This is a genomic window from Achromobacter pulmonis (assembly GCF_902859765.1).
Taxonomy (GTDB): domain Bacteria; phylum Pseudomonadota; class Gammaproteobacteria; order Burkholderiales; family Burkholderiaceae_B; genus Achromobacter; species Achromobacter pulmonis.
Window position 1 is genome coordinate 1 of record NZ_CADIJV010000006.1, and the last position, 113704, is coordinate 113704.

At 66.2% G+C, this 113704-nt stretch carries 105 protein-coding genes, 4 tRNA genes and 1 pseudogene (1 of these 110 cut by a window edge); 77 read left to right on the forward strand and 33 right to left on the reverse strand.

The genetic code is table 11. The features are described 5' to 3' along the window. The first annotated feature begins 134 nt into the window (after positions 1–134). On the forward strand, positions 135–1046 hold the full coding sequence (gene cysM, locus HV701_RS07300; protein WP_175132416.1) for a cysteine synthase CysM: 912 nt from the start codon (positions 135–137) through the stop codon (positions 1044–1046). A 117-nt stretch (positions 1047–1163) separates the two neighbouring features. Here the strand turns inward: cysM and HV701_RS26735 are convergent, their stop codons facing one another. After that, positions 1164–2918 carry a tripartite tricarboxylate transporter substrate-binding protein gene (locus HV701_RS26735; protein WP_254595138.1) on the reverse strand — a complete coding sequence of 585 codons (1755 nt, stop codon included), beginning with the start codon at positions 2916–2918 and terminating at the stop codon, positions 1164–1166. A 68-nt stretch (positions 2919–2986) separates the two neighbouring features. Here HV701_RS26735 and HV701_RS07315 point away from each other — a divergent pair, with 68 nt between their 5' ends. Next, positions 2987–4036, forward strand: coding sequence for a cyclase family protein (locus HV701_RS07315; protein ID WP_175132418.1), 1050 nt, complete (start codon positions 2987–2989; stop codon positions 4034–4036). 61 nt (positions 4037–4097) lie between these two features. On the opposite strand, the gene mltB is transcribed toward HV701_RS07315, so the two are convergent. Next, positions 4098–5255, reverse strand: a complete 1158-nt coding sequence (gene mltB, locus HV701_RS07320) for a lytic murein transglycosylase B (RefSeq protein ID WP_175132419.1) — start codon at positions 5253–5255, stop codon at positions 4098–4100. 10 nt (positions 5256–5265) lie between these two features. Between mltB and HV701_RS07325 the strand changes: the two genes are divergently transcribed. The 17 genes from HV701_RS07325 (at position 5266) to HV701_RS07405 (ending at position 25640) form a co-directional block, all read left to right on the forward strand. Further along, positions 5266–6189: a histone deacetylase family protein gene (locus tag HV701_RS07325; protein WP_175132420.1), complete on the forward strand. Its 924-nt coding sequence runs from the start codon at positions 5266–5268 to the stop codon at positions 6187–6189. Positions 6190–6260: 71 nt separating this feature from the next. Further along, entirely contained in the window at positions 6261–7010 is a 750-nt protein-coding gene (locus tag HV701_RS07330) for an electron transfer flavoprotein subunit beta/FixA family protein (RefSeq protein ID WP_175132421.1), read from the forward strand. Between the two features lies 1 nt (position 7011). Continuing rightward, the gene (locus HV701_RS07335; RefSeq protein ID WP_175132422.1) at positions 7012–7941 is read left to right on the forward strand and encodes an electron transfer flavoprotein subunit alpha/FixB family protein; all 930 of its coding nucleotides are present in this window, start codon (positions 7012–7014) and stop codon (positions 7939–7941) included. A gap of 224 nt (positions 7942–8165) precedes the next feature. Continuing rightward, positions 8166–9857 carry an aspartate-alanine antiporter gene (gene aspT, locus HV701_RS07340; RefSeq protein ID WP_175132423.1) on the forward strand — a complete coding sequence of 564 codons (1692 nt, stop codon included), beginning with the start codon at positions 8166–8168 and terminating at the stop codon, positions 9855–9857. Positions 9858–9995: 138 nt separating this feature from the next. Continuing rightward, entirely contained in the window at positions 9996–11822 is a 1827-nt protein-coding gene (locus tag HV701_RS07345; RefSeq protein ID WP_175132424.1) for a bifunctional aspartate transaminase/aspartate 4-decarboxylase, read from the forward strand. Positions 11823–11859: 37 nt separating this feature from the next. Then, positions 11860–13563 carry an aspartate-alanine antiporter gene (aspT, locus tag HV701_RS07350; RefSeq protein WP_175132425.1) on the forward strand — a complete coding sequence of 568 codons (1704 nt, stop codon included), beginning with the start codon at positions 11860–11862 and terminating at the stop codon, positions 13561–13563. A gap of 158 nt (positions 13564–13721) precedes the next feature. Next, a complete protein-coding gene (locus HV701_RS07355) occupies positions 13722–15548 on the forward strand; it encodes an acyl-CoA dehydrogenase (RefSeq protein WP_175132426.1) in 1827 nt (608 codons plus the stop codon). A gap of 151 nt (positions 15549–15699) precedes the next feature. After that, on the forward strand, positions 15700–16341 hold the full coding sequence (locus HV701_RS07360; RefSeq protein ID WP_175132427.1) for a peroxiredoxin: 642 nt from the start codon (positions 15700–15702) through the stop codon (positions 16339–16341). Between the two features lie 267 nt (positions 16342–16608). Then, positions 16609–17595 (forward strand): sulfate ABC transporter substrate-binding protein, encoded by a 987-nt coding sequence (locus HV701_RS07365; RefSeq protein ID WP_254595139.1) that lies wholly within the window; start codon positions 16609–16611, stop codon positions 17593–17595. A 24-nt stretch (positions 17596–17619) separates the two neighbouring features. Then, on the forward strand, positions 17620–18510 hold the full coding sequence (cysT, locus tag HV701_RS07370) for a sulfate ABC transporter permease subunit CysT (RefSeq protein WP_175132429.1): 891 nt from the start codon (positions 17620–17622) through the stop codon (positions 18508–18510). Continuing rightward, positions 18507–19406 (forward strand): sulfate ABC transporter permease subunit CysW, encoded by a 900-nt coding sequence (gene cysW, locus HV701_RS07375; protein ID WP_175132430.1) that lies wholly within the window; start codon positions 18507–18509, stop codon positions 19404–19406. Before cysT ends, cysW begins: the two co-directional genes overlap by 4 nt. Positions 19407–19431: 25 nt before the next feature. Next, the gene (locus HV701_RS07380) at positions 19432–20496 is read left to right on the forward strand and encodes a sulfate/molybdate ABC transporter ATP-binding protein (RefSeq protein WP_175132431.1); all 1065 of its coding nucleotides are present in this window, start codon (positions 19432–19434) and stop codon (positions 20494–20496) included. After that, on the forward strand, positions 20493–21239 hold the full coding sequence (locus HV701_RS07385; protein WP_254595140.1) for a phosphoadenylyl-sulfate reductase: 747 nt from the start codon (positions 20493–20495) through the stop codon (positions 21237–21239). The genes HV701_RS07380 and HV701_RS07385 overlap by 4 nt, the downstream gene beginning before the upstream one ends. 39 nt (positions 21240–21278) lie before the next feature. Continuing rightward, positions 21279–22187: a sulfate adenylyltransferase subunit CysD gene (cysD, locus tag HV701_RS07390; RefSeq protein ID WP_175132432.1), complete on the forward strand. Its 909-nt coding sequence runs from the start codon at positions 21279–21281 to the stop codon at positions 22185–22187. Positions 22188–22230: 43 nt separating this feature from the next. Further along, entirely contained in the window at positions 22231–23529 is a 1299-nt protein-coding gene (locus HV701_RS07395; RefSeq protein WP_175132433.1) for a sulfate adenylyltransferase subunit 1, read from the forward strand. A gap of 212 nt (positions 23530–23741) precedes the next feature. After that, positions 23742–25121 carry a PA0069 family radical SAM protein gene (locus HV701_RS07400; protein WP_175132434.1) on the forward strand — a complete coding sequence of 460 codons (1380 nt, stop codon included), beginning with the start codon at positions 23742–23744 and terminating at the stop codon, positions 25119–25121. A gap of 72 nt (positions 25122–25193) precedes the next feature. Beyond that, positions 25194–25640, forward strand: a complete 447-nt coding sequence (locus HV701_RS07405) for a hypothetical protein (protein ID WP_175132435.1) — start codon at positions 25194–25196, stop codon at positions 25638–25640. A 57-nt stretch (positions 25641–25697) separates the two neighbouring features. Here HV701_RS07405 and HV701_RS07410 read toward each other — a convergent pair whose 3' ends face one another. Then, positions 25698–26570 (reverse strand): DMT family transporter, encoded by an 873-nt coding sequence (locus HV701_RS07410; protein WP_175132436.1) that lies wholly within the window; start codon positions 26568–26570, stop codon positions 25698–25700. A 231-nt stretch (positions 26571–26801) separates the two neighbouring features. Here HV701_RS07410 and rplS point away from each other — a divergent pair, with 231 nt between their 5' ends. After that, positions 26802–27182, forward strand: a complete 381-nt coding sequence (gene rplS / locus HV701_RS07415; protein ID WP_006218237.1) for a 50S ribosomal protein L19 — start codon at positions 26802–26804, stop codon at positions 27180–27182. Between the two features lie 123 nt (positions 27183–27305). Further along, positions 27306–28037 (forward strand): CoA pyrophosphatase, encoded by a 732-nt coding sequence (locus tag HV701_RS07420; protein WP_175132437.1) that lies wholly within the window; start codon positions 27306–27308, stop codon positions 28035–28037. A 103-nt stretch (positions 28038–28140) separates the two neighbouring features. On the opposite strand, the gene rsgA is transcribed toward HV701_RS07420, so the two are convergent. Together rsgA and HV701_RS07430 are read right to left on the reverse strand one after the other, a co-directional pair. Then, positions 28141–29103 (reverse strand): ribosome small subunit-dependent GTPase A, encoded by a 963-nt coding sequence (gene rsgA / locus HV701_RS07425; RefSeq protein ID WP_236754944.1) that lies wholly within the window; start codon positions 29101–29103, stop codon positions 28141–28143. Further along, entirely contained in the window at positions 29100–30350 is a 1251-nt protein-coding gene (locus HV701_RS07430; protein ID WP_175132438.1) for a M48 family metallopeptidase, read from the reverse strand. Before HV701_RS07430 ends, rsgA begins: the two co-directional genes overlap by 4 nt. A gap of 76 nt (positions 30351–30426) precedes the next feature. Between HV701_RS07430 and orn the strand changes: the two genes are divergently transcribed. After that, a complete protein-coding gene (gene orn, locus HV701_RS07435; RefSeq protein WP_175132439.1) occupies positions 30427–30972 on the forward strand; it encodes an oligoribonuclease in 546 nt (181 codons plus the stop codon). 43 nt (positions 30973–31015) lie between these two features. Then, positions 31016–31651, forward strand: a complete 636-nt coding sequence (locus tag HV701_RS07440; RefSeq protein WP_175132440.1) for an NAD(P)H-hydrate epimerase — start codon at positions 31016–31018, stop codon at positions 31649–31651. Between the two features lie 9 nt (positions 31652–31660). Here the strand turns inward: HV701_RS07440 and paaX are convergent, their stop codons facing one another. Further along, positions 31661–32590, reverse strand: coding sequence for a phenylacetic acid degradation operon negative regulatory protein PaaX (paaX, locus tag HV701_RS07445; protein ID WP_175132441.1), 930 nt, complete (start codon positions 32588–32590; stop codon positions 31661–31663). Positions 32591–32762: 172 nt separating this feature from the next. On the opposite strand from paaX, the gene paaA reads away from it, so the two are divergent. The 9 genes from paaA (at position 32763) to paaK (ending at position 40916) form a co-directional block, all read left to right on the forward strand. Beyond that, on the forward strand, positions 32763–33752 hold the full coding sequence (paaA, locus tag HV701_RS07450; RefSeq protein ID WP_175132442.1) for a 1,2-phenylacetyl-CoA epoxidase subunit PaaA: 990 nt from the start codon (positions 32763–32765) through the stop codon (positions 33750–33752). An 88-nt stretch (positions 33753–33840) separates the two neighbouring features. Beyond that, the gene (gene paaB, locus HV701_RS07455; protein ID WP_006388300.1) at positions 33841–34125 is read left to right on the forward strand and encodes a 1,2-phenylacetyl-CoA epoxidase subunit PaaB; all 285 of its coding nucleotides are present in this window, start codon (positions 33841–33843) and stop codon (positions 34123–34125) included. Positions 34126–34140: 15 nt separating this feature from the next. Continuing rightward, positions 34141–34905 carry a 1,2-phenylacetyl-CoA epoxidase subunit PaaC gene (gene paaC, locus HV701_RS07460; RefSeq protein WP_175132443.1) on the forward strand — a complete coding sequence of 255 codons (765 nt, stop codon included), beginning with the start codon at positions 34141–34143 and terminating at the stop codon, positions 34903–34905. Then, positions 34899–35408 (forward strand): 1,2-phenylacetyl-CoA epoxidase subunit PaaD, encoded by a 510-nt coding sequence (paaD, locus tag HV701_RS07465; protein WP_420867812.1) that lies wholly within the window; start codon positions 34899–34901, stop codon positions 35406–35408. The genes paaC and paaD overlap by 7 nt, the downstream gene beginning before the upstream one ends. Before the next feature lie 14 nt (positions 35409–35422). After that, positions 35423–36511, forward strand: a complete 1089-nt coding sequence (gene paaE / locus HV701_RS07470) for a 1,2-phenylacetyl-CoA epoxidase subunit PaaE (protein ID WP_175132445.1) — start codon at positions 35423–35425, stop codon at positions 36509–36511. A 45-nt stretch (positions 36512–36556) separates the two neighbouring features. After that, complete coding sequence (gene paaN / locus HV701_RS07475) at positions 36557–38221, forward strand: phenylacetic acid degradation protein PaaN (protein WP_175132446.1); 1665 nt, start codon at positions 36557–36559, stop codon at positions 38219–38221. A gap of 20 nt (positions 38222–38241) precedes the next feature. Continuing rightward, on the forward strand, positions 38242–39030 hold the full coding sequence (paaG, locus tag HV701_RS07480) for a 2-(1,2-epoxy-1,2-dihydrophenyl)acetyl-CoA isomerase PaaG (protein ID WP_175132447.1): 789 nt from the start codon (positions 38242–38244) through the stop codon (positions 39028–39030). Continuing rightward, complete coding sequence (gene paaI / locus HV701_RS07485) at positions 39030–39503, forward strand: hydroxyphenylacetyl-CoA thioesterase PaaI (protein ID WP_076411738.1); 474 nt, start codon at positions 39030–39032, stop codon at positions 39501–39503. The genes paaG and paaI overlap by 1 nt, the downstream gene beginning before the upstream one ends. A gap of 96 nt (positions 39504–39599) precedes the next feature. Further along, positions 39600–40916, forward strand: a complete 1317-nt coding sequence (gene paaK / locus HV701_RS07490) for a phenylacetate--CoA ligase PaaK (protein WP_175132448.1) — start codon at positions 39600–39602, stop codon at positions 40914–40916. Between the two features lie 94 nt (positions 40917–41010). Here the strand turns inward: paaK and HV701_RS07495 are convergent, their stop codons facing one another. From HV701_RS07495 to radC, 6 genes are all read right to left on the reverse strand, one after another. Beyond that, positions 41011–42426: an MATE family efflux transporter gene (locus HV701_RS07495; RefSeq protein ID WP_175132449.1), complete on the reverse strand. Its 1416-nt coding sequence runs from the start codon at positions 42424–42426 to the stop codon at positions 41011–41013. Then, on the reverse strand, positions 42423–44153 hold the full coding sequence (locus HV701_RS07500; RefSeq protein ID WP_175132450.1) for an ArnT family glycosyltransferase: 1731 nt from the start codon (positions 44151–44153) through the stop codon (positions 42423–42425). Before HV701_RS07500 ends, HV701_RS07495 begins: the two co-directional genes overlap by 4 nt. A 124-nt stretch (positions 44154–44277) precedes the next feature. Beyond that, positions 44278–44544 (reverse strand): type B 50S ribosomal protein L31, encoded by a 267-nt coding sequence (locus HV701_RS07505; RefSeq protein WP_175132451.1) that lies wholly within the window; start codon positions 44542–44544, stop codon positions 44278–44280. A gap of 178 nt (positions 44545–44722) precedes the next feature. After that, complete coding sequence (kynA, locus tag HV701_RS07510) at positions 44723–45571, reverse strand: tryptophan 2,3-dioxygenase (RefSeq protein WP_175132452.1); 849 nt, start codon at positions 45569–45571, stop codon at positions 44723–44725. 188 nt (positions 45572–45759) lie between these two features. Further along, the gene (kynB, locus tag HV701_RS07515; protein WP_175132453.1) at positions 45760–46389 is read right to left on the reverse strand and encodes an arylformamidase; all 630 of its coding nucleotides are present in this window, start codon (positions 46387–46389) and stop codon (positions 45760–45762) included. Between the two features lie 106 nt (positions 46390–46495). Further along, positions 46496–47173 carry a RadC family protein gene (radC, locus tag HV701_RS07520; RefSeq protein ID WP_175132454.1) on the reverse strand — a complete coding sequence of 226 codons (678 nt, stop codon included), beginning with the start codon at positions 47171–47173 and terminating at the stop codon, positions 46496–46498. Positions 47174–47224: 51 nt separating this feature from the next. Here radC and HV701_RS07525 point away from each other — a divergent pair, with 51 nt between their 5' ends. Genes HV701_RS07525 through maiA form a run of 3 tightly spaced genes read left to right on the forward strand, consistent with a single transcriptional unit; the run spans position 47225 to position 49370 of the window. Further along, the gene (locus HV701_RS07525; protein WP_175132455.1) at positions 47225–47701 is read left to right on the forward strand and encodes an FKBP-type peptidyl-prolyl cis-trans isomerase; all 477 of its coding nucleotides are present in this window, start codon (positions 47225–47227) and stop codon (positions 47699–47701) included. After that, the gene (ispH, locus tag HV701_RS07530; RefSeq protein WP_175132456.1) at positions 47701–48684 is read left to right on the forward strand and encodes a 4-hydroxy-3-methylbut-2-enyl diphosphate reductase; all 984 of its coding nucleotides are present in this window, start codon (positions 47701–47703) and stop codon (positions 48682–48684) included. Before HV701_RS07525 ends, ispH begins: the two co-directional genes overlap by 1 nt. A gap of 41 nt (positions 48685–48725) precedes the next feature. Next, complete coding sequence (maiA, locus tag HV701_RS07535; protein ID WP_175132457.1) at positions 48726–49370, forward strand: maleylacetoacetate isomerase; 645 nt, start codon at positions 48726–48728, stop codon at positions 49368–49370. Between the two features lie 56 nt (positions 49371–49426). Here maiA and HV701_RS07540 read toward each other — a convergent pair whose 3' ends face one another. The 4 genes from HV701_RS07540 to HV701_RS07555 form a co-directional block, all read right to left on the reverse strand. After that, the gene (locus HV701_RS07540) at positions 49427–50866 is read right to left on the reverse strand and encodes a DegQ family serine endoprotease (RefSeq protein WP_175132458.1); all 1440 of its coding nucleotides are present in this window, start codon (positions 50864–50866) and stop codon (positions 49427–49429) included. A 63-nt stretch (positions 50867–50929) separates the two neighbouring features. Continuing rightward, positions 50930–52273 (reverse strand): ATP-binding protein, encoded by a 1344-nt coding sequence (locus HV701_RS07545; RefSeq protein ID WP_175132459.1) that lies wholly within the window; start codon positions 52271–52273, stop codon positions 50930–50932. Continuing rightward, positions 52270–52929: a response regulator gene (locus tag HV701_RS07550; RefSeq protein ID WP_175132460.1), complete on the reverse strand. Its 660-nt coding sequence runs from the start codon at positions 52927–52929 to the stop codon at positions 52270–52272. The genes HV701_RS07545 and HV701_RS07550 overlap by 4 nt, the downstream gene beginning before the upstream one ends. Before the next feature lie 142 nt (positions 52930–53071). Continuing rightward, positions 53072–53147, reverse strand: a tRNA-Thr gene (locus HV701_RS07555). 212 nt (positions 53148–53359) lie between these two features. On the opposite strand from HV701_RS07555, the gene HV701_RS07560 reads away from it, so the two are divergent. The 4 genes from HV701_RS07560 (at position 53360) to HV701_RS07575 (ending at position 56897) form a co-directional block, all read left to right on the forward strand. Continuing rightward, a tRNA-Asn gene (locus HV701_RS07560) sits at positions 53360–53435 on the forward strand. A gap of 190 nt (positions 53436–53625) precedes the next feature. Continuing rightward, on the forward strand, positions 53626–54849 hold the full coding sequence (zigA, locus tag HV701_RS07565) for a zinc metallochaperone GTPase ZigA (protein WP_175132461.1): 1224 nt from the start codon (positions 53626–53628) through the stop codon (positions 54847–54849). 29 nt (positions 54850–54878) lie between these two features. Further along, positions 54879–55886, forward strand: coding sequence for a CobW family GTP-binding protein (locus HV701_RS07570; protein WP_175132462.1), 1008 nt, complete (start codon positions 54879–54881; stop codon positions 55884–55886). A gap of 111 nt (positions 55887–55997) precedes the next feature. After that, positions 55998–56897 carry a LysR family transcriptional regulator gene (locus HV701_RS07575; protein ID WP_175132463.1) on the forward strand — a complete coding sequence of 300 codons (900 nt, stop codon included), beginning with the start codon at positions 55998–56000 and terminating at the stop codon, positions 56895–56897. Between the two features lie 910 nt (positions 56898–57807). Here HV701_RS07575 and HV701_RS07580 read toward each other — a convergent pair. Then, a tRNA-Met gene (locus tag HV701_RS07580) sits at positions 57808–57884 on the reverse strand. Between the two features lie 62 nt (positions 57885–57946). On the opposite strand from HV701_RS07580, the gene scpB reads away from it, so the two are divergent. The 8 genes from scpB to typA all read left to right on the forward strand — a co-directional run bounded on the left by scpB (position 57947) and on the right by typA (position 69560). Next, positions 57947–59197 (forward strand): SMC-Scp complex subunit ScpB, encoded by a 1251-nt coding sequence (gene scpB, locus HV701_RS07585; protein WP_175132464.1) that lies wholly within the window; start codon positions 57947–57949, stop codon positions 59195–59197. Between the two features lie 35 nt (positions 59198–59232). Next, on the forward strand, positions 59233–60981 hold the full coding sequence (rluB, locus tag HV701_RS07590; protein WP_175132465.1) for a 23S rRNA pseudouridine(2605) synthase RluB: 1749 nt from the start codon (positions 59233–59235) through the stop codon (positions 60979–60981). Positions 60982–61410: 429 nt separating this feature from the next. Then, entirely contained in the window at positions 61411–61911 is a 501-nt protein-coding gene (gene rimP, locus HV701_RS07595; RefSeq protein WP_175132466.1) for a ribosome maturation factor RimP, read from the forward strand. Further along, positions 61908–63386, forward strand: coding sequence for a transcription termination factor NusA (nusA, locus tag HV701_RS07600; protein ID WP_175132467.1), 1479 nt, complete (start codon positions 61908–61910; stop codon positions 63384–63386). Before rimP ends, nusA begins: the two co-directional genes overlap by 4 nt. A gap of 92 nt (positions 63387–63478) precedes the next feature. Beyond that, on the forward strand, positions 63479–66526 hold the full coding sequence (infB, locus tag HV701_RS07605) for a translation initiation factor IF-2 (protein WP_175132468.1): 3048 nt from the start codon (positions 63479–63481) through the stop codon (positions 66524–66526). 23 nt (positions 66527–66549) lie between these two features. Continuing rightward, the gene (rbfA, locus tag HV701_RS07610; protein WP_006388333.1) at positions 66550–66951 is read left to right on the forward strand and encodes a 30S ribosome-binding factor RbfA; all 402 of its coding nucleotides are present in this window, start codon (positions 66550–66552) and stop codon (positions 66949–66951) included. A 39-nt stretch (positions 66952–66990) separates the two neighbouring features. After that, a complete protein-coding gene (truB, locus tag HV701_RS07615; protein ID WP_175132469.1) occupies positions 66991–67740 on the forward strand; it encodes a tRNA pseudouridine(55) synthase TruB in 750 nt (249 codons plus the stop codon). Then, positions 67737–69560, forward strand: a complete 1824-nt coding sequence (gene typA / locus HV701_RS07620) for a translational GTPase TypA (protein WP_175132470.1) — start codon at positions 67737–67739, stop codon at positions 69558–69560. The genes truB and typA overlap by 4 nt, the downstream gene beginning before the upstream one ends. Before the next feature lie 115 nt (positions 69561–69675). Here the strand turns inward: typA and HV701_RS07625 are convergent, their stop codons facing one another. Continuing rightward, entirely contained in the window at positions 69676–70068 is a 393-nt protein-coding gene (locus tag HV701_RS07625) for a tautomerase family protein (RefSeq protein ID WP_175132471.1), read from the reverse strand. Positions 70069–70174: 106 nt separating this feature from the next. Here HV701_RS07625 and HV701_RS07630 point away from each other — a divergent pair, with 106 nt between their 5' ends. Both HV701_RS07630 and HV701_RS07635 read left to right on the forward strand, forming a co-directional pair. Continuing rightward, positions 70175–71035 carry a LysR family transcriptional regulator gene (locus HV701_RS07630; protein ID WP_175132472.1) on the forward strand — a complete coding sequence of 287 codons (861 nt, stop codon included), beginning with the start codon at positions 70175–70177 and terminating at the stop codon, positions 71033–71035. A gap of 167 nt (positions 71036–71202) precedes the next feature. Continuing rightward, positions 71203–72627: a M20 family metallopeptidase gene (locus HV701_RS07635; protein WP_175132473.1), complete on the forward strand. Its 1425-nt coding sequence runs from the start codon at positions 71203–71205 to the stop codon at positions 72625–72627. 68 nt (positions 72628–72695) lie between these two features. On the opposite strand, the gene HV701_RS07640 is transcribed toward HV701_RS07635, so the two are convergent. Further along, positions 72696–73400, reverse strand: coding sequence for an LOG family protein (locus HV701_RS07640; protein ID WP_452011256.1), 705 nt, complete (start codon positions 73398–73400; stop codon positions 72696–72698). Between HV701_RS07640 and polA the strand changes: the two genes are divergently transcribed. From polA to HV701_RS07655, 3 genes are all read left to right on the forward strand, one after another. Beyond that, positions 73399–76116, forward strand: a complete 2718-nt coding sequence (gene polA, locus HV701_RS07645) for a DNA polymerase I (protein ID WP_175132475.1) — start codon at positions 73399–73401, stop codon at positions 76114–76116. The genes HV701_RS07640 and polA overlap by 2 nt on opposite strands. Before the next feature lie 122 nt (positions 76117–76238). Continuing rightward, the gene (locus HV701_RS07650; protein ID WP_175132476.1) at positions 76239–77078 is read left to right on the forward strand and encodes a ZIP family metal transporter; all 840 of its coding nucleotides are present in this window, start codon (positions 76239–76241) and stop codon (positions 77076–77078) included. A 117-nt stretch (positions 77079–77195) separates the two neighbouring features. Continuing rightward, on the forward strand, positions 77196–77984 hold the full coding sequence (locus HV701_RS07655) for a dienelactone hydrolase family protein (RefSeq protein ID WP_175132477.1): 789 nt from the start codon (positions 77196–77198) through the stop codon (positions 77982–77984). Positions 77985–78064: 80 nt separating this feature from the next. Here the strand turns inward: HV701_RS07655 and HV701_RS07660 are convergent, their stop codons facing one another. Further along, positions 78065–79726 (reverse strand): Na/Pi cotransporter family protein, encoded by a 1662-nt coding sequence (locus tag HV701_RS07660; protein ID WP_175132478.1) that lies wholly within the window; start codon positions 79724–79726, stop codon positions 78065–78067. A 174-nt stretch (positions 79727–79900) separates the two neighbouring features. Between HV701_RS07660 and HV701_RS07665 the strand changes: the two genes are divergently transcribed. Further along, complete coding sequence (locus HV701_RS07665) at positions 79901–81292, forward strand: L-serine ammonia-lyase (protein ID WP_175132479.1); 1392 nt, start codon at positions 79901–79903, stop codon at positions 81290–81292. Between the two features lie 70 nt (positions 81293–81362). Here HV701_RS07665 and htpX read toward each other — a convergent pair whose 3' ends face one another. Beyond that, positions 81363–82244 carry a protease HtpX gene (htpX, locus tag HV701_RS07670; RefSeq protein WP_175132480.1) on the reverse strand — a complete coding sequence of 294 codons (882 nt, stop codon included), beginning with the start codon at positions 82242–82244 and terminating at the stop codon, positions 81363–81365. 154 nt (positions 82245–82398) lie between these two features. Between htpX and HV701_RS07675 the strand changes: the two genes are divergently transcribed. After that, complete coding sequence (locus HV701_RS07675) at positions 82399–83253, forward strand: DMT family transporter (RefSeq protein WP_175132481.1); 855 nt, start codon at positions 82399–82401, stop codon at positions 83251–83253. Between the two features lie 36 nt (positions 83254–83289). Beyond that, positions 83290–84141, forward strand: coding sequence for a sulfurtransferase (locus HV701_RS07680; RefSeq protein ID WP_175132482.1), 852 nt, complete (start codon positions 83290–83292; stop codon positions 84139–84141). A gap of 72 nt (positions 84142–84213) precedes the next feature. On the opposite strand, the gene HV701_RS07685 is transcribed toward HV701_RS07680, so the two are convergent. Further along, complete coding sequence (locus HV701_RS07685; RefSeq protein ID WP_175132483.1) at positions 84214–84783, reverse strand: phosphonate degradation HD-domain oxygenase; 570 nt, start codon at positions 84781–84783, stop codon at positions 84214–84216. Positions 84784–84834: 51 nt separating this feature from the next. Then, the gene (locus tag HV701_RS07690; protein ID WP_175132484.1) at positions 84835–85698 is read right to left on the reverse strand and encodes a LysR family transcriptional regulator; all 864 of its coding nucleotides are present in this window, start codon (positions 85696–85698) and stop codon (positions 84835–84837) included. A gap of 148 nt (positions 85699–85846) precedes the next feature. Here HV701_RS07690 and HV701_RS07695 point away from each other — a divergent pair, with 148 nt between their 5' ends. The 5 genes from HV701_RS07695 (at position 85847) to HV701_RS07715 (ending at position 91949) form a co-directional block, all read left to right on the forward strand. Continuing rightward, positions 85847–86977 carry a putative 2-aminoethylphosphonate ABC transporter ATP-binding protein gene (locus HV701_RS07695; protein WP_236754933.1) on the forward strand — a complete coding sequence of 377 codons (1131 nt, stop codon included), beginning with the start codon at positions 85847–85849 and terminating at the stop codon, positions 86975–86977. Between the two features lie 28 nt (positions 86978–87005). Beyond that, positions 87006–88748, forward strand: coding sequence for a putative 2-aminoethylphosphonate ABC transporter permease subunit (locus tag HV701_RS07700; RefSeq protein ID WP_420809599.1), 1743 nt, complete (start codon positions 87006–87008; stop codon positions 88746–88748). Positions 88749–88774: 26 nt separating this feature from the next. Next, positions 88775–89596 (forward strand): phosphonoacetaldehyde hydrolase, encoded by an 822-nt coding sequence (gene phnX / locus HV701_RS07705; RefSeq protein ID WP_175132486.1) that lies wholly within the window; start codon positions 88775–88777, stop codon positions 89594–89596. Between the two features lie 112 nt (positions 89597–89708). Then, on the forward strand, positions 89709–90731 hold the full coding sequence (locus tag HV701_RS07710; RefSeq protein ID WP_175132487.1) for a putative 2-aminoethylphosphonate ABC transporter substrate-binding protein: 1023 nt from the start codon (positions 89709–89711) through the stop codon (positions 90729–90731). Positions 90732–90818: 87 nt separating this feature from the next. Further along, complete coding sequence (locus HV701_RS07715; protein WP_175132488.1) at positions 90819–91949, forward strand: TIGR03364 family FAD-dependent oxidoreductase; 1131 nt, start codon at positions 90819–90821, stop codon at positions 91947–91949. Between the two features lie 63 nt (positions 91950–92012). Here the strand turns inward: HV701_RS07715 and HV701_RS07720 are convergent, their stop codons facing one another. The 3 genes from HV701_RS07720 to HV701_RS07730 form a co-directional block, all read right to left on the reverse strand. Then, entirely contained in the window at positions 92013–93161 is a 1149-nt protein-coding gene (locus tag HV701_RS07720; protein WP_175132489.1) for an aromatic ring-hydroxylating oxygenase subunit alpha, read from the reverse strand. 373 nt (positions 93162–93534) lie between these two features. Further along, positions 93535–94545 (reverse strand): acyltransferase, encoded by a 1011-nt coding sequence (locus HV701_RS07725; RefSeq protein ID WP_175132490.1) that lies wholly within the window; start codon positions 94543–94545, stop codon positions 93535–93537. 229 nt (positions 94546–94774) lie between these two features. Beyond that, the gene (locus HV701_RS07730) at positions 94775–95743 is read right to left on the reverse strand and encodes a Bug family tripartite tricarboxylate transporter substrate binding protein (protein ID WP_175132491.1); all 969 of its coding nucleotides are present in this window, start codon (positions 95741–95743) and stop codon (positions 94775–94777) included. Between the two features lie 177 nt (positions 95744–95920). Here HV701_RS07730 and HV701_RS07735 point away from each other — a divergent pair. The 12 genes and pseudogenes from HV701_RS07735 to HV701_RS07790 all read left to right on the forward strand — a co-directional run bounded on the left by HV701_RS07735 (position 95921) and on the right by HV701_RS07790 (position 106056). Further along, a pseudogene (locus HV701_RS07735) lies at positions 95921–96775 on the forward strand (IclR family transcriptional regulator). Between the two features lie 81 nt (positions 96776–96856). Beyond that, positions 96857–97123 carry an exodeoxyribonuclease VII small subunit gene (locus HV701_RS07740; protein WP_175132492.1) on the forward strand — a complete coding sequence of 89 codons (267 nt, stop codon included), beginning with the start codon at positions 96857–96859 and terminating at the stop codon, positions 97121–97123. A 7-nt stretch (positions 97124–97130) separates the two neighbouring features. Further along, positions 97131–98042, forward strand: coding sequence for a polyprenyl synthetase family protein (locus HV701_RS07745; protein ID WP_175132493.1), 912 nt, complete (start codon positions 97131–97133; stop codon positions 98040–98042). Positions 98043–98095: 53 nt separating this feature from the next. After that, positions 98096–99958, forward strand: coding sequence for a 1-deoxy-D-xylulose-5-phosphate synthase (dxs, locus tag HV701_RS07750; RefSeq protein ID WP_175132494.1), 1863 nt, complete (start codon positions 98096–98098; stop codon positions 99956–99958). A 190-nt stretch (positions 99959–100148) separates the two neighbouring features. Beyond that, entirely contained in the window at positions 100149–100946 is a 798-nt protein-coding gene (folE2, locus tag HV701_RS07755; protein ID WP_175132495.1) for a GTP cyclohydrolase FolE2, read from the forward strand. Positions 100947–100953: 7 nt separating this feature from the next. Beyond that, entirely contained in the window at positions 100954–101868 is a 915-nt protein-coding gene (locus HV701_RS07760) for a DUF817 domain-containing protein (protein ID WP_175132496.1), read from the forward strand. A gap of 222 nt (positions 101869–102090) precedes the next feature. Continuing rightward, positions 102091–102465, forward strand: a complete 375-nt coding sequence (gene rpsF, locus HV701_RS07765) for a 30S ribosomal protein S6 (RefSeq protein ID WP_175132497.1) — start codon at positions 102091–102093, stop codon at positions 102463–102465. A 53-nt stretch (positions 102466–102518) separates the two neighbouring features. Continuing rightward, positions 102519–102842, forward strand: a complete 324-nt coding sequence (gene priB / locus HV701_RS07770) for a primosomal replication protein N (RefSeq protein ID WP_063581871.1) — start codon at positions 102519–102521, stop codon at positions 102840–102842. 108 nt (positions 102843–102950) lie between these two features. Further along, on the forward strand, positions 102951–103223 hold the full coding sequence (rpsR, locus tag HV701_RS07775; RefSeq protein WP_006218308.1) for a 30S ribosomal protein S18: 273 nt from the start codon (positions 102951–102953) through the stop codon (positions 103221–103223). A gap of 14 nt (positions 103224–103237) precedes the next feature. Then, the gene (gene rplI / locus HV701_RS07780) at positions 103238–103693 is read left to right on the forward strand and encodes a 50S ribosomal protein L9 (protein ID WP_175132498.1); all 456 of its coding nucleotides are present in this window, start codon (positions 103238–103240) and stop codon (positions 103691–103693) included. Positions 103694–103837: 144 nt separating this feature from the next. Further along, a complete protein-coding gene (locus tag HV701_RS07785; RefSeq protein WP_175132499.1) occupies positions 103838–104677 on the forward strand; it encodes an RIO1 family regulatory kinase/ATPase domain-containing protein in 840 nt (279 codons plus the stop codon). Continuing rightward, on the forward strand, positions 104674–106056 hold the full coding sequence (locus tag HV701_RS07790; RefSeq protein WP_006388372.1) for a replicative DNA helicase: 1383 nt from the start codon (positions 104674–104676) through the stop codon (positions 106054–106056). The genes HV701_RS07785 and HV701_RS07790 overlap by 4 nt, the downstream gene beginning before the upstream one ends. 58 nt (positions 106057–106114) lie before the next feature. Here HV701_RS07790 and HV701_RS07795 read toward each other — a convergent pair whose 3' ends face one another. The 5 genes from HV701_RS07795 to HV701_RS07815 all read right to left on the reverse strand — a co-directional run bounded on the left by HV701_RS07795 (position 106115) and on the right by HV701_RS07815 (position 109770). Further along, positions 106115–107092 carry a bile acid:sodium symporter family protein gene (locus HV701_RS07795; RefSeq protein ID WP_175132500.1) on the reverse strand — a complete coding sequence of 326 codons (978 nt, stop codon included), beginning with the start codon at positions 107090–107092 and terminating at the stop codon, positions 106115–106117. A 135-nt stretch (positions 107093–107227) separates the two neighbouring features. Beyond that, positions 107228–108208 carry a 4-hydroxythreonine-4-phosphate dehydrogenase PdxA gene (gene pdxA / locus HV701_RS07800; protein ID WP_175132501.1) on the reverse strand — a complete coding sequence of 327 codons (981 nt, stop codon included), beginning with the start codon at positions 108206–108208 and terminating at the stop codon, positions 107228–107230. A 30-nt stretch (positions 108209–108238) separates the two neighbouring features. Next, on the reverse strand, positions 108239–108547 hold the full coding sequence (locus HV701_RS07805; RefSeq protein WP_175132502.1) for a hypothetical protein: 309 nt from the start codon (positions 108545–108547) through the stop codon (positions 108239–108241). 113 nt (positions 108548–108660) lie between these two features. Next, the gene (locus HV701_RS07810) at positions 108661–109119 is read right to left on the reverse strand and encodes an Lrp/AsnC family transcriptional regulator (RefSeq protein WP_175132503.1); all 459 of its coding nucleotides are present in this window, start codon (positions 109117–109119) and stop codon (positions 108661–108663) included. A gap of 45 nt (positions 109120–109164) precedes the next feature. Then, positions 109165–109770, reverse strand: a complete 606-nt coding sequence (locus tag HV701_RS07815) for a hypothetical protein (protein ID WP_175132504.1) — start codon at positions 109768–109770, stop codon at positions 109165–109167. 137 nt (positions 109771–109907) lie between these two features. Between HV701_RS07815 and HV701_RS07820 the strand changes: the two genes are divergently transcribed. Together HV701_RS07820 and HV701_RS07825 are read left to right on the forward strand one after the other, a co-directional pair. Next, positions 109908–110153: a hypothetical protein gene (locus HV701_RS07820; protein ID WP_175132505.1), complete on the forward strand. Its 246-nt coding sequence runs from the start codon at positions 109908–109910 to the stop codon at positions 110151–110153. A gap of 206 nt (positions 110154–110359) precedes the next feature. Continuing rightward, positions 110360–110614 (forward strand): hypothetical protein, encoded by a 255-nt coding sequence (locus HV701_RS07825; protein WP_236754927.1) that lies wholly within the window; start codon positions 110360–110362, stop codon positions 110612–110614. A 9-nt stretch (positions 110615–110623) separates the two neighbouring features. Here the strand turns inward: HV701_RS07825 and HV701_RS07830 are convergent, their stop codons facing one another. Further along, on the reverse strand, positions 110624–111190 hold the full coding sequence (locus HV701_RS07830; protein WP_175132507.1) for a DedA family protein: 567 nt from the start codon (positions 111188–111190) through the stop codon (positions 110624–110626). Further along, a complete protein-coding gene (locus HV701_RS07835) occupies positions 111187–112626 on the reverse strand; it encodes an aminotransferase-like domain-containing protein (protein ID WP_175132508.1) in 1440 nt (479 codons plus the stop codon). Before HV701_RS07835 ends, HV701_RS07830 begins: the two co-directional genes overlap by 4 nt. A gap of 169 nt (positions 112627–112795) precedes the next feature. On the opposite strand from HV701_RS07835, the gene HV701_RS07840 reads away from it, so the two are divergent. From HV701_RS07840 to HV701_RS07850, 3 genes are all read left to right on the forward strand, one after another. Further along, a complete protein-coding gene (locus HV701_RS07840) occupies positions 112796–113176 on the forward strand; it encodes a hypothetical protein (RefSeq protein ID WP_175132509.1) in 381 nt (126 codons plus the stop codon). Between the two features lie 20 nt (positions 113177–113196). Further along, positions 113197–113273 (forward strand) — tRNA-Met (locus HV701_RS07845). A gap of 221 nt (positions 113274–113494) precedes the next feature. Continuing rightward, a protein-coding gene (locus HV701_RS07850) for a hypothetical protein (RefSeq protein ID WP_175132510.1) crosses the window boundary here: on the forward strand, positions 113495–113704 show its 5' portion. It continues 135 nt past the right edge of the window; 210 of the gene's 345 nt are visible here — the first part of the coding sequence; it begins with the start codon at positions 113495–113497; its stop codon lies beyond the right edge, outside the window.

The window sequence follows — 113704 nt, forward strand, 5'->3', positions numbered from 1 at the left end:
GGCCGCGCCGCGCGCCGGTCGCTGCCAGGAGCGGCCGGCTTCCCGGCGGCCCCGGGGGCAGGCGCCTGCTGAGCCCCTGGCGCGAGCGCGGCTTTTGGCGGCGGCCGGCGCCGGGCGGGGTTATGATCGGCGGCATGACTACTACCTATCCCACTATCGAGCAGACCGTCGGCAATACGCCGCTGGTGCGCCTGCAGCGCATTCCCGGAGCCGCTGGCGCGGCGCGGGGCAATGTCATCCTGGCCAAGCTGGAAGGCAACAATCCCGCCGGCTCGGTCAAGGACCGGCCGGCGCTGTCCATGATCAAGCATGCGGAGGAGCGTGGCGACATCAAGCCCGGCGATACGCTGATCGAGGCGACCAGTGGCAATACCGGCATTGCGCTGGCCATGGCGGCGGCCATGCGCGGCTACCGCATGATCCTGATCATGCCGGACAACCTCTCCGTGGAGCGGCGCGCCGCCATGACAGCCTACGGGGCCGAGCTGATCCTGACGCCGGCCGACAAGGGGGGCATGGAATATGCCCGTGACCTGGCGACCGAAATGCAGGCCGATGGACGGGGCGTGGTGCTGGACCAGTTCGCCAATCCGGACAATCCGCGCGCCCACGTCGAGAGTACCGGTCCGGAGATCTGGAACCAGACCGAGGGCCGTGTCACGCACTTCGTCAGCGCCATGGGCACCACCGGCACCATCATGGGCGTGTCCAGCTACCTGAAATCGCGCAATCCGGCGGTGCAGGTGGTGGGGGCGCAACCCGCCGAGGGTTCGTCGATCCCCGGCATCCGCAAATGGCCCGAAGCCTATCTGCCCAAGATCTTCGACCGTAGCCGCGTGGATGCCTACGAATCGATCGAGCAGGCCGATGCCGAAGCCATGGCGCGCCGCCTGGCCGCGGAAGAGGGCATCTTCGGCGGCATCTCGTCCGCCGGCGCCTTGGTCGCGGCGCTGCGCGTAGCCGAGCGCGTCAATGACGCGACCATCGTCTTCATCGTCTGCGATCGCGGCGACCGTTACCTGTCGACGGGCGTCTTCAACAATTGACGCCTTGCGCGGGCCTGCGTCCGCGCCGATGAAAAACGCCCCACCTCCCGGATGCCATTCGGGGCGTGGGGCGTTGCATTTGCTGCCTGGCCATGCGGCGCCAGGCGTTGCCAGGCTTTACTCGGGCTGGATGTTGGCGTCCTTCATGACCTTGATCCAGCGGGCGCTTTCGGCCAGGTTGAAGGCTTCCGCCTCCTGGTAGGTCATGGTGCTGGGCTGCGTGCCCTGGGCCTTCAGCGCCTCGACCACTTTGGGCGATTGCGAGGCCTCGATCATGGCCTTGTTCAGCTTGGCGATGATGGGCTCGGGCGTATCCTTGGGCACCCACATGCCGTACCAGGTGACGATATCGAAGCCGGGCAGGCCACTTTCGGCGATGGTCGGGACGTCGGGCAGTTCGGCCAGGCGCTTCTTGGTGGTCACGGCGATCGGGCGCACCTTGCCGCTATGGATCAGGGGCAGGGCGGGGGCCAGCGGCGCGTACATCAGGTCGACGTGGCCGCCGGCGACGTCGGTCAGGGCCGGACTGCTGCCGCGGTAACCGACGTGCGCGATGGAGGCCTTGGTGGTGGTGTTGATGAGTTCACCGGCCAGGTGCGGCAGGGTGGCCACGCCCGGCGAGGCGAAGCTCAGCGAACCCGGTTGGGCCTTGGCCTGCGCGATCAGCTCGCCAAAGCTCTTGAACTTCGAGTCGGGTGGCACCACCGCCACCATCGGCACCGTGCCGAGCACGCCGACCATGCGGAAGTCCTTGATCGGGTCGAACGTCAGGCTTTTGAACTGCGCCGGATAGATGCCCTGCACCGAGGGATTCATCAGCACGGTGTAGCCATCGGCGGGCGAGCGCGCCACCTGGGCGGCGCCGATGGTGCCGCTGGCGCCGGGCCGGCTCTCGATCACCAGCGGCTGGCCCAGGATTTCACCCATGCGCACCGCGATCACGCGCCCCACCACGTCGGTCGGGCCGCCTGCCGCCCACGGCATGATCACGCGGATCGGCTTATCGGGATAGGCGTCCTGCGCCTGCGCGCCAGCCAGCGGCAGGGCCCCGATGGCGATCGCCGAGCATGCCGCGGCGAGCAAAGTGCGCTTGTTCATTTGCTGTCTTCTCCTACAAAGGTGAGGTTGGCCGAGGGCAGGGCCGCGCGTAGCAGCGCCTTGACCTCGTTGAGTTGCTGTCCAGTGGTGGCTTCGTTTTTCTGCATGCGCCCCAGGGGGGCCGGCCACCACGATGGCGAAGGGTTGTTCATAGGCGCGAAAGCCCAGCGAAATGGACATGACGTCTTCGACGTTTTCGCCCAGCGAGCGTTGCCAGCCGCGTTGGACGCCGGCCCGCAGATCGCGGTCGAAGGCGGCCTGGCTGGTGAGGGTGGTGTCGGTGTACGCGGCGAACCCGGGATAGGTCTTGAACCATTTCTGGCGTTCGTCGTCGGACAGCACCGACAGCAGCGCCTTGCCCGAACTGGTGGCGTGGACCGCCTTGAAGCCGCCTGGCTGGTGCGAGAAGCGGATGGTCTGCTTGGATTCGGCGACGATCAGGTACACCACCTTGTCATCGGCGAGCTTGGCCAGCAAGGCGGTCTCGCCGGTCAGGTCGCGCACCCGCGCCAGGACCGGCTCGATCACCGCGTTCAGCGGATCGCTGCGACAGATCAGGGTGGCGACGTGGATCAGTTTCTGGGTCGGGTAATAGCCGTGCTTCTTGCCGATCTCATAGAGGTAGCCGCGCGCCACCATGGTCTTGAGCAGGCCATGGCAACTGGACAGCGGGATCTCCATTTGCGCGGCGATCTCGCTGTACAGCAAGGGCTTCTGCGCCTCGGCGAAGAGGTTCAGAACATCCAGGACTCGGGCGGCTGTTTTCACATCCATGATGCTATTATCCTATACATGATAATTTTGTGTCAAATTTGCTTTCAATTGCCAAGGAGTCGTGCCGCATGAGATGGAAGAATCGTCCCGAGGGATCGAATTGGGGTGACTTCGGCCCTGACGATCAAAGAGGTTGCCTGAATTACATCACTCCCGCGAATGTGATGAAGGGAATCCAGGAGGTCCGCGAGGGACTGAGTTTCTGTCTGTCGCTGCCGCTGGATTATCCCGGAGGCAACGGCGTCAACGTGCGCCGCCATCCCCCCAAGCTGCGCCCGACGGAGAGGGATGGCGACCAGTATCTGAATTTTCCGCTGGGCCGTCTGCGTCCGGGATGCGTCGATGTCTTGAGTGATGACATTGTCGAAATGAGCCTGCAGTATTCGACCCAGTGGGATTCGCTGGCGCACGTGGGCGCGCTGTTCGATGCCAATGGCGATGGCCTGCCCGAGCGCGTCTATTACAACGGCTATCGGCCCAACGAGCACGTGGTCGGCCCGGTCGACTACGACGTCGACAACGGTTTCGCCAAAACCGACCTGGGCCGGGGCGGCGCCTCCCATGCCGGGAAGCTGGATATTACCCAGTTGGCCGAATCCTGCCTGCAGAGCCGCGGCGTCATGGTCGACCTGGCGCGGCACTATGGCCGCGAACAGCGGGCGGTGGGCTACGACGACCTGATGCGCATCATCGAAGCCGATCGCATCGAGATCGAGCGGGGCGACATCGTGTTGTTCCATACCGAATTCGGCGATGCGTTGCTGGAAAAGCAGCGCCAGCCCGATCACCATACGCTGCATGAGATCTGCGCCGGGCTGGATGGCAGCGACGAGAAGCTGCTGCAATGGATCACCGATTCCCAGGTGGCCGCGATGGCCTCGGACAACCACGCGCTGGAAATCTATCCGACGCAGAAGCCCAACGCCTGCTGCGCTGCGCTGCCATTGCACCACCACTGCATCTTCAAGCTCGGCCTGCCGATCGGCGAGATGTGGTATCTGGGCGCATTGGCGCGCTGGCTGACGGCCAACGGCCGCAGCCGCTTTCTGCTGACCGCCCCGCCGCTGAACCTGCCGGGCGCGGCGGGCTCGCCCGCCACGCCGGTGGCCACGGTCTGAGTGGTAGCGGATCGACCCGGATCGGGTCGATCCGGCGTTGACCCGCTCCGGGCCCGGCCCTTCAGCGGCCGACGCGCGCTTCGATCTCGCTGGCCAGATCGGCCACCGCGGTGGCGTAAAAGTAGCTGCGGTTGTATTTCGTCAGGGCGAAGAAGTTAGGCGTGCCGACACGGTATTGCGCGGTGCCGCGGGCCTCTTCGACCAGGTCGACGACGCCCATGGGCTGGCTGCCCCAGCCGTTGGCCGAGGCGCCGGGCTGCAGGCGCGCGCCGGCCGCGGTCAGCGCGCCCCAGGTCTGCTTGGGTTCCAGCCCGCCATCGACCAGCGCGCTGGGGTCGGCCGGCAGCGCCACCGGCGCGAACACCGGCAGGCCCCGCTGCCAGCCATGCTGCGACAGGAAGCTGCCCACCGACATGATGGCGTCGCGGGTGTTGTTGGTCAGGTCGATATGGCCGCTGTCGTCGCCGTCCACTGCGTAGTGCCGGATGCTGGTGGGCATGAACTGCGGCATGCCGATGGCGCCGGCATACGAGCCGCGGGTTTCCATATCCAGCTTGCCTTTCATCGCCAGCGTCAGGAAGTCGGCCAACTGGCCACGGAACATGGTGGCGCGCTCGGGCTTGGCCGGGTCCGGATAATCGAAGGCCAGCGTGGTCAAGGCGTCCAGCACGCGGAAATTGCCCATATTGCGGCCATACAGCGTTTCAACGCCGATGATCGAGGCGATGATCGGCGCCGGCACGCCGAAGCGCTGCGCCGCCTGGTTGAGCTGGTCGCGATGCGCGTTGTAGAACTCCACGCCCCAGCCGATGCGCTTGGGCTCGACGAAGCGCGAGCGGTAGGTCAGCCAGCTGCGCCAGATCTTCTTGCCAGGCGGCGAGGGCGCGATCAGGCGCGCGACTGTGGCGTTGTAGCGGGCTCCTTCGAGCGCCGTGACCATGGGGGCCAGCGCCAGATCGCGCTCGGCCGCCAGGTTCTCGGCGAAGGCGCGCACCTCGGGCCGCAGGGTGCCGCTGGGGGTCAGGGCCGCCGGGCCGTCGTCCGCGGGTTCGGCGCCAGGCGTCGGCGTGCTGGGTCCGATACGGATGGCGCCGGTGCCGGTGGCGGCCGCCGAAGGCTGGCCGGAGGACGGGTTGGGGGCGGTGGGAGCGGTGGTGGCGCACCCGGCCAGCAGGGCCGATAAGGTGCCGAGTTGCAGTAATCGCCGACAGGTGAACATAATCTTCCTTATGGAGACCATGTATCTTACCCACCCGGCATGCCGCTTGCATGAAATGGGCAGTTGGCATCCGGAGAGCCCGCAGAGGCTGGACGCCATTTCCGATCAATTGCTCGCCAGTGGCCTGATGCCTTATCTGGACGACCGGCAGGCGCCGCAGGCGTCCCGTCACGACGTGCTGCGGGTGCACACTGTCCAGTATCTGGACAGTCTGCGCGAACATACGCCAGACCACGGGTATTACCCGATAGATCCCGACACCCTCATGAATCCCCACACCTACGAGGCGGCTCTGTACGCGGCCGGCGCGGGCGTGGCGGCCGTGGACGCGGTGATCGGCGGCGAGGCGCGCACGGCGTTTTGCGCGGTGCGTCCGCCCGGCCACCACGCCTGCCGTTCACAGGCCATGGGCTTTTGCTTCCTGAACAACGTGGCCATCGCGGCGCGCCACGCCCTTGATTTCCATGGTCTGTCGCGGGTGGCCATCGTCGATTTCGATGTCCACCATGGCAATGGCACCGAGGATGTCTTCGCTGGCGACGAACGGGTGCTGATGTGCAGCATTTTCCAGCATCCTTTCTTCCCCAACAGCGGCGCCGAGCATCCGGCAGACAATATGGTGAACGTGCCGGTGGCGGCCTATACGGCCGGCGCCGCCGTGCGCGCCATCGTCACCGGCACCTGGCTGCCGCGGCTCGAGGCGCACCGCCCGGAACTTATTCTGATTTCGGCCGGCTTCGATGCCCACCGCGAGGACGACATGGGGCAAATGGGGCTGGTGGAGGCCGATTATGCATGGATCACCGAACAGCTCGTGGACGTGGCCGAGCGCCATTGCCAGGGCCGGATCGTCAGCACCCTGGAGGGGGGCTACAACCTGTCCGCCCTGGGGCGCAGCGTCGTTGCCCATATACGGGCGCTGGCGAAGCTGTAGAATCAGGAAAAAATTGTGCAATGCGATCCCGGCGGTTGCCGGGTAATTATTTCCATTTTGGAGGCAGCGGGATGAAGGTGTTGGTACCTGTCAAGCGCGTCGTTGACTACAACGTCAAGGTGCGCGTCAAGTCTGATCAGACCGGCGTGGATATCGCCAATGTGAAGATGTCGATGAACCCCTTTGACGAGATCGCCGTCGAGGAAGCCACCCGCCTGAAGGAAAAGGGCGCCGTGGCCGAGGTCGTGGCGGTTTCTTGCGGCGTTGCGCAATGCCAGGAAACGCTGCGCACCGCCATGGCGATCGGCGCCGATCGCGGCGTGCTGGTGCAGACCGACGCCGAACTGCAGCCGCTGGCCGTGGCCAAGCTGCTCCGCGCCCTGGTCGACAAGGAGCAGCCGCAACTGGTGATCCTGGGCAAGCAGGCCATCGACGACGACGCCAACCAGACCGGCCAGATGCTGGCCGCGCTGCTGGACTGGCCGCAAGCCACCTTCGCCAGCAAGGTCGAGCTGGCCGACGGCAAGGTCACGGTCACGCGTGAAGTGGACGGCGGCCTGGAAACGCTGACGCTCAAGCTGCCGGCCATCGTCACCACCGACCTGCGCCTGAACGAGCCGCGTTACGTCACGCTGCCCAACATCATGAAGGCCAAGAAGAAGCAGCTGGACACCGTCACCCCCGAAGATCTGGGTGTCGATCCGGCGCCCCGCCTGAAGACGTTGAAGGTCAGCGAGCCGCCCGCCCGCAAGGCCGGCATCAAGGTGGCCGATGTCGCGGCCCTGGTCGACAAACTCAAGAACGAAGCGAAGGTGGTTTGAAATGACGACGCTGGTTATTGCCGAACACGATAACGCCCAGCTCAAGGGCGCAACCCTGAACGCCGTCGCCGCCGCCGCCAAGATCGGAGGCGATGTGCACGTGCTGGTCGCCGGCGCCAACGCGCGCGCCGTGGCCGATCAGGCCGCGCAGGCCGCTGGCGTGTCCAAGGTGCTGCTGGCCGACGCGCCGCAGCTGGCCGACGGCCTGGCCGAGAACGTCGCCGCCCAGGTGCTGGCGGTGGCCTCGGGCTACAGCCACATCCTGTTCCCGGCCACCGCCTCGGGCAAGAACATCGCCCCGCGCGTTGCCGCCAAGCTCGACGTGGCCCAGATCTCCGACATCATCGGCGTGGAATCCGCCGACACCTTCCAGCGCCCGATCTACGCCGGCAACGCCATCGCCACCGTGCAATCGGCCGATCCGGTCAAGGTCATCACCGTGCGCACCACCGGCTTTGACGCCGTGGCCGCGCAGGGCGGCTCGGCGGCCGTGGAAGACGTCGCCGCCGTGGCCGACTCCGGCCTGTCCAGCTTCGTCGGCCGCGAAGTCGCCAAGAGCGACCGTCCGGAACTGGCCGGCGCCCGCGTCGTCGTGTCCGGCGGCCGTGGGCTGGGCAGCGCCGAGAACTTCAAGATCCTGGATCCGCTGGCCGACAAGCTCGGCGCCGCGCTGGGCGCTTCGCGCGCCGCGGTCGACGCCGGCTATGCGCCTAACGACTGGCAGGTCGGTCAGACCGGCAAGATCGTCGCGCCGCAGTTGTACGTGGCCGTCGGTATTTCGGGCGCCATCCAGCATTTGGCCGGCATGAAGGACTCCAAGGTCATCGTCGCCATCAACAAGGATCCCGAAGCGCCGATTTTCGGCGTGGCCGATTATGGCCTGGTCGGCGATCTGTTCCAGGTCGTGCCTGAATTGACCAGCGCGCTGTAAACCGCGATTTCCTGGTCTTATTTCCGAGCCCGCGCGCGTCAAGCCGCGGGCTTTTTCATGCCCGGTATTTTCGTGTTCGGGTAATTTCCGCGCGCCTGACAATCGAAACTATTTGATATTTATCGAGCAAATCTTTTGACCTTTCGAAGTATTCTGATAATGTGTTTCGCGCGCAGCGAGATACGCGCAAGTGCTTGACCTGTACATAACGAAGGAGATTCGGGATGGAATGGTTCTTTGACACTCTGCGAAAATATCCGGAGCTTGCGATTTTCCTGACGCTGGGTCTGGGGTATTGGGTCGGCGCCAAGAAGATATTCGGATTCAATCTGGGGGCGGTGACCGGCACCTTGCTGGTCGGCGTGCTGGTCGGCCAGCTCGACATCACCATCGCCCCGATCGTTAAACAAGTCTTTTTCCTCCTGTTCCTGTTCGGGCTGGGCTATGGCGTCGGGCCGCAGTTCTTTCGCGGCATGAAAAGCGATGGCCTGCCGCAGGTCCTTTTCGCCGTCATCATTTGTGTCATCTGCCTGCTGGTCACCTGGGGCACAGCCGTGGGTTTCGGTTTCGATGCCGGCACCGGCGCGGGCCTGCTGTCCGGGGCGCAGACCATTTCCGCGGTGATGGGGGTGGCGACCGACACCATCAATGGCCTGGGCGTCGACGCGGCCACGAAGAAGAAATGGATCGACAGCATTCCGGTGGCCTATGCAGTCTGCTATATCTTCGGCACGGTCGGCAGTGCCTGGCTGCTGGCCTCGCTCGGGCCCAAGCTGATGCGGGTGGACATCGTCAAGGAATGCCAGGCGTACGAAGCCAAGATGTCCGGCGGCAGCGATTCGCTGGAACTGTCCGGCTACCGCAAGTTCATTTCCCGCGCCTACAAGCTGGACCATTCCGAATTCGTCGGCAAGTCCGTGGGGGAACTCGAATCGCGCTTCGTCGAGGCGCGCGTCTTCATCGAGCGCATCCGTCGCGGCGACCAGATAATGGATACCGATTCCAGCACCGTGCTGCAGGCCGGCGACGTGCTGGGCGTGGCTGGCCGGCACGATGCGCTGGTGTTGCAGGCGTCCGGCATCATCGGTGCAGAAGTTGAGGACCGCGACCTGATCAACCTGCCCGCCGAGGTGGTCGAGGTGGTGCTGACCAACAAGAACCTGGCCGGCAAGACCGTCAAGGAAATCGCCGAGCTGGAGCAGGTGCGCGAACTGGGCCGCGGCGTGTTCCTGCGCAAAGTGGTGCGCGGCGGGCACGAGATGCCGGTCAACTGGGGCCTGAAGCTCGACCGTGGCGACCGCCTGTTCATCCTCGGCGCCAAGCGCGACGTCGAGCGCGTGGTCAGCAAGGTGGGCTACGTGGACCGCGCAACGGAACAAACCGACATGGTGTTCGTGGGGTTCGGCATTCTGCTGGGCGGGCTGTTCGGCACGCTGGTGCTGACGGTCGGCGGCATTCCCATCACGCTGTCGACCTCGGGCGGCTCGCTGATCGCCGGCCTGATCTTCGGCTATCTGCGGTCGGTGCATCCGACCTTCGGCCGGGTGCCGGAGCCGGTGCACTGGTTCCTGACGTCGGTCGGCCTGACCGCATTCGTGGCGGTGGTCGGGATCAGTTCGGGGCCGGGCTTCGTGGAGGGTTTCCAGCAATTGGGCGCCAAGCTGTTCATCGCCGGCATCATCGCCACCAGCGTGCCGATGATCCTGGGGGTGTACATCGCCCGCTATGTGTTCAAGTTTCATCCCGGCATCGTGCTGGGCGTCTGCGCCGGCGCCCGCACCACTACGGCGGCCATTGGCCAGATCACCGAGACCGCCAAGAGCCAGGTGCCGGCCCTGGGCTACACCGTGCCCTACGCCATCGGCAATACCCTGCTGATCATCTGGGGCATTGTGATCGTCATGCTCATGACCTAGGAGCCGTGTTTCCGGAGGCGATCCCGCCCTTCGGCAACATGGCCTCCCGCGGGATATCGGCCCGCGCCGTGCGCGGGCCAGCGGTCCGGGACTCTCCCGGGCAAGCGTCTGTCAATCGCATACCAGGAGTACCGCACAATGGCTTCCACCGCGCCCATCACTGTCAGCCTGGCCTCGGCCCTGAAAACTACCCGTTCGCGCCAACGCGATCTGGAGCAGTTGTCGCCCTTCGAATTGAAGGACTACCTGATCACGCTGGCCAAGGACAGCCAGCAGACCGCCGCGTTGACCATGTTGAACGCCGGCCGCGGCAATCCCAACTGGATCGCCACCGAGCCGCGCGATGCTTTTTTCCTGCTGGGCCAGTTCGCCATGAAGGAAGCGCGCCGGGTGCGCGACGATGGCATCCTGGCGGGCATGCCGCCCAAAAAGGGCTGCGCCGACCGCCTGCGCAAGTTCCTCTCCAAGAACAAGGGCGCGGCGGGCGCGGACTTCCTGGCCGGAGTGCTGGAGTACGGCGTCAAGATCAAGAATTTCGTGCCGGACGAATGGATCCATGAACTGACCGATAGCGTCATCGGCGACAACTACCCGGTGCCGCCGCGCGCGCTGGTGCACCTGGAGCAGATCCTGCACGACTACCTGGTCAAGGAAATGTGCGACGGCCGTCCGCCCAAGGGCAAGTTCGACCTGTTCCCGGTGGAGGGCGGTACGGCGGCCATGTGTTACATCTTCGATTCGCTGATGCAGAACGGCCTGCTCAAGCAGGGCGACACCATCGCGCTGTTCCTGCCGACCTTCACGCCGTATATCGAGATCGCGCACCTGGAGCGCTTCCAGTTCAAGATCGTCGCCATCAATGCCAGCAGCGTGCGCGCCGACGGCACCCACGATTGGCACTACCCGGCCGCGGAAATCGCCAAGCTCGAGAACCCGAAGATCAAGCTGGCAGTGACGGTCAACCCCAGCAACCCGCCCTCGGTTGCCTTCAGCCCGATCGAGATGAAGCAGATCGTGGGGCTGATTCGCAAGAACCCGGACCTGGTGCTGGTGACGGACGACGTCTATGGCACTTTCGTGCCGAACTTCCGCTCGCTGATGGCCGAGGTGCCGCACAACACCATCTGCGTGTATTCGTTCTCGAAGAACTTCGGCTGCACCGGCTGGCGCCTGGGCGTGATCGCGACGCATGAGAAGAACACCATGGACCGCCGCATCGCCGAGTTGCCGGCGTCGTGGAAGAAGCGCCTGGAAAAGCGCTATGGCGCCATGACCATGGAGCCGGAGAAGCTCAAGTTCATCGACCGGCTGGTGGCCGACAGCCGCAACGTGGCGCTGAACCACACCGCCGGGCTGTCGCTGCCGCAGCAGGTGCAGATGGGCTTTTTCGCGCTGTCGCACCTGCTGGACCTGAAGGACGCATACAAGCACCTGACCATGCAGATCGTGCGGGCGCGGCGCGATGCGCTGTGGCGCGGGCTGGGGGTGCCGCTGCCGCCGGAAGACCCGATGCGCGGCTGGTATTACGTAGAACTGGACTTCATGGTGTGGGCCAAGAACACATATGGCGACGCCTTCTGCAAGTACATGACGTCGAATTACGAACCGGTCGACTTCCTGTTCCGCCTGGCCGAGAAGTCCGGTGTGGTGCTGATGGACGGCGGCGGCTTCGGTGGCCCGCCCTGGTCCATCCGTATTTCGCTGGCCAACCTGGACGACGGCGATTATTCCAGGATCGGCAAGTACATGGTCGATGCCGCCACCGAATACGTCGAGGCCTGGAAGGCCGGCCAACTGGTGCGTTCGGGCCCGACCGCAGGCAAGGGCCAGAAGGTCAAGGCCTCGGCCGCCAAACGCACGGCAGCCGGCAAGGGCGCGGCCAAGAAGGCGGCCAGGAAGGCGGTGAAGCAGGCGGTGAAACAAGCCGCCAAGGCCGAGCGCTCGGCCAGGAAAGGGGCAAAGTAGCCTCGGGACGCCGCCATCGCCAGGGTGAGACGCGCTTATGACGTGCTCCGTCGGGTTCTTCAATAGCGTTCCCATCGCCGTCTTGTTTCTCACGGTGGGGCTGGGATACCTGATTGGCAAGCTGCGGGTCGGGCCGATCCAGCTGGGAGGCGTCTGCGGCACGCTCATCGTCGCCCTGCTGATCGGCCAGAGCGGCTGCCAGACGCGCGGCGACCTGAAGGAAGTGGCGTTCGCCCTGTTCATCTTCGCCATGGGGTATTCGGGCGGGCCGCAGTTCTTCGCCAACCTGAACCGCGCCAGCCTGCGCTATATCTTGCTGCCGCTGATCGAAGCCCTCCTGGTGCTGACCATCGTGCTGCTGGCGGTGCCGTTGTTCGGACTGGATGCCGGCACCGCGGCCGGTCTGGCGGCGGGGGCGGCGACCGAATCGGCCGTGGTCGGCACCGCGGCCGAGGCCCTCAAGCACCTGGGCCTGGCCCAGGCCGAAGTGCAGCGCATGGAGGCCAACATCGCCACCGCCTACACGCTGACCTATCTGGTAGGCCTGATCAGCATTGTGTTGTTCACCAGCCAGGTGGCGCCGGCCCTGTTGCGCATCAATCTGCGCCAGGCTTCCAGGGCGCTCGAGCAGAAGCTGGGCGCCCCGGCGGGCGAGGCCGATGAGATCATGATGCCGACCCTGCCGCGACTGGTGGGACGCTCGCATGTGGTCAAGGACGCCGATGGGTGGACGGTGGCCCAGGTCGAAGCGGCGCTGGGCGGCCGCACGGCCATCAGCCGCGTGCTGCGCAATGGCGAGGCGATCGAGCCCGCCACCGGAGACAGGCTGGCTACCGGCGATATCGTCGTGGTGCTGGGCCCGCGCCGCTTCGTGTTGCGGGCGGGGCCGGTGATTGGTCCGGAAATCCAGTTGCCCGAAGCCCACGCGGACGACCTGCAACTGACCGAGCTGCAAGTCATTGTCAGCAAGAAGGCCGTCAATGGCCACACCGTGGGGGAATTGGCCCAGCGGCCGGGCGCCAGGCGCGCGCGCGGGGTGTTCCTGCAATCGATCCAGCGGTCGGGGCACATGCTGCCGGTCATGCCGTCCACGGTGGTGCAGTACGGCGACCTGGTGACGCTGGTCGGCGCCGAACCCGAGCTGTCGCAGGCCGGGGCGGCGCTGGGCAATGCGCTGCGGCGCAGCGGCGTCACCGATCTGGTGTTCCTGGCGTTCGGCATCCTGGCCGGCCTGATGATCGGCAGCCTCGGCGCGCGCCTGTGGGGCATACCGGTCTCGCTGGGCAGCGGCGGCGGCGCGCTGGTCAGCGGCCTGGTGTGCGGTTGGATCAACGCCAAGCGTCCGGCGCTCGGGCACATGCCGGACCACGCGGTGCAGTTGCTCAAGGACCTGGGCCTGGCCGTGTTCGTCGCCAGTGTCGGCCTGTCCGCCGGACCGCAAGCCGTCTCCCTGATAAGGGAGCATGGCGCCGTGTTACCCCTGATCGGCCTGCTGGTGTCGCTGGGCCCGGCTTGCCTGTCGCTGTGGGTCGGGCACAAGTTGCTCAAGATCGAAGGACCGCTGCTGGTGGGCGCCATTGCCGGTCAACACGTCAGCACACCGGCCATCAGCGCCATCCTGGGCGCCAGCGGTAGCGCCGTGCCATTGCTGGGCTACACGGTCACCTACGCCATCGCCAATGTGCTGTTGCCGGTGCTGGGGCCCATCATCGTCGCGCTGGCCCATCACCTGGGCGGATGACGGCGGGGCCGGCGACGGCCCGCGACAGTGAGCGAGGGTTTAACATAGGTCAGGGAAACTACCGAGACCGCCATCGACCGCGCCGCGTGTCGTCCAAGGCGGCATCCCACCGCACCTGGCTGCGCCCGCCGTCACGGGAGCGAGCCTACGGAGACAAGATGCCCTACCTTACCCCCCTGCAGGATTTCCGTTTTGTGCTGAAGGAACTGGCCGGCCTGGACGACGTCCTCAAGTTGCCCGGTTTCGAAGACGTGACGCCCGATGTGGTGGACGCCATCCTGGAAGAAAACGGCCGCTTCGTCGAACAGGCGATCGTGCCGCTGAATGTGCCGGGCGACACCCGGCCGCCAGTCTGGAGCGATGGCCGCGTGACCACCACACCGGGCTATGCCCAGGGCTTCAAGGACTACGCCGCCGGCGGCTGGCAGGGCCTGCAGCATCCTCAGGCCTGGGGCGGACAGGGCCTGCCCAAGCTGGTCGCGGCCGCGCCGGCCGAGAACATCCAGGCCGCCAGCCTGGCGTTCTCCTTGTGTCCAATGCTGACCGACGGCGTGATCGAGGCCATCCTTACCGTCGGCTCCGATGAGCAGCGCAGGACGTTCGTGCCCAATCTGATCGGCGGCAAATGGACCGGCACCATGAACCTGACCGAGCCGCAGGCAGGCTCGGACCTGGCCCAGGTCGCGACCCGCGCGGTACGCCAGGACGACGGCACTTATCGCCTGGCGGGCCAGAAGATCTTCATCACCTACGGCGAGCACGATCTGGCCGAGAACATCATTCACCTGGTGCTGGCGCGCACGCCGGATGCGCCCCCCGGGGTCAAGGGGATCTCGCTGTTCATCGTGCCCAAGTTCCTGGTCGGCGCCGACGGCGCCCTGGGGCCGCGCAATGACGTCTGGTGCGCCTCGCTGGAGCACAAGCTGGGCATCCATGGCAGCCCCACCGCGGTGCTGCTGTATGGCGCGGGCAAAGGTGAAGCGGGCGAGGGCGCGGTCGGCTACCTGGTGGGCGAACTGAACCGCGGGCTGGAATACATGTTCATCATGATGAACGCGGCGCGCTATTCGGTCGGGCAGCAGGGCATCGGCGTATCCGAGCGCGCCTATCAGCACGCGCTGGCATATGCGCGTGAACGGGTCCAGGGCAGGGCGGTCGAAGGTTCCACCGCCCCGGTCCCGATCGCGCGCCACCCGGACGTGCAGCGCATGCTGCTGACCATGAAGGCGCTGACCGAGGCGGCGCGCGCCGTGTCCTATGTGACAGCGGCGGCGCACGACAAGGGCGCGCATCACCCGGATCCGGAACAGCGCGCGCGCAACCGTGCCTTCTACGAGTACATGGTGCCCATCGTCAAGGGCTTTTCCACTGAATCGGCGGTGGAGGTGGCTTCGCTCGGCATCCAGGTGCATGGCGGCATGGGCTATATCGAGGAGACCGGCGCGGCGCAGTACTACCGCGATGCGCGCATCCTGCCGATTTACGAAGGCACCACCGCAATCCAGGCCAATGACCTGGTCAGCCGCAAGACCCAGCGCGATGCCGGCGCCACTGCCTACGCCGCCATCGCCGCCATGCGCGAGACGTTGCGGGCGGTCGAGGCCGAAGCGTCGCGCGCGGCGGCCTCCGAGCGCGACGGCCTGCGCCTTCTGCGCGACAACCTCGACAGCGCGATCCAGGCGTATGAGGCCGGCGTGGAATTCATCCTGGAGCAATCGGCGGCGAATATCCGGGCGGTGTATGCCAGCAGCGTGCCGTACCTGATGCTGGCCGGCGTGGTGCATGGCGGCTGGCAGATGGCACGCGCCGTGCTGGCCTGCCGACGGCACTTGGCGGGGGGATCGACGGATCCGTTCCACCGAGAGAAGCAGGCGACCGGATTGTTCTACGCCGCCCACATCCTGCCGCGCGCCCTGGCGCTGTCGGTGGCGGTGCGCGCCGGCGGGGTGGCGGACGCCTGCGGCGCGGCCGCGAATATTGCATAAGGTTATATGTCTTGCGTATTTCCCATGCAGCAGGTTTGATGGAAGAATCGTTTCGAGGGGTGGCGCAGGCCGCCGCCGAAACGTTTTCCAGCCGGCCGCCAGGCAGGCGGCCGGTCGATTCCGCAACCCGAATCCGCAAGCAGGAGACACCATGAGCCATCTACGCCTGGGCGACACCGCGCCCGATTTCGAACAGGAATCCTCCGTCGGCCCGATCCGTTTCCATGAGTATCTGGGCAATAGCTGGGGCGTGCTGTTCTCGCATCCGGCCGACTTCACGCCGGTTTGCACCACCGAACTGGGCTACACCGCCAAGCTGGCCGACGAATTCGCCAAGCGCAATGTCAAGGTGCTGGCGCTGTCGGTCGACGACGCCGATTCGCACAGCAAGTGGATCGAGGACATCAACGAGACGCAATCGACCAAGGTCAATTTCCCGATCCTGGCCGATAAGGACCGCAAGGTGTCCGAGCTGTACGACATGATCCACCCGAACGCCAACGCCACGCTGACGGTGCGCTCGGTCTTCATCATCGACCCGAACAAGAAGGTGCGCCTGATCATCACCTATCCGGCCAGCACCGGCCGCAACTTCAACGAGATCCTGCGCGTCATCGATTCGCTGCAGCTGACCGACAGCCACAGCGTGGCCACGCCGGTCAACTGGGAAGACGGCGACGACGTCATCATCGTGCCGTCGCTGCAGGACGAGGCCGTGATCAAGCAGAAGTTCCCTAAGGGTTACAAGGCGGTGCGTCCCTATCTGCGCATTACGCCCCAACCGAATAAGTAAATAAGAAATCCGTGCGCAAGGCGGCCCGCGCCGCCTTGCCGGATGGCGCCTCGCAACCGCCCGCAAAGCCGCGTATTCCCTGGGAATGCGCGGCTTTTTCACATCGGGCGGCCACCGCGCTATATGCCTGGGAGCGATGAGCAATCAAAGAATGATTCGTTCCGTTCAGAACAGGCCGCCCGCACACTTGCTTCCACATTGCCAAACACGCGAAGGGAGCAAGGAATGTCTTTCAGGAAAGCCGGATGGTTGGCCGCCTTGGCCGCAATGACCGTAGCGCTCACCGCCATCGCGCCGGCGCAGGCGCAGCAGAAGCAGACCCTGTTGAACGTTTCCTATGACCCGACGCGCGAACTGTATCGCGCCATCGATGAGGCTTTCATCCGGCAATACAAGGACAAAGCCGGTGTCGACCTGACCATTCGCCAGTCGCACGGCGGTTCCGGCCGCCAGGCGCGCTCGGTGATCGACGGCCTGGAAGCCGATGTGGTGACGCTGGCCCTGGCCTATGACATCGACGCCGTCGCCGACCGCGGCCTCTTGCCCGAGAACTGGCAGGCGCGCCTGCCGCAGAACAGCTCGCCCTACACCTCGACCATCGTGTTCCTGGTGCGCAAGGGCAATCCCAAGCACATCAAGGACTGGGACGACCTGGTCAAGGACGGCGTGCAGGTGATCACGCCCAATCCCAAGACCTCGGGCGGCGCCCGCTGGAACTACCTGGCCGCCTGGGCCTACGCGCTGGAAAAGAACGGCGGCAGCGAAGACAAGGCGCGTGCCTACGTCGGCGAGCTGCTCAAGCACGTGCCGGTGCTGGACACCGGCGCGCGCGGCGCCACCACCACCTTCGTCGAGCGTGGCGTGGGCGACGTGCTGCTGGCCTGGGAGAACGAAGCCTTTCTGGCGCAGGAGGAACTGGGCCCGGACAAGTTCGACATCGTGGTGCCGTCGCTGTCGATCCTGGCCGAGCCGCCCGTGGCCATCGTCGACAAGATCGTCGACAAGAAGGGCACCCGCGCCGCGGCCCAGGCCTACCTGGAATTTCTCTACACCCCGGCGGCGCAGGAAATCATCGCCAGGAACTACTACCGGCCGATCGACAAGACCGTGGCCGCCAAGTACGAAAGCAAGTTCCCCAAAGTCAAGCTGGTGACCATCGACGACAAGATCTTCGGCGGCTGGCGCAAGGCGCAGAAAGACCATTTCAGCGACGGCGGCACCTTTGACCAGATCTACCAGCCGCAGAAGAACTAAGCGGACAAGCAGCGGACGACGGCCATGACTTCAGCCTCGATTCCGGCGGCAAAGAGCGCGCAGGCGCCTTTCGCCGTTCGGCGCAACAGCCCGGGTGTGCTGCCCGGTTTCGGCATTGCCATGGGCTACGCGGTGCTTTACCTGAGCGTGCTCGTACTGATCCCCCTGGCGGCGCTGCCGATCAAAAGCGCTTCGCTGGGCTGGCAGGGCTTCTGGGATACGGTCACGGCGCCGCGCGTGCTCGCCTCCTATCAACTCACTTTCGGCGCCTCGCTGCTGGCGGCGCTGGTCAACCTGGTGTTCGGCACCATCGTGGCCTGGGTGCTGGTGCGCTATCGCTTTCCCGGCAAGAAGATCCTGGACGCGCTGGTGGACCTGCCGTTCGCGCTGCCCACCGCCGTGGCCGGCATCGCGCTGACCGCGCTGTACGCCCCAAAGGGCTGGCTGGGCGCGCCGTTGGCCGATTGGTTCGGCCTGAAGGTGGCCTTCACGCCGCTGGGCATCGTGATCGCGCTGATCTTCATCGGCGTGCCGTTCGTGGTGCGCACGGTGCAGCCCGTGCTGGAAGACGTCGAGCGCGAGATCGAGGAGGCCGCCGCCAGCCTCGGCGCCGACCGCTGGCAGACGATCCGCCGCGTGCTGTTGCCGACCATCCTGCCAGCGTTGATGACTGGTTTCGCGCTGGCCTTCGCTCGCGCCGTCGGCGAATACGGCTCGGTGGTGTTCATCGCCGGCAACATGCCGATGGTGTCCGAGATCACGCCGCTGCTGATCATCGCCAAGCTGGAGCAGTTCGATTACGCGGGCGCCGCCGCCATCGCCACGGTGATGCTGGCGCTGTCGTTCGTGCTGCTGCTCATCATCAATCTGCTGCAGGGTTGGCAGGCCCGTCGCGGCCTTGGGAGACAGGCATGAGCTTTGCTGACCGTCCTGCCCACCTGACCGAGCCGCGCTGGGTGCGCGGCATCCTGCTGCTGCTGGCGCTGGGCTTCCTGGCGCTGTTCCTGCTGGTGCCGCTGGCGGCGGTGTTTGTCGAAGCCTTCCGCAAGGGCTGGCAGCTGTACCTGGCAGCCATCGTCGAGCCCGACGCGCTGGCCGCGATCCGGCTTACGCTGCTGGTGGCGGCGATCGCGTTGCCGGTGAACCTGGTGTTCGGCGTGGCAGCCGCCTGGGCCATTACCAAATTCCAGTTTCGCGGCAAGCAGTTCCTGATCACGTTGATCGATCTGCCGTTCTCGGTCTCGCCGGTGGTGGCCGGCCTGGTGTTCGTCTTGCTGTTCGGCGCCCAGGGCTGGTTCGGCGGCTGGCTGCAGGAGCATGACCTGAAGATCGTCTACGCCGTGCCCGGCATCATCCTGGCCTCGCTGTTCGTGACCTTCCCGTTCGTGGCGCGCGAGCTGATCCCGTTGATGCAGGCGCAGGGCAGCGAGGAAGAGCAGGCCGCGCTGACGCTGGGGGCGAACGGCTGGCAGATCTTCTGGCGCGTGACGCTGCCCAACATCAAGTGGGGCCTGCTGTACGGCGCCATCCTCTGCAATGCGCGCGCCATGGGCGAGTTCGGCGCGGTGTCGGTGGTGTCCGGCCAGATCCGCGGCCTGACCAACACCATGACCCTGCATGTGGAGATTCTCTACAACGAATACCAGTACTCGGCGGCGTTCGCGGTGGCATCGCTGCTGGCGCTGCTGGCGTTGGTGACGTTGGTGGCCAAGAACGTGGTCGAGTGGCGCAACGCGCGCTACCTGACGGCGGCGGCGCTGCCGGTGGAGTATCCCGGGCCGGCGACGGCCATCAAGCCGGCCGTCGCCTGACGCGGCCGGCCAGACGGAGACAAGCATGAGTATCGAGGTTCGCAATCTATCCAAGCGCTTCGGCCAGTTCCGCGCGCTCAACGATGTGTCGCTGCATATCGAGACCGGCGAGCTGGTGGCGCTGCTGGGGCCTTCGGGCTGCGGCAAGACCACGCTGCTGCGCATCATCGCCGGGCTGGAATCGGCCGACACCGGCAGCGTGCTGTTCGCCGGCGAGGATGCCACCGCGGTCGATGTGCGCCAGCGCCAGGTCGGCTTCGTGTTCCAGCACTACGCGCTGTTCAAGCACATGACGGTGTTCGAGAACGTCGCCTTCGGGCTACGCGTCAAGCACCGCTCGCAGCGGCCGTCCGAAGACCGGATCCGGCGCAAGGTGCATGACCTGCTCAATCTGGTGCAACTGGACTGGCTGGCCGATCGCTACCCGGCGCAACTGTCGGGCGGCCAGCGCCAGCGCATCGCCCTGGCGCGCGCGCTGGCGGTGGAGCCGCGCGTGCTGCTGCTGGACGAGCCGTTCGGCGCGCTCGACGCCAAGGTGCGCAAGGAATTGCGGCGCTGGCTGCGTCGTCTGCACGACGAGCTGAACGTGGCCAGCGTGTTCGTCACCCACGACCAGGAAGAGGCGCTGGAGGTGGCCGACCGCGTGGTGCTGATGAATGCCGGCAGGATCGAACAGGTCGGCACGCCGCGCGAGGTCTGGGAAGGGCCGGCCACGCCGTTCGTCTACGGCTTCCTGGGCGACGTCAACCCGTTGCAGGGCGTGGCCAGCGGCGGCGTCTGGGAAGGGGCGGGGCTATCGCTCCCGGCGCCTGACCTGGCGCAGGCCGAGGCCCGGCGCGCCATCGCCTATGTGCGGCCGCACGAATTCGATATCGAGCGCTACCGCGCGGACGGCGCCGGCATTCCGGTGCGCCTGTCGCACGCCTACCTGGCCGGTCCCAGCGCCCACCTGGAACTGGCCAGCGAGGAATCCGGCGACGTCATCGAGGCCGAAGTGCCCGAGCATCTGTACCGGGAGCTCGGCCTGCGCGATGGCGACGCGCTGCTGGCCCGCCCGCGCCGGGCGCGTGTCTTCGCGGTGCAATCATGACCGCCGCCACGTTGGCTGCCGGCCTGGCGCCGGCCCTGGGGGCCCGCTGGAACGAATTGCTCGCGCGGCTGGCCGATATCCAACAGCGCTATCCCGACGCGGCGCTGGCCTCGTCGCTGGCGGCCGAGGATATGGTGCTGACGCACGCCATCTATGGCGCCGGCCTGGATCTGGAAGTCTTTACGCTCGACACCGGCCGGTTGCATGCCGAGACCCTGGGCGTGCTGGACGCGGTGCGCGAACGCTATGGGCGCGACGTCACCGTCCATCGGCCCGACGTCGGCGCGGTGCAGCGCCACGTGGCCGAGCATGGCGCCCATGCCTTCTACGAAAGCGTCGGATTGCGCAAGGCCTGTTGCCAGATCCGCAAGGTGGAGCCGCTCAAGCGCGCGCTGGCAGGCCGCGGCGCCTGGATCACCGGGCAGCGGCGCGCGCAGTCCGCGACGCGCGGCGAGTTGCACCTGGAAGAGGATGACGCCACGTTCGGCCTCTACAAGTTCAATCCGTTGGCCGAATGGAGCGAAGAGGATGTCTGGGGCGTGATCCGTGGCCTCGGCATTCCCTACAACCCGCTGCACGACCAGGGGTATCCGTCGATCGGCTGCGAACCCTGTACCCGCGCTATCCGCCCGGGCGAAGACCTGCGGGCCGGGCGCTGGTGGTGGGAGTCGTCGGACTCCAAGGAATGCGGCCTGCACGCACGCAACCGGGTGATTGGCCTCGTCGCGGCGCCCCGCGCCTGACGCCGTCATCCTTCAGATATCCGTTTTAGGGGAATATTCATGTCCGCAGTGATCCAACGCAGCCACCTGGACTGGCTGGAATCGGAAGCCATCTTCATCCTGCGCGAGGTGGCGGCCGAAAGCGAGAAGCCCGTGCTGCTGTTCTCGGGCGGCAAGGATTCGGTGGTGCTGCTGCGCCTGGCCGAGAAAGCCTTTCGTCCCGGGCGTTTTCCGTTTCCGCTGATGCACATCGACACCGGCCACAACTTCGACGAGGTCATCGCCTTTCGCGATGCCCGCGCGGCCGAATTGGGCGAGACGCTGATCGTGCGCAGCGTGGAAGACTCGATCAAGCGCGGCAGCGTGGTGCTGCGCCGCGAAACCGATTCGCGCAACGCGGCCCAGGCCGTGACGCTGCTGGAGGCGATCGAGGAATTCGGCTTCGACGCTTGCATCGGCGGCGCCCGCCGCGACGAGGAAAAGGCGCGCGCCAAGGAACGCATCTTCTCGTTCCGCGACGAATTCGGCCAGTGGGATCCCAAGGCCCAGCGCCCGGAATTGTGGAACCTGTTCAACACCAAGGTGCATCGCGGCGAGAACATGCGGGTGTTCCCGATCTCCAACTGGACCGAGCTGGACGTCTGGCAGTACATCCAGCGCGAGCAATTGGCGCTACCGCCCATCTACTTCAGCCACGAGCGCGAGGTGGTGCGGCGCAAGGGCCTGCTGGTGCCGGTCACGCGTCTGACGCCGCCGCAGGAGGGCGATACGGTCGAGCGCCTGTCGGTGCGCTTCCGCACCGTCGGCGACATTTCCTGCACCTGCCCGGTGGCCTCGGACGCCGCCGACACCGCCGCCATCATCGCCGAGACCGCCGTCACGGACATCACCGAGCGCGGCGCCACGCGCATGGACGACCAGACTTCCGAGGCCTCGATGGAGCGCCGCAAGAAGGAAGGCTATTTCTGATCGCAGGAGCGGCCGGCGCCAGGCCGGCCCACAGGGGACGCATATGAACGCAGTAAACGACTCTTTTCTTTCCGGCGCCGACACGGGCGTGCTGCGCCTGATCACCGCGGGTTCGGTCGATGACGGCAAATCGACGCTGATCGGCCGCCTGCTGTACGACAGCAAGGGCGTGTTCGCCGACCAGCTCGACGCGATCTCGCGCGCCAAATACAAGCGCGTGGCCGAGGGCGGCATCGACTTCTCGCTGCTGACCGATGGCCTGGAGGCCGAGCGCGAGCAGGGCATCACCATCGATGTGGCTTACCGATACTTCTCGACGCCGGCGCGCAAGTTCATCATCGCCGACGCGCCGGGCCACGAGCAGTACACCCGCAACATGGTGACCGGCGCGTCCACCGCCGACGTTGCGGTGATCCTGATTGACGCCACCCGCGCCGCCGACGGCAGACTGCTGCCCCAGACCAAGCGCCACAGCGCCATCGCGCGGCTGCTGGGCATCCGCCACATCGTGGTGGCGGTCAACAAGATGGATCTGGTGGATTGGGACCCGGCCGTGTTCGCGCGCATCCGCGATGCCTACGCCGCGCTGGCGGACAAGCTCGGCATCCAACATTTCGACGCGCTGCCGTTGTCGGCGCTGAATGGCGACAATGTGGTGACGCGGTCGGACAAGACGCCCTGGTATGCGGGCCAGCCGCTCCTGACGTTGCTGGAGTCGCTCGATCTGGCGGCCGATGGTCGCGCCGGACCGCTGCGCTTTCCCGTGCAATGGGTGGCGCGCCACGATGGCAGTCTCAAGGAGGATTTCCGCGGCTACGCGGGACGCGTCGCCAGCGGCGTGCTGCGTCCCGGCGACGAGATCGCGGTGCAGCCCTCGGGCGTGACGGCGCGGGTGCAGGCAGTGCGCCTGTTCGATCGCGCGCTGGACGAGGCGGTGGCGGGTGATTCGGTCACGCTGGTGCTGGACCGCGATGTCGACGTGTCGCGCGGCGATGTGATCGTGCATGGGTCGGCGCCGGCGCAGGTGGCGCGCGAATTCGAGGCTGAGCTTTGCTGGCTCGACGCGCAGGCGCTCAACCCCGCGCGCAAGTATCTGCTCAAGCACGGCACGCGCTTGACGTCGGCGAAGATCCGCGCCGTCCTCACGCATCGAGACATCCACGAATTGCAGGAAGTGGAGAACACCGAAGGCACGCTGCGCATGAATGACATCGGCCGCGTCACGTTCACCACGCGCGAGTCGCTGGCCGTCGATCGCTATGCCGATGTGCCCGCCATGGGCGCCTTCATCCTGATCGACGAGGCCACGCACCAGACCGCGGCAGCCGGCATGCTGCGATAAGCCACGAAGGGGGGGGGCGGAGCCTTCCCCGGATGCCGGCTTTGGGTGTTGCTTTTATTCCAAAGTCAATGCTGGCGCGGCTTTCCGGGCAATATCGCAACGTGGAATCGAATTGTCCGGACGCCATCTTCGTCTTGCGGTAAAGTGGGGTTGTCTTACGAAAAGGCTTTTGGTGCTTGCTAAAACCACTGTGTTTTTGTACAGTAGTTTCCATGGCACGTACCGATCATTCTTTTCCCGCCGGTTCTGGGTCCCCGGCTGCCGCCCCCGCCGCCTTGCGCGGTCGGGGTGCGGTTACTAATGTTCGGCATCGCTTCCAGCAAGACGACCGCGTGCGGATCGACGATGGCTGGTCTGCCTCGGGCCTCCCGGCCGATTTCGTCGACACTGTCCCCGATAATTCCCCCGCATTTGCCGCAGATGTTCCCGGCGGCCAAGCGCGCCGCAGCGGCCCCGGCTCGCCGGCTGCGGTCATTCCCATCCTGCCGGATGCCCGCATTGCGCCGGCCGCTCCCAAAACCACCGTCACCGCCGAAGAAGCTCGCAAGGTCCTGTCGCGCAACGACTCGCCCGACATTCCCTTCGACGTTGCCGTCAACCCCTACCGCGGCTGCGAGCACGGCTGCGTCTACTGCTACGCCCGCCCGACCCATTCCTACCTGGGCTATTCGCCCGGCCTCGACTTCGAGACCCGCCTGGTGGCCAAGGCCAACGCGGTCCAGGCGTTGCGGGCGGAAATCAGTCGGCCCGGTTACAAGCCTTCGCCCATCAACATCGGCTCGGCCACCGACGCCTACCAGCCCATCGAGCGCGACTGGCGCCTGACGCGCGGCATGCTCGAGCTGATGCTCGAAACGCGTCACCCGCTCACCATCGTCACCAAGAACGCGCTGGTGGCCCGCGACCTCGACCTGCTGGCCGCGTTGGCCGAGCAGAAGTTGGTGGTGGTCTACATGAGCATCACCACGCTCGATGCCGACATGGCCCGCACCCTCGAACCGCGCGCCGCCGCGCCCTGGCGCCGTCTGGAGGCCGTGCGCAACCTGACCGCCGCCGGCGTGCCGGTCGGCGTGCTGGTGGCGCCCGTGATCCCGTTCATCAACGATGACGCCATGGAGCACATCCTGCAGGAATCCAAGGCTGCCGGTGCCCACTACGCCAGCTACACCGTCGTTCGGCTGCCCTGGGAAGTCAAAACCCTGTTCGAAGACTGGCTCAACGCCCATTACCCGGATCGCGCCCAGCGCGTGCTGCATCGCATTGAAGACCTGCGCAACGGCCGCCGCAACGACCCCAACTTTGGTTCGCGCATGCGCGGCACCGGCATCTGGGCCGACCTGCTGCGCCAGCGCTTCGCCGTGGCCACCCGCAAGCTGGGGCTGAACCGTCACCGCCTGGCGCTCGACTGCGATCACTTCCAGCCGCCATTGCCCGCCGGTACAGCCGATGTTCCCGTTTTCCCATCCCCGGTTGGCGCGCAAGCGTCTTCAGGGGTCCCTTTTGCCAGTGCCGTGCCCGTGACTGGCGCCTACGGGCGCGGTACGCGCCAGTTGCGCGCCATGGTTGCCGGGCAATTGTCGTTGTTCGATTGATCCGTGGGTCATCCCCGGGTTGCCGCCGCGGCGTGTCGCCGTGGTTCCTGATCGCGTTACAAGGAGTTCCTTATGAACACCGCTCAACTCTCCGTCCTGCCGGACGATCTGGCCGCCGTGTCGTTGTCCCCGCTGCGCCGCACGGCCCAGCGCGCCCGCGCCATCGGCGCCCGTTTCACCGGGTTGGCAATGCCGTGGATGGGCGTGCCGGCCGCCAGCGCGGGCAGGAGCGCCGCCGCGGAACCAGCCTTGCCTGCGGGGCCCCGCGCGGATGCCCCCGCCCAGGTCGAGCCGCGCAAGCGTGAGCGCACCGGCACGTTGCCGGGCAAATGGCCGTTCCCGCCGGCTGCCGGCCAGGACGCTTCCGCTGCCGGTGGGCGCTGCCTGGGCAACGCCACGGTCGAACCGGTGTCGGATCAGGTCAGCGTGAAGAGCATGGTGCTGGATGTGGTGCTGGTGCTGGCATGGGGCGCGATGATTCCCGGTCTCATGTGGCTGGGCGTGGCCGGCGGTTTTTGAGGCCGCACCGTGGTGCGGGCCGGCCGTGGCGTGTCACGCCCGAGGGCCGCTTCGCGTTCAGGTCGAGCCCAGCAGGATCACGCCCGCCAGGATCGACAGGCAGCCCGCCAGGCGGCCAGGGCCGACTTTCTCGCGCAGCAGGAACATCCCGGCCAGGGTACCGAGCATCATCGACATTTCCCGCGCCGGGGCCACCAGGCTCAGCGGCGCGCCATTGCGCAGCGCATACAGCACCAGGATGTAGCCCAGCGGCGACAGCAAGCCCACTGCCAACGCCAGGTGCCAATGGCCGCGCATGGAGGCCCATGATTGAGCGCGGCGCTTCATCATGTGTGGCGTCATCATGGCGGTGCGGGTGACACAGGTGAACCAGTCGAACAGCACCGGGCTGATCAGCAGTACCTTCACGCCATAGGCGTCCACCACGGTGTAGGCGGCGATGAACAGGCCAATCACCATGCCCCAGCGCACGCCCACCCAGGCCTGGGCGTTGCGGAAAATCGACAGCCGCCCCTGCGTGGCGATCAGCAACACCCCGATCACCACGCACAGCATGCCGGCGATGCCAGTGCCCGTGGCCGGTTCGCCCAGCAACAGAAAGGCGCCGGTGGTCGAAAGCAGGGGACCGGTGCCGCGGGCGATGGGATAAACCACCGACAGATCGGCCACTTGATAGCCACGTTGCAGGCACAGGCTGTAGCCCAGATGCAACAGGCTGGATGTCAGGATCGCTCCCACCACGGGCCAGGTCCAGGTCATGCCGTCGTGCAGCAACACCCATATGACCCAGGGCGCATACAGCACCGAGGCACACAACCCATAGGCGAAGACGAACGGGGCGCCCACCATGGCCGCGCGTTTGGCGAGCAGGTTCCACGTTGCGTGGGCCATCGCCGCCAGGACGACCAATAACAGGGACGAATACGACATGGGGGAACAGCGTCTTATGACGTGTTTGTTACAGAAACCGCTAGAGTACCGCAAACCGCGGGCAGGGCCTCATCTTACCTGAGGCGCCTGGCGGTTTTTGGTGTAGAATCATTGGTTTGCCAAATCTCATCCTCTGCTTGCGGTACACGGCCGTGATTGACTGCGGCCCGAACAACATCGAACGGCAAAGCGCTTTTAGTCCGCAAAGGCATGATGATCTAGGAGTTCTCAATGAACCTTATCGCTATCCTGGAACAGGAAGAGATTGCCCGTCTGACCGGCGGCCAAGCCAAGCCTGAATTTGCTCCTGGTGACACCGTCATCGTGAGCGTGAATGTCGTCGAAGGCACCCGCAAGCGCGTGCAGGCTTTCGAAGGCGTCGTGATCGCCAAGCGCAACCGCGGCCTGAACTCCGCGTTCACCGTGCGCAAGATTTCGTCGGGTGAAGCCGTGGAACGTACGTTCCAGCTGTACTCGCCGCAAATCGCCGGCATCGAAGTCAAGCGCCGCGGCGACGTGCGCCGCGCCAAGCTGTACTACCTGCGCAACCGCTCGGGCAAGTCGGCGCGTATCAAGGAAAAGCTGGTCAGCAAGCAAGCCTCGGCGGCTTGATCGCTTATCGGCACACGGCCCTACCAGTGTCGGACGCACACGCCATCCAGCGTTATCGTCCGGCCCGGGTTTCCGGGTTAAAAAGGCACCTGCGAGGGTGCCTTTTTCTTTTTGAAAAGCCGAATGTCTGATTCCTCGTCTTCTGCGCGGCCACGCCGGCCGCTGGTGCGGCCCGGGTTCGACCCGGCGTCGCAACCCTGGGTGGTCGCCAATGATTCGCTGGTGGCGGTGCCGGCCGGCATGCTGACACCCGACCAACTGCGCGGCACGCTCAGCCAGCCGTCCACCTGGACGCTCGAACTGTCGCGCGACAACGACCTGCGCTATCCCGGACGGGAGGGCGCCCCCGTGCCCGCCGCTGTCCTGATTCCGCTGGTGACGCGCGCCGACGGGGTGCACATCATGCTGACCCAGCGCGCGGCACACCTGCATGACCACGCGGGCCAGATCAGTTTTCCGGGCGGCCGCATCGAAACCAGCGACGCCACGCCCATCGCTGCCGCGTTGCGCGAGGCTCAGGAAGAAACCGGGTTGCCGGCCAATCATGTCGAAGTGCTGGGCAGCATGCCTCCGTACCTGACCGCCACCGGCTTCTCGATCATTCCCGTGGTATCGCTGGTGACACCGGGCTTCCAGTTGGCTCCGGACGCCTTCGAAGTGGCCGAGGTGTTCGAAGTGCCGCTGTCGTTCCTGATGGACCCGGCCAATCATCGCCTGTACGAGGCGCGGCTGGAAGACGGCCGGGTGCGCCGCTATTACGGCATGCCCTATGGCCGGCACTTCATCTGGGGCGCCACCGCCGGCATGCTGCGCAACCTGTACCACCTGGTGCGCAACGGTTTCCAGCCGCGTTGAGATGGCGGCCGCGCGTCGGGTCTGGCGCCGTGGCGCTTGTCGTTGATCCGATCGCCGTCGGCATGGCGACGGCTTGGCCGCGCCCGCGGCTGTCCGCCATGTCTCAGTAGCGCTGCTGGCCCGCCAGGTTTTCGTCCAGGATGCGCAGGTACAGCGCGTAGCGCGCGGGATCGATCCGGCCTGCATCCAGCGCCGCGACCACGCCGCAGCCTGGTTCATGGCGATGGGTGCAGTTGTAGAAGCGGCAGGATTCGATCGGCGTGGCGAATTCCGGGAAGCCGCGAATGATGTCCTCGCGGCTCAGGTGCTGCAGGCCGAAGGCCTGGAAGCCGGGGGAATCGATCAGGTCGCCCCCCGGCGCGGGCAGGTGATAGAGGCGGGTGCTGGTGGTGGTGTGCTTGCCCATGTCCAGCGCCGTCGAGTGCTCGCGAGTGGGCGCGGCGGCGTCCGGCACCAGCGCGTTCAGCAGTGTTGACTTGCCCATGCCGCTTTGTCCCAGCAGCAGGTTGGTGCGGCCGGCCAGGCGCGGCGCCAGCAGCGCGTGCACCCTTTCGGGTTCGAGCGCGCTCAGCTCGACGATGTCCACGCCCAGCGCGGCGATGGGTGCCAGGCGCGCGCGGGCGGCGGGCAGCGCGTCGGCAATGTCGGTCTTGTTCAGGATGATCAGCGGGGCGATGCCGGCGCTCCAGGCGCCGGCCAGCGCGCGGCCGGTCAGGTCATCGGAGAAGGTCGGCTGCACTGCGACCACGATCAACAGTTGGTCGACATTGGAGGCAAACTGCTTGGACCGCATTTCGTCGGAGCGGTACAGCAGGTTGCGGCGCGGCAGGATGGCGTCGATGGCGCCTTCGTCCTGGCCTTGCGGCGTGATACGGACGCGGTCGCCGACCGTGGCGCCGGCCTTCTTGCCGCGGGGGAAGCATTTGCGCAGGCTGCCGTCGGCCAGCTCCACGGTGTAGTGGCGGCCGTGCGCCGCGATGATGCGGCCTTCGTTGGCGGCGTCGGTCACTGCACCGTGTGCCGGCGCGTCCCGGAAAGCGGCCTTGTGGCGGTCGTTCATGCTCATGCCGCAGGCGCCGTCAGGTGGCGGATGCGCACGGCGGCGGGGGGATGACTGTCGTAGAAGGCGGAATGCACGGGATCGGGTGTCAGGGTGGCGGCGTTGTCGTCGTAGAGCTTGACCAAGGCGGAGACCAGGCGGTCCGGCGAGCTTTGCTCGGCCGCATAGCGGTCGGCCTCGAACTCGTCGCGGCGCGAGTACCAACTGGCCAGCGGCGTGAAGACGAAGGTGAACACCGGAATGGTCAGGAAAAACAGCAGCAGCGCCATCGCATCGTTGCGACCGCCCAACTGGGGCAGCACGCCCAAGCCCACGTAGAACCAGGGTTGCTGCGCGATCCAGCCCAGGAGGGCGAAAAAGGCCAGCGCGGCCGCGAAGCTGAACAGGATGCGCTTGATGATGTGGCGCTTGGCGAAGTGGCCGAGCTCATGTGCCAGCACGGCTTCGATCTCGTCAGCGTTCAGGCGCGCCAGCAGCGTGTCGAAGAACACGATGCGGCGCGAGCGGCCGAAACCGGTGAAATACGCGTTGCCGTGCGCCGAACGGCGCGAGCCATCCATCACGAACAGGCCGTTGAGCGCGAAGCCGCAGCGTTGCGCCAGCCGCTGGATGCGGCCGGCAAGTTCGGGGTCGGACAGCGGCGTGAATTTGTTGAACAGCGGCGCGATGAACATCGGATAGACGATGAGCAGCGCCAGGTTGAACACTGTCCATAGCGCCCAGGCCCAGATCCACCAGTACTGCCCTGCGCTGCCCATCAGCCACAGGACGGCGGCGGCCAAGGGCAGGCCCAGCGCGGCCGCTACCAGCAGGCCTTTCAGCGCGTCGGAGATGAAAAGCTCGGGCGTCATGCGGTTGAAGCCGAAACGGGCCTCCAGCTTGAACTGCCGCCACAGCGTGAAGGGCAGGCCCAGCAGGCCCAGCAGCAGCGCCACGGCCACCAGCAGCAGCATCTGGCGCAGGAAGTCATTGCTGGTAAGCTGGCCCACCATGAGGTCAATCGCCTGCAGCCCGCCCAGCAGCGTCAGGCCGACCAGCAGAATGGCGTCGTAGGTGCGTTCGAACATGCCCAGCCTGACCCGGGCCACCGTGTAGTCGGCCGCGCGCTGGTGGCTGGCCAGGCCGATACGGTGGGAGAATTCCGGCGGCACCTGGTCGCGATGGCGCGCCACGTGGCGGATCTGGCGGCTGGCCAGCCACATGCGCACGGCGATATCGGTCAGCAGGAAGGCAACGAACAGCAATGTGAACATGGGCGGTGCGGCGGGCTCAAATGGGGATGTGCGAAAATCAGATGTCCGAAAATCGCATGTTTTATAGGCAAATTATATGGCTGTGAACGAAAACCGCCTGGTCTGGCTGGACATGGAAATGACCGGCCTGGACCCTGAAAAAGAACGCATCATCGAGGTCGCCGTGGTGGTCACCGAGCCCGACCTGACCGTGGTCGCCGAAGGCCCCGTGCTGGTCGTGCACCAGCCCGACAGCCTGCTCGACGCCATGGACAGCTGGAACAAGTCCACCCATGGCAAGAGCGGCCTGATCGACAAGGTCCGTGCCTCCACGATCTCCGAAGCGCAGGCAGAGGATACGCTGTTGGCGTTTCTCGCGCAGCACGTACCGGCCGGCAAGTCACCGCTGTGCGGCAACACCATCAGCCAGGACCGCCGCTTCATGTTTGCTTACATGCCGCGCCTGGAGCAGTTCTTCCACTACCGCAACCTCGACGTCAGCACGCTCAAGGAACTGGCGCGCCGCTGGGCGCCGGCCGTGTACAAGGGCTTTGAGAAAAAGAGCCGCCATGAAGCGCTGGCCGACATCTACGAGTCGATCGACGAATTGAAGTACTACCGCGAGCACTTCCTGAAGGTGTAACGGCCGGCCTCTCGCCGGAGGTGCGTTTTTTCCAAGCGTTGTCATGCCCGCTTCATATTCCGTCGCCAGCATCCGCGCCGCCGAGCGCCAGGCCTCGGCCGCAGGCCGGCGGCTGATGCCGCTGGCAGGCGCGGCAGCGGCTCGTTTCGTGGCCGCGCGGCTCGCGCCGGGCGCCAGGGTGCTGGCGCTGGCCGGGCCGGGCAACAATGGCGGCGACGCCCTGGTGGCGGCAACACGCCTGCGCGAAATGGGATATGACGTGCGTGTCGTCCTGCCCGCGGGCGCGCAGGGCCTGCCGGCCGACGCTGCCCGTGCCTATGCCGGTTGGATCGGGGCGGGCGGAACATGCCTGAGCGCGCTCGATCCGGATCCGGCGCCAGACCTGGTCATCGATGGCCTGTTCGGCATCGGCCTGAACCGCCCTCTGGGCCCCGATTGGCAGGCGCTGGTCGACACTGTCAATGCGTGGGGCCTGCCGGTGTTGGCGCTGGATGTGCCCAGCGGCATCGACGCCGATACCGGTGCGGCGTTGGGACGCCCCATCCTGGCTCGTTGGACCCTGTCGTTCATTGCCCGCGCCCGGGGTCTCGCCCGGCCGGGGGCCGCGGCCGATGCCGCGGGCGAATCCCACGTCGATACGCTGGGCGTGGCGATGACCGGGGCGGGCGGCCCCGGCTGAGCAGGCCGCCTACGCCGGCCGGCCGCCGAAGCGGGTCGCGATATCGCAGGCCAGGGGCGTGTAGCGATCATTGTCGCGGCCAGCCAGCGCGTTCAAGTGCGCCTCCGAGGCATCGAACACCTGCCAATAGATGCGGCCGCAGATGTCGCGGGCCGCGTGGCCTGGCCAGTTGTCGGGCAGCATCGGCCCCGGCAGTTGCGGATCGTGCAGCACGATCCGGCGCCAATTGTGCAGCAGCATGACGCGCGCGATGAAGGCCTCGGATGGCGACGGGGGCGTTTCCAGCAGTTTTTCCAAGGGGCCGAAATTTCGGCTGAACTGCCGGTATTGTTCGGCTACGACGTCCAGGTTCCAGCATTGCGAGGCTAGGCTGGCTATCGGCAGGCCGCCGGCGCCGGCCAGGTCGCGCGCCGACAGCACCAGCGCCTTGTCCGGAATGCCCAGCTTTTCCAGGATCTCATGGGCCGCGCGCGCCTCGGTGTGCGGATGCGCGAACAGCCCGGGCGCGATCATGCCGAACCCTTCCCAGACCAGCTCGCGGCGCAGTTCCGCGCGTTCGGCCAGCCCGTTGCCGGTGCGTGGCAGTGCCACCAGCGTCCATTCCCCATTCCATTCCTGCGGCGCGCCTTCATAGATGCGTTGTGAGGCGTGCGCGGTGTGACGCTGGCCCTGCTCGGAAATCAGGTAGAGGCTGCGGCGGCCATGGCGCTCGGATTGCAGCCAGTTCTGGGCCACCAGCCGGAACACACTGGTGCGCAGCAGGCGCTCGTTGATGCCCAGCGGGGCCAGCAGCTCGATCAGGTCGCCCAGCCAGATGGCGCCGCCATGCGGCGCGAGGGCGTCGCCCAGCAGGCTGACGCAGAGCGATTTGGCGCGCGGAGGATCGCTCTTGATCAGGCGTGACAGGTAACGGTCCAGGGGCGACTGAGGGTTTGCCATAAGGGGGGCCACAAGGGGCCGATATCGGGATCCTGGATATGATACATAAATCCAATGTGATACAGATTTGAGTTTGACAATGGTTTTTTTGTATTAAATAATCCGCCTATGACATGACGGCCCTGCGCGGCGTTTGCTTTGCGCTATCGCAAACCGTCTCAAGGAGACAAACATGTACGCTCAACTCGTCGAAACCGGCGTCAAGCAGGTCAAGACCGCCGACCAGCTCGAAGGCCGCGAACAGACGTTCCAGCGCCGCATCGACGATGGCGTGCGGATCGAGGCCAAGGACTGGATGCCCGAGGCCTACCGCAAGACGCTGGTGCGCCAGATCTCGCAACACGCGCACTCCGAAATCGTCGGCATGCTGCCGGAAGGCAACTGGATCACCCGCGCCCCGTCGCTCAAGCGCAAGGCCATCCTGCTGGCCAAGGTGCAGGACGAAGCCGGCCACGGGCTCTACCTGTACAGCGCCGCCGAAACCCTGGGCGTGTCGCGCGACGACCTGATCGACGACCTGCACGCCGGGCGCGCCAAATACTCCAGCATCTTCAACTATCCCACGCTCAGCTGGGCCGACATCGGCATGATCGGCTGGCTGGTCGACGGCTCGGCCATCATCAACCAGATCCCGCTGTGCCGCTGCTCCTACGGCCCCTACGCCCGCGCCATGGTGCGCGTCTGTAAGGAAGAGTCCTTCCACCAACGCCAGGGCTACGACCTGCTGATGCAGATGTGCCTGCATGGCACGCCCGAACAAAAGGCGATGGTGCAGGACTCGCTGAACCGCTGGTGGTGGCCGGCGCTCATGATGTTCGGTCCCTCGGATGCCGACTCGCCCAATAGCGCCCAGTCGATGGCCTGGAAGATCAAGCTGTTCTCCAACGACGAACTGCGCCAGAAGATGGTCGACCAGACCGTGCCGCAGGCCGAATACCTGGGCCTGACCATTCCCGATCCCGACCTGAAGTGGAACGCCGAGCGCGGCCACTACGATTTCGGCGAGATCGACTGGGCCGAGTTCTACGCGGTGCTCAAGGGCAATGGCCCGTGCAACCGCGAGCGCCTGGCGGCGCGTGTCAAGGCGCACGAAGACGGCGCCTGGGTGCGCGAGGCGCTGGTCGCCCACGCCGATAAGCAGGCCGAGCGCAAGGCGGCCTGAGCCCGGGCCGGGCGGCGCCCGACCTTCCAATTCCTGACTCATCCATACCCGGGGCGCGAGGCGCGCCCGGCATCCGAGGATATCCATCATGAGCAAAGACTGGCCTTTGTGGGAAGTGTTCATCCGCAGCCAGCACGGCCTGGCCCACAAGCACGTTGGCAGCCTGCATGCGCCCGACGCCGAAATGGCGATCAACCACGCCCGCGACGTCTATACCCGCCGCAATGAAGGCCTGAGCATCTGGGTGGTGCGAGCGTCCGATATCTCCGCCAGCAGCCCGGGCGACAAGGACCCCTTGTTCGAACCGGCCAACAGCAAGGTCTACCGGCACCCGACGTTCTTTCCGATGCCCGAAGAAATCAAGCATATGTAAGGCGGCGGAGGAGACATGGACAAGACTTTCTTCGAATACCTGCTGCGCCTGGGCGACAGCACGCTGATCCTGTCGCAGCGGCTGGGCGCCTGGACCGGCCACGGCCCGATCCTGGAAGAGGATCTGGCGCTGACCAACACCGCGCTCGATCTGCTGGGCCAGGCCCGCATGTGGCTGACCCTGGCTGGCGAGGTCGAGGGCGCCGGCCGCGATGAGGATGCGCTGGCCTACCTGCGCGATGCTCACCAGTTCCACAATGCGCTGCTGGTCGAGCGGCCCAATGGCAACTACGCCGACACCATGGCGCGCCAATTCCTGTTCGACGTCTGGCACTACTTCCTGCTGCAGCGCCTGACGCAATCGTCCGACGAGCGTGTGGCCGGCATCGCCGCCAAGTCGCTCAAGGAAGTGACCTACCATGTGCGGCGCTCGTCCGACCTGGTGGTGCGCCTGGGCGACGGTACCGACGTCAGCCGCGGCAAGATGCAGGCGGCCATTGACGACGCCTGGCGTTTCACCGGAGAGTTGTTCAGCGACGACGCGATCGACCTGGACATGGCCGCGCGCGGCATTGGCTGCGAACTGGCGGCGCTGCGCGCGCCCTGGGAGCAGCATGTGGCGGAGGTGTTGGACGAGGCCACGCTGACCATGCCCGAAGCGGCGGCCGCGAATCATCCGGCGCACCGTGGCGGCCGCCAGGGCCGGCACACCGAGGAACTCGGCTATGTGCTGGCGGAAATGCAATTCCTGCCGCGCGCCTATCCGGGAGCCAAGTGGTGAACGCTGTCGCGCCCGTGTCCAGCGAACAGGTCTACGCCTGGCTGCAGGAGGTTCCCGATCCGGAGATCCCCGTGCTGTCGGTGGTGGATCTGGGCGTGGTGCGGGACGTGGCGTTCGACGGTGACGCCTGCGTGGTCGTCATCACGCCGACCTACTCCGGCTGCCCGGCCATGCGCGAGATCACCGAGGATATCCGCCAGGTGCTGGGGCGCCACGGGGTGGGCGAGGTGCGCGTCGAGACGCGTCTGTCACCCGCCTGGACCACCGACTGGATGAGCGAAAAGGGCCGCGCCGCGCTCAAGGACTACGGCATCGCCGCGCCCGCGCAGCAGGCCATCGACATCTCGGGCATCAGCCGGCGCAATGCCGGGCCCGCCATCGAATGCCCACGTTGCGGCTCGCGCGACACGCGCCTGGTCAGCAACTTCGGATCGACCTCGTGCAAGGCACTGTACCGCTGCGTCAGCTGCCGCGAGCCGTTCGATTACTTCAAGACTCACTGAGAGTGGTTTCGAGAATGAGCCTGAACCAATTCCACCCCCTGAAAGTGGCTTCGGTGGCGCGCAACACGCGCGACGCGGTGGTCGTGACCTTCGACCTGCCCGACACGCTGGCCGACGAGTTCTCGTTCCGGCCGGGTCAGTACCTGACGCTGCGAACCGAACTCAACGGCGAGGAACTGCGCCGTTCGTATTCGATCTGTTCGGCGCCGCACGACAAGCTGTTGCGCGTGGCCATCAAGAAGGTCGACGAGGGCGTCTTCTCCAGCTGGGCCAATCACGAATTGCAGCCGGGCCAGACGCTGGAAGTGATGGCGCCCACCGGCAACTTCACCGTCGACTTCGCCCCCGAAAACAAGCGTCACTACGTGGCTTTCGCCGTCGGCAGCGGCATCACGCCGGTGTTCTCGCTGGTCAAGACCGCGCTGTCGACCGAACCCGACAGCAAGTTCACGCTGTTCTTCGGCAACCGCGCCTCGTCGGCGGTGCTGTTCCGCGAAGAGATCGAAGACCTCAAGAACCTGTATATGGACCGCTTCTCGCTGGTCTACGTCATGAGCCGCGAAACCCAGGACATCGAGCTGTTCAACGGCCGCCTGGACGGGGACAAGGTCGACCAGTTGATGTCGGCCTGGATGAGCCCAGAGGATATCGACTACGCTTTTGTCTGCGGTCCGCAGACCATGACCGAGAGCGTGGTCGAGCGGCTGCAGGCCCGCGGCATTCCCAAGGCGAACATCAAGTTCGAACTGTTTGGCGCGCCGAAGGGACCGCGCGCGTTGCGCACGGGACAGGACGCCCGCCAGGCGCCCGGCAAGGGCCAGTGCGAGGTGACCGTGGTGCAGGACGGCCACAGCCGCAAGTTCGTGATCGACAAGAACAAAGACAGCGTGCTGGATTCGGCGCTGGCGCAGGGTATCGAGCTGCCGTATTCGTGCAAGGGCGGGGTGTGTTCCACCTGCCGCTGCAAGGTGGTCGAGGGCGAGGTGGACATGGATGCCAACTTCGCCCTGGAAGACTACGAAGTGGCGCGAGGCTTTATCCTGAGCTGCCAGAGCTTTCCGGTCAGCGACCGCCTGGTGATCGACTTCGACCAGGAAACCTGACCCGGCGCACGCCAGTCACACCCCTATTCCATTTGGAGAGACGCAGTGTCCCAGAAATTCTTCGAACGCCATCAGCCCCTGCTGGAACAAGCCCTGGCCGCCGCCGCGCTGCGCGGTTACTGGAGCCCGTTTGCCGAGTCGCCCAGTCCGCGCAACTATGGCGAGACCGCCAATGAAGAGGGCCGCGCCGCCTTCGAGGCTCTGCGCGGCAAGCCGTTCCCGCTCAACCTGCACGATGCTGATGGCGCCGTGGGCGGCGAGAAGTCGCCCTACGGCTTCGACCTGGGCATCACCTATCCGCACGTGCCGGCGGCCAAGCTGGTGGCCGCCTCCAAGCGCGCGCTGCAGGACTGGCGCCGTGCCGGCCCGCAGGCCTGGGTGGGGGTGTCGCTGGAGATCCTGGCGCGCCTGAACAAACTCAGCTTCGAAATGGCCTATGCCGTGCAGCACACCACCGGCCAGGGCTTCATGATGGCCTTCCAGGCCGGCGGCCCGCACGCGCAGGATCGCGGCTTCGAGGCCGTGGCCTATGCCTGGCAGGAGATGTCGCGCATCCCCGGCGTCGCCATCTGGGAAAAGCCGCAGGGCAAGAACGATCCCATCCGCATGGAAAAGCACTTCACCGTGGTGCCGCGCGGCGTGGCGCTGGTGATCGGCTGCTCGACCTTCCCCACCTGGAACGGCTACCCTGGCCTGTTCGCCAGCCTGGCGACCGGCAACACCGTCATCGTCAAGCCGCACCCCGGCGCCATCCTGCCGCTGGCGCTGACCGTCAAGGTGGCGCGCGAGGTGCTGCAGGAAGCCGGCTTCGACCCGGACGTGGTGCTGCTGGCTGCGCACAGCGCCGAGGAAGACACCGCGCGCCAGCTGGCGCTGGACCCGGCCGTCAAGATCATCGATTTCACCGGCAGCACCGCCAATGGCGACTGGCTGGAGAACAACGCCCGCCAGGCGCTGGTCTACACCGAGAAGGCCGGCGTCAACCAGGTCATCATCGATTCGGCCGCGGATCTGAAGGGCGTGGCGCGCAACCTGGCGTTCTCGCTGGCGCTGTATTCGGGCCAGATGTGCACCGCGCCCCAGAACATTTACGTGCCGCGCGATGGCATCCAGACGCCGGAAGGCCGGGTCAGCTTCGATGAGGTCGCCGCCGCCCTGGGCGCGGCGGTCGACAAGCTCGGCGCCGACGCCGCCAAGGCCGTCGAACTGACTGGCGCGATCCAGAACGACGGCATCGTCGAGCGCATCGAGAAGGCCCGCGCGCTGGGCCTGCCGGTGGTGGCCGACAGCAAGGCGCTGACACACCCGCAGTTCGAGAACGCCCGCGTGCGCACGCCGCTGCTGCTGCGCGCCGAAGCCGGCAGCCCGGCCATCACGCAGGAATGGTTCGGCCCGATCGCCTTCGTGGTGGCCACTGATTCCACCGCGCACAGCATCCAGATCGCGCGCGACAGCGTGATCGAGCACGGCGCCCTGTCGCTGTCGGCCTACACCACCAGCAACGAGGTGGCCGAGCAGATCCAGGAGGCGGCTGAGGAATCGGGCGTGTCGCTGTCCTTGAACCTGACCGGCGCGGTGTTCGTCAACCAGACCGCCGCCTTCAGCGACTTCCACGGCACCGGCGCCAACCCGGCGGCCAACGCGGCGTTGTCTGATTCGGCCTATGTGTCCAACCGCTTCCGCGTGGTGCAGACCCGCCGCCACATCTGAGCCTGCGCGGCGGAGACGACATGAACTATCAAGACATCCAATTCGAACTGTCCGACGGCATTGCCCGCCTGACGCTGAACCGCCCCGACAAGCTCAACAGCTTCACCGCCAACATGCACGGTGAAGTGGCGCATGCGTTGACCCGCGTCGAGACCGAAGGCGCGCGCGTGCTGGTGCTGACCGGCGCCGGCCGCGGTTTCTGCGCCGGCCAGGACCTGAGCGAGCGCAAGCCCGCGCCCGACGGTACGCCGCCGGACCTGGGCGAAACCGTCGACAAGTTCTACGCGCCGCTGGTGCGGCGCCTGAACGCCTTGCCGATGCCGGTGGTGGTCGGGGTCAACGGCGTGGCGGCCGGCGCCGGCGCCAACCTGGCGTTCGCTGGCGACATCGTTATCGCCAAGGAATCGGCCAATTTCATCCAGTCGTTCTGCAAGCTGGGGCTGATTCCCGACACCGGCGGCACCTTCGTGCTGCCGCGTCTGGTGGGACGCGCCCGCGCCATGGGACTGGCGATGCTGGGCGACAAGCTCAGCGCGCGCCAGGCTGAGGCCTGGGGCCTGATCTGGCAGTGCGTGGCCGATGAGGCGTTCGAGACGGCGCTGGAAAACCTGGCGCAACACTTCTCGCGCGCGCCGACCAAGGGGCTGGCCTTTACCAAGCGCGCCCTGCAGGCCAGCCTGGGCAATGACCTGGCGACCCAGCTGGACCTGGAGCGCGACATGATGCGCGAATTGGGCCGCAGCGCGGACTACGCCGAAGGCGTGGCCGCGTTCCTGGGCAAGCGCGAACCGCAGTTCAAGGGGCAATGATGAGCAGCACGCACGTTCCGCCCGTCGAGGCGCCGACCGATCCGCAGGAGCTGGCGCAGGCCGTAGGCACGGTGATGTACGCCGGCGATGCCGCCTCGCAGGGCCTGGACATGACGGTCGAGGAAATGGCGCCGGGGTATGCGCGCCTGAGCATGCGGGTGCGCCCCGACATGCTCAACGGCCACAAGACCTGCCACGGCGGCTTCATCTTCGCGCTGGCCGACAGCGCCTTCGCCTTTTCCTGCAATTCGCGCAATGTCAGCACCGTGGCGTCGGGCTGCACCATCGATTACCTGGCCCCCGGCTTCGAGGGCGACCTGCTGACCGCGGTGGCGCAGGAGCGCTCGCTGGCCGGCCGCACCGGGGTGTACGACGTGACCGTCACCAACCAGGACGGCCGCAATGTCGCGCTGTTCCGCGGACGTTCCTATCGCATCAAGGGGCAGATCGTCGGCACGCCGGCCGAGGCTTGAACGCGTCAACCAACCAGAGACAAGTCCACCGGCCGAGTCGGGCGCGCGGCGCGCTCCCCGGACCGGAGGGTAGAGCATTCCAGGAGAGAGATAACCATGTCCAACACCATGAGCAAGCCGGGGCTGGACCCCATCGAGCATGCCAGCCAGGATGAACTGCGCGCCTTGCAGCTCGAACGCCTGAAATGGTCGCTCAAGCACGCCTATGAGAACGTGCCGCACTACAAGAAGGCGTTCGACGAGATCGGCGTGCATCCGGACGACCTGAAGCAGCTGTCCGACATTTCGAAGTTCCCCTTCACCACCAAGAAGGAATTGCGCGAGAACTATCCGTTCGGCATGTTCGCGGTGCCGCGCGAACGCATCTCGCGCATCCATGCCTCCAGCGGCACGACCGGCAAGCCGACCGTGGTGGGCTACACCAAGGGCGACCTGGACAACTGGGCCAATCTGGTGGCGCGCTCGATCCGCGCGGCCGGCGGCAAGCCCGGCGACACGGTGCACGTGGCCTACGGCTACGGCCTGTTCACGGGCGGCCTGGGCGCGCATTATGGCGCCGAACGCCTGGGTTGCACGGTCATTCCGATGTCGGGCGGGCAGACCGAAAAGCAGGTGCAGCTGATCAGCGATTTCCGTCCGGACATCATCATGGTCACGCCCTCCTATTTCTGCAATATTCTGGAGGAGCAGCGCCGCCAGGGGATTGATCCCCGTCAAAGTTCGCTGCGCATCGGCATTTTCGGCGCCGAGCCCTGGACCGGCCAGATGCGCACCGACATCGAGGCCGAGGCCGGCATCGATGCGGTCGACATCTATGGCCTGTCCGAAGTAATGGGCCCGGGCGTGGCCAGTGAATGCGTCGAGACCAAGGACGGTCCGGTGGTGTGGGAAGACCACTTCTACGCCGAGATCATCAATCCGGACACGGGCGAGCCCGTGGCGGAGGGCGAGCCGGGCGAACTGGTGTTCACCTCGCTGACCAAGGAAGCGATGCCCATCATCCGCTACCGCACCCGCGACCTGACGCGCCTGTTGCCGCCGACGGCGCGCAGCATGCGCCGCATCGGCAAGATCACCGGCCGCAGCGATGACATGTTGATCGTGCGCGGCGTGAACATGTTCCCGACGCAGGTCGAGGAACTCGTGCTCAAGATCGCACAGCTGGCGCCGCACTACCAACTGGTGCTGTCGCGCACCGGCAATATGGACGAGCTCGAAATCCTGACCGAAGTGCGGGCCGAGTTCTCGAGCCTGTCGGACACCGAGCGCGCGGCGCTGGGCAAGCAACTGCAACACGCGGTCAAGACGCACATCGGCGTCAGCGCTCGCATCCAGGTGTCCGACGCCGGCCACGTCGAGCGCACGCTGACCGGCAAGGCCCGCCGCGTGATCGACAAGCGTCCGAAGGGCTGAGCGCCGTGTCCCCGCCGCCAGGACTGGGGCGGGGCGCCTTGGTTGGCGTTTCCGATCTGCCGCGGCCTGACGGGCGCGCGGCGTCGGCGCGCCCTCAGGCCTGTCGCGCTTGTCGCGCCACCGTGCGCACGATGTGGCGATACCAGAAGTGCAGTAGCGTGGCCGACAGCGCCAGTCCCACCATGGCCATCAGCCACATGCTGCCCGCGCCCTGGGGCGAGCCGGGCACCAGGGTCCCGCGCAATCCGTCCAGGCCGCCACGGCCGGGACCGAAACCGAACCACCAGCCACCAACCAGGCCAACTCCCGCCAGTGCCACGGTTTGCAGCAACAGGGGCACGACCGCCACTTTGTAGGCGCGCAGCAGATAAGAGTTGATGCACTGCATCGAATCGAACAGATGGAACAGCGGCAGCATCGCCAGCAGGGTGGTCGCCACGGCCGCCACTTGCGGGTTGTCGGTGTAGGCCGCCAGGATCAGCGGACGGCCGGCCAGCAGGATCACGGCAGTCAGCAGCGCGCCCATCAGGCCCAGTGCCAGGCCGGCCATGCCGGTGCGATGTGCATGCGCCAGGTTGCCGGCGCCGATCGCCTGGGCGGTCAGCGCCGCAGTGGCCACGCCCAACGCCATCGGCATCATGTAGCAGAGCGCCGCCAGATTCGACATGATCTGGTGACCGCCGGTCACGAAGGTGCCTTCGCGCGCCACCAGCAACGCCATGAAGGTGAAGGCCGAGACTTCGACCAGGTATGAGGCGCCCATCGGGATGCCCAGGCGCAGCAGCTCTTTGAGCGTCCTCCAGTCGGGGCGGCCGACATGCAGGTGGAAACGGCTGTAATAACGGTCGTGGGTGATCACCCACAAGCCCAGCCCCAGGCTCATCCACGAGACCACGGCGGTGGCCAGTCCGGCGCCGGTGGCGCCCATCGCCGGCAGGCCCAGGTTGCCGTAGATGAACAGCCAATTGAAGAAGGCTTTGAAGCCGATGGCGGTCAGGTTGATCGCCATCACCAGCTTGGGCCGCGACACCGAGGTGCCGAGCGCATAGATGGTACGGAACACCAGGGCCGCCGGCGGCGCCAGGGTCAGCGCCCGCAGGTACCCGGCGATGCGCTCGCGCACGCCGGGGTCGACATTGCCGGACATCGACAGCCAGAAGTCCGGAAACAGCATCAGGATGGCGCCCACCAGCGACAGGCCCAGCGCCAGCCACACCCCCTGGCCCCAACTGCGCCCCACCTCAAGATTGTTGCCGGCGCCGAAGTGCTGCGCCAGGATCGGGATCAGGGCGTGGACCACGCCCATCAATCCGACGAAGATAGTGATGTAGATGGAGGCCGACAGTGCCATCGCCGCCAGGTCGGTGGCGCTGGCGTGGCCGGTCATGGCCGTGTCCAGCACACCGAACGAGATGCCGGCCCACTGGCTGATCAGCACCGGCCAGGCCTGGCGGGCGATGCCGCGCAGGGTGGCGCCGAAGCCGGGCGCCGCCGGATGGGCAGGGGTCATCGGGTGGGGCCGACGCGCAACAGGCGGAACACCTCCTGCCGATCGGCGCGGCGCCCGCCCTGCCATAGCACGACGGCGCTGTCGCTGTAGGCGGCGGTATTGTCGCGCAGGCTCTGGTTGGTGGTCTGCTGCAGCACCAGCGTGCACTTCGAGTCGAAGGTGAACGTCAGGTTGTTGAAGATCAGGAACGAGGCGCGCTGGCCGCTGCCCAGGCTCAGGCCGCGCACGCATTCGCCGGGGCGGACGTTCTGTGCCAGGGCCTGCGCCAGTTCGCCCGACACGGTGCGATAGCTGCGGGCGTAGTCGACCGCCGGCTGCCACAGCAGCACCAGCAGGATCCAGGTGACGGTCAGGCCCCCGGCGGACAGCACGGTGCCGCGCCATAGCGCCTGGGGCTTGACCCGCAGGCGCCAGACCACCAGCGCGATCCAGCCGATGGTGAAGGCCACGGCAAGGGCGAAGGCGGTCCAGGAGATGACGGGTTCATAGCCGGTGGTCTGGCGGCCGATATTGCGGGCGATCTGGGCTGGCCAATTGAAATGCAAGGCAATCCAGCCCAGCCATGCGGTCGCGGCAGTGAGCGAAAAACACATCACCGCGAACCAGTCCAGTGTATTGACCACGCCGCGGCGCAGGGTCGGCAGCGAGAAGGCGCCCAGCACCGCGCAGGGCACGGCCATCAGCACGTATTCGGAATCGCTGGCTTCGTCCAGGCCGAACAACGTCAGGGTGGCAAAAACCAGCAGCGTCAGCGGCAGCCAGATATGGGGCGCATAGATCCAGGCGCGCCAACGCCAGATGGCCAGCAGCGCCAGCGGCCAGGTGGGCCACAGATACCAAGGCAGGTCGCGCAGGGTGCGGCCGACGTCATGCCATGAGGGAATGGCGAAGGACGACAGGTTCCAGCTTTTCCAGTTGCGGATCCAGTATTCGCTGCTGTGGCTGGCCGGAATCCACCACGCCAGAATCAGGCCGGCGGCGACCAGGGCCGCCCATGGCAGCCAGCGCTTGCATTTCCAGAGCGGGCCGCGCGGATAGAAGGCGAGCAGGGCGGCGATCATGATCGGCAGGGCGCCTACCCAGCCGCGGGTCAGGAAGCTGGCGGCCAGCGCGATACCCAGCGTGGTCGTGCCGGTAACGGGGCGATCGACGCTGCGCGCCAGCGAATAGAAGGCCAGCGCCTGGCAGGCCATGATCGCCGGCACGACCGTGGTTTCATGGGTACGCTGCAGGATGCCGACCGTTGCCAGCAGCAGCAGCAGCGCGGCATCGGCCAGCATGCGGCCGTAGTCGCGCGGTTCGGGTTCGCCGCCGAAGGGCAGGGCCAGCGGCTGGGCTTCGGCGCGGCGTCCAAGCAAATAGGTGCCGTACCAGACGCTGGTTGCGGTGATGCCGAACCACAGCAGATTGGGCAGGCGTCCGGCGGTGATGTCGCCGATGAAAGGGCCGAACAGCCAGATGCAGATTGCGCCGATCCACGTGATCAGCGGCCCTTCCTCGGCATGCGCCAGGTGCCCCACCTGCGGCAGCAGCCAGGTGATCCCGCCCTCGCGGATGGCGGTGATCATGGTTGCCAGGCCGACCGCATCGTCGGTTTTCCACGGGTCGCGCATGAACAGGCCGGCGACGATGTACGCCAGCGCCAGCCCAAGCAGGATCAGCCTGGGCAGTTTTGCGGTGGCCACGGACGTCAGCCGGGCCGGAGTGGAAATGGAAAGTGGGGACACGGGCGTTAATGTAACCGAGAGATCGGGAAGCGCCAGCCCCCGGCGGCTCAACGAGCAGGGTCAGGGGAAAAAAAAGCAGCCCGGAGGCTGCCTTTTTGCTGTGACTCCCGTGGGAGCAACAGGATCAGGAAGCGGACTTGACCGTGCCGGCGGTGCGGGCGAAACGGGCGCGGAACTTTTCCACGCGGCCGGTTTCGACGATGCGCGTCTGGGCGCCCGTGTAGAACGGGTGCGATTCGGAGGTCACGTCGCACTTGAAGAGCGGGTACGTCTTGCCATCGAGTTCGATGGTTTCGCGCGTCTGGACGGTCGAGCGGGTGACGAACTTGCTGCCCGTTTGCAGGTCGGCGAAGACGACTTCGCGGTATTCGGGGTGAATGCCTTCTTTCATGGTGCTTTCCTAGGACTCCCCCAGGGAGTCATGTCAAAAGTTAGGGTCGCCAGCACGAACCGCTTACAGGCGTTCTTGCCACGTATCCGAAAAGTAACTGTGCATTCTAGCACGGGAACCGCCCGGCGGACCAGGCCCCTCCAGGCGGCCAGAGCGGATGGGCCTGTTGGGGGACCGGTCAGAGGTCCGTGCGCAGTTTCCAGATTTCCGGAAACAGCACCACTTCCAGCATGCGCCGCAGGTAATCCACGCCCGAGGTGCCGCCGGTGCCTCGCTTGAAGCCGATCACGCGCTCGACCGTGGTGACGTGGCGGAAACGCCACAGGCGGAAGGCGTCCTCCAGATCCGTGAGCTTCTCGCCCAGCTGATACAGGTCCCAGTAGCGGTCGGGATCGCGATAGACCGTCAGCCAGGCCTGTTCGACGCCTTCGGACGCCTGATAGGGCTGGGTCCAGTCGCGCTCCAGGCGGTCGGCCGGCACGGTCACGCCGTGGCGCGCCAGCAGGCGCAGCGACTCGTCGTACAGCGACGGCGCATCGTAGGCGCGCTGCACCTGCGCCAGCAGATCGGCGCGATGCGCGTGCGGCTTGAGCATGGCGGCGTTCTTGTTGCCCAGCAGGAACTCGATCTGGCGGTACTGATAGCTCTGGAAGCCGCTGGAGCGTGCCAGGTAGGGACGCAGGGCGGAGTATTCGGGAGGCGTCATGGTCGCCAGCACGTCCCAGGCGTGGACCAGTTGCTCCATGATCTTGCTGACCCGGGCCAGCATCTTGAAGGCCGGCTGCGGACGGTCGGCCGCCAGGTTGGCGATGGCGCCGCGCAGTTCGTGCAGCATCAGCTTCATCCAGAGTTCACTGGTCTGGTGCTGGACGATGAACAGCATTTCGTTGTGCTCGGGCGACAGCGGGTGCTGCGCGCCCAGCAGTTCGTCCAGGTGCAGGTAATCGCCGTAGGTCATGTCGCGCGTGAAATCCAGTTGCGCTTTTTCCTGGTGGACGATGTCTTCGGGGCGTTGGTCTTGGCTCATGCCGGGTTTTCCTGGCAGGGCGGCGCGGCGCGGCGGGCGGAGGCGGGCCGGCTGCGCCAGCCAAAAAACGGCTGGCGGGCGAGCGCCATGCGCGGGTCGGACGGTGTGGTCATGGTCGTGCTTCTTCGAATGGGCCGGCGGGCCGGCGCGATTTCCGCGCCGCGTCCCCGCCGGCCCGTGGCCGGGGTTCAGCCCAGTTCGCGCAGGACAGCGCGCACCGGGCTGGCGTCAGCCTGGATCAAAGCCAGCGGCAGTGCGATCAATTCGTAATCGCCCTCCGGCACGTCATCGAGCACCAGGTTCTCCAGTACCCGCATGTCGTGCCGCAGAATCGTCTGATGGCTGTCCAGGGTCTTGCTGGAGGCGGGGTCGATGCTGGGGGTATCCAGCCCGATCAGCATGACGCCGCGCCCGGCCAGCCATTCGATGGTCTGGGGCGCGTAGGCCGAGAAATCGTCCGTCCACCAATCCTGCGCGGCATGCTTGGCGGTGCGCACCAGGATGCGCGGCGGCAGGTTGCCGGCGGCATGGAGCAGGTGCTCGGGGGTGATCAGCGGGCCGCAGTCGATGGCATGAATGACGCGACAGGGGCCCAGGAAGGGTTCGAGCGGCACCGCGCCGATGGCGGGCGCGCCGTTCTGGTAGTGCAGGGGCGCATCGGCGTGCGCGCCCACGTGCGGCGACAGCGAGATTTCGCTGACGTTGACCGGACAGCCAGGCGCGAGCGACCACTTCCATTCCTGGCGATACGGGGTATCGCCGGGAAACACGGGCGAGGCCGTGGAGACGGGAGGGGAGATATCCCACAGGCGTTTCATGGCAGGCGCGGGGTCGCGGGAATGGAGTCGTGAAAACGAAGAATTAGGTTAAGCCTAAAGCAATCTGGCGTCGTAGTCTAACGAAATCCCGCAGCGCGCGCAGCCTTCAGATGCGGCCGAGTTCCGCCATTGAGATGACCGCATCGCCGGCGACGATCAGGTGGTCGACCAGGGCCACGTCCACCAGCGCCAATGCCTGCTTCAAGTGGCGGGTGAATGTCTGGTCGGCGGCGCTCGGCTCGGCCAGCCCGGAAGGGTGGTTGTGGGCCACGATCAGCGCGGCGGCGTGGTGCCGCAGGGCCTCGCGCACGACTTCGCGTGGATAGACCGAGGCCTGCGACAGGGTCCCGCGAGCCAGTTCGCCGCTGGCGATCAGCCGCAACTGGCTGTCCAGGTACAGGGCGATGCAGTGTTCGACCTGCCGATGGGCCAGCGTGACGCGGCAATATTGCTTCACCCGGGACGGATGGTCGAGCGTGCTGTCGCGGGCCAGTTCTTCTTCGGCGGCGCGCCTGGCCATTTCCAGGATCGCCGCCAGGGCGCAGGCCTTGGCGGTACCCAGCCCCGGCACCGTCAGCAGCTCTTCGGGCGTCGCCCCGAGCAGCCCGCGCAGACCGCGAAAACGGTCCAGCAATTGGCAGGACAGGTCGAGCACGTTCAGGCCCGGAACGCCCGTGCGCAGCGCGATGGCAAGCAATTCGGCATTTTGTAACGCTGAAGCGCCCAGGCGCAGCAGGCGCTCCCGGGGACGGTCGGATTCAGGCACCCGCGCAGACAATTTCATAAGAGGCTCTAAAATCAAGGTTTATTTACTGTCTGAATACGGTGGCAGATCTTGAGCATCGCCTCTAATGAAGTGAACGTTTTGGTCCGTCCGGACTCCTACCTGACGCTGCACTACCGCATCACCCTGGCCTCCGGTCCGGGCGAAGGCTCGGTGTTCACCGACACCTTCGACGGCCGTCCGGCAACGTTGCAGATGGGGAGCGGCCAATGGGCGCCGGGCCTGGAAGCCGCCTTGCTGGGCAAGGCCGAGGGCGACCGCTTCAGCGTCACCCTCGAGCCGGCCGACGCCTACGGCGAACGCAATCCCGAGCTGATCCAACGGGTCACGCGCAAGATGCTCGCCGAGCATGCCGGCGCCGATGCCACGTTCGAACCGGGTGACCTGGTCGAATTCGCGGCGCCCAACGGCGGGCGCTATTCGGGCGTCCTGAAGGAAATCAACGAGGAATCGGCACTGTTCGATTTCAACCACCCGCTTGCGGGCGTCCGTTTGCGAGTCGATGTGGCCCTGCTGGGAGTCCTCTGATGAGCCAGGCTGTTCCCGTCACCGCCGCCGATGCCGAAGTCCTGCTGGCGCAGCCGCGCGGCTTCTGTGCCGGCGTCGATCGCGCCATCGACATCGTCGAGCGCGCGCTCGAACTGCACGGCGCGCCGATCTACGTGCGCCACGAGATCGTCCACAACCGCTACGTGGTCGAGGACCTGCGCGCCAAGGGCGCGATCTTCATCGACGAGCTGGACGACGCGCCCACGGGCGCCATCGTGGTGTTTTCGGCCCATGGCGTGTCCAAGGCGGTGCGGGCCGAGGCCGAATCCCGCGGATTGCAGGTATTCGATGCCACCTGCCCGCTGGTGACCAAGGTGCATATCGAGGTGGCCCGCATGCGCGCGGCCGGCCGCGAAATCGTCATGATCGGCCATAAAGGCCATCCGGAAGTCGAGGGGACGCTGGGCCAGGCCCAGGGCGGCATGTATCTGGTCGAGACGGTCGAGGACGTGGCCGGCCTGCAGGTCACCGATCCGGACAACCTGGCCTATGTGACGCAGACGACCCTGTCGGTGGATGACGCCGCCGCGGTCTCCAAGGCGCTCAAAGCGCGCTTTCCCGCCATCGTCGAACCCAAGAAAAGCGATATTTGCTATGCCACGCAGAACCGCCAGGACGCGGTCAAGGTGTTGGCGCCCGAGTGCGACCTGGTGCTGGTGGTGGGCAGCCCCAACAGCTCGAACTCCAATCGCTTGCGCGAAGTGGCCGACCGCAAAGGCGTGGCCTCCTACCTGGTTGACGGCGCGCACTCCATCGATCCGGCCTGGCTGGTTGGCCGCAAGCGCATCGGCGTCACCGCCGGCGCCTCGGCGCCCGAGGTCCTGGTGCAGCAGGTGATCGCGCGGGTCAAGGAACTGGGCGCGGTGTCGGTGCGCACCATGCCGGGCCTGGAAGAGAACGTGGCGTTCCCCTTGCCCAAGGGCCTGTCGCGCAAGGTGGCGCAGACCGAATCGCTGGAATAGGCGCGGCGGACGTCGCGCGGAACGAGAATCGAGGAGACTCCATGCAGTTGTACAGCTATTTCCGCAGTTCGGCCGCGTATCGCGTGCGCATCGCGCTGAACCTGAAGGGCCTGCCGTATGAATACCTGGCCGTGCATCTGTTGAAGGAAGGCGGCCAGCGGTTGTCGGCCGACTACCGCAAGGTCAATCCGACGGCGCTGGTCCCCACGCTGGTGGATGGCGATACCGTCATCGGCCAGTCGCTGGCGATCATCGAGTACCTGGAGGAAACGCATCCGCAGGCGCCGCTGCTGCCGGCCGACGCGGCCGGCCGTGCGCGGGTGCGCGATCTGGCATTGGGTATCGCCTGCGATACCCACCCCTTGAACAACCTGCGCGTGCTGAAGTACCTGAAGCACACGCTCGGTGTGGATGAGGCTGCCAAGACGGCCTGGTATCAGCATTGGGTGCGCCAGGGGCTGGAAGCCCTGGAAGCGCAGTTGGCCGGCTCGGCCGCCACCGGCAAGTTCTGCCATGGCGACACGCCCACCATGGCCGATCTGTGCCTGGTGCCGCAAGTGGCCAACGCGCGTCGCTTCGACTGCGACCTGGGCGCCATGCCCACCGTGGTGCGCATCGATACGGCCTGCCGCGAATTGCCGGCCTTTGACGCGGCCGCGCCGGGCAAGCAGCCCGACGCCGAATGAAACACGCGCCGGCCAGGGGTAGCCCTGGCCGGCGCCGCATCCTGGGTGGGGTCGACTCAGCCCAGTTGCACCGGTACGAAGATCTTGTCTTCGCCGCGCTGCACCAGCAGGGCGACCGTCTTGCCGGCCTTGGACAACGCATCCTTGACCTGACCGATGTTGTGCACCGGCACGCCATTGAGCGACAGCAGCACGTCGCCGGCCTGGATGCCGGCCTTGGCGGCGGGGCCGGCCGACTGCTCGATCAACAGACCTTGCGTGCCGGAAGCCTCCTGTTCCTGGGGTGACAGCGGACGCAAGGCCAGGCCGAGCTGGCCTTTCTGCACCGCGCGGCTATCGCCGACGGTCAGGCTGTTGTCCTTCGGCATGCCGCCCAGCGTGGCCACCACTTCCTTGGGCGCGCCATTGCGCCACACGTCAAGCGTGATCTTCTCGCCAGGCGAGGCCAGCGTGATCAATGACGCCAGATCGCCCGACGACACGATCGTCCTGCCGTCGATCTTGCGCACCACGTCGCCGGGCTTCAGGCCGGCCTTTTCCGCCGCGCTACCCTTTTCGACGCTGGACACCAGGGCGCCCGAAGGCGTATCCAGCTTGAACGAATTGGCGAGGTCCTGGTTGACTTCCTGCACCGTCACGCCCAGGCGCGCATGTTGCACCTTGCCATGCTCCAGGATCTGGTCCTTGATCTTGTAGGCGACGTCGATCGGGATCGAGAACGACAGGCCCTGGAAGCCGCCGGTACGGCTGTAGATCTGCGAATTGATGCCGACCACTTCTCCGCGGTCATTGAACAGCGGGCCGCCGGAGTTGCCGGGATTCACCGCCACATCGGTCTGGATGAAGGGCACCGAGGTGTCATCCGGCAGCGACCGGCCCTTGGCGCTGACGATGCCTGCGGTGGCGGTGTTTTCCAGGCCGTAGGGCGAGCCGATGGCCAGCACCCATTCGCCCACCTGCAACTGGTTCACGTTGCCGATTTTCACGACTGGCAGGTTCTTGGCGTCGATCTTGATCACGGCTACGTCGGTCTGCGGATCTGCGCCCAGCACTTTGGCGCGGAATTCGCGGCGGTCGGTAAGTTTGACGGTCACTTCCTTGGCGTCCTTCACCACGTGGGCGTTGGTCAGGATGATGCCGTCACTGCTGATGATGAAGCCGGAACCTTCGCCGCGCACCGGCACCTCGCGCGACGGCATGCCGCCGCGCGCGCCCGGAATCTGGCCGAAGAACTGGGCGAACGGGTCGTCCTCGTCGTCGGACACCTTGCGCGTGCCACTGATACTGATGTTGACCACGGCGGGGCCGTAGTCGCGGGTGATTTGCGCGAAATTGGGCGCGCCAGTCACGGGGGCGGGCGCGGCGGCGATCGCCGTGGGGGCGCTGGCCGCCATCGAAATGCCGCCGAATGCGGCGGTGGCGCCCGCGCCGCCAATCGCGCCGGCGGCCAGCAGCGCCAGCACCAGGCGCGAGGGTTTCATCTGCGAGGTCTTCATGTCGGCTCCTGCGTTCATGTGTGGGACATGGCGCTATCTTCGGGCCTGACACTTAGGTGAATCTTAAGTTGGCGCTTGCTCGCGGGCAAAGGCAACCCTGACCCGCAGGCCCTGGCCCCCAGGGGCGTCATCGAGCGTGATGCTGGCGGCGTGGCGTTCGGCAATGGCGCGCGCGATCGCCAGCCCCAGGCCGCTGCCATGCTGGTGATTGCCCTCGACCCGGTAGAAACGGTCGAATACGCGGGTGCGTTCCGCGACCGGAATGCCCGGGCCGTTATCGTCGATCAGCAGCAGCGCCTGATCGCCCGGGGTGTCGATATGAATGTCGATGTGGCCGCCGGCAGGCGTGTATTTGATGGCGTTGTCGAGCAGATTGCGCGCCAGCAGCACCAGGTCGTCGCGGCGGCCGCGCACCCAGGCGCACGGCTCGCCATGCAACGCCACGCCGATATCCCTGGCGTTGGCGCCGGGCAGGGTGTCCGACAGCGCCAGGCGCAGGACTTCGACCAAATCCACGGGCTCGGCCGGCGGCTGTTCAGCGCCTTTTTCATGGCGGGCCATCGACAGCAGTTGTTCCACCAGCCGGGTAGCGCGTTCGATGCCGGCGGCCAGGCGCTGTTCGGCGAGCTGGCGGCTGCCATCGTCACCGGCGCGTTGCAGTGCCCGCAGTTGCAGAGTCAATGCCGCCAGCGGCGACCGGAGTTCGTGCGCCGCATCGCCGACGAACTGCTTCTGCACGGCGAACGCGTCGCGCATGCGCGCCAGCAGCAGGTTCAACTCCTGCATCAGCGGCCGGATTTCGTCGGGCAGGTCGGGCACGTCAATGGGCGAGAGGTCCTCGGGCTGGCGATCCGCCACCTGGGCGCGGGCGCGCTTGACCGGACGCAGCGACCAGCTCACCACGCACCAGACGATCAGCATCAGCAGCGGAGCGGCGGCCGCGATCGGGGCGACGGTACGCCACGCCAGCGCCCCGGCCATGCGCTTGCGCACGGCCATGTCCTGGGCCACCTGGATCACCTGGAACGGGGTGGCCAGGGAGTACACGCGATAGGTGCTGCCCTCGACCTCGGTATCGGCGAATCCCAGCACGATCTGGTCGGGCAGGGGGCGGCGGGACCGCGAATTGAAGACACGCACGCCGTCCGGCGTCCAGATCTGGATGATCAGGTCGTCGGCCATTGGCGTGGCCGAGCCCTGGGCGTGCGAGGGGCCCATGCGCAACAGGCCATCGCCGGTGCCCAGCGACAGCGCGGTGCGCTGCAGCAGCGAGTCGAAGATGTCATCGGCCTGCTGCAGGGTGCTGCGATAGGCGATGGCGCCCTGCACCAGCGCGCCCACCGCGATCGCGGCGAGCAGGAAGAACAGCAGCCGGGCCCGCAGCGAATAGCTAAGCGGGATGCTCATGCTTTGGGAATGACATAGCCGACGCCTCTGACGTTCTGGATCAGGTTCTGCCCCAGTTTTTTGCGCAGGCCATGAATATAAACCTCAACCGCGTTGCTGCTGACGCTGTCCTTCCAGCTGTACAGCTTTTCCTCGAGTTGGGCGCGCGAGAAGATCATGCCGGGGCGGGCGATCAGCGGTTCCAGCACCGCCCATTCGCGCGCGGTCAGGGGGACCGGCGTGCCATCCACCGAGGCGGCGTGCGACTGGGGATCTATGGTGATGCCGTCGTGCTCGAAGATCGGTTCGGCGCGGCCCGCGCTGCGGCGGATCAGCGCGCGCATGCGGGCCAGCAGCTCGTCGACGTCGTAGGGCTTGACGATGTAGTCGTCGGCGCCGGCATCCAGGCCGGCGATGCGGTCGCTGACGGCATCGCGCGCGGTGGCGATCAGCACCGGGGTGCGGTCCTTGCGTGCGCGCAATTCGCGCAGCAGCGCCAGGCCGTCGCGCCGGGGCAGTCCAAGGTCCAGCAGTACGAGATCATAGGGATCGGTGCGCAAGGCCAGTTCGGCCGCGTGGCCGTCCCTGACCCAGTCGACGGCATAGTGCTCGGCGCGCAGGCAGTCCAGCACGCTTTCTCCGATCATGGTGTCGTCTTCGACGAGAAGGATGCGCATGATAGTTGTCGCCGTGAGGTTTCCAGATGATTGGATGCCTGGCGCGGGGCGGGAGTTCCCGGGGCGGGATGGGCGGGCTGGCGTAGGCGCGAGCCGGACCCGGAAATGAAAAAAGCAGCCCAGTGGGCTGCTTTTTGAATTCTGGTGCCGGCAATAGGAGTCGAACCTACGACCTTCGCATTACGAATGCGCTGCTCTACCAACTGAGCTATGCCGGCAAGACCATTTGCTTCATTTCCGGCAAGCCGGCACTGCAAGCAAAACATCTCTGTTTTCGCAGTTCTTGCCCGGTTTTATGGGGCCTGATCTGGAAAGACCGAAATCATATCAGAGTTTTTTCTGCTTGGGAAACTTGGCGCTGCAGCGGGGCGAAAAAGCGCCGGATTTGCACAGTTCGAATTTTTCCTTCATAATCTCGTTTCTTAGCAGTTCCCCGATAGCTCAGTCGGTAGAGCGACGGACTGTTAATCCGCAGGTCGCTGGTTCGAGCCCAGCTCGGGGAGCCAAAGATTTCAGGGCCACTCACGCAAGTGAGTGGCCCTTTTGGTTTTTGCTGTGCGGCGGCGGAGGGCTGCGCTGCGAGGTTTTCTGCGCCATATTCCAATCTGGATTTGTTATGTAATAACATTTCTATTTTTGGGTGAGGCAATCATGCGGATGGAACAAGGGGGTGTCGGCGGGAGCCCGGGTGCGGCGATGGATTCGGATGGGCGGCGGCGGGCGGACGGCCGCCTGCCGGTGACGGTGTTGTCCGGCTTTCTGGGCGCGGGCAAGACCACCTTGCTCAATCACGTGCTGAACAACCGCGAGGGACGCCGGGTGGCGGTCATCGTCAACGATATGTCGGAGGTGAACATCGACGCCAGGCTGGTGCGCGAAGGCGGCGCGGCGTTGTCGCGCGCCGATGAGAAGCTGGTGGAAATGAGCAACGGCTGCATCTGTTGTACCTTGCGCGAAGACCTGCTGATAGAGATCCGGCGGCTGGCGGCGCAGGGGCGCTTCGATTACTTGCTGATCGAGTCCACCGGCATCTCGGAGCCCTTGCCGGTGGCTGAGACCTTCACTTTCCGCGATGAGGATGGCGCCAGCCTGTCCGACGTGGCGCGGCTGGACACCATGGTGACAGTGGTGGACGCCTTCAATTTCCTGCGTGACTACGCCAGCCAGGACAGCTTGGCCGCGCGTGGCGAGACCCTGGGCGACGAAGACCGGCGCACCGTGGTAGACCTGTTGATCGAGCAGGTGGAGTTCTGCGATGTCATGGTGCTGAACAAGACCGATCTGGTCCCGCCGGATGAGCTGGCGCGGCTGGAGGCCATTCTGCGCAAGCTCAATCCGCGTGCCGATATCGTGCGTGGCGAATTCGGCAGGGTGCCGCTGGCGCGGGTGCTGGATACCGGGCGCTTCGATTTCGACGCGGCGGCCCAGGCGCCCGGCTGGTTGCGCGAACTGCGTGGTCAGCACACGCCGGAAACGCAGGAATACGGCATCGGCAGTTTCGTGTTCCGTGCCCGACGGCCCTTCCATCCCCAGCGTCTGTGGGACTGGATACACCAGGAATGGCCTGGCGTGGTGCGTTCCAAGGGGTATTTCTGGCTGGTGACGCGCCCGGCGTACGCGGCGTCCTGGTCGCAGGCTGGTCCGGTTACGCGCCATGGCGCGGCGGGCTATTGGTGGGCGGCGCTGCCTCGTGAGCGCTGGCCGGAAGATGCCGAATCGCGCGCCCGCATTGTTGCCGACTGGGACCCCGTCTATGGCGACCGCTGCCAGGAATTGGTGCTGATCGGCATCGGCATGGATGAGGCGCTGTTGCGGGCGCATCTGCAGGCTTGCCTGATGACGCAGGAGGAAATGACCCGCCCGGCGGCCGAATTGGCTACGATTCCGGATCCGTTCCCCGCGTGGGGAGCGTTGCAATAGCGAGGGCGGGGCGAAAGCCTGCGAGGAAGATGGGGGCGGAAGGCGACAAGCGCATCGGCGTGACGGTGATTTCGGGGTTCCTGGGCAGCGGCAAGACAACGCTCCTGAATCGCCTCCTGCGTGAGCCGGCCTATGGCGACGCGGTGGTCATCGTCAATGAATACGGGGATGTCGGCGTGGATCACCATCTGGTGCGCCTGGCGCGGGACGACATCGTGTTGGTGGAGGGCGGCTGTCTGTGCTGTGTCGTCAACGGCGCGGTCGCCGACACTTTGCGCGAGCTATTCATGCTGGCCCTGAACCGGCGCATCAAGCCGTTCCGGCGGGTGCTGATCGAGACCAGCGGCCTGGCGGATCCGGCGCCAGTGCTTTTCACGCTCAAGCATGATCGTTTCCTGTCCGAGCGCTATGTCTACCACGGTGCCATCGTGGTGGTGGGCGCGCGCCATGGTCCGCGTCAGATCGATACGCAACCCGAGGCGCTGCGGCAGCTGGCGCTGGCCGACACGGTTGTGTTCAGCCAGTCCGATCTGGTGGATGCGGCGCAATTGCGTCATGTCGAGCAGCTTGTGGCCGCCGTCAATCCCGGCGCACGGCGCTGCGTCCAGCGTACCGATGCGCCGGTAGTGGGGGCGTTGCTCGAAGGGGCGGGCGCCCGGGCGCCGCGCGATGGGACGGACTTGGCCGGCTGGCTGCTGGCCTTTGCCAGGCCGATGGCGGGGCGTCACGCGCAGGTGGCGAGTTTTACGCTGGCATTGACCGCGCCGATCGGACGTGCCGCCTTTCTGGCCGGGGTGTCACGGGTGCAGGAACGGTTCGGCCCGGCATTGTTGCGCATGAAGGGGCTGGTGTGTTTCGAGGGCGAAGCCCTGCCTTGCGAAGTGCATGGCGTGCATGGCGAGCTTTATCCGATCCGGCCGTTGCCGCAATGGCCAGGCGACGACCGGGTGTCGCGCCTGGTGTATATCGTCAGGGGGGTGGAAGCGGAGGTGGTGCGGGCGGAGGCGGTCGCCGCGCTGGGACAGTTCCCGGTCTGAGGCGTGCATTGCTGCTGGTCCTGAAAGTGACATCGCGGTCATCCTTCCGGACGCGGAAGCTGCGGGAAATACGGTATAACCGCAAAGTCTGATGCAAGAATCGAGACAATCATGGACCGATTGAAAGCGATGCAGGTATTCGTGGAAGTCGCCGACAGGGGGAGTTTGTCGGCGGCGGCGGTCCATTTGGATATGTCGCGTGCCATGGTGTCGCGCTACCTGGCGGAAATGGAGCAATGGGTCGGGGTGCGCTTGCTGCATCGCACCACGCGCCGTCTCAGCCTGACCCCGGCTGGCGCCGAAACGCTGCCACGTTGCCGCCAGATGCTCGACATGGTGGGTGATCTGCGCAACGCTGTCTCCACGCCCGAGGATACGCCGCGCGGCCTGTTGCGCATGACCACCAGCATGTCATTCGGCTCGCGTCATCTGGCGCGAGTGGTCACCGATTACGTCAAGCTGCATCCGGGGACGTCGGTTGACCTGATGCTGGTCGAGCGCGCCGTCAATCTGGTCGAGGAACGGGTCGATCTGGCGGTGCGCATTACCAATGACCTGGATCCCAATCTGATCGCCCGCAAGCTGGCGGTGTGCCGGTCGGTCGTCTGCGCCTCGCCTGAATACCTGGGGCGCGAGGGCGAGCCGGCGCGGGTCGAGGATCTGTCCTTGCGCAATTGCCTGACGCATTCCTATTTCGGCAAGAGCTTGTGGCGTTTCGAGCGCGATGGCATGCCGGTGGATGTGCCGGTCAGCGGCAATATCAGCGCCAACGAAGTGTCGGTGCTCTTGCAGGCCGCTCTGGAAGGGGCGGGCATCGCCCTGCTGCCAACCTACTACGCCGCCGACTATGTGTCGCAGGGACGCCTGAAGGCGATTCTGCCGCAGGCCCGGCCCCAGGAGTTGGGCATTTATGGGGTCTATGCGTCGCGCCGGCAGATGCCCTTGATTCTGCGCTCGATGCTGGATTTCCTGGTGGAACGCCTGGGTTCTGCGCCCTGGGGCCAGGTTTAAAAAAGCGCCCGGAGGCGATGCGGTTTGCGTGGCCCGGCTTGAGGGCGAGGGGTATAACGGTATAATCCGGCTATTGCTTTGGTGGGATGGGCGCGACGCATCAGGACTTTGCCTGGGGCCGCCAGCATGTAGTCATAGACATCCAAAGAACCATGGTTCCGGTGTATCGGGGTTCCTGCGATTGAGCCGGGATCTGGCGAAGCCGGGCGCCAGGAGCACCAGGGGAGGCAGGCCGGGACGTTCGGGTGCCGAGTGTGCGGACGCCGGCTTGTCCGGGCCGCAGGCGCAGAGCGCGGACGCTTGGTAATCCAGGCCCATGACTTGATATCGATTGCCGCAATATCGATTGCCGTGGAAAAAGCGCCGAGTCGCTGCGCGTTCCGCTGGCTTGTTGGCATGCTTGTTGGCATGTTTGCCAGCTTTTCCAGACTTTTGCTTAAACGAATTTGTCGCGGACAGATTTTGTCGCTGGCGGATTTGTCCTTGCCCTGGCTGCGGTGTACTTGCGGTCGGCTCCGTATGGTGTCGGTTTTACCGCATGGGGCTGCGGCGCTCGCAGACGGCTTGCGGGGTGGTTGGCAGGGCAGTTGGCGGATTGGCAATAAATACAGGATTCTCGTGAGAAATACGCAAACCAGCGTTGTCTGCTGTAGCTGTTCTGCCCAAGTCGTGGCGCGGACGGCTGCGTGGACCGCCGTCCCGCCTGTTTCCCCGTCATCTGCGCTTCTGTCTCGTCCTTCCGGCCATTCTTTTGTTGCGCTCGTTCATGCCGTTCGCGCGGGATGGGCCGGGCAACGCGCTTTGCGCGGTAGCGCCCTGGGTGAGCCGAGTCGTGCGTCGAGCCGGTCGATGGAAACGCGCCGGCCGCAAATGAAAAAGGCCCGGCGCATTCGCCAGGCCTTGATCAATTTGGTTGCGGGGGCAGGATTTGAACCTACGACCTTCGGGTTATGAGCCCGACGAGCTGCCAGACTGCTCCACCCCGCGTCTGAGAAAAGAATATTAGCCTTATTTTCAACCTAACGCAAGTTAGCCTTTTTTGAATCTGAATGTCGATGAACGATAGCGAGGCAATACTCGTGCTGGAGACCGCGCTGCTTTGCGCGGTGCAGCCGATGCAACTGTCCGAAATGCGCAAGCTGTTCGGGGACGATGAGCAATTCGACAATAGTGCCCTGCGCGCGTTGCTCGAAACACTGCAGAGCAACTGGGCCGACGGCGGTCTGGAGTTGGTGCAGTTGGCGACCGGCTGGCGTTTCCAGAGCCGTCCGCACATGCAGCGCTACCTTGAGCGGCTCAATCCCGAAAAGCCGCCCAAGTATTCGCGCGCGGTCATGGAAACCCTGGCCATCGTGGCCTGGCGCCAGCCGGTGACGCGCGGTGATATCGAGGACATCCGCGGCGTGACCGTGTCGTCGAATATCGTCAAGGCGCTCGAGGACCGAGGCTGGATCGAAGTGATTGGTCATCGCGACGCCCCCGGGCGGCCGGCGCTGTTCGGCACCACGCGGCAATTCCTGGATGACCTGGGGCTGCGCGCGCTGGATGAATTGCCTGCGCTGGAGTCCGCCCATGCCGCCGCCGCGCTGGCCGGCCTGGATCTGGGTGAGGTGCAGCAATTGGCGGAAGCCGCGGATGGCGCGGCGGTGGATGGTGTCGCGACGGAAGGCGTTGCCGCGCAAGGCGCCGTGGCGGCCGATGATGCTGGGGAGGCGGTCGGGCAGGGCGGCGAGGCGCATGCCGATGAGGAGGGCGTGCCGGTTGCGTTGTCCGATAGTGAGGCGCAATCCAATATTTCGATGGTGGAATTGTCTGTTTCGGACGACGATATCCCCAAGGCGGCGGACGATAGCGTAGAATTCAGCCTTTCGCGCACCGAAGAAGACGCGATTCCCGCAGACGATTCCACCGTCGGGGAGCGGGCTGAAAGCTTGTCCGATGCGCCATCCGTGGGCATCGAGAACGCCGGACGCTTCGATGAAGCCGAGGTGCCGGCCCTGGATGTCGCCCAAGAGGCGCATGGCAGGTCGCCCGACCATTCCGCAGAAACTGGCAGTACTGACGCAGCCGCCGGGTCCGGCGCCGCGGACGAGGCTGTCGAGCACACGGAAAGCGCGAAACCGACCGAACCGATAGACGAGGCCGAAGCCCTGGCGCCTGGCGCTGGGCTGTTCGAGCCTGATACGGACTCCGCCGTGGCGGAGCCCGCCGTGCCGGATTCCGGTCAGCCCGAGGCTGATCGCGAACCCGAGTCCCCCGATGACGATGCGCCTGCTTCCGGCAGGCCTTCCCAAGTTTGAAATTCGGAGCTGTCCCAGTGACAACGAATAACGCAATGCAGGACGAGACCCCCCGTCCGGATGATGCCGTTTCCAACGGGCCGGCGGAGGCATCCGCCGGCCGCGAACCGGCCGTCGAGGGCGAGGCCCGTGGCCGAGGCCGCAAGCTGCGCACGCCGTTCCGACGCCGTCGCGGCGATGCCGCCGCCGCCGAGCAGGCGCCCGCTGGCGAAACCGCCGCGTCCGCTCAGGCCGACAGCGCGGACAACCGTGGCGGCGAGCAGGAGGCCGAACAGGCGCTGGCTTACCTGGATACGGCCGATCGCATGGAACAGCGGCTGGGCAAGTACCTCAATAGCGAGGCGGTCATGCCCAAGCTGCACAAGGTGCTGGCCGACGCAGGAATCGGTTCGCGCCGCGAAATGGAAGAGCTGATCGTGGCCGGCCGGGTGTCGGTCAATGGCGAGCCGGCGCATATCGGTCAGCGCGTGGCGCCGAACGATCAGGTGCGCGTCAATGGCAAGCCCATCATGCGCACCAATACCAAGAAGCCGCCGCGCGTGATCCTGTATCACAAGCCGGCGGGCGAGATCGTCAGTCATGATGATCCGGGTGGCCGCGCCAGCGTGTTCGCGCGCTTGCCCAAGCTGCGCACCGGCAAGTGGCTGTCGGTCGGCCGGCTCGACCTGAATACTGAAGGCCTGCTGATTTTCACCACCTCGGGTGACATGGCCAATCGCATCATGCATCCGCGCTATGGCACTGAACGCGAATACGCGGTGCGCGTGCTGGGTGAGATGGACGAGGCGCAGCGCCAGTCGCTGGTTGACGGCATCGAACTCGAAGATGGCCTGGCGGCGTTCGGCGCGCTCGATTACCTGGGGGGCGATGGCAGCAATCGCTGGTACCGCGTGACGCTGCAGGAAGGCCGCAATCGCGAAGTGCGTCGCATGTTCGAGGCGGTCGGCGTGACCGTCAGCCGGCTGATCCGCACCCGTTTCGGTGATGTGGTGCTGCCGCGCACGCTGCGCCGTGGCCGGTGGGAAGAACTCGATGCATCACTGGTGACCGCGCTGATGGTTCAGCTCGGCCTGCTGCGTGATGATGACGAGGCCGGCGGCAACCGCCGCCGCTCCAAGCAGCCGCAGTCGCATGACAGCGCCCTGCCGCCCGGCTTCGGTACCCTGGAACGCAATGGCATGAATGGCGCCCGCGTCGGTCGCCGCGGCAAGATCCAGGGTGGCCGTGCCGGCAGCGCCGGCCAGGCGATGGCGTGTCCGTCCGACCCCTTCGGCACCGGTTTGATGATCGCCGGCGGCTATGCCAATGGCCATCCGCTGGCTGGCGAGGCCAACGGCAATCGCAAGGGCGGCAAGGCCGCCGGCGGCCGTGGCGCGGGTGGGGGTAACAAGGCGGGCGCGCGTACGGGTGGCAAGCCGGGCGGTGGCAAGGGGCGCGGCGTGCGCGCCGCGGCCGCCAACAATGGCCCGGCCGTCGCCACGACCGAAGCGCCGGCGGGCGGTGGCCGCAAGCCGGCTGGCGCCAAGTCCGGCAAGCCCGCGGGCGGGCGCGGTGGCAATGCGGCACGGGCGGGCAAGCCCGCTGGTGCCGGCCGCGGCGGTAACAAGGCCGAGGGCGCGCGTACCGGCGGCGGCAACAAGGGGCCGGGTGCCGGTGGCAAGCCGCGCGCCGCGCGCAGTGGTTCCGGTTCCGGTCCGCGTGGCGACGATTGGCAACCGCGCGGGGCGTCGGCGCATGAATCACGCCTCGGCGTGATGGGCGGCCGGGGCGGCCGGGGGCGCTGAACCGTCCCCCGGGACGGCATCGGCGCGGCGCTGCCGCCTGGATGTGTCCCAAATAAACGTAAGCCCGTGACGAATCAGGCGTTTTTCCGGTTTATCTGGTAAAATCAATGGTTTTCATGGCTTCGCGTTGATTGCGCGTTCATGGTTTGGATGCCCGGGTCTTGCTGCCTGCGCCGCATTTTTCATGAACGCAGCATGCGCCGCGGGCCACTCTGGCCGGGGTGCGAGGGATCGCATCGTGGTTTTGGTGGCCGGCGTGGCGCGAAGTTGGCAAGTGCGCCGCAAGGGCGGCGCAAGCCGAATTTAGGTCGCAAAAATTAGGTCGCAATATAGGGCGCTGCCCAGCATTGCTCCTTACGTGTAGTAGGGTGGCGGCTGGGCACTGTGCAATACGGTGGGCTGGGCGTGCAGCCCATTTTTTTTGAGTATATGGCTGATTTATTCGCATTGACCGAAGAGGCGCTGGCTGGCATGGACGTCGAACTCGTCGACGTCGAACGTGCTGCGCTGGGCCTTTTGCGCGTCACGATCGATCGGGTCGGCGGTGTGCGCATCGAAGACTGCGAGCAGGTCTCCCGCCAATTGTCGCGGGTGTACGAGGTCGAGAACATCGACTACAAGCGGCTGGAAGTCGGTTCGCCGGGCGTGGATCGCCCGCTGCGCAACGAGGCCGAGTTCCGCCGCTTCGCTGGCGAACGCATCGAGATCAAGCTGCGCGAGGCATTGGACGGGCGCAAGGTTTTCTCCGGCACGTTGACCGTGCCCGAGGAGGCGCCCGCGGGCGATGCCGCCGCAGCGATGCACAAGACCGTGTTCGGTCTCGAATTTGAGGCAAAAAAGAACGACGTCCAGGTGTTGAATTTCACGGTCGAGGATATCGAGCGTGCAAAACTGGATCCCGTTCTGGATTTCAAGGGCAAAAAGCGATGAGTCGCGAAATTCTTCTGTTGGTCGATGCCTTGGCGCGTGAAAAGAACGTCACGCGTGATGTCGTGTTCGGGGCGCTGGAAAGCGCGCTGGCCTCGGCCATGAAAAAGCGCTTCAAGGATGATGCGGACATTCGTGTTGCCATCGATCGTGAAACCGGTGACCACGAAGGTTTCCGGCGCTGGCTGGTGGTGCCCGATGAAGCGGGCCTGCAAGAGCCCGACAAGCAGGAAATGCTGTCGGACGCGATCGAGATCGTGCCCAACATCCAGGTTGGCGAGTACATCGAGGAGCCGCTCGAGCCCATCGAGTTCGGTCGCATCGGCGCCCAGGCCGCCAAGCAGGCGATCCTGCAGAAGATCCGCGACGCCGAGCGCGAGCAGGTGCTGAACGACTTCCTCGATCGCGGCGAAACCATCGTGTCCGGCACCATCAAGCGCATGGACAAGGGCGATGCCATCATCGAGACCGGCAAGATCGAAGCGCGCCTGCCGCGTTCCGAAATGATTCCGAAGGAAAACCTGCGGGTGGCCGACCGGGTCCGTGCCTACGTGTTGCGTGTTGACCACGCCGCCCGTGGCCAGCAGGTCATCCTGTCGCGCACCTCGCCGGAGTTCATCCGCCAGCTGTTCGAGAATGAAGTGCCCGAGATCGAGCAGGGTCTGCTCGAGATCAAGGCGGCGGCGCGTGATGCCGGCGTGCGTGCGAAGATCGCCGTGGTGGCATACGATAAGCGTATCGACCCCATCGGTACTTGCGTCGGCATGCGCGGGTCGCGCGTGACCGCCGTGCGCAACGAACTGGGCGGCGAACAGGTCGACATCGTCCTGTGGTCGGAAGACCCCGCGCAATTCGTCATCGGTGCGCTGGCCCCGGCCAACGTCGAGTCCATCGTGGTGGACGAAGACAAGCATGCGATGGACGTCGTGGTGGACGAGGAAAACCTGCCCAAGGCGATCGGCGCCAAGGGCCAGAACGTGCGCCTGGCATCCGAGCTGACCGGCTGGCAGATCAACATCATGACGCCGGAAGAAAGCCTGAACCGCCAGGAAGTCGAGCGTTCGGGTCTGCGCGCCACGTTCATGAACAAGCTGGACGTCGATGAGGAAGTCGCCGACATCCTGATTGACGAAGGTTTCACCGGTATCGAGGAAATCGCCTACGTGCCCATGCAGGAACTGCTGGAAATCGAGGCGTTTGACGAAGACACCATCAATGAGTTGCGCGCCCGTGCCCGCAATGCGCTGCTGACCGAGGCCATCGCCCAGGAGGAGCGCCTTGAAACGGCTCAGGACCTGCTCGAGCTCGAAGGCATGACGCCGGAGCTGGCCGCCAAGCTGGCCGAGCGTCAAGTGCATACGCGTGATGATCTGGCCGAACTGGCGACGGACGAGCTGGCGGAAATCGCCGGCCTGACCGAGCAGGAAGCCAGCGACCTCATCATGCGTGCCCGCGCCCATTGGTTCGATGAAGAATAACCAAAAGGACACGGGTCTGTGGCCGATGGCTAAGCTGTCCGCCGCATGTTCACGTTGTTTGTAATAGCTGCATATAGGGAAGAGAGAGCCTAATGTCGAGTAACACCGTCGCCCAGTTCGCTACCGAGCTGAAAATGCCTGCCAATGTGCTGCTGGAACAGCTGCGCTCGGCTGGCGTTGACCTCAAATCGGTGGACGATTCCGTCACCGACAGCGACAAGGCGAAATTGCTCGAATCGCTGCGCCGCGCCCACGGCGCCACCGAAGGCAAGAAGATCACCCTGACGCGCCGCCAGACCTCCGAGATCCGCCAGGCTGACGCCACCGGCCGCTCGCGCACCATCCAGGTCGAGGTCCGTAAGAAACGCGTGTTCGTCAAGCGTGATCCCTCCGAAATCGCCCTGGAGCAGGCCGCCAGCGCCCGCGCTGAGGAAGAAACGACTGCCGAGGAAGCACAGCAGGTGTCCGCACCGGCCGTGCCCGAGGCGGTCAAGCCGGCCGAACCGCGCGAAGCCACGCCTGTCCAGGCGGCGGCTCCCGCCCCGGTGTCAGAGCCCGCTGCCGTAGAAGCGCCCGCGCCGGTGGAAGCGGCCGCGCCTGTAGAACCCGTCGCGGCCGAAGTGCCCGCCCCCGTCGCGGCTCCCGCCGCCGAGGTCCAGGCCCAGCCTGAACCGGAACCGACGCCGGCGCCCGCTCCTGCCGAGCCCGTGGCCGAAGAGGCCAAGCCCGAAGTCAAGACTGAATCCACCGAGCCCAAGGCTGAAGAAGCCACGCCGGAACCCGTTGTGCTAGCCAATAAGTCCGAACCATCGTCATCGCAGGCCGCCGCGCCTGTCGCCGCCCAGGTCCCGCCTGCCGCGAAATCCGAATCCGTCAAATCCGCCGCGAAGCCCGCGGAGGCTGCCGCGCCCGCCCCCAGGGTGGGCAACCGTGCCGACAACCGCCGCGCCGGGCCGCCGCTCGCCGCTTCCGCCACGGGTGCTGGCCGCGACGAAGCCCGCCGCGCCGCCGAAGCCGAGGCCGCCGCGTTGCGCGAGATGCTGAACCGTCCGCGCAAGGTCTTGCGCGCCCCCGAACCCGAAGCGCCGGCGGCCGCCCCGATTTCGGGCACGTTGCACAAGCCGGCCGGCAAGGCCGCCGCGGCCCCTGGCGCCAAGAAGGACGCCAAGCCGGCCGCCCCGGGCTCCAAGAAGACCATCAAGACGGCCGAAGTGGCCTCGACCTGGTCGGACGACGCCTCCCGCAAGAAGCCCGCCGACAAGCCGGCGGCGCCTGCCAGCCGTGATGGCTGGCGTGCCGGCGGCAAGGGCGGTGGCAAGGGGGGCGGCCGTGGTGGCCGCAACCAGCATAACGATCGCCGCAACGAGCCGGCGCCGCAGGAATTCATCGCGCGTGAAGTGCACGTGCCGGAAACCATCAGCGTGGCCGACCTGGCCCACAAGATGTCCGTCAAGGCCGCCGAAGTCATCAAGCAATTGATGAAGCTGGGCCAGATGGTCACCATCAACCAGGTGCTGGACCAGGAAACCGCCATGATCGTGGTCGAGGAACTGGGCCACGTGGCGATCGCCGCCAAGCTGGACGATCCGGAAGCCTTCCTGGACGAAACCGCCAACGTGTCGGAAGCCGAACAGCTGCCGCGCGCCCCGGTCGTGACCGTGATGGGCCACGTCGACCACGGCAAGACCTCGCTGCTGGATTACATCCGCCGCGCCAAGGTCGCCGCGGGCGAAGCCGGCGGCATTACGCAGCACATTGGCGCCTACCACGTTGAAACCGAACGTGGCATGGTGACCTTCCTGGACACCCCGGGCCACGAGGCGTTCACCGCCATGCGTGCCCGTGGCGCCAAGGCCACCGACATCGTCATCCTGGTGTGCGCGGCCGACGACGGCGTGATGCCGCAGACGCGTGAAGCCATCCACCATGCCAAGGCCGCGGGCGTGCCGATGGTGGTGGCCATGACCAAGATCGACAAGCCCAGCGCCAACGCCGAGCGTGTCAAGCAGGAACTGGTCGCCGAGGAAGTGGTGCCGGAAGAATACGGTGGCGACGTGCCGTTCGTGCCGGTGTCGGCCAAGACCGGCGAGGGCATCGACGCTCTGCTCGAGAACGTGCTGCTGCAAGCCGAGCTGCTGGAACTGAAGGCGCCGGTCGACGCGCCCGCCAAGGGCCTGGTGATCGAAGCCCGTCTGGACAAGGGCCGCGGCCCGGTCGCGACCATCCTGGTCCAGAGCGGCACGCTGAATCGTGGCGACGTGGTGCTGGCTGGCGCCAGCTTCGGCCGCGTCCGCGCCATGCTCGACGAGAACGGCAAGCCGATCCAGGCCGCCGGCCCGTCGATCCCGGTGGAAATCCAGGGCCTGACCGAAGTGCCGGCTGCCGGCGACGAACTGATGGTGCTGTCCGACGAGCGCAAGGCGCGCGAAATCGCGCTGTTCCGCCAGGGCAAGTTCCGCGACGTCAAGCTGGCGCGCCAGCAGGCCGCCAAGCTGGAATCGATGTTCGACAACCTGGGCGAAGGCACCCAGACCCTGGCGCTGATCGTCAAGACCGACGTCCAGGGTTCGCAGGAAGCGCTGGTGCAGTCGCTGACCAAGCTGTCGACCGACGAAGTGCGCGTGCAAGTGGTGCACGCGGCCGTGGGCGGCATCTCGGAAAGCGACATCAACCTGGCGATCGCCTCGAACGCCGTGGTGATCGGCTTCAATGTCCGCGCCGAAGCCAGCGCCAAGAAGCTGGCCGAGACCAACGGCATCGACGTGCGCTACTACAACATCATCTACGACGCCGTGGATGAAGTGAAGGCGGCCATGTCGGGCATGCTGGCGCCCGAGAAGAAGGAAGAGATCATCGGCCTGGTCGAGATCCGCGAGGTCTACAGCATCTCCCGCATCGGCAACATCGCCGGTTGCATGGTGCTCGACGGCCTGGTGCGTCGCGATTCGCAGGTCCGCCTGCTGCGCAACAACGTGGTTCAATGGACCGGCCAGCTCGATTCGCTGCGCCGCTTCAAGGATGACGTCAAGGAAGTCAAGTCGGGCTTCGATTGCGGTCTTACGCTGCGCGGCAACAACGACATCCAGGTGGGCGACCAGCTGGAAGTCTTTGAAATCAAGGAAATCGCGCGTACGCTGTAAAGCGTCGCGAGGCATTGCTTCTAATGAGCCGTCACAAGTCCAAAGCCATCCCCGGCCGCAATCTGCGGCTGGCCGACCAGATCCAGAAGGATCTGGCCGGGATCATCCAGCGCGAGATCGACACGACCCGCGCTGGCTTGATCACGCTCTCCGGTGTGGAACTGTCGACCGACTACGCGCATGCCAAGGTGTATTTCACGGTTCTGGGCGCCGAGCCCGAGGCCGCGACCGCCTTGCTGAACGAGAAGGCCGGCTGGCTGCACTCGCAGTTGTACAAGCTGCTGCACATTCATACTGTCCCCACTTTGCGTTTCTTCCACGACGAGCAGATTGCCCGTGGTATCGAAATGTCGATCCTCATCGACCGCGCAAACCGGCCCGGCCCGCACTCGGGCGTGCCCGACGAACCTGAAGACCAGTCCTGATCGGGCTGTCGTCACTGCTTTAATTTCCGGATTCCGACGATGGCTAAACGACGCGGGCTTGCGCTCGACGGTGTGCTGTTGCTCGACAAACCCGTGGGTTTGTCGAGCAATCACGCCTTGCAACGCGCCAAGCGTGCCATGGACGCGGCGAAAGCCGGCCATACCGGCACCCTCGACCCATTCGCCACCGGCTTGCTGGTGTGCTGCATGGGGCGGGCGACAAAAATTTCCGGCGCGATGCTTGACGCCGACAAGGCGTATCGCGCTACGCTGCAATTTGGCGAGGAAACCGACTCGGGCGACCTGACCGGCAACGTGGTGGCCACCGCCGCGCCCGGCTTCGTAGTCCAGGAGCAGGCGCTGCGCGACGCGCTGTCACGATTTTCCGGCACGATCGAGCAGATTCCGCCCATGTATTCGGCGCTCAAGCGCGACGGCAAGCCGCTGTACGAATACGCGCGGCAGGGCATCGAGCTGGAACGCCCGCCGCGGCAGATTACGATTTACCGCATCGAGCTGCTGTCCCTGAACGGGACGCAGGCAGAGATCGATGTGGCTTGCAGTAAAGGCACATACATCCGGACGCTGGCCCAGGACATCGGGCGCGCGCTGGGCTGTTACGCCCACCTGGCGGCGCTGCGGCGCACGCACGTCGGGCCTTTTTCTCTGGAACGCGCCGTTGCGCTGGATGCCTTGCAGGCGATGCCAGACCCGAAGCAGGCATTGCTTGCACTGAACGAATTGCCGGCGGGCTTGCTGCCCGCCACCACCTTAAAGGACACGCTATGACTCGCGCCTTGCGCAACGTCGCCATCATCGCCCACGTGGACCACGGTAAAACCACCCTGGTCGACCAGCTGCTGCGCCAATCCGGCACCTTCCGCGAAAACCAGGCGGTGACCGAACGGGTCATGGACTCGAACGACCTGGAAAAGGAACGCGGCATCACGATTCTGGCCAAGAACTGTGCCGTTGAATACGAAGGCACGCACATCAACATCGTCGACACCCCGGGGCACGCGGACTTCGGTGGCGAAGTCGAACGCGTACTGTCGATGGTCGACGGCGTGCTGCTGCTGGTCGACGCCGTGGAAGGCCCGATGCCGCAGACCATCTTCGTGACCCGCAAGGCGCTGGCCCTGGGCCTCAAGCCCATCGTGGTGGTCAACAAGGTGGACCGTCCGGGCGCCCGCACCGATTTCGTCATCAACGCCACCTTCGACCTGTTCGACAAGCTGGGCGCGACCGACGAGCAACTGGACTTCCCGGTGGTGTACGCCTCGGGCCTGTCCGGTTACGCCGGCCTGAGCGCGGACGTGCGCGAAGGCGACATGCGCCCGCTGTTCGAGGCCATCCTGCAACACGTGCCGCAGCGTGACGACGATCCCAACGGTCCGCTGCAGATGCAGATCATCTCGCTGGACTACAACAGCTACGTCGGCAAGATCGGCGTGGGCCGCATCAACCGCGGCCGCATGCGTCCCGGCATGGAAGTGGCCTACAAGTTCGGTCCCGAAGGCCAGGGCGGCCGCGGCCGCATCAACCAGGTGCTGAAGTTCCACGGCCTGGAGCGCGTCGTGGTGGATGAAGCCGAAGCCGGCGATATCGTGCTGATCAACGGGATCGAAGACCTGGGCATCGGCTGCACCGTGACCGACCCGGTGACGCAAGACGTGCTGCCGATGCTGCGCATCGACGAGCCGACGCTGACCATGAACTTCATGGTCAACACCTCGCCGCTGGCCGGCCGTGAAGGCAAGTTCGTCACCAGCCGCCAACTGCGCGACCGACTGGACCGCGAACTGAAGTCGAACGTGGCGCTGCGCGTGCGCGACACGGGTGACGATACCGTGTTCGAGGTGTCGGGCCGTGGCGAACTGCACCTGACCATCCTGCTGGAAACGATGCGTCGCGAGGGCTATGAGCTGGCCGTGTCGCGTCCGCGTGTGGTGTTCAAGGAAGTCGACGGCGTCAAGTGCGAGCCGTTCGAATCGCTGACCATCGACGTCGAAGACGCCCACCAGGGCGGCGTGATGGAAGAACTGGGTCGCCGCAAGGGTGATCTGCAGGACATGCAGCCGGACGGCCGTGGCCGCACCCGCCTGGAATACCTGATCCCCGCTCGTGGCCTGATCGGCTTCCAGAACGAGTTCCTGACGCTGACGCGCGGCACCGGCCTGATGAGCCATATCTTCCACGAGTACGCGCCCATCAAGGAAGGCTCGATCGGCGAGCGCCGCAATGGCGTGCTGATCAGCCAGGACAACGGCGATGCCGTGGCCTACGCGTTGTGGAAGCTGCAGGATCGCGGCCGCATGTTCGTGAACCCGGGCGATGCGCTGTACGAAGGCATGATCATCGGCATCCACAGCCGCGACAACGACCTGGTCGTGAACCCGATCAAGGGCAAGCAGCTGACCAACGTGCGCGCTTCGGGCACCGACGAAGCCGTGCGCCTGGTGCCGCCGATCCAGATGTCGCTGGAATACGCGGTGGAATTCATCGACGACGACGAACTGGTCGAGATCACGCCCAAGTCGATCCGCCTGCGCAAGCGCTATCTGCAGGAAAACGAGCGCAAGCGCGCCGCGCGCGAAGCCGCCGTGTAAGGCGGGCGGGGCGCTCCCCGCGTGCCTGGAAATCGGAAAAGCCGCACACCTTTCGCGTGTGCGGCTTTTTTTTGGCCGCCGGCGGGGGCTAAGGCGGCCGCGCGGCGCGCCGGCCTCAGGCGTGCTGGTGGCGGTATTCCTGCGTCTTGCCGCCATAACCATAGGCCGCCGCGCGCGCGTCGATCACATGCACGTAGGAGCATTCGTGCAGCTCGCCCAGGATCTCGCTGAAAGACGCGTGGATCTCCTGGATGAAGCGCGCCTTCTCGGCCTTGGTGTTGGTCTCGTCGGTGACGCTGATGTCCAGATGGAAGGCGTTCTTGCCCAGTTCCGACAAGGGGCGTGCGCCGATGAACCATTGATCGTGCGCGATGTGCTGCAGCGTGATGGCGATGACCGGCAGCTTTTTGCCGAGCACCGATTGGGTCAGGTCGGCGACCGAATCGACGATGCGGCGGTTGCGGGCGGCGTCGGGCTGGCCGGAAACGTGGACGACGATATGGGGCATGACAGGCTCCTTGGGTGAGGGGAATGGAGCCAGTGTAGAGACCGTGTTGACATCGGAAAAGCGGGAATTTACGATTTAATCCATCGTATAAACCGTTGGATAATTCATGTCCGGATTCGATCTCGACCAGCTGCGCACCCTGGTGGCGGTGCTGGATGCGGGCAGCCTGACGGCGGCCGCGCCCAAGGTATTCCTGTCGCAATCGTCGGTCAGTGAGCAGATGCGCAAGCTGGAGGAGCGAGCCGGCCAGCCGCTGCTGATCCGCGGCAAGACGGGCGTGATCGCCACGCCCGCCGGCGAGCGCCTGCTGGCGCATGCGCGCGCCATCCTGGCGCTGAGCGCGGAGGCCTATCGCGACCTGCGTGGCGTGGCACTGCGCGGCGAACTGCGCCTGTGCATCACCGATTACTTTCGTCCGGGCGACGTGGCGCGGCTGCTTCGGCGTCTGAACGAGCAGTATCCGCAGGTGCGCATGCACGTCACCATCATGAAGAGCGGCGCGATCGAGGCCGCCTACGAGCGCGGCGAGGTCGATGTCGGCATTTCAATGGTGATCCAGGAGCGCGGCGCATCGAAGGGGCGGGCGCAGGGTCTGTTGCTGCGGCGCGAATCGCTGTTGTGGATGGCCGCCGAAGGCGCATCGCGGCCATCGGGCCCATTACCGTTGTTGGCGCTGCCCGAGACGTGCGCGCTGCGGCAGTATGTCGAGCGCTTGCTGGCGCGGCGCGCTGTGCCGTATGTGGTGGCGCACGTGGCCTCGGGGGTGGCGGGGTTGCAGCTGGCGATCGCGGCGGGTCTGGGCGTGGCCTGCCTGAACGAATCGGCGCTAGCGCCCGGCATCGGCCGCCTGCAGGCGGCCGGCCTGCCTCCCTTGCCCGATGTCGAATTCCGCCTGCTGCCGCCGCGGCCGGGCGAAGACCCGTTCATTGGGCAAGCGCGCGATGCGATCGAACGGGCGCTGCGCTGAGCCCGCCACGGCATTGGCGTCGCGGCCGGCGGGCTTGCCTGACGCTGGCGGCCAATCGCAAAATCATCGAAACTGCCGGCATCAAGTCCGACGAATGCCGTTTTGCCGCCGCCGGCGACGTGGCATGAGCGGCGCCTGTAGAACTGTAGACCGCCACTGGAGACACGATGGGAGCCATCGATATTGTTGTCCCGTTCATCGACGCGTGCCGCGACCGCTACGCCGAGCTGAGCGACCGCATCTGGAGCCTGGCCGAACTGCGCTATGACGAGCACAAATCGGCCGATCTGCATGTCGCCATGCTGCAAGAGGCGGGCTTTCGCGTCACGCGCGATGCGGCCGGCATTCCGACGGCCTTTGTCGCCGAGGCCGGCACGGGTGGTCCGGTGATCGGCATCCTGGGCGAGTACGACGCGCTGTCGGGGCTGAGCCAGGCAAGCGGCGCCTTCGCCTGCCAGCCGTCGCCGGAGACGCCCAATGGCAACGGCCATGGCTGCGGCCACCATTTGTTGGGAACGGCCGCGCATTTCGCGGCGGTGGCGGTCAAAGAATACCTTGAGCGCAATGGCCTGCCTGGCCGGATCCGTTTCTATGGCTGTCCGGCCGAGGAGGGCGGCTCGGGCAAGACCTTCATGGCGCGGGCGGGACTGTTCGACGACCTGGACGCGGCGCTGACCTGGCATCCGGCTTCCCACACCGGTATCTTCTACCAGTCATCGCTGGCCAATATCCAGGCCTATTTCCGCTTTCGTGGCGTGGCCGCGCATGCGGCCAATTCACCGCACCTGGGGCGCAGCGCGCTGGACGCGGTGGAACTGATGAACGTGGGCGTGAACTACCTGCGCGAGCACATGGTGCCGGACGCGCGGGTGCACTATGCGGTGACCAACAGCGGCGGCATTTCGCCTAATGTGGTGCAGGCGCGCGCCGAGGTGCTGTACCTGGTGCGCGCGCCGATCAATTCGCAGGCCGCCGAGCTATATGAGCGGGTCAAGAACGTGGCGCGGGGCGCGGCGCTGATGACCGGCTGCGAGCTGGAGATCGTGTTCGACAAGGCCTGCTCGAACTATATTCCCAACGGCGTGCTCAATCAGGTCATGCATGCCAACATGCTGGCGCTGCAGGGGCCCGCTTACACCGAGGGCGAGCAGCAGGCCGCGCGCCGCATGTGGGACGCGATTTCGGCCGATGACATCGACAACGCCGGCAAGAATCTGGGCGCGGTGCTGCGCAATCCGACGCCGCTGTTCAGCGGGGTGGCGCCGTACGAGCCTGGCAGGCACGAAATCAGCTATGGCTCGACCGACGTCGGCGACGTCAGTTGGGTGACGCCCACGGCGCAATGCTGGGGCGCCTGCTACGCCTATGGCACGCCGTTCCATTCGTGGCAGATGGTGGCGCAGGGCAAGCTGTCGCTGGCGCACAAGGGCATGGTGCACGCGGCCAAGATCATCGCGGCGACCGCCGCCGACCTGTATGGCCAGCCCGAGGCGCTGGCGCGCGCCAAGGAGGAACTGCTGGAGATGCGTCGCGGCCAGCCGTATGTCTGCCCGATTCCGGCGGACGTGCTGCCATCGTTCATGCGCAAGTAGGAGCAGGCCGGGCGGCCGCGGTTGGCGACCGCCCGGCGTTGCCGGCCGGTTGGGCGGGCAGGCGTGTGTCAGGCCGGCAGGGACGGCGCGTATTGCGCTTCGGTGCTGACCTTCTGGTGGAATTCGACCACCTTGCGCACGACCTTGCGCGGATCGTCCTCGATGATGAACAGATCCAGGTCGTGGGCGCCGATCATGCCATTGCCCAGCACCTGGCCGCCCAGCCATTCGACCAGGCCGGACCAGTATTCGCTGCCCACCAGCACGATGGGGGCGGGCGGGACTTTGCCGGTCTGGATCAGCGTCAACGCTTCGAAGAGCTCGTCCAGGGTGCCGAAGCCGCCCGGCATCGCCACGTAGGCGATGCTGTGCATGAAGAACGTGGCCTTGCGCGAAAAGAAGTATTCAAACGACAGGCTGATGGTTTGATATTCGTTGTTGTGGGCCTCGTGCGGCAGGCTGATATTCAGCCCGATGCTGGTGCCGCCTGCTTCGAAAGCGCCTTTGTTGGCGGCTTCCATGATGCCCGGGCCGCCACCCGCGATGACCGCGAATCCCGCCTCGGCCAGCGCGGCCGAGATGGCCACGGTGGTTTCATAGTGGGGCGAGTTGCGGCTGACACGGGCGCTGCCGAAGACACTGACCGCGGGCCCGATGTGCGCCAGCTTTTCCGCCGCCGTCCGTAACTCTGACATAATCAGTGGAATTTGTTTTTCGGCGGGGGTTGCCGCAGTTGTTGCCGCAGTTGTTGCCATATCTGCCTTTGTAACCATGAAAAAAACCCTATTGCTGGTCGACGGTTCAAGCTACTTGTACCGCGCTTTCCACGCTATGCCTGATTTGCGCAACGCGCAAGGCGAACCTACGGGTGCGCTGTACGGCGTAGTCAATATGTTGCGCAAGCTTGTATCCGACTATAAGGCAGAGTATGCCGCATGTATTTTCGATGCGCGCGGCAAGACCTTCCGCGATGACCTGTATCCGGAGTACAAGTCGCACCGCCCGCCCATGCCGGAAGACCTGGCGGCCCAGATCGAGCCGATCCACCGCGCCGTGCGCGCACTGGGCTGGCCGGTGCTGGCCATCGAAGGCGTCGAGGCCGATGACGTGATCGGTACGCTGGCCTGCCGCGCCGCCGAGCGCGGCGTGCATACGGTGGTGTCCACCGGCGACAAGGACCTGGCGCAACTGGTCAACAGCCACGTCACGCTGGTCAACACCATGAGCGGCGAGGTGCTGGACGAGGCCGGCGTGGTCAACAAGTTCGGCGTGACGCCGGACCGCATCGTCGACTACCTGATGCTGGTGGGCGACACCGTCGACAACGTGCCGGGCGTGACCAAGGTCGGCCCCAAGACCGCGGCCAAGTGGATCTCCGTATTCGGTTCGATCGACAAGCTGGTCGAGGGCGCCGAGGGGATCAAGGGCGTGGCGGGCAACAACCTGCGCGAAGCCATTCCCAACTTTCCGCTGACGCGCCAGTTGCTGACGGTCAAGTGCGACTGCGACCTGGCGGGCTATGTCGACAGCGTCGACGACCTGACGCCGCGCGGCCGCGATGAGGCCACGCTGACCGAACTGTACGAACGCTACGGCTTCCGCACCTGGCTGCGCGACCTGACGGGCGATGCCGAGCGCGTGCCGACGGGCGACGCCCGCGTGGCGGCCGAGGTGCCGGCCGCGCCAACGGAACAGGATTACCGCATCATCGCCGACTGGGCTGCGTTCGACGCCTGGATGGAACTGGTGGACAAGGCGTCCCTGGTGGCGCTGGATACGGAGACCACCTCGCTGGACGAGATGCAGGCCAAGTTGGTCGGCCTGTCGATGGCGGTGGCGCCGGGCGTGGCCTGCTACATCCCGGTGGCGCACCGCGGCCCGGACGGCGCGACCCAATTGCCCAAGGATGAAGTGCTGGCGCGGCTGCGTCCCTGGCTGCAGGACGCCTCGCGCGCCAAGCTGCTGCATCATGCCAAGTATGACACCCACGTGTTCGCCAACGAAGGCATCCGCCTGGCCGGCATCGCCGAAGACACCATGCTGCAGGCCTACGTGCTGGAGTCGCATCGCGGCGTCGGCTTGAACGACCTGGCGCAGCGCTACCTGGGCCGCAGCGGCGTCTCGTACGAGGACCTGTGCGGCAAGGGCGCCAAGCAGATCGGCTTCGATGAAGTGGCGGTGGACAAGGCTGGCCACTACGCGGCCGAGGATGCCGACTTCACGCTGCAGCTGCACCAGGTGTTGCGCCCGCAGGTGGCGGCCGAAGCCGGGCTCGAGCGCATCTATCTGCTGGAAATGCAGGTGTCGGCGGTGCTGACGACGGTCGAGCGCAATGGCGTCAAGGTCGATGCGGCTGAGCTGGGCCGCCAGAGCCACAAGCTTGGCCAGGAAATGCTGCTGCTCGAGCAGAAGGCCTACGAACTGGCGGGCCAGCCCTTCAACCTGAATTCCCCCAAGCAACTGGGCGAGATCCTGTTCGGCCGCATGCAGCTGCCGGTGGTGCGAAAGACCGCCGGCGGCGCGCCGTCGACCGACGAGGAAGTGCTGAGCAAGCTGGCGCAGGACTACCCGCTGCCGCAGGTGCTGCTGGAATACCGCGGGCTGTCCAAGCTGAAGTCCACCTACACGGACAAGCTGCCGCGCATGATCAACCCGGACACCGGCCGCGTGCACACGCATTATTCACAGGCCGCGGTGATCACTGGCCGGCTGGCCTCGTCCGATCCCAACCTGCAGAACATCCCGGTGCGCACCGAGGCCGGACGCCGGGTGCGCGAGGCCTTCATCGCCGAGCAAGGCATGCTGCTGTCGGCGGACTATTCGCAGATCGAACTGCGCATCATGGCGCACGTGTCGGATGACGCCAACCTGCAGCGCGCCTTCGCCGCCGGCGAGGACATCCACCGCGCCACGGCGTCGGAAGTGTTCGGGGTGGCGCTGGCGGACGTCTCGTCCGAGCAGCGGCGCGCGGCCAAGGCCATCAACTTCGGCCTGATCTACGGCATGGGCGTGTTCGGCCTGGCCTCCAACCTGGGCATCACGCGCGATGCGGCGCAGGCGTATATCGACCGCTACTTCGCCCGCTATCCTGGCGTGGCGATGTACATGGAAAACACGCGCCGGGTGGCGCGCGAGCAGGGCTATGTCGAGACCGTGTTCGGACGCCGGCTGCAATTGCCGGAGATCCGCGGCGCCTCGGGGCCGCGTCGCCAAGGCGCCGAGCGCGCCGCGATCAACGCGCCGATGCAGGGCACTGCGGCCGACCTGATCAAGATGGCCATGGTGGCGGTGCAGGACTGGCTCGACGCCGAAAAGCTGCAGACCCGTATGATCATGCAGGTGCACGACGAATTGGTGCTGGAAGCGCCAGATGCCGAACTGGCGCTGGTCAAGGAAACCCTGCCGCGGCTGATGTGCAATGTGGCCGAGCTGCGGGTGCCGCTGGTGGCGGAGGTGGGCGTCGGCAAGAACTGGGAACAGGCGCACTGAGCGCCCACGGGGCCGACCGGCCACGGGGATGGGCCGCCGCGTCTCGGGCGGCCCATTTTTGCTTTTGCGGCTGCAACAATATAATGTTGCGCTTCCTCCTCCCCAAGAATACGTCCCCCAAAATGTTGCTGCTCTGGGTCCTGCTCGCCACTGTTACCGGCGGTCTTATCGCCGTGCTTGTCGCCAGCTGGCTGGCTTACAAGGTGTTCGCCCATTACCTGCACCATATGGTCAGCCTGTCGGTGGGGGTGCTGCTGTCCGTGGCGCTGCTGCATCTGCTGCCGGAAGCGTTCGAGAGCGGTGTGGCCGACGCCCATGTGCTGTTCGGGCTGATGCTGGCGTCGCTGATCGGTTTTTTCGTGCTCGAGAAGATCGCCTTGCTGCGTCACAGCCATCACCATGAGGGCGACGGGCACCACCATCATCATGGCCACGACCGTCACGAGGCGGGGCGTGGGGGCGTGCTGATCCTGGTTGGCAGTTCGCTGCACAATCTGTGCGATGGCGTGCTGGTGGCGGCGGCCTTCCTGACCGATCCGTTGCTTGGGGTGTTGACGGCGGCGTCGATCATCGTGCACGAGGTGCCGCACAAGCTCGGTGATTTCGTGGTGTTGCTCAATGCCGGTCTGGCGCGGCGCCGCGCGTTCGCCCTGATCCTGTTCACCAGCTTGTGTTCAGCCGTGGGCGGCATAATAGGGTACTTCGTGCTGCAGCAGGCCCAGGACTGGGTGCCGTACGTATTGGTGGTTGCCGCCAGCAGCTTCCTCTACATCTCGGTGGCCGACCTGATGCCGCAGATGCACGAGCGGGTATCCCTGGCCGACGCGGTGCCGCAATTGCTGCTGGTGGGCGTGGGCGTCGTGCTGATCTACAGCGTGACGACCCTGATGCACCACGGGCATGAGCACGAGGCGGGCGCCGGCCACGGCGCGGTGCGTGCGGAGCACACGCATACGCATTGAATCGCGGCGTGCGCGATACCCGGCTTTGCTTTCGAATCTGGCCGGTAGTGTCGCGGGCGCCCTGATGGCGAGCCGCGGGGTATCGGTTCCGCGTTGATCCCTACACAGGAGTTCGCCATGAGTTTTTCCGCCGCCGCCGGCAATGTCGCCCCCACCGTGATCCACACGGATACCCAGGGGCTGGTCCATGGGGATTTCCAGCTGCCCGTGGCCGATGGCGCCATCGGCGCCTATTACGCCGCCCCGCAAGGCAAGCGCGATCTGCCGGTGGTGCTGGTGATCCAGGAAATCTTCGGCGTGCACGAGCACATCAAGGATCTCTGCCGCCGGATCGCCAAGGCGGGTTACCTGGCGGTGGCCGCGGATCTGTACGAGCGCCAGGGCGATGCCTCGACCTATACCGACATTCCCAAGCTGATCGCGGAGATCGTGAGCAAGGTGCCCGACGAGCAGGTGTTCGCCGACCTCGACGCCAGCGTGGCCTGGGCCGCGCAGCATGGCGGCGATCCCAAGCGGGTGGCGGTGACGGGGTTCTGCTGGGGCGGGCGCCTGACGTGGATGTACGCGGCGCACAATCCCGACGTGAAGGTGGGCGTGGCCTGGTACGGCAAGCTGAGCACCGGGCATGGGCCGCTGATCAAGCGCTATGCGTTCGATGTGGTGAACGACCTGCATGCGCCGGTGCTGGGGTTGTACGGGGCCAAGGATGCCAGCATCCCGGTGTCGGATATCGAGATCATGAAGACCAAGCTGGCGGCGGGCAATGAGAATGCCCGGCGTTCGGCGTTCGTGGTGTATCCGCAGGCGGATCATGCCTTCCTGGCGGATTACCGGATGAGTTATCAGGCGGAGGCGGCCAAGGATGGTTGGGGGCGGATGCTTGAGTGGTTCAAGCGGTATCTTTGAAAGGCTCGCCGCCCGGCCGCCCGGAGGCGGGCCCGCCCCCTCGGAGGGGCTGCAAGCGCGAAGCGCGCAGCGCAGGGGGGCTAATTTCCCGCTTCGCGCAGGCGGCTGGGCAGGAGTTCGCCGTGGCGGGCCAGCAGGGGGTAGGCGGCAGCGCCAACCAGGTGGGAATTGATGCCCTTCATGTCGCGCAGGATGTCGAGGTAGAGGGCGCCGACTTCGGCGGCGTCGACCTGGCCAGCCTTGATCTTCTGCAGATGGGTGTCGGCGGCCTGGGCTTCGATGGTGCGAAAGCGCGATTTTTCGCCAGCCAGGGCGCGGGCCTGGCGCAGGTCGTCGTTGACGAACAGGGCGGCGGCCTGGCGCTGGTTGGAGATCAGTTCACCCAGGGTGTCGTCGAGACTGGCGCGCTGTTCAGGCGAGAAGACCCAGCCTTGCTTGCGCAGCTTGGCGATGTGGCTGAGCAGGCCGTGGTGGGCGATGTCGCCGGCATGGCCGATGTTGCTGATGAAGGCGAGGATGTCATCCATGCGTTGCAGGTCGTCGCGCGTCATGTTTTCCTGGTCCAGGGTGGCCAGGTAGGTGGTGATGGCGTTTTCGAGCTTGTCGAGGGCGGCGTCGAGCTGGCGCGCCTGCACCATGCGATGGCGGTTGTCGCGCTTGAAGCCGGCGCGAGCGTACAGCAGCAGGGTCTGCAGCATGTCGGCCATGCGCAGCGCTTCGCGGGCGGCGTTGCCGAGCGCGACGGCGGGCACGTCGTGGGCCCATTCGTCCAGGTACTGCGGTCGCGCCGGGTCATTGGGATCGGCGCGCTTGGGCAGCCAGCGGGTGAGCAGGGCGGCGTAGGGGGACAGCAGCGGCAGGAACACCAGGGCGATGACGGCATTGAACAGGGTGTGGAAGTTGGCGACGGCGCGGGCCGGGTCGCTGGACATGTCGCTCATCAGCGGTTGCAGCCAGGGCAGCAGCATCAGGCCGGCCAGCACGCCGAGAATGCGGGTCAGCAGATTGCCCAGCGGCAGGCGGCGGGCGGCGGGGTCGTCACCGGTGACCCCTTCGATCATGGGATTGATGGCGGTGCCGAGGTTGGCGCCCAGCACCAGCGCGAAGGCGACGTGCGGCGCCACCATGTGATGGCTGGCCAGTGACATGACCAGCACCACCACGGCGACGCTGGAATGGGCCGCCCAGGTGAAGGCGGCCGACAGCAGCACGGCGGCCACCGGCTGGGTGGCCAGCGCGTCCAGGACCATGCCCAGCATCGGCGCGGCCTGGAAGGGTTCGAACAGTTCCACCAATTGATGCAGCGACAGCAATAGCAGGCCCAGGCCGATGAAGACCCGGCCCAGGTCGCGGGTGCGGCCCGGTGGGTAGCGGCGGAACATCCAGACCCCGGCCAGGATCAGGATCGGCGCCAGCGAAGTCAGGTCGAACGACAGCAACTGCACGATCAGCGTGGTGCCGACGTTGGCGCCCAGCATGGCGGCCAGGGCCGGCATCAGGCCGACTACGCCGCCGGCGGCGAAGCCGGTGATCATCAGGCCGGTGGCGGTACTGCTTTGCAACGCGGCGGTGATGCCCAGGCCCGCGGCGAAGGCTCGCAGGCGGGTCCCGAGGGCCCGGCCCAGGGCGGCGCCGAGGGCGGCGCCAAAGGCGCGCTGCACGCCTGTTTGCACCATGTGCACGCCCCAGAGCAGCAGGGCGACATAGCCGGCGAAGTCGAGCAGGGTGATGAGTCCGGACATCCTTGGGTCGTTCCGTTCTTTTTATGACAAGAAATAATTCTGTAATGATCGCATGCCGGGACGGGCGGGGAAACCCGTATCCCGAATACAGCATACGCCCCGCAAGGCAAGATGCGCAGTCTCGGACCTTCCGCGTATCATTGCCGGATATTTCTTGGATGCAGGGGAGTGCCGGTGGCCGTTTCCGTTTTCGATCTATTCAAAATAGGCATAGGTCCGTCGAGTTCCCACACTGTCGGCCCCATGCGGGCCGCATTGCTGTTTGTCCAGGGCCTGGAGCGCGACGGCCTGTTGCCACGCGTGGCCAATGTGCGCGCCGAGCTGTACGGCTCGCTCGGCGCGACCGGCAAGGGCCACGGCACCGACAAGGGGGTGTTGCTGGGCCTGATGGGCGAGGCGCCGGACACGGTCGACCCGTCCGCCATCGCCGGCATGATTGCGTCGGTGCGGGCCAGCCGCCAGTTGCCGCTGCTGGGACGCCACGCGGTGCCGTTCGTGGAAAAGGAACACATGTTGTTCTACCGCCGTGAAGCCATGGCCGAGCATCCCAATGGCATGAAATTCCATGCCTTCGATGGCGAGGGTGTGGCTTTGCGCGAGGCGCGCTACCTGTCGGTGGGCGGCGGCTTCGTGGTGACGGCGGGGGCCTCCAACAGCCAGGTCATCGCGGCGCATGACCAACTGCCGTATCCCTTCCGCACTGGCCGCGAGCTGCTGGCGATGTGCCGCGACAGCGGCTTGAGCGTGGCGCAGCTGATGATGAAGAACGAGTTGACCTGGCGCGAGGCCGGCGATGTCGCGGCCAGACTGGATCAGATCTGGCAGGTGATGCAGGACTGCGTCTCGCGCGGCTGTGGCATCAACTATCCGGAGGCCGATGGCGAACTGCCTGGGCCGCTGCGGGTGCGCCGCCGCGCCCCCGAGCTGTACCGCAACCTGACGCAGCGTGCCGAGCGCACACTGTCCGACCCGCTGTCGGTGATGGACTGGGTCAACCTGTACGCCATGGCGGTCAATGAGGAAAACGCCGCCGGCGGGCGGGTGGTGACGGCGCCGACCAATGGCGCGGCCGGCATCATCCCGGCCGTGCTGCACTACTACGACCGTTTTGTCCCGGGTTCCAGCCGCGAAGGCGTGCGTGATTTCCTGCTGACCGCGGCGGCCGTCGGGCTGCTTTACAAGTACAACGCCTCGCTGTCGGGCGCCGAGGTCGGCTGCCAGGGCGAAGTCGGCGTGGCCTGTTCCATGGCGGCGGGCGGCCTGGCTGCGGCGCTGGGTGGCTCGATCGAGCAGGTGGAGAACGCCGCCGAGATCGGCATGGAGCACAATCTGGGCCTGACCTGCGACCCGGTTGGCGGCTTGGTGCAGATCCCCTGTATCGAGCGCAATGCCATGGCTTCAATCAAGGCCGTCAACGCCGCCCGCATGGCGCTGCGCGGCGACGGCCAGCATTATGTATCCCTGGATTCGGTGATCAAGACCATGCGCGAGACCGGCGCCGACATGAAGACCAAGTACAAGGAAACGGCGCGCGGTGGCCTGGCGGTGAACATCGTCGAGTGCTGAGGCCGCTGGCGGTCGCCAAGCGAAAAGCCCCTTGAGCGATCAAGGGGCTTGTTTTTTCACCTGGCCGGCGTCAGATCACGCGCGCCTGTTGCAGCGCGGCGATACGGGCCGGGATCGGCGGATGCGAGGCGAACATGGCCGCCAGGCCGCCCCTGCCGGTGATGCCCGAGGCTTCGAACGACCTGGGCAGCTCGCCCGGTTCCAGGCCGCCCAAGCGCGCCAGGGCGCGGATCATGGGTTCGCGGGCGCCCATCAGGTGGGCCGAGCCGGCGTCGGCGCGGTATTCGCGCTGGCGCGAGAACCAGGCCACGATGATCGAGGCCAGGATGCCGAAAATGATCTCACAGACGATCACGGTGACCATATAGCCGGGGCCGAGGCCACGCTCGTTCTTGAACACCACGCGGTCGATGAAGTAGCCCACCACGCGCGCCAGGAACACGACGAAGGTGTTGACCACGCCCTGGATCAGGGTCAGCGTGACCATGTCGCCGTTGGCGATGTGGGCCACTTCGTGGGCCAGCACCGCGGCCACTTCCTCTTCGCTCATGCTTTCGAGCAGGCCGGTCGACACCGCCACCAGCGAGTCGTTCTTGAAGGCGCCGGTGGCGAAGGCGTTGGGCGCGCCGTCGTAGATGGCGACTTCCGGACGGCCGATGCCGGCGCGGTCGGCCAACTGGTGGACCGTGTCCAGCAGCCAGGCTTCGCGCTGGCTGCGCGGCGCGTTGGGATCGATTACCTGCGCGCCGGTGCTCCATTTGGCCATGGGCTTGCTGATCAGCAGCGAGATGATGGCGCCGGTGAAGCCGACCACCACCGAGAAGATCAACAGGGCCTGCAGGTTCAGGCCGTTGGCGGTCAGGTAGCGGTCCACCCCCAGGATGCGCAGCGTGGCCGACAGCACCAGCATGACGGCCAGGTTGGTAATGACGAAAAGGATGATGCGTTTCATGCTTTTTTTGTTCCTCAGCGAGCGGGATTTGTGCGGAATTGGACTGTGCCGCGGCGCCGCAGTTCCCCAACTGCTGGGCCGCTCCCGGTGACGGAGAGTATAGTATCGCTTTCCCTTATTTCTTCCGTCACTTTTACCTGAGCGCAGCCCCCCGATGCAGGCACTTTGGATGTTGCTGGCGTCCGCCATGTTCGCCATCATGGGGTCGTTCGTGAAGCTCGGCACCGAGCATGGCGCTTCGCTGCCGCAGGTGGTGTTGTTTCGCGGCCTGCCGTCGGTGGTGCTGCTGCTGATCTGGGCCCGCGCCGGGCGCCAGTCGATCGTGCCCACCAGCTGGAAGCTGCACTTGTGGCGCAACCTGTCCGGCGTCACCTCGATGTGGCTCGGTTTCTTCGCCATTTCCCACTTGCCGCTGGCCACCGCCACCAGCCTGAACTACACGGCGCCGCTGTTCATCGCCTGCTGGATGCTGGGATGGGGCGGGGCCCAGCGCGATCCGGTGCGGATCGCCGCCGTGGCCCTGGGCTTCCTGGGCGTGATCGCGGTGCTGCGCCCCAGTATCAATGACGAACAATGGCTGGCCGCCCTGCTGGGCCTGGGGGCCGGCGCCATGTCGGCGATCGCCATGATGCAGATCCGCCAACTGGGCCGTATCGGTGAACCCGAATGGCGCACGGTGCTGTTTTTCTCCGTGGCGGTGTGTGCCTCCAGTTTGGCCGGCCTGGGCTTCGAAGGCTGGGGCCAGGCCGACTGGACCGGCTACAGTTCGCTGCTGGGCGTGGGCGTGACCGGCCTGTTCGGCCAACTGGCCATGACGCGGGCGTTCGGCCTGGGGTCGGCGCTGCTGACCGCGGCCCTGCAATACAGCACGATCATCTTCGCGGCCCTGCTCGGCATGGGCTTCTGGGGCGATACCCTGGATGGCCTGGCCTGGGCCGGCATGGGCCTGATCATCTTCGCGGGCCTGCTGTCGGTCTGGCGCACCATGCGCGATCCCAAGCCGGCCTGATCCCGCGATCCCGATTCCCTCCCAGGAGCCTCACCGATGACCATGACCCTGATTTCCGCCGCCGACCTGGCCACGCATCTGGGGGCGGCGGACGCGCGCGTGTTCGACGTACGCCACGACCTGATGAATCACGCCGCGGGCCGCGAGGCCTATGCCGCCGGCCACATTCCGGGCGCCCGTTACCTCGACCACGAGACGGAGCTGTCGGCCGCCCGCACAGGCGCCAACGGTCGCCATCCGCTGCCCGATCGTGGCCAGTTCGGCGCGCTGATGGCGGCGCACGGCGTCACGCCCGAGACCCTGGTGGTAGCCTACGACGCCAGCGGCGGCATGTATGCCGCGCACCTGTGGTGGATGCTGCGCTGGCTGGGCCACGAGCGTGTCGCGGTGCTCGATGGGGGCTGGCAGGCGTGGCAGGCGGCGGGCCTGCCGACCTCAGCCGAGGCGGCCGCGGCGGTGCAGGCGGGCGCGCCGGTAACGCCGGCCGCGCCGCTGGCCGGCAGCGTGGATGCGCAGGCGGTGCTGGACAATATCGCTCATCCCGCCTTTACGGTGATCGACGCGCGCGCGGCCAATCGCTATCGCGGCGAGGTCGAGCCAATGGATCCGGTGGCCGGTCACATACCGGGCGCGCTGAACCGTCCGAACGGCCAGAATCTGCAGGCCGATGGCCGCTTCAAGGACGCGGCGCTGCTGCGCGAGGAATTCACCGCCTTGCTGGATGGCCGCGACCCCGCGGCCATCGTGCACCAGTGCGGCTCGGGCATCACCGCCTGCCACAACCTGCTGTCGATGGAAATCGCCGGCCTGGCCGGCTCGCGCCTGTATCCGGGCTCGTGGAGCGAGTGGTGCAGCGATCCGTCCCGGCCGGTGGCCAAGGGCGATTGACCCCGCGTCCCGGGCTTGGCGGCGAGCCGGGCCGCAAGATCGGGCCGCGGCGTTCCCGCGTCGGCGGCAGCCTTACCAGACCGCCGCCAGCCTGACCCGGCCGGAGACGCTCTCGGCGATCTCCAGGAAATGGTCCAGCGGCGGGGTGGCCAGGCCTGGCACCTTGGCCATGTCATCCCAGCGCCTCAGGCGGATCGCATCCGGCGCGCCCGGCATACTGGCGAAATCCACCGCCTGGCCCGCATCGAAACTGCCCCCCTGGAGCGCCAGGCTGCGCTTGGAGTCCTCCGAAAGCGTCGCTTCATACTGCGGCTCCACGTAGCAGAGGTAGCGTTTGGCCTCCACGTGCAACCGGATCGGATCGAGCACGGCCGAGCTGAACAGTCCGCGCAGGAACGGCAGCACGAAATACTGGTGCTTATCGTCGAGGCCGCGCAGCGTGGGCGTGTCCGGATGGTCGGCGATCAGGTGGCCCAGGTCGTGCAGCAGGCAGGCGGTGATCAATTGGGCATTGGCGCCATGGCGCTCGGCCAGCGTGGCGGTCTGCAGCGCGTGCCGCAGATGGCTGACGGATTCTCCATGATAGGAACGGTGCCCGCGTTCCAGGAAAAGCTGTTCGATATCCTGCAAGGTCAAGGCCATGGTTGTCTCCTGAGTGGCCACAAGGGGAAGAGGCGGGCAGTGATCCGCGGATCAGCCGGCTGCCGGCGCCATCTCCAGAAAGCGCGCGATGAGTTGCACCGGTTGGCGCTCGCGCAGGCAGTACAGGTATTCATGCATCACGACCTCGGCGCCCTCGATGTCCAGGGCCGCCAGTTCGGGATGCGACGGGATTTCACGTGACGGGATCAGGCTGATCCCCAGCTCGCACAGGATGGCCTGGCGGATCGATTCGCGGCTGCCGATTTCCAGCGTGCGCTTGACCGTCACGCCGGCCGCCTGCAGCGCTTCTTCGGTCAGCTGGCGCGTCATCGAGCCGGGTTCGCGCAGCAGCAGCGCGTGCTCGGCCAGGTCCGCCAGCGCCACCTTGCCGCGCCGCGCCAGCGGGTGGCCGCGATGCGTCACCACGCGGATCGGGTCGGCCGCGATCATGCGGCGGTACAAATGCTTGTCATCCATCAGAAACGAGGATGTGGCAATCTCGATACGATAGTCATGCAGCGCCTGCAGCATGCTTTGCGAGTTGCCGATGGCGACCGTCAGGTCGATGCCCGGGTAGAGCTGGTTGTAGCGCCGCACGGTATCCATGATGTAGTACGGGCCGGTGGCGCCGATGCGCAGGTTGCCCTCGCGCAGATCGCTGGCGTCGCGCAGCCGGAAATCGATTTCGGTTTCCTGTTGCACCAGCTTTTCCACCATCGGCATCAGGCTGTGCCCGGCGTCCGACAGCCGCATGCCGCGGCCCTGGCGATGGAACAGCTCGACGCCGTAACGCGATTCCAACTGGCGCAATTGCCCCGTCACCGTGGGCTGGCTCACGCCCAATTGGGCGGCGGCCTTGGTGACGGTGCCGCAGCGAGCCACGGCATAGAAGGATTTGAGTTCGGCGACGAGCACGGTTCAATGGGCCTGTAAATGGACGCAATGCGCAAGATCGCCAGTACACCAAAATAATTTGATGTTTTTATTACTGCATTTGCGCGAAGTGTCATAAACACTCAATACGCGCCTTCCATACTGCCTTCGTTCCCAGACCGGAGGCCCCATGGCCCAACAGCTCCAACGCGATACCAACACTGTTCCGACCGGCGCCGTGCCGCCGCATGGAGCGCCGCGCGGGGGCTTTCTGTCGGTCAGCAATCTCGTCAAGCGCTTTGGCAGCCACACGGCGCTTTCGGATGTGTCACTGGATATCCGCGCCGGCGAGCTGGTGTGCCTGCTGGGTCCGTCGGGCTGCGGCAAGACCACGCTGCTGCGCGCCATTGCCGGCCTGGAGCGCCAGGACAGCGGCACCATCCTGCTGTCGGGCCGCGACATCTCGCATGCCGAGCCGCAGGCGCGCGACTACGGCATCCTGTTTCAATCCTATGCGCTGTTTCCCAACCTGACGGTGGCCCAGAACGTGGCCTATGGCCTGAGCGGCAAGCGCGCCCATCGCAAGCACGTCGCCGATCGGGTTGAGGAAATGCTGACGCTGGTGGGCCTGGCGGGCGCTTCCCATAAGTACCCGGGGCAGATTTCCGGCGGCCAGCAGCAGCGCGTGGCATTGGCCCGCGCCCTGGCGCCGTCGCCATCCCTGCTGCTGCTGGACGAGCCGATGTCGGCGCTCGACGCCCGCGTGCGCGAACACCTGCGCATCGAGCTGCGCGCGCTGCAGAGGCGCCTGTCGATCACCACGCTGATGGTGACGCATGACCAGGAGGAGGCCATGGTCATGGCCGACCGCATCGCCGTCATGAACGGCGGCGTCATCGAACAATTCGGCACCCCGCGCGAACTGTATCGGCAGCCCGGCTCGGCCTTCATCGCCGATTTCGTCGGCGAGGCCAACTGGCTGCCGTTCGAGCGTATCGACGCACACCATGCCCGCGTCGGCCGGCAGGAATTGACCGTGGACGAGGCGCTGGAGCGCAACGTTGGCAAGCTGTTCGTGCGGCCCGAGGCGGTGCGCGTGAGCGTGGCGCGTCCGGAGCAAGCCAACACCATGCTGGCCGACGTGCTCGATGGCGTGTTCCTGGGCCGTGGCTACCGCCTGGCGCTGCGCCTGGAAGGCGTGCCGGGCGCCACGGTGCATTCGATCGTGTCCCCTGAAACCGGAGATGCCCTGCTGGGTCCTCACGCTGCCAGCCGCTGCTGGGTGGAGCTGCCGCGCCATGCGATTCGCGCCTACGCTTGATCCGGCTTCGAGCCGCGTGCCCGCCGCCATGTCCGCGCCCGCCGATACGTCCGCAGCGCCCGGCGCCCCGTCGCTGGGCCGACAGCCGCTGCCGGCCTGGATCGGCGCCTGCGGGCTGGCCTTGGGGCAGGGGGCGCTGGCGCTCGGGTTGGCGCTGTTCCTGGCCCTGCCGCTGGTGGCCATCCTGGCCAAGTCGGTCACCGACGCCAATGGCGACTGGGCCGGCCTGTCGGTGGTGCTGGGCATCATCGGTGGCGACGGCTTCCTGGGCATGGTCGGGCGCAGCCTGACGGTGGGCGGGGTCACCATGATGCTGGTGGTGCCGTGCGCCTATGCCTTCGCCTATGCCCTGACGCGCAGCCGCATTCCCGGCAAGGGTCTGCTGCGCACTGTCGCGCTGTTGCCGCTGCTGGCGCCGTCGCTATTGCCGGGCATTGCGCTGGTCTACCTGCTGGGCAACCAGGGCCTGCTCAAAGGTCTGTCCGGCGGCGCCACCATCTACGGCTTCTGGGGCATCGTGGTGGGCGAGGCGTTCTACACCTTCCCGCATGCGTTGATGATCCTGCTGACTGGCCTGGCGCTGGCCGACGGACGCCTCTACGATGCGGCGCGCGCCATGGGCGCCGGCCCGCTGCGCACCTTCATGACGGTGACGCTGCCTGGCACGCGCTACGCCGTGTTCTCGGCCTGCTGTGTGGTGTTCACGCTGACCGTGACGGATTTCGGCGTGCCCAAGGTGGTGGGGGGCGACTACAACGTGCTGGCGATGGAAGCCTACAAGGCGGTGGTCGGCCAGCAGAATTTTCCCAAGGGCGCGGCCATCGGCATCCTGCTGTTGCTGCCGGCGCTGTTGACCTTCGTGCTGGACCGCCGCCTGCGGGCCCGCCAGGGCGCCCAATTGAGCGGCCGCGCCCAGCCCTACGCGGCCGCCGCCAACCGCCGCCGCGACACGGCCTTCCTGTTGCTGGCCGGCGCCATGGCCGGGTTCCTGTTGCTGATCATCGGCGTCGCGGTGTGGGCTTCGTTCGTGAAGATGTGGCCCTATAACCTGTCGCTGTCGCTGCGCTCGTATGACTTCGACAATATGGATGGCGGCGGCTGGCTGGCCTGGCGCAACAGCCTGCAGCTGGCCTTCTGCACCGCGCTGATCGGCACGGCGGTGGTGTTCCTGGGGGCCTGGATGATGGAAAAGGTGCCCACCCGCAGCGCCGCGGCGCGCGGGCTGCGCGGCGTGCTGGGCATGCTGGCGCTGATGCCGATGGCGGTGCCCGGCCTGGTGCTGGGCCTGGGCTACATCTTCTTCTTCAATGGCGCGGCCAATCCGCTCAACGTGCTGTACGGCACCATGCCGCTGCTGGTGCTGTGCACGGTGGTGCACTTCTACACCAGCGCGCATCTGACGGCTGCCACCGCGCTGAACGCGCTGGACCCCGAGTTCGAGGCCGCCTCGGCCTCGCTCAAGGTGCCGCGCCTGACCACGTTCCTGCGTGTGACGCTGCCGATGTGCCTGCCCGCCGCGCTGGACGTCGCCCGCTACCTGTTCGTGTCCGCCATGACCACCGTGTCGGCCGTGGTGTTCCTGTACAGCCCGTCCACGGTGCTGGCCGCGGTCGCGGTGCTGAACATGGATGACGCCGGCTTCATCGGCCCGGCCGCCGCCATGTGCACCGTGATCATGGCCAGCTCGGCGGTGGCGGCATTGCTGCTGCACCTGGCCAGTCGCGCCCTGGTGGCGCGCAGCCAGGCCTGGCGCCGGCCCGCCGCGTTTTGATTGAATATTCTGCAAGGAAGACCCTCATGACTGTTTCGCCTCTGCCCGTCCGCCTGGAAGCGGTGATTTTCGATTGGGCCGGCACGCTGGTCGATTTCGGCTCTTTCGCGCCGACCAAGGTGTTCGTCGACGCTTTCGCCGAGTTCGGCATGGAAGTCACGTTGGAGCAGGCCCGCGGCCCGATGGGCGTGGGCAAGTGGGACCACATCCGCGCGCTGTGCGACGAACCGCTCATCGCCAATCAATACCAGGCCCAATTTGGCCGCCTGCCGACCGATGACGACGTCACCGCCATTTACGAGCGTTTTCTGCCGATGCAGTTGGACAAAGTGGCGCAGTACTCGGCCGCCATTCCCGGCGCGGCCGAGCTGCTGCGCGCGTTGCGCCAGCGCGGCCTGAAGATCGGCTCGTGCTCGGGCTACCCCGGCAGCGTGATGCGGCGGGTGGTGGAACGCGCCGCCGGCGAAGGCCTGGCGCCCGACTGCATCGTCGCCAGTGACGACGTGCCGCGCGCGCGCCCGGCGCCGGCCATGGCGCTCAAGAACGTGGTGGAGCTGGGCCTGACCGACGTGGCCGGCTGCATCAAGGTCGACGACACCGCCCCCGGCATCGAGGAAGGCCGCCGCGCCGGCATGTGGAGCGTCGGCCTGCTGCTGTCGGGTAACGCCGCCGGCCTGACGCTGGACGAATACCTGAGCCTGGACGACGGCGGCCGCCTGGCGGCCCGCGAACGCGCCGGCCGCGAACTGTCGAGCGCCGCGCCGCACTACCTGATCGACACCGTGGCCGACCTGCCTGGCGTCATCGCCGATATCGAATCCCGCCTGGCGGCGGGACAGCGCCCCTGAGGTTGCGACCGCCGCCCCCGATCAACCCTTTTTTCGCCACGCACCGCGACGGGCCCGGGCCCACCGCGGCGACCCGACTCACCCTTTTTCCGCTCACCCACGGAGTACGTTCATGAAACGCTTCACGCTGCTTGCCCTGGCCGCCGCCTTCTCTGGTATCACCGGCGCCGCTTCCGCCGAAACCACGCTGACCGTCTACACGGCGCTGGAAGCCGACCAGATCAAGGCCTATCAGGCTGCCTTCGAGAAGGCCAATCCCGACATCAAGATCCAGTGGGTACGCGATTCCACCGGCATCATTACCGCCAAGCTGCTGGCGGAAAAGAGCAACCCCAAGGCCGACGTGATCTGGGGCCTGGCCGGCACCTCGCTGGGCCTGATGGACAAGGAAGGCATGCTGCAGCCCTACGCTCCCAAGGGCCTGGACCAGATCGCCGCCAACATGCGCGATGCCAAGGCCGAGCCCACCTGGGTCGGCATGGACGGATTTGCCGCCGCCATCTGCTTTAACACCGTCGAAGCCGAAAAGCAGAAACTGCCCAAGCCCGAATCGTGGCAGGACCTGACCAAGCCGGTCTACGCCGGCAAGATCGTCATGCCGAACCCGGCCTCGTCGGGCACCGGCTTCCTGGACGTCAGCGCCTGGCTGCAGATCTTCGGTGAAGAGAAGGGCTGGGCCTACATGGATGCCCTGCACAAGAACATCGGTTCGTACACGCACTCGGGTTCCAAGCCTTGCAATCTGGCCGCCGCCGGCGAATTCCCGATCGGCGTGTCGTTCGACTACCGCGCCGCCAAGCTCAAGGCCGATGGCGCGCCGGTCGAGGCCGTGTTCCCGTCGGAAGGCCTGGGCTGGGAAGTGGAAGCCACCGCCATCGTCAAGGGCACCAAGCACCTGGAAGCGGCGCGCAAGCTGGCCGACTTCTCGGCCAGCCGCGCGGCCAACGAACTGTACAAGGCCAACTTCGCAGTGCTGGCGATTCCCTCGATCGCCACGTCCAACCCCAATCTGCCGGCCGACCTGACCAAGCGCATGATCAAGAACGACTTCGTCTGGGCCGCCACCAACCGCGATCGCATCATTGCCGAGTGGACCCGCCGCTACGACGGCAAGTCCGAGCCCAAGAAGAAGTAATCGGGCCATCGCGGCGGCGATGCCGCCGCGGCAGGGGAGGCGCCCGGGCGGGCGCTTCCCGCGCAACCTCTCTGCCTTGTTTCTCAAATGAAAAAATTCGACGTAGTCGTGGTCGGCGCCGGCATGCTCGGCATCGCCCACGCCTGGGCCGCCGCCAAGCGCGGCCTGTCCGTGGCCGTGATCGAACGCAGCCGCCAGGCGCACGGCGCGACCATTCGCAACTTCGGCCAGGTGATCGTCACCGGCCAGGCGCCCGGCATGATGCTGTCGCACGCCCAGCAGGCGCGCGAACTATGGCTGGACCTGGCATCCAAGGCCGGCTTCCACGTGCGCGCCAATGGCGCGCTGGTGCTGGCGCGCGACACCGGCGAGGCCGATGTGCTGGAAGAGTTCGCCCAGACCCGCCTGCAACAGGAAGGCTATCGCGCCGAGCTGCTGTCGGGTCGCGACGTGGCGAAACTCTACGACGGCCGGCTGGCGCATCACTGCGCCGCGCTGCGCGGGCTGGACGACCTGCAGATCTACTCGCGCGAAGCGCTGCCGGCCATTACGCGCTACCTGGCCGAATCGCTGGGCGTCGAGTTCATCACCGGCACGCTGGCGCGTGCCGTCGAACAGGGCCAGGTCGCGACAACCGCGGGCGACTTTGCCGCTGCGCATGCTTTCGTCTGCCCTGGCCACGATTACCTGACGCTGCTGCCCGAACAGTTCGCGCCGCTGAACCTGGAGGTGACGCGTCTGCAGATGTTGCGCGCGGCTTTCGAGACGCGGCCAATGGCGCTGGACCGTCCGCTGCTGACCGGCCTGTCCTGCGTGCACTATGGCGCCTTCTCGGATTTGCCCTCGGCATTGGCGCTGCGCGAGCAGATCCAGGCGCGTACGCCGATGCTGCTGGAAAACGGCATCCATCTGCTGGTCAGCCCCACGCCCTACGGCGAACTGATCATTGGCGACTCGCACCGTTATGGCCAGGATGCCTTCCCGTTCAACGACGAGTCCGTCGACAATGCCATGCTGGACCTGGCGTCGCAGGCGCTGGGCGCGCGGCTGCGGGTGCTGGAGCGCTGGCAGGGCGTCTACGGCACGCACGGCCCGGCGCCGTTCTCGGTGCTGCCGGTGGATGCCGCGACTACCGTGGCGGTGATGCACTCGGGCGTGGGCATGACGGTCGGGCTGGCCATCGGCGAACGCACGGTCGCTGGCGCACTGGGCCGCTGATCCGCGGCAAGCCAAAGGAAAAGGGCTCGCGATCGCGAGCCCTTTTTCATGCGTGCCGTGGCCTCAGAGCCGCTCCTGCATGATGCGGCGATACCACTCGTGGAAGTGCTGCATGCCGTCTTCCATGGGCGACTGGTACGGGCCGGTCTCGTTCACGCCGCGCAGCATCAGGGCCTTGCGGCCGGCGTCCATGCGCTCGGCGATCTCGTCGTCCTCGATCGCCGTCTCCATGTAGGCCGCGCGCTGCGCCTCGACGAATTCGCGCTCGAAGGCGGCGATTTCCTCGGGGTAGTAGAACTCGACCACGTTGACGGTTTCCTGCGGGCTCTTCGGGTACAGCGTCGACAGCACCAGCACGTGCGGATACAGCTCGATCATGTGGGTCGGGAAATACGTGACCCAGACCGCGCCGAAATCCGGCGCGTCGCCCTCGCGGAACGACAGCAGGCGGTCGTGCCATTGCTTGTAGACGTCCGAACCCGGCTGCGCCAGCGCGTTGTGCACGCCAACCTTCTGCAGGCTGTACCAGTCGTTGAATTCCCAGGTCAGGTCGTCGCAGGTGACGAAGCGGCCCAGGCCGGGGTGGAACGGGCCGACGTGGTAGTCCTCCAGATACACCTCGATGAAGGTCTTCCAGTTGTAGTTGCACTGGTGCACTTCGACATGGTCCAGCACGTAGTCGCCGAAGTCGAACTCGGGCCGCGCGAACAGCGGCGCCATGTCGGCGGCCGGGTCGCGCGGGCCTTCGAACAGCAGGCCGTGGCAATCGCGCAGGCGGAACTTCTGCAGGTTCATGCAGGGCGTGGTGTCGAATTGCGGCGCGCCCAGCAGCTCACCCTGGTTGTTGTAGGTCCAGCGGTGCAGCGGGCAGACGATGTTGCCGCCGGTAGCCTTGAGGCTGCCGTGCGAATTGCAATGACCGGTGACATCACCGGCTTCCCCGCCCAGCATCAATGCCTGGCGGTGGCGGCAGACATTTGAGATGAGTTCAACGCCCTGCTGGTTGCGAACCAGCACGCGCCCTCCATTTTCCTGGGCCAAGGTGCGCCAATCCCCGACCTCGGGCACCAGTTTCTGGTGGCCGACGTACAACGAGGATTGCTTGAAAATGAGTTCTTGCTCGCGGGCAAAGAGGGCTTCGTCAAAGTAAGCACTGACGGGTAGCTGGGTGCGAGCTGGCACAACATGTGCCATCCGACCGATGTCGGTCATGATTCCCTCCGCTCGGATGAAAATTTCCCCCAACGCCGCGCCCACTGCGTACTACGTACCCGGTGGGCTCACTGCCCTCAATGGGGGCCTCTTTCTGGGGCGGCCCGGCGTTAAAAAGCCAGGACGGCTTGAGCTTCGCCATCTTCCTGCCGCTTGGACGGTTTGCGATGCCGTTTGCAATGCGGTTTGCAGAAAAAGGGCTAAATCCGTTCTGGCGCGAAGAAAAATCGGTGTATGGCCGATCAAGTAAGCCGTCAATTGTACCCCAACCCTTTTCCCCACGCCCGTGAAGATCGGTGAAGCTTAGTGAAGATGCGGCCGGGGTGGTTTGACCCCGCGCAAAAGCGGAATAACCTTGCGCGCCGTAGGTTTTTCAGACCAGCCTGCGGGTGGCGGGATGGCGCCGCAACAGCCAGCTGCTGGCCGCGGACAGGGCGAACACCGCCACGGTCAGCAGTGGCACGATCCAGGCATCGCGCCGCTCACCGGTGAGCGCGCCAGCGCGGTGCGCCAGATCCAGGAACAAGGGGTGGATCAGATAAACCCCGAAGGTCAGCGGCGCCAGCGCAGCCAGGCGTGGCAGGCGCGGCGATGCGACGATGCACTGGAACGCCGCCAACGACATGAACGGCACGGTCAGGCTGAAATAGTCGTAGAAATACGTGTCCAGCGTCCGGTTGCTGGACAGGGTGTACACGCCCAGGGCCGTGGCCGCCACGCTGGCGCACAGTACCAGGGCAGGGCGTGGCACGCGCAATTCGCCATCGAAGATCTGGCGGCCCGCGACGAAATAGCCCAGGTAGGGCAGGAACCAGGTCAGGAAGAAACCGGGCTGCGCGCCCAGGGCGCGGCGATAGAGCGCATCCAGGATGGCCAGGCCCAGGATGCCCACGACCCATAGCGAGCGTGAGCGCGGCGTGCTGCGCGCATACAGCCGCCGCACCAGCGGCGCGAACAGGTACAGCCCCACGATCATGTAGAGGTACCAGAGGTGGTAATAGGGTTCGCCCTGGGCGACCTTGCGCGGCCAGAAGGAAAAATCGACGTGGCCGTCGTCCCACCAGTCCAGGCCGGTACGCCAGGCCAGGTAGAACAGGCTCCAGAACACCAGCGGCGTCAGGATTCGCGCCACCCGCTTGCTGTAGAAGCGGCGCGCGTCCTGCGGCTTGGCGGGATCGAGCAGCAGGGCGCCGCTGACCATCACGAACACCGGCACGCACCAGCGCGCGGCCGAATCATAGAGATTGGCGGCCAGCCAGGCGCCATTGCCGTACGCCGCCGGTTCACTGACGATCAGGGCGGCGCTGTGCAGCAGCACCACTGCCGCGGCGGCAAGCCAGCGGGCGGCATCCAGGCGGGCGTAGCGGTCATCGGTCAATGGCATCGGACTCCCGGAGACAAGTGGGGCGGGGCAGGGCACAACGGCCCGTCCTCGCTTTTCACCTTAGCAGCCAAGGCGGCGCGGGTACTGTATCCAGGGGTTAGGTTGCGCATGAAAAACCGACAGGGCCGCGCGGGCGCTGTCGGTCTGGGGCTACCGATGCCGGTTCGCGGGGCGCTGCGGTTTTCGCAAACGCCTACGCGAACCTTTTGTCACGAAATGGCGGTGCCCATCATTGCAGCACGATATTGGCCTGTTTGATCAGCTGCGACACGATGGGTTGTTCGTTCTTGATCTGCTGGGCCAATTCGGTGGCGCTGCCGGTGCGCGGGTCGATACCCATATCCAGCATGCGTTTTTTCACCGCGTCATCCTTGAGCGTTTCGGCCAGGGCGGCCTGCAGCTTGTCCAGCACCGGCGCGGGCGTGCCCTTGGGGGCGACGAAACTGAACCAGGCCGTCATGTCGAAGCCCGCATAACCCTGCTCGGCCAGCGTCGGCAGCGTCGACTCGGTGGCCAGGCGCGTGGGGCTGGTGATGCCGAACACTTTGACCTTGCCGGCCTTCGCCTGCGGCATGCCGGTGGCGACCATGTCGAAGAACAGGTCCACGTCGCCGCTGATCAGGGCCGGCAGGGCCTGGGTCGCGCCCTTGAACGGCACATGCAGGATGTCGATGCCCGCGCGCTCCTTGAACAATTCACCGGCCAGGTGCGAGGATGTGCCGGGGCCGAAGGTGGCGAAGGTCAGTTTGCCCGGGTGCTGCTTGGCGTAGGCGACCACGTCGGCGGTGCTGTTGAAGGGCTGCTTGGGACTGGACAGCAATACCAGCGGGCCCACACCCACCATGCCGATCGGCGCGAAGCCGTCGGGGTCGTAGGGCAGTTCCTTGTACAGATAGCGGTTGGTCACCAGGGTGGAGTTGGTGGCCATCAGGATGGTGTAGCCGTCGGGCGCCTCGCGGGAGACAAAGGCGGCGCCGATCGAGGTGCCGGCGCCGGCCTTGTTCTCGACAATCATGGGCTGGCCCAGCGTCTTGGCCATGCGTTCGGCCAGCAGGCGGGTCAGCACGTCGGTGGCGCCGCCGGCCGGGAACGGCGACACGACCTTGATCGGGCGTGACGGGTAAGTGTCGGCCTGGGCGCCCAGGGCGGCGATGCCCAGCAGCAGGCCAGCCAGAAATTTGTAGCGTTTGCGAATCATGTTTTCCCCTTGGAATCGCGTGCGTGAGTGGAACCGTCGGGCCTGGCTTGGCCGTGGCCGGGACCCGCGGGGCGGGGCGGCGTAGGGCTTGCCAGGTCTCCTTGCATGTTTTAAATTCCGTAAAATGGAATTTAGTTTTGTTATTCGAAATAAACTATAAAAACGAAGCGAATAGAAATGCAATCTTTTTCTGACGCCAAGCGCAGGCCGCATCCCGCCGCCAAACCCGACCAGAAGCTGGAGTTGAGCGCCCCGGCACGCCGCAAACGAGCCGGGGCGGTGGGCGAGGGGCCGGTATCTCCCGACTTCATCACGGCGCTGGCGCGCGGCCTGGAAGTGCTGCGTTGCTTCCGGCCGGGGGTGGCCGCGCTGGGCAACCTGGACCTGGCGCGCCTGACCAGCCTGCCCAAGCCCACCATCAGCCGCATTACCTATACCCTGACCGAGCTGGGCTACCTGCGCTACCACCCGGACACCGGCAAGTACTCGCCGGGATATGGGGTGCTGGCGCTGGGGTTCGGCCTGCTGGCAGGGCTCGAGGTGCGCGAACTGGCCAAGGCCTCGATGAGCGAGTTGGCGCGCGAGACCGGCGGCGCGGTGGCGCTGGGCGCATTCGACGGCGACGCCATGACATATGTCGAGGCCATCCACGGCTCGTCCGCCCTGTATCTGCGGCTGCCGGTCGGCTACCGCGCCAGCCTCGACAGCGCCATGGGCCGCGCCTATCTCGCCAGCCTGCCGCCGACGGCCTGCGCCGAGGTGCTGGAACGGCTGGGAGCGGCCGCGCCTTCGCCGCTGGCGATCGAGCGCGCCCGTGCCGAGTTGCGCGACACCGGCTGCTGCTTTGCCATCGGCGAATGGTAGTCCGGCATCAACGCCGTGGCGGTGCCGTTCGTGTCCGTGACGGGCGAGGGAGTGTTTGTCATGAGCTGCGGCGGGCCGGAAGGCCTGCTGCCCGACACCCGTCTGCGCAGCCAGGTGGCTCCCGCGTTGCGGGCCGCCATCGCGGGGCTGGCGGGCACGCCTGCCTGAGACCGGCGGCGCGGCGGGCCAAGGGCTGGTATCTCGTACAATTCACGGATTGATCCAACCCTAGCGCCCTCGGAGACCCGTTTGGCCAAACCTTCGCAAGCCGATCCGCAGACCGGCGACCAGCCCTTGCCCCAGGATTTCGAAACGGCTCTGGCCGAGCTGGAATCGCTGGTCGCGGCCATGGAAGACGGTTCGCTGCCGCTCGAGCAATCGCTGGCCGCCTACCGGCGCGGCGTGGCCTTGACGCGTGTCTGCCAGGAGCGGCTGGCCCAGGCCGAACAGCAGGTCAAGGTCCTCGAAGGGGACTTGCTGCGCCCGCTGGATCCTGCGGCGCTGGATGACGAATAAGAATCGGATGAAGCAAATTCAACTCGCTTTCCCGGAGTGGTTGCATGGCCGTGTGCGGCATGTCGAAGACGTGCTCGACGACCTCCTGCCCGCCGCCGACGCCGTGCCCGCCCGCCTGCATGAAGCCATGCGCTACGCCGTGCTCGGCGGCGGCAAGCGGGTGCGGGCCGCGCTGGTCTATGCCGCCGGCCAAGCCTGCCCGGTCAGCGGCAGCGTGCTGGCCGTCGAGGCCTCACTGGACCGCGCCGCCGCCGCGGTGGAGCTGATCCACGCCTACTCGCTGGTGCATGACGACCTGCCCTGCATGGACGATGACGTCCTGCGCCGCGGCCGGCCCACCACCCACGTGCAATTCGACGAAGCCACCGCCATGCTGGCCGGCGACGCGCTGCAGCCGCTGGCCTTCGAACTGCTGGCCTCCATGCCCATCGCCCCCGCCTTGATCGTGCAGGCCACGCAGGCGCTGGCGCGCGCCGCGGGCAGCCAGGGCATGGCCGGCGGCCAGGCCATCGACCTGCTCAGCGTCGGCCACCGACTGTCGCGCGACGAACTGCAACAGATGCACAGCATGAAGACCGGCGCCATGCTGGCCTGCAGTGTGGCGCTGGGCGGTATCGTCGCCGGCGCCAGCTCGGCCTCGCGCCAGGCGCTGGATGTGTACGCCCAGGCCATGGGCCTGGCGTTCCAGGTGGTGGACGACATCCTCGACGTGACCGCCGATTCCGCCAGCCTGGGCAAGACGCCGGGCAAGGACGCGGCCGAGAACAAGCCGACCTATGTTTCGCTGCTGGGCCTGGACGAGGCCCGCGCTTTCGCCGGTGAACTGCGCGAGGCCGCGCTGGCCGCGCTCGAGCCGTTGGGCGATGCCGGCAAGCGCCTGGCCGAACTGGCTGATTTCATCGTCCTTCGAGACCGCTGAACCGTGACCCGTCCGGGCTGGCTGCAGGCCGGGCATACGAACCCCATACAAGCATGACGACAGAATTACTGGACCGCATCCAATCCCCGGCAGACCTCAAGCGCCTGGATCGTCGCGAGCTCAAGCGGCTGGCCGATGAATTGCGCGGCTTCGTTCTGGAGTCGGTCTCCAAGACCGGCGGCCACCTGTCGTCCAACCTGGGCACGGTGGAACTGACGCTGGCCCTGCACCAGGTCTTCGATACGCCACACGACCGCATCGTCTGGGACGTGGGTCACCAGTCCTATCCCCACAAGATCTTGACCGGACGCCGCGCCGGCATGGCCAAGCTGCGCCAGCAGGGGGGCATCTCGGGCTTTCCCAAGCGCAGCGAATCCGAATACGACGCCTTCGGCACCGCGCACTCGTCCACCTCGATTTCGGCCGCGCTGGGCATGGCGGTGGCTTCGCGCAACGCCGGCGTGCAGCGCCAGCACATCGCTGTCATCGGCGACGGCGCGATGTCGGCCGGCATGGCGTTCGAAGCCATGAACAACGCCGGCGTCACCGCCAACATCAACCTGCTGGTGATCCTGAACGACAACGACATGTCGATCTCGCCGCCGGTGGGGGCGCTGAACCGCTACCTGGCGCGCCTGATGTCCGGCCGTTTCTATGCCGCCGCCAAGAACGTCGGCCGCGCCGTGCTGCAGCACGTGCCGCCGGTGCTGGAACTGGCGCGCCGCTTCGAGGAACACGCCAAGGGCATGGTCACGCCGGCCACCCTGTTCGAGGAATTCGGCTTCAACTACGTCGGCCCGATCGACGGCCACGACCTCGACGCGCTGGTGCCGACGCTGCAGAACCTGAAGGCGCTGCAAGGCCTGCAGTTCCTGCACGTGGTCACCAAGAAAGGGCAGGGCTACAAGCTGGCCGAGGCCGATCCGGTGCTGTATCACGGCCCCGGCAAGTTCGACCCCGCCGTCGGCATCCAGCAATCGAAGGCGCCGGGCAAGCGCACCTTCACGCAGGTGTTCAGCGACTGGCTGTGCGACATGGGCGAGCAGGATTCGCGCCTGGTCGCCGTCACCCCCGCCATGCGCGAGGGCAGCGGCCTGGTCGAATTCGAGAAGCGTTTCCCGCAGCGCTACTTCGACGTCGGCATCGCCGAACAGCACGCCGTGACCTTCGCCGGCGGTATCGCCTGCGAAGCGCAGAAGCCGGTGCTGGCGATTTACTCGACCTTCCTGCAGCGCGGCTACGATCAACTGATCCACGATGTGGCATTGCAGAACCTGGACGTCACCTTCGCGCTCGACCGCGCCGGCATCGTCGGCGCCGACGGCGCCACCCATGCCGGCAACTACGACACGGCTTTCCTGCGCTGCGTGCCCAACATGGTGGTGGCGACGCCGTCGGACGAAAACGAAGCCCGCCTGCTGTTGTCCACCTGTTATCAGTATCCCGGCCCGGCCTCGGTGCGCTATCCGCGCGGCGCGGGCTGCGGCGCGGCGGAAACGGCCGGCCTGGATACGGTCGAGCTGGGCCGCGGCGTGGTGCGGCGCGAAGGCCGCAGGATCGCCATCCTGGCTTTCGGCACGCTGTTGCAGCCGGCGCTGGCGGCGGCGGAAAAACTGGACGCCACGGTGGCCGACATGCGCTTCGTCAAGCCGATCGACCGCGCCCTGATCCTGGATCTGGCCAGCCGCCACGATGCGCTGGTGACGATCGAGGACGCCGCCATCATGGGCGGCGCCGGCAGCGCCGTGCTGGAAGTGCTGGCCGCCGAAGGCGTCTCCATCCCGGTGCTGCAGTTGGGATTTCCCGACGAGTTCATCGACCACGGCGACCAGTTGGCGCTGCTGGCCGGGATCGGCCTGGATGCCGCTGGCATCGAGCAATCGATCCGCACCCGCTACACCTCGCTGCTGGCCTGATTGCTTGCATCCACGGACCGGACCTTGGGTTTGGTCCCTGGGGCGAAACAGTGTGTTCCGGCCCCGCCAGCCTACGAATGAAAGGGTTTTCCCTGGCGCTGGCGGGAGTTTGGGCGATAATGGCCCCCTCCTAAAGATTCCTGGGTCTGCGTGTTCACGCCACGCTCGTCGCCCAGACTGGTAAGCCGAAATGAATTCTCCGATCGACCCCGCCATCGTGATGCCTGACGTCCAGAGCTCGACGGACACGCGGCACATCCCGATCCAGCGCGTGGGCATCCGTGGCGTGCGCCACCCCATGCTCATCGAGAACGCCGACGGTACGCCCCAGGGCACCGTGGCCAACTGGACCCTGACGGTGGCGCTGCCCCCCGAAGAAAAGGGGACGCACATGTCCCGCTTCGTGGCGCTGTTGGAAAAATACCGCAGCACCCCTATGACGCCGACGCTGTTCCGCGCCATGGCGGCTGACATGCTGCCGCTGCTGCACGCCGAGCGCGGCGACATCACCGCGGCCTTCCCGTACTTCATCAACAAGTCGGCGCCGATCTCCGGCGTGCAGAGCCTGCTGGACTACGAAGTGCAGTGGATCGCCCGCGCCCAGGGCGACCGGGTCGAGTTCGAACTGGTGGTGCAGGTGCCGGTGACCAGCCTGTGCCCGTGTTCCAAGGCCATCTCCGAATACGGCGCGCACAACCAGCGTTCGCACGTGACGGTGTCGGCGATCCTGGAATCCGACATCGGCATGGATGGCGTCATCCGCCTGATCGAAGACGAAGGCTCGTGTGAGCTCTGGGGCCTGCTCAAGCGCCCCGACGAGAAATTCGTCACCGAACGCGCTTACGACAATCCCAAGTTCGTCGAGGATCTGGTGCGCGACGTGGCCGCCCGCCTGAACGCGCATCCCGGCATCGCCCGCTATCGCGTCGAGGCCGAGAACTTCGAATCGATCCACAACCACTCGGCCTACGCCGTGGTGGAAGGCTGAGTCCTCCGTGCGGCATCCGGCGGCCAATGACTGGCCGCTCATCGCGCGCCTGCAAGGCTGGGAAGCGCGGCTGGCCGATCATCTGGCCGGCCGTGGTCGTTTGGGCGTGGCGCTCTACGAGTTCTTCCGCTTTGGCGTGAAGCAGGCCTGGGCCTGCCTGTTCGGCGGCCTGATGTGCGCGCTGTTGCTGGCCACGCATTGGTGGTATCCGCAAGATGCCTGGCTGGCGCGTTACGACTTCCTGACGTTGGCGGCGCTCGCCATCCAGGCCGCGCTGCTGGCGTTGCGCATGGAAACCTGGAACGAGGCCAAGGTCATCCTGATGTTCCATGTGGTCGGCACCGGCATGGAGCTGTTCAAGACGGCGGCCGGCTCCTGGATCTACCCCGAGGCCAGCGTGTTGCGCATCGGCGGCGTGCCGCTTTTCACCGGCTTCATGTACGCGGCGGTCGGCAGTTACCTGGCGCGGGTCTGGCGCCTGTTCGATTTCCGCTTCCGCGCCCACCCGCCGCTGGCCGCGACCGTGGCCTTGTCGGTGCTGATCTACGTGAATTTCTTCACGCACCATTTCATCGCCGACTTCCGCCTGGTGCTGTTCGGCCTGACGGCGCTGCTGTTCGCCCGTACCTGGGTCTACTTCCGCATCTGGCGCGACTACCGCCGCATGCCGCTGCTGCTGGGATTCGTGCTGGTGGCGCTGTTCATCTGGTTCGCCGAGAACATCGGCACCTTCGCCAACGCCTGGCGCTATCCCAATCAGGCGCACGGCTGGGAACTGGTGTCGATCGCCAAGCTGGGGTCGTGGTTCCTGTTGATGATCATCAGCTACGTAATGGTCAGCGTGGTCAGTCGGCCGCAGCCGATCGATGTTGCGGATGCGCCGCGCCCGGTGGGGGCGAACAACGCGTCCCCGGTTTCCTGAGCGCCGCTGGCTTGCGTCCAGCGATCCTATCGGCGATAATCGAGGGCTTTCTTGCTCGACCGCCCATGTTTTTTGGGCAGCGGGCTGCCCCTTGCTAGCCATACGCCTCGAAGAAAAAGACCAGTGATAGAGAAAGCACTGGAAAGCCGGAACAGCCGTGAAAACGGGTTGATGACGGTGTCAGGCGGACTGCCGGCAAGACATCCTCAAGGAGTTTTACTCATGCGTCACTACGAAGTGGTGTTTATCGTTCACCCCGACCAAAGCGAGCAAGTGCCCGCCATGGTCGAGCGTTACCAAGCGCTGGTCACGGGCCAAGGCGGCTCGGTGCACCGCCTGGAAGACTGGGGCCGCCGTCAACTGGCCTACCCGATCCAGAAGCTCGTCAAGGCTCACTACGTCTGCCTGAACATCGAGTGCGGCCAAGCCACGCTGGATGAACTGGAACACTCGTTCCGCTACAACGACGCCGTGCTGCGCCACCTGGTCATCAAGACCAAGAAGGCCCAGACCGCTCCCTCGATCATGATGAAGTCGGTCGAACGCGAAGAAGCCCGCAAGGCTTCGGCCGAAGCTGTCGCGGCCCCGGCCGAGTAAGCAGGGCTCACGCGAGTAGCCCATCCCATGAAGTCCCCTCGGTGCCTGGCAGGATGAACAAGCTGGAACTCAGCGCCCGCGTTCTCGAATGCGAGCCTTTGCGCCACACGCCTGCCGGTTTGCCAGCCCTGGAAATGGTGCTGGCGCACGAATCTGAGGTCATCGAAGCCGGCCATCCGCGCCGTGTCGAACTGACGATCTCGGCCGTGGCACTGGGCGATCTGGCGTTGCTGTTGCAAGGAACGGCGCTGGGGTCCGAATTGCACGTGCAGGGGTTTCTGGCCCCGGTGCGCAAGGACTCGGTGAAGTTCAAGCTGCATCTGCAGCAGGCGCGTCGGATCAGCGGCAGCGCAGGGCGCGATCCGCTGGTGGCTTGACGGGAAAAGGGCAAGGGGCGCGTAAGCGCCGTCGGAATACGGATAGGTTATGGGGAGTCGGGCCCGATCAAGGCTGACCCGGTCCCCTCAAACATAGAGGCACATATCATGGCTTTCTTCGGAAAACGCAAGGAAAAACGCAAATTCACGCAGCAGAACCCGCTCTTCAAGCGTCGTAAGTTCTGCCGCTTCACCGCCGCCGGCGTCGAAGAGATCGACTACAAGGATCTCGACACCCTGCGCGACTTCGTGCAAGAAAACGGCAAGATCATCCCGGCTCGTCTGACCGGCACCAAGGCAATCTACCAGCGCCAGCTGGACACCGCCATCAAGCGCGCGCGCTTCCTGGCCCTGTTGCCTTACACCGACAACCACAACTAATCCGGGGCACTGAAATGCAAGTTATTCTGCTCGAAAAAGTCGTCAACCTGGGTAACCTCGGCGAAGTCGTCCGCGTGCGTGATGGCTACGCCCGCAACTTCCTGATTCCCCAGAAGAAGGCCCGTCGCGCAACCGACGCCGCCCTGAAGGAATTCGAAGCGCGCCGCGCCGAACTGGAAAAGATCCAGGCCGAGAAGCTGGCCGCCGCCCAGGCCTTGGGTGAGCGCGTCAACGGCTACCAGCTGAAGATCGTCCAGAAGGCTGGCGTCGACGGCCGCCTGTTCGGCTCGGTGACCAACGCCGACATCGCCGAAGGTCTGAAAAAGGCCGGTTTCGAAGGCATCGAAAAGGCCCAGGTGCGCATGGCCAATGGCCAACTGAAGGCCGTCGGCGAGTACCCGGTGCAGGTTGCCCTGCACGCCGACGTCCTCGTCGACGTCACCGTGCTGGTCGAAGGCGAACTGTCGTAAGCCTGACCCCGCGGTAGAAAAAAGCCGGCCCGCGTGCCGGCTTTTTTCTTTACGCCGGTTTTTCTTCGCGTTACCCCGCCGCCATTTGCGTGTAGTCTTGCGGGCTGCACGCCTGTATCACACGTTGTTTCCTCCGAGGACCTCTTGACCCAGCCGCCCGTCCACCACAACGCCCCCGCCGGATTGCGCGCCTGGCTCGACAGCCTGGACGCCGACCGCGAGCCGTCGGTGCGCGATGCGACCATCGATGGCGTGCGCTGCATTATCAAGCGCCGGCGCCCGGGCCTGGCCAGTGGCGTGAGCTACGTGCTGCGTTATGCGCGCGCGTTGTTCCTGGGGCTGGGCTGCAAGCTGTTCCTGGGGGAATTTCCGCGGCCTGGCATCCTGCTGCGCAATGGGCTCGAACACGAGGCCCGGCGCCTGCGGCAACTGCTGCAGGCGGGTTGCCGCGTGCCCGAGGTCTGGTGGCAGGAAGACGGATTGCTGGTGCTGGAGTTCGTCGGCGAGGATCTGGCCGATTTGATCCGCAACGAAGACAACACCTCGCGCCTGTGGCTGACGCGCGCGGCCGCGACCGATCTGGCCGACTTCCACGGCCGCGGGCTGTGGCACGGCGGCGCCCAGATTCGCAACATCACCTTGCAAAATGGCGAGTTGTGGCGCATCGACTTCGAGGAAAACATCGGCTCGACCCTGTCGCGCCCGTTGGCCCAGGCCTACGACCTGTTCCAGATGCTGGCCTCGCTGGCGTCCTTGCGCAAGTTGCCCGATGAGGTCGGCCGTGCCTTGGGTAAACTGGCGCTCGAGGTCTATTTCGAGTGCAATCCCGACCCCGAGGTCAAGGCGCGCTTGCGCCGCCTGGCCCGGCTGCTGTCTTTCATCGCCACGCCGCTGCGGCCGCTTTTGGGCCGTCTGCCGTCACGCGATGTGCAGGGTTTCTTCCGCGTTGCGGATATCCTGCAGCCGTTACTATTGAAGCCATGAATACTCCTGCCGATTCCCAGCTCGAATACCTGCGCGTTCCTCCCCATTCCATTGAGGCGGAACAATCGGTGCTGGGGGGCCTGCTGCTCGACAACGCCGCCTGGGACCGCATTGCCGACGTGCTGGTCGAAGAAGACTTCTATCGCCACGACCACCGGCTGATCTGGCACCACATTGCCCGGCTGATCGGCCTGGCCCGTCCGGCCGACGTCATTACCGTCCACGAATCGCTGGTCAGCGCCGGCAAGGCCGAGGACGCCGGCGGCTTGGCCTACCTGAACGCGCTGGCTCATAACACGCCGTCGGCCGCCAACATCCGCCGCTACGGCGAGATCGTGCGCGAGCGCGCCATGCTGCGCAAGCTGGTGTCGATCGCCGACGAGATCTCCTCGGCCGCCATGAATCCGCAGGGCAAGGAAGCGCGCCAGTTGCTGGACGAGGCCGAGTCCAAGGTGTTCCAGATCGCCCAGGAAGGCGCGCGCGGCGCCGCCGGCTTCCAGGAGATCCAGCCGCTGCTGACACAGGTGGTGGAACGCATCGACGAGCTCTACCACCGCGAAAGCACCTCCGATGTGACCGGCGTGCCCACTGGCTTTACCGATCTCGACAAGATGACTTCGGGCATGCAAGGCGGCGACCTGATCATCGTGGCCGGCCGCCCGTCCATGGGCAAGACCTCGTTCTCGATGAACATCGGCGAACACGTGGCTATCGAGGAAGGCCTGCCGGTGGCAGTGTTCTCGATGGAAATGGGCGCGGTGCAATTGGCCATGCGTATGCTGGGTTCGGTCGGCCTGCTGGACCAGCACCGCATGCGCACCGGCAAGCTGATCGCCGAGGACTGGCCGCGCGTGACCCACGCGGTGCAGCTGATGCAGGACGCGCAGGTCTACATCGACGAATCGCCTGCCCTCAGCCCGATGGAAGTGCGCGCCCGCGCGCGCCGCCTGGCGCGTCAGTGCGGCCAGCTCGGCCTGATCATCATCGACTACCTGCAGTTGATGTCGGGCAACGGCTCGGGCGAGAACCGCGCCACCGAAGTGTCGGAAATCAGCCGTTCGCTCAAGGGCCTGGCCAAGGAGCTGAACTGTCCGCTTATCGCGCTGTCGCAGCTGAACCGCAGCCTGGAGCAGCGTCCCAACAAGCGCCCCGTGATGAGCGACCTGCGCGAATCGGGCGCCATCGAACAGGACGCCGACGTGATCCTGTTCATCTACCGCGACGAGGTCTACAACCCCGATTCGCCGGACAAGGGCACCGCCGAGATCATCATCGGCAAGCAGCGTAACGGCCCGATCGGCACGGTGCGCCTGACCTTCCAGGGTTCGAGCACGCGCTTCCTGAACTTCTCTGGCGCGCAGCCGCGCGACATGTACTGAGGTGTGCCGCCCACAAAAAACGCGCCCTCGGGCGCGTTTTTTTGCTTGTGTGGCGGATTCACGCTTCCGTTTCGGGTCGCTTGCCGTAGCGCGCGGCCAGCACGCCGCAGACCATCAGCTGGATCTGGTGGAACAGCATCAGCGGCAGCACGATCGCGCCGACGGCATGGCCGGCGAACAGTACCTGGGCCATGGGAATGCCGCTGGCCAGGCTCTTTTTGGAGCCGCAGAACAGCAACGTGATGCGGTCCGGCAGGTTGAAGCCGAACACCTTGCCGGCCAGCGCCGACAGGCCCAGCGCCAGCGCCAGGATGACGGCGCAGCACACGACCAGGCCCAGCAGCGCCGGGACCGGCGTGGCGCTCCACAGGCCTTCGTTGATGGCTTCCGAGAACGCGGTGTAGACCACCAGCAGGATCGAGCCCTGGTCGACAAATTTCAGCATTGCCTTGCGCTTGTGCACCCAGGCGCCGATCCAGCGGCGCGCAACTTGCCCCAGCACGAACGGCAACAGCAGTTGCAGCATGATCTTGCCAACCGCGTCGAACGAGATCGGCGCGCTGCCGGCGTTGGCGACCACGGTGCCGACCAGCAACGGCGTCAGGAAGATGCCCAGCAGGCTCGAGGCCGAGGCGCTGCACACCGCCGCCGGGACGTTGCCGCGCGCCATGGAGGTAAAGGCGATGGCCGACTGCACCGTGGCCGGCAGGCAGCACAGGAACAGGATGCCGAGGTACAGCTCGGGCGTGACCAGTGGTTCCAACACCGGCTTGAGCGCCAGGCCCAGCAGCGGGAACATCAGGAAGGTGGCCGAGAAGATGGTGAGATGCAGCTTCCAGTGCGTGAGGCCGGCGATGATGGCTTCACGCGACAGGCGCGCGCCGTGCAGGAAGAACAGCAGGCCGACCGCGATGTTGGTGATCCAGCCGAACACCACCACGCCTTGCCCATGGGCGGGCACGATGCTGGCGATGATGACGGTGCAGATCAGGTAGAGGGTGAAGCGGTCGGGCAGGAGACGGACAAGGCGTGACATGGAGGGGGTAGAGGGGGGATGACGGAAAGCGGCGGCGCGCCGTGCGCGCCGGAATCGGGCCGTATTGTAGACGCGGGGGCGGGCAAGGCCGCGGGCAGGCCGGGGCGGGTGTCCGCCTGCCGGGCCTTTGCCGGCTCAGGGCGCCATGGCCAGGGCCAGGTCGAACGCGGCGATCAGCGAGGCCTGATCGGCCACGCCCTTGCCGGCGATATCGAAGGCGGTGCCGTGATCGACGCTGGTGCGCACGAACGGCAGGCCGACGGTGACGTTGACGCCATGGTCCACCCCCAGGTACTTCACGGGGATCAGGCCCTGGTCGTGGTACTGGGCCACCACGATGTCGAACTCGCCGCGGCGGGCGCGCATGAAGACAGTGTCGCCGGGCCAGGGGCCGCTGGCGTCGATGCCTTCGGCGCGCGCGCGGTCGATGGCCGGCGCGATGATGTCGAGGTCTTCGCGGCCGAACTTGCCGCCTTCGCCCGCGTGCGGATTCAGGCCCGCCACCGCCACGCGCGGCCGGGCGATGCCCATCTGGCGGCAGGCGCGGTCAGCCAGCCGCATGGCGGTCAACTCGGCTTCGGGGGTGATGCGCGCCATGACGTCCGCCAGTGCGACGTGGATGGTCACCAGCAGCACGCGCAGTTCGTCGTTGGCGAGCATCATGGCGAAGTCGCGGGTGCCGGAGCGCTCGGCCAGGATCTCGGTATGGCCGGGATAGTCGATGCCGCCGGCGTGCATGGATTGCTTGTTCAGCGGCGCCGTGACGATGGCGCGGATGCGACCGGCCCGGGCATCGTCGATGGCGGCGCAGACATAGTCATAGGCGGCGCGTCCGGCGGCGGCGTTGACCTCGCCATGAGGCAGGTCGGCCGGCAGGGCGGGGCCGCAGTTGACCACCTCGATGTGGCCGGCGTTGCCGTCGGCCTGGCCGACATGGGCGATCTCGCGGATTGCCAGGCGCGCGCCCAGCGCGGCGGCCGCGCGGCGCAGGGCGCCGGCATCGCCGTACACCACGCAAGGGGCATTCAGGCCCTGGGCGCAGGCCTTGACGACGATTTCGGGGCCGATGCCAGCGGCATCCCCCATGGTGATGCCCACGGGCGGGGGAGTGTTCAAGATGTGTTCCCGGTCGACGGCCTGGTGCGTTTACGGCTGCGCGTTCTTCGGCGGCTCGATCTCGCCGCATTCGAACGTGACGGTGGCGCGCTTGGAGCCCAGGCCGGTGGCATGGTTGGACGTAATGGCCGGCTTTTGCAGCTTGCGCCCGATGGACTGGCAGTACTGGTCGGCGCGCTGCAGCGCCTGGTTCTTGATTTCGACCCAGGTCAGCAGCTGCGTGCCGGAACTAAAGGTGACGCTGTAGGTGTTCTTGCCGGTGGACGTCACTTCGCTCATGCTGGAACAGGCGGCCAGCAGGGCGAGCAAGGCGGAGGCGAGGGCAAGGCGTGCGAACATGTTGGATCCGTGAAAGGCGACAAATCACATTACAACATTATGCCGCCCGGATCGGGCGGCCGTCACGACGCCGCGAATGTGGGCGCGAGGCGCCGGGCCACGCGGCGGGCGCTTCAGGGGGCGCCGACCGCGCTGCGGCGGTCGACCTTGCGGCTGAGCACGATGGAGGTCTGCGTCTGCTTCACGCCATCGATCAGGCCGATGCGGTCGAGCAGTTCGTCCAACTGTTCATGGGTCTCGCAGCGCAGGAAGATCAGGTAGTCATAAGGGCCGCTGACCGACGACACCTCCTCGACCTCGGGCATTTTCTCCAGTTCGCGTATCACGGCCGCGGGGGTCTTGGGCAGCACGCTGATGAAGCAATAGGCGCGCACCGCGGCCTCTTCGAGCAGGCGTCCCAGGCGCACGCCGTAGCCCGCCACGATGTGTTCGCGTTCGAGACGGGCGATACGCGCCACCACCGTGGTGCGCGCCAGGCCGAGCTTGCGCGCCAGGATGGCGGCGGGTTCGCGGGCGTTGGCCTGCAGCAGGCTGAGCAGTTGCCGGTCGATGGCGTCTAGGCGTTGGTTCATGCGCCCGACCATACAGGCGCGGCGCGGCGCGCGTCAATGCGCGCGTCAGCCGTCGGATTCGGGCGGCAGGCCGCCGCGGTAGATCCGGCCGTCGAAGGCAAAGCGTGTGAGGGTCCTGGAGGCCGCGTCGAACACCCGGTCGCGGCGCGCGGCATCTTCCGGCCGCGGCGGCGACAACGTGAGGCGGCACAGGTCGGCGCCGCTGTCATAGCGCGCCGCCTGCACCAGGTCGCTGGCGCCGAACGCATGGACATGGTGGGCGAACTCGCGCAATTGCTCCATTTCGTGGAACGCGCCGCGGTCGCTGATCAAGCGCATGCCGAACTTGGTTTCTTCCTCGGGCGCCGGAACCGGCGCCGGGGATGGGGCAGGCGTGTCGGGCGTGCCGTAGTCGAACTGCGCGCCGGCATCGCGCATCGCCGCCAGCACCTGCCGCCAGGCGGGTTCGTCCAGGGTCAGGCGGGCGGCCATCGCCAGCAGCCGTTGCCGGCCCAGGGCCCGCGGCTGCGGCCCGCCGACGTAGCTGGCCCATGGCACCGCTTCGTCCAGCCCGGCCAGTTCGGCCATTTGCGCGTCGTTGTAGCCCAGCCGTTCCTGCAGGCGCCGCAGCGAGGCCGCGTCGGGAGGCACATAATTGTCGATCGTCTTCATGGGTGTGCTCCGGTTGCGCCACACGCCGAGGGCGTGCCGCGCTACGCTTCATGCTAGCGCGGGCCGCCCGACTTGCCCAGCACGGCGGCGCGCCCATGCTAGGATTCGCGCCGACTTCATTGCCAGGAGACTTACCCGTGGAAACCCAGGAACAAATCGCCGTCATCGTGCATACCATCTCGCATCAGGGCGGCCGTATCGACGCGCTCAATACGGCGCTGCTGACCATGCTGCACCTGGCCAAGGCCTCGCCCGGCCTGCGCGAAGCGATCGAAGCGCAGCTCGAACAGAACTATTCCAGCCTGCTGGCCCGTTCCGAGAATCCGCAATACGTGGCGGGTTTCGAGAGTGTGCGCGATCAGATCGTCGCGGCATTTAAATAGGACCCACAACCGCCGGAGTTACCCACAACTTCTGTGGACAAGCCTTGGGATAGCGCGGGCATAGGAAGCCTTTTTCCTTTGTTTACAAAGGCTTGTAAAGCACGGTCAAAATCGGCGTCCACAACGTGCGTGGATGCGCCGCAACAGGGGCCGGCAGAGGTCTCGCAAGCCGGGTAATATGCCGGCCCATGCGGAATCAGTATCCATTGCAAGACCGGGGCCGTGGCCTCGCGGCCCGGGTCTCGGAAGCGGCAAAGCTGGCGGCGTTCGACCCCGGCAAGCTCTCCCCCGAGGCGCGCCAGAGCTGGGAGCGCCTGGGCCATGGCTTCAAGGCCTGGCATGACTTCGACCAGCGCCATCCGGTCCTGCGGCGCTTGGCGCTGCTGCCCTTCATCGGCCGGTTGTATCGCAAGGCGCGCCGCCGCCACGTACTGCGGGCCAACGGCGAGCTGGTGTTCTGAGCCGCGCCTTCAACGCTGCCGCCGGCGCGCATACAGGTGGTAAGCCAGCCATACCGCGGCCCCGATGGCGACCGCCACCGCCAGCTTGGTTTCAACGCCGTGCATGCGGCCGAGCAGGGACTCGATGGTCTGCCCGAACACATAGCCCAACAGGCTGAAGCACACCGCCCAGATGGCGGCGGCGATGGCGTTGAGCACCAGGAAGCGCATGGGTGAGACCTGCGACACGCCCAGCGCGACGGGCCCCACCGTGCGCAGGCCGTACAGGAAGCGCAGCGCCAGGATGAACCCGTGCGGATAGCGGTCGATGGCCGCCAGCGCCTTGCCGAACGCGGGTTGGGCGCGGATCCGCCGCACGTAGCGGTGCTCGCGGTATCGCCGGCCCAGGAGAAACAGGCCCTGGTCGGCCAGGAATGAGCCGGCGAATGCGCACAGCATGACGTAGGGCAGGTGCAGCAGCCGCTGGTGCGACAGGAAGCCCGCCAGCACCACCACGCTTTCACCTTCGAGCAGCGTTCCGCCCAGCACGGCCCACAGGCCGTAGTCGATGATGAACTGGTGCAAGTGCGGGTTCATGACTGGCGTTCGCTCACGATGCGCGCCAGCGTGGCCAAGGCCCGCGCCAGCTCGGGGGAATGGCGCTGGCCGCAGCTGATGCGCAGGAAATGGTTGTAGCGCGTACTGTTGGAGAACATGGCGCCTGGCGCCACCCGTATCCCCTGACGCAGGGCCGCCTCGAACACTTCCAGTCCCGAGCGGCCGTCCGGCATTTCCACCCACAGCAGCATGCCGCCGCGGGGCACGCTCAGGCGCGTGCCCGCCGGGAAATGCGCAGCGATGGCCTCGGCGGTCTGGTCGCGCTGTGTCTTCAATTGCCGGCGCAATCGCGTCAGGTGGCGGTCATACGCGCGCGAACCGAGGTAGTCGGCCACCGCCATCTGTGCCAGCGGTTCATTGGGCCGGCTCTGCGCGAATTTCAGCATGGCGATGCGGGCTTTCCAGCGGCCTCCCAGCAGCCAGCCCAGGCGCATGCCCGGCGCCAGTGTCTTGTGCAGCGATGAGCAATAAATGACGTTGCCGGTCGGGTCCCAGGACTTGGCCGCCGCCAGCGGCGTGTCGTCGTCGTTCAAGGCGCCATAGGTGTCGTCCTCGATCAGCGGCACCTGCTGGCGCTCGCACAGGGCCACCAGGCGGGCCTTTTCGGCATCGGGCATGACGCAACCCAGCGGATTCTGGAAATTCGGCACCACCACCACCGCGCGGATGTTGCCATGGGTCTGGAAGGCCAGGTCCAGCGCCTCGATGGACAGGCCGTGCTGTGGGCTGGTGGGGATCTCCAGGGCGCGCATGCCCAGGCTTTCCAGGATCTGCAGCAGGCCGAAGTAGGTGGGCGATTCGACGGCGATGGTGTCGCCCGGACGCGCCACCGCGCGCAACGCCAGGTTGAGGGCCTCGATGCAGCCGTGCGTGACGATCACGTCATCGGGCGTGGCATTGATGCCGTTGGCCAGGGCGCGCCGCGCCAGCACCGCGCGCAGGTGCGGATGACCTTGCGGCGGCACCGGGCTGACCAGCACGTGGGGCGAATGTCGCAGCGTGCGGATCATCGCTTGCTTCAGTTCTTCCATCGGGTAGGCCTCGGGCACCGCCGCGGCCAGCGCAAAATTGGCGCTGACCGGGTGGGCTTCGCATTTGGCGATGAAATCCGAGACGCGGTCATGGATGCCGACATACTGGGCGCTGCCCAGGGCCTGGCGGATATCCGGCTCATCGACGGGCGGGATGCTGTTGCGGCGCGGCTTGAGGACGAAATAGCCGGAACGCGGGCGGGCCTCGATCAGGCCGTCGTCCTCGAGCAGCCGGCAAGCCTGCAGCGCGGTGGAGAGGCTGACTTGGTGAGTGCGCACCAGGGCGCGCACCGACGGCATGCGCTGCGCCGGGGCCAGGACCCCGGTCTGGATGGCGCGCCGGTAATGGTTCGCCAAGCGTAGATATAGCGGTTGCGGGTCCATGCGCCGATCATGCTCCCTAGGGTGGGTTTGAGGGTAGGCACAGATTTCCGCAAAGTACACCATAACAGTGCTGAAATCGATAGGCTGCATCGGTACAGAAAGGGGAATTGTGTGGCTGTTGCGCAAAGCAGGGCTGGCGCAGACTGTGGGGGTCAGATTGGAGATACCCATGGCCCTTTTTCTTGCCCCTCAGCCGCACGCGCAACGTTTCGAACTTCTCTGCGGCGCCAGCCGCCCGCTCCGCCTGCGAGCCGGGGCGACCGTGGTTTGCGTCAGCGGCAGCCTGGTGGTGGCCGAGCCGCCATATCGGTCGGAACTGCCGCACGGCAGGTATCTGGCGCCTCCCGCGCGCCTGCATGCGGGCGAGAGCCACTACCTGGCCGAGCGGGCGTCGGTGATCCTGACCGCCCTGGTCCGGGCCGAAGTGATCTGCCTGCAACCGCCCGGCGCGATAGCCCGGATTTTGGCCTTCGCCGCCCGCCTGCCGGGCCTGGCAGACAAAAATAATGGGCCTGGTGGCGTCGGTGCGCTGCACAAGATTTCAAAATGATGTATGATTCACACATCAGACGCGGGGTGGAGCAGTCTGGCAGCTCGTCGGGCTCATAACCCGAAGGTCGTAGGTTCAAATCCTGCCCCCGCAACCAGTTTCAAGCAGTACCGGCGCCCGGCGTGGCCCGCATCAAGGCCCGCCGCCCGCCCAGCAGAAAACCGCGACATCCGTCGCGGTTTTTTTTCGTCCGCTGCTTGCCCTGCATCAAGCCATCGTTCCAGCCCGGAGTTTCCCGGGTGTAGGTGGCCGCACAGGGGCCGGGCGCTGCGCTACCATGGCTCAAGCGCGCGATTGCGCGACCTGTGAGGAGGGTCCATGGGCACGGCAAAATACGATCATCCCGGCTATGTCGCCGATACCGGCGTCGACGGCAAGTACCATGTGGGCCTGTGGTGCCCGCACGGCTATCCCGCGCATGTCCACATCGGCCGTCCCGCCGAGCGCGGCGATCCCCAGGCGCTGCTGCGGCTGCGCATTCCCGATGGGGTGTTCCAGTCCTTGTCCGACGATCCTGAAACCCTTTGC

Coding starts and splice junctions, on each gene's coding strand:
- cysM (WP_175132416.1), top strand. CDS start 135: ATGACTACTACCTATCCCACTATCGAGCAGACCGTCGGCAATACGCCG.
- HV701_RS26735 (WP_254595138.1), bottom strand. CDS start 2,918: ATGGATGTGAAAACAGCCGCCCGAGTCCTGGATGTTCTGAACCTCTTC.
- HV701_RS07315 (WP_175132418.1), top strand. CDS start 2,987: ATGAGATGGAAGAATCGTCCCGAGGGATCGAATTGGGGTGACTTCGGC.
- mltB (WP_175132419.1), bottom strand. CDS start 5,255: ATGTTCACCTGTCGGCGATTACTGCAACTCGGCACCTTATCGGCCCTG.
- HV701_RS07325 (WP_175132420.1), top strand. CDS start 5,266: ATGGAGACCATGTATCTTACCCACCCGGCATGCCGCTTGCATGAAATG.
- HV701_RS07330 (WP_175132421.1), top strand. CDS start 6,261: ATGAAGGTGTTGGTACCTGTCAAGCGCGTCGTTGACTACAACGTCAAG.
- HV701_RS07335 (WP_175132422.1), top strand. CDS start 7,012: ATGACGACGCTGGTTATTGCCGAACACGATAACGCCCAGCTCAAGGGC.
- aspT (WP_175132423.1), top strand. CDS start 8,166: ATGGAATGGTTCTTTGACACTCTGCGAAAATATCCGGAGCTTGCGATT.
- HV701_RS07345 (WP_175132424.1), top strand. CDS start 9,996: ATGGCTTCCACCGCGCCCATCACTGTCAGCCTGGCCTCGGCCCTGAAA.
- aspT (WP_175132425.1), top strand. CDS start 11,860: ATGACGTGCTCCGTCGGGTTCTTCAATAGCGTTCCCATCGCCGTCTTG.
- HV701_RS07355 (WP_175132426.1), top strand. CDS start 13,722: ATGCCCTACCTTACCCCCCTGCAGGATTTCCGTTTTGTGCTGAAGGAA.
- HV701_RS07360 (WP_175132427.1), top strand. CDS start 15,700: ATGAGCCATCTACGCCTGGGCGACACCGCGCCCGATTTCGAACAGGAA.
- HV701_RS07365 (WP_254595139.1), top strand. CDS start 16,609: ATGACCGTAGCGCTCACCGCCATCGCGCCGGCGCAGGCGCAGCAGAAG.
- cysT (WP_175132429.1), top strand. CDS start 17,620: ATGACTTCAGCCTCGATTCCGGCGGCAAAGAGCGCGCAGGCGCCTTTC.
- cysW (WP_175132430.1), top strand. CDS start 18,507: ATGAGCTTTGCTGACCGTCCTGCCCACCTGACCGAGCCGCGCTGGGTG.
- HV701_RS07380 (WP_175132431.1), top strand. CDS start 19,432: ATGAGTATCGAGGTTCGCAATCTATCCAAGCGCTTCGGCCAGTTCCGC.
- HV701_RS07385 (WP_254595140.1), top strand. CDS start 20,493: ATGACCGCCGCCACGTTGGCTGCCGGCCTGGCGCCGGCCCTGGGGGCC.
- cysD (WP_175132432.1), top strand. CDS start 21,279: ATGTCCGCAGTGATCCAACGCAGCCACCTGGACTGGCTGGAATCGGAA.
- HV701_RS07395 (WP_175132433.1), top strand. CDS start 22,231: ATGAACGCAGTAAACGACTCTTTTCTTTCCGGCGCCGACACGGGCGTG.
- HV701_RS07400 (WP_175132434.1), top strand. CDS start 23,742: ATGGCACGTACCGATCATTCTTTTCCCGCCGGTTCTGGGTCCCCGGCT.
- HV701_RS07405 (WP_175132435.1), top strand. CDS start 25,194: ATGAACACCGCTCAACTCTCCGTCCTGCCGGACGATCTGGCCGCCGTG.
- HV701_RS07410 (WP_175132436.1), bottom strand. CDS start 26,570: ATGTCGTATTCGTCCCTGTTATTGGTCGTCCTGGCGGCGATGGCCCAC.
- rplS (WP_006218237.1), top strand. CDS start 26,802: ATGAACCTTATCGCTATCCTGGAACAGGAAGAGATTGCCCGTCTGACC.
- HV701_RS07420 (WP_175132437.1), top strand. CDS start 27,306: ATGTCTGATTCCTCGTCTTCTGCGCGGCCACGCCGGCCGCTGGTGCGG.
- rsgA (WP_236754944.1), bottom strand. CDS start 29,103: ATGAGCATGAACGACCGCCACAAGGCCGCTTTCCGGGACGCGCCGGCA.
- HV701_RS07430 (WP_175132438.1), bottom strand. CDS start 30,350: ATGTTCACATTGCTGTTCGTTGCCTTCCTGCTGACCGATATCGCCGTG.
- orn (WP_175132439.1), top strand. CDS start 30,427: ATGGCTGTGAACGAAAACCGCCTGGTCTGGCTGGACATGGAAATGACC.
- HV701_RS07440 (WP_175132440.1), top strand. CDS start 31,016: ATGCCCGCTTCATATTCCGTCGCCAGCATCCGCGCCGCCGAGCGCCAG.
- paaX (WP_175132441.1), bottom strand. CDS start 32,590: ATGGCAAACCCTCAGTCGCCCCTGGACCGTTACCTGTCACGCCTGATC.
- paaA (WP_175132442.1), top strand. CDS start 32,763: ATGTACGCTCAACTCGTCGAAACCGGCGTCAAGCAGGTCAAGACCGCC.
- paaB (WP_006388300.1), top strand. CDS start 33,841: ATGAGCAAAGACTGGCCTTTGTGGGAAGTGTTCATCCGCAGCCAGCAC.
- paaC (WP_175132443.1), top strand. CDS start 34,141: ATGGACAAGACTTTCTTCGAATACCTGCTGCGCCTGGGCGACAGCACG.
- paaE (WP_175132445.1), top strand. CDS start 35,423: ATGAGCCTGAACCAATTCCACCCCCTGAAAGTGGCTTCGGTGGCGCGC.
- paaG (WP_175132447.1), top strand. CDS start 38,242: ATGAACTATCAAGACATCCAATTCGAACTGTCCGACGGCATTGCCCGC.
- paaI (WP_076411738.1), top strand. CDS start 39,030: ATGAGCAGCACGCACGTTCCGCCCGTCGAGGCGCCGACCGATCCGCAG.
- paaK (WP_175132448.1), top strand. CDS start 39,600: ATGTCCAACACCATGAGCAAGCCGGGGCTGGACCCCATCGAGCATGCC.
- HV701_RS07495 (WP_175132449.1), bottom strand. CDS start 42,426: ATGACCCCTGCCCATCCGGCGGCGCCCGGCTTCGGCGCCACCCTGCGC.
- HV701_RS07505 (WP_175132451.1), bottom strand. CDS start 44,544: ATGAAAGAAGGCATTCACCCCGAATACCGCGAAGTCGTCTTCGCCGAC.
- kynA (WP_175132452.1), bottom strand. CDS start 45,571: ATGAGCCAAGACCAACGCCCCGAAGACATCGTCCACCAGGAAAAAGCG.
- kynB (WP_175132453.1), bottom strand. CDS start 46,389: ATGAAACGCCTGTGGGATATCTCCCCTCCCGTCTCCACGGCCTCGCCC.
- radC (WP_175132454.1), bottom strand. CDS start 47,173: ATGAAATTGTCTGCGCGGGTGCCTGAATCCGACCGTCCCCGGGAGCGC.
- ispH (WP_175132456.1), top strand. CDS start 47,701: ATGAGCCAGGCTGTTCCCGTCACCGCCGCCGATGCCGAAGTCCTGCTG.
- maiA (WP_175132457.1), top strand. CDS start 48,726: ATGCAGTTGTACAGCTATTTCCGCAGTTCGGCCGCGTATCGCGTGCGC.
- HV701_RS07540 (WP_175132458.1), bottom strand. CDS start 50,866: ATGAAGACCTCGCAGATGAAACCCTCGCGCCTGGTGCTGGCGCTGCTG.
- HV701_RS07545 (WP_175132459.1), bottom strand. CDS start 52,273: ATGAGCATCCCGCTTAGCTATTCGCTGCGGGCCCGGCTGCTGTTCTTC.
- HV701_RS07550 (WP_175132460.1), bottom strand. CDS start 52,929: ATGCGCATCCTTCTCGTCGAAGACGACACCATGATCGGAGAAAGCGTG.
- zigA (WP_175132461.1), top strand. CDS start 53,626: ATGGATTCGGATGGGCGGCGGCGGGCGGACGGCCGCCTGCCGGTGACG.
- HV701_RS07570 (WP_175132462.1), top strand. CDS start 54,879: ATGGGGGCGGAAGGCGACAAGCGCATCGGCGTGACGGTGATTTCGGGG.
- HV701_RS07575 (WP_175132463.1), top strand. CDS start 55,998: ATGGACCGATTGAAAGCGATGCAGGTATTCGTGGAAGTCGCCGACAGG.
- scpB (WP_175132464.1), top strand. CDS start 57,947: ATGTCGATGAACGATAGCGAGGCAATACTCGTGCTGGAGACCGCGCTG.
- rluB (WP_175132465.1), top strand. CDS start 59,233: ATGCAGGACGAGACCCCCCGTCCGGATGATGCCGTTTCCAACGGGCCG.
- rimP (WP_175132466.1), top strand. CDS start 61,411: ATGGCTGATTTATTCGCATTGACCGAAGAGGCGCTGGCTGGCATGGAC.
- nusA (WP_175132467.1), top strand. CDS start 61,908: ATGAGTCGCGAAATTCTTCTGTTGGTCGATGCCTTGGCGCGTGAAAAG.
- infB (WP_175132468.1), top strand. CDS start 63,479: ATGTCGAGTAACACCGTCGCCCAGTTCGCTACCGAGCTGAAAATGCCT.
- rbfA (WP_006388333.1), top strand. CDS start 66,550: ATGAGCCGTCACAAGTCCAAAGCCATCCCCGGCCGCAATCTGCGGCTG.
- truB (WP_175132469.1), top strand. CDS start 66,991: ATGGCTAAACGACGCGGGCTTGCGCTCGACGGTGTGCTGTTGCTCGAC.
- typA (WP_175132470.1), top strand. CDS start 67,737: ATGACTCGCGCCTTGCGCAACGTCGCCATCATCGCCCACGTGGACCAC.
- HV701_RS07625 (WP_175132471.1), bottom strand. CDS start 70,068: ATGCCCCATATCGTCGTCCACGTTTCCGGCCAGCCCGACGCCGCCCGC.
- HV701_RS07630 (WP_175132472.1), top strand. CDS start 70,175: ATGTCCGGATTCGATCTCGACCAGCTGCGCACCCTGGTGGCGGTGCTG.
- HV701_RS07635 (WP_175132473.1), top strand. CDS start 71,203: ATGGGAGCCATCGATATTGTTGTCCCGTTCATCGACGCGTGCCGCGAC.
- polA (WP_175132475.1), top strand. CDS start 73,399: ATGAAAAAAACCCTATTGCTGGTCGACGGTTCAAGCTACTTGTACCGC.
- HV701_RS07640 (WP_452011256.1), bottom strand. CDS start 73,400: ATGGTTACAAAGGCAGATATGGCAACAACTGCGGCAACAACTGCGGCA.
- HV701_RS07650 (WP_175132476.1), top strand. CDS start 76,239: ATGTTGCTGCTCTGGGTCCTGCTCGCCACTGTTACCGGCGGTCTTATC.
- HV701_RS07655 (WP_175132477.1), top strand. CDS start 77,196: ATGAGTTTTTCCGCCGCCGCCGGCAATGTCGCCCCCACCGTGATCCAC.
- HV701_RS07660 (WP_175132478.1), bottom strand. CDS start 79,726: ATGTCCGGACTCATCACCCTGCTCGACTTCGCCGGCTATGTCGCCCTG.
- htpX (WP_175132480.1), bottom strand. CDS start 82,244: ATGAAACGCATCATCCTTTTCGTCATTACCAACCTGGCCGTCATGCTG.
- HV701_RS07675 (WP_175132481.1), top strand. CDS start 82,399: ATGCAGGCACTTTGGATGTTGCTGGCGTCCGCCATGTTCGCCATCATG.
- HV701_RS07680 (WP_175132482.1), top strand. CDS start 83,290: ATGACCATGACCCTGATTTCCGCCGCCGACCTGGCCACGCATCTGGGG.
- HV701_RS07685 (WP_175132483.1), bottom strand. CDS start 84,783: ATGGCCTTGACCTTGCAGGATATCGAACAGCTTTTCCTGGAACGCGGG.
- HV701_RS07695 (WP_236754933.1), top strand. CDS start 85,847: ATGGCCCAACAGCTCCAACGCGATACCAACACTGTTCCGACCGGCGCC.
- HV701_RS07700 (WP_420809599.1), top strand. CDS start 87,006: ATGTCCGCGCCCGCCGATACGTCCGCAGCGCCCGGCGCCCCGTCGCTG.
- phnX (WP_175132486.1), top strand. CDS start 88,775: ATGACTGTTTCGCCTCTGCCCGTCCGCCTGGAAGCGGTGATTTTCGAT.
- HV701_RS07710 (WP_175132487.1), top strand. CDS start 89,709: ATGAAACGCTTCACGCTGCTTGCCCTGGCCGCCGCCTTCTCTGGTATC.
- HV701_RS07715 (WP_175132488.1), top strand. CDS start 90,819: ATGAAAAAATTCGACGTAGTCGTGGTCGGCGCCGGCATGCTCGGCATC.
- HV701_RS07720 (WP_175132489.1), bottom strand. CDS start 93,161: ATGACCGACATCGGTCGGATGGCACATGTTGTGCCAGCTCGCACCCAG.
- HV701_RS07725 (WP_175132490.1), bottom strand. CDS start 94,545: ATGCCATTGACCGATGACCGCTACGCCCGCCTGGATGCCGCCCGCTGG.
- HV701_RS07730 (WP_175132491.1), bottom strand. CDS start 95,743: ATGATTCGCAAACGCTACAAATTTCTGGCTGGCCTGCTGCTGGGCATC.
- HV701_RS07745 (WP_175132493.1), top strand. CDS start 97,131: ATGAAGCAAATTCAACTCGCTTTCCCGGAGTGGTTGCATGGCCGTGTG.
- dxs (WP_175132494.1), top strand. CDS start 98,096: ATGACGACAGAATTACTGGACCGCATCCAATCCCCGGCAGACCTCAAG.
- folE2 (WP_175132495.1), top strand. CDS start 100,149: ATGAATTCTCCGATCGACCCCGCCATCGTGATGCCTGACGTCCAGAGC.
- rpsF (WP_175132497.1), top strand. CDS start 102,091: ATGCGTCACTACGAAGTGGTGTTTATCGTTCACCCCGACCAAAGCGAG.
- priB (WP_063581871.1), top strand. CDS start 102,519: ATGAACAAGCTGGAACTCAGCGCCCGCGTTCTCGAATGCGAGCCTTTG.
- rpsR (WP_006218308.1), top strand. CDS start 102,951: ATGGCTTTCTTCGGAAAACGCAAGGAAAAACGCAAATTCACGCAGCAG.
- rplI (WP_175132498.1), top strand. CDS start 103,238: ATGCAAGTTATTCTGCTCGAAAAAGTCGTCAACCTGGGTAACCTCGGC.
- HV701_RS07790 (WP_006388372.1), top strand. CDS start 104,674: ATGAATACTCCTGCCGATTCCCAGCTCGAATACCTGCGCGTTCCTCCC.
- HV701_RS07795 (WP_175132500.1), bottom strand. CDS start 107,092: ATGTCACGCCTTGTCCGTCTCCTGCCCGACCGCTTCACCCTCTACCTG.
- HV701_RS07805 (WP_175132502.1), bottom strand. CDS start 108,547: ATGTTCGCACGCCTTGCCCTCGCCTCCGCCTTGCTCGCCCTGCTGGCC.
- HV701_RS07810 (WP_175132503.1), bottom strand. CDS start 109,119: ATGAACCAACGCCTAGACGCCATCGACCGGCAACTGCTCAGCCTGCTG.
- HV701_RS07815 (WP_175132504.1), bottom strand. CDS start 109,770: ATGAAGACGATCGACAATTATGTGCCTCCCGACGCGGCCTCGCTGCGG.
- HV701_RS07830 (WP_175132507.1), bottom strand. CDS start 111,190: ATGAACCCGCACTTGCACCAGTTCATCATCGACTACGGCCTGTGGGCC.
- HV701_RS07835 (WP_175132508.1), bottom strand. CDS start 112,626: ATGGACCCGCAACCGCTATATCTACGCTTGGCGAACCATTACCGGCGC.
- HV701_RS07840 (WP_175132509.1), top strand. CDS start 112,796: ATGGCCCTTTTTCTTGCCCCTCAGCCGCACGCGCAACGTTTCGAACTT.